The organism is Pseudomonas sp. AG1028 (assembly GCF_007993955.1).
In the GTDB taxonomy this organism is placed as follows: Bacteria; Pseudomonadota; Gammaproteobacteria; order Pseudomonadales; family Pseudomonadaceae; genus Aquipseudomonas; species Aquipseudomonas straminea.
In genome coordinates this window covers 1-111,560 of sequence record NZ_VIVP01000010.1, presented here as the reverse complement: position 1 = coordinate 111,560, position 111,560 = coordinate 1, and the positions used below count along the sequence as shown (strand labels likewise).

Genomic DNA, 111,560 nt, shown 5'->3' with positions numbered 1-111,560 from the left:
ACCGATGCCCCAGCTGCGACTGAGTGACCGCTGCTGGGACGTCGCCCCGGCCAGCAATCTGCTCGATGGGCTACTCGCCGCCGGTGTGCCGGTGCCCTACAGCTGCCGCGCCGGCAGCTGCCAGGCCTGCCTGGTACGCTGCGTCGCCGGTGAGCCGCACGATGCCAAACCCGATGCGCTGGATATGGCGCGCCGCGAGCAGGGCTGGCGTCTGGCCTGCCAGTGCAGCGTGATCGAGCCGCTGCAACTGGAGGTTTTCGATCCCACCCGTGATGCCATGCCGGCGCAGATTCAGGCGCTGGACTGGTTGAGCGAGCGCGTCGTGCGCCTGCGCCTCCTGCCGCAGCACCCCATGCGTTATCGAGCGGGTCAGCATCTGCTGCTGTGGACAGCGGACGGCATCGCCCGGCCGTACTCGCTGGCCTCTTTGCCCTGTGAGGATGCCTGGCTGGAGTTTCATATCGATTGCGGCCGGCCCGGCGCCTTCTGCGATTCCGTGCGCCAACTGCAGGTCGGCGCCAGCCTGCGTCTGGGCGCACTCAGCGGCGCATCCCTGCACTACGACCCGGACTGGCAGGAAAAACCGCTGTGGCTGCTCGGCGCCGGCACCGGCCTGGCGCCCCTGTGGGCGGTATTGCGCGAGGCGCTGCGCCAGGATCATCAGGGGCCGATTCGCGTGGTGCATGTGGCCGGCACGCCTGCTGAGCATTACCTGGCCGACGCCCTGCAGGGCATCGCCAGTCGGCACCCGCAGGTACAGGTCGAGCTGATCGAGACGGCCGCCTTGCCGGCATTTCTGGGCAATCTGCGACCCGCATCGCGGCAAACGGTAGCGCTGCTCTGTGGCGGCCCGCAAACCGTCGAGGCGCTTTCGCGGCGCCTGTACCTGGCTGGCCTGCCGCGCAGCCAGCTGTTCAGCGACCTGTTTCTGCCTCACGCCTGAACGCTGCACAAATGAAAAGGCCCGCATCGATGCGGGCCTTCCTGTTACTGCGCCAATCCTCAGACCAGAACGTCACCGACATGCAGGATCTTCATGCCATTGGTGCCACCGATGGTGTGGTAGCTGTCGCCCTTGGTCAGGATCACCCAGTCGCCTTGCTCGACCAGGCCGCGCTTGAGCAGCTCGTCCACCGCCGCCTGGCTGACTTCGCCGGCCGGCAGGGCCGCCGGGTCGAACGGGATGGTGTACACGCCACGGAACATCGCCGAGCGCGCCTGGGTATCGCGGTGCGGGGAGAAGGAGTAGATCGGCACCGAGGAGCGGATGCGCGACATGACCAGCGGGGTGTAACCACTTTCGGTCAGGGCGATGATCGCCTTCACGCCTGGGAAGTGGTTGGCGGTGTACATGGCCGCCAGGGCGATGCTCTCGTCGCAACGCTCGAAGGTCTTGCCGATGCGGTGGCTGGAGCTCTTGCCGGTCGGGTGACGCTCGGCGCCCAGGCAGATACGCGCCATGGCCTGCACGGCTTCCAGCGGGTAGGCGCCAGCGGCGCTCTCGGCCGACAGCATGACTGCGTCGGTGTAGTCGAGCACGGCGTTGGCCACGTCGGACACCTCGGCACGGGTCGGCATCGGGTTCTGGATCATCGACTCCATCATCTGGGTCGCGACGATCACCGCCTTGTTGTGGCGACGTGCATGCAGAATGATCTTCTTCTGGATGCCGACCAGCTCGGCGTCGCCGATTTCCACACCGAGGTCACCTCGGGCGACCATCACCACGTCGCTGGCCTTGATCAGGCCGTCGAGGGTTTCGTCGTTGGCTACCGCTTCGGCGCGCTCGATCTTGGCGACCAGCCAGGCTTTGCCGCCGGCTTCGTCACGCAGCTGGCGGGCGTATTCCATGTCCGCGGCATCGCGCGGGAAGGAAACGGCCAAGTAGTCCAGGTCCATTTCAGCAGCCAGCTTGATGTCGGCCTTGTCTTTCTCGGTCAGGGCCGGGGCGGTCAGGCCGCCACCGCGACGGTTGATGCCTTTATGGTCGGACAGCGGGCCGCCGATCAGCACGACGCATTCGAGGGTGTCGGGGGTGGTGCTTTCAACGCGCATGACCACGCGACCATCGTCGAGCAGCAACTCGTCGCCGACGCCGCAATCCTTGACCAGATCCGGGTAGTCGATGCCGACTACCTGCTGGTTGCCCTCGGTCAGCGGATGGCTGGTGGAGAAGGTGAAGCGATCACCGACTTCCAGCTCGATACGCTTGTTGGCGAACTTGGCGATGCGGATCTTCGGGCCCTGCAGGTCACCCAGCAGAGCCACATGGCGGCCATGCTTGGCGGCGATGTCGCGTACCAGCTGGGCGCGTGCCTTGTGCTCTTCCGGCGTGCCGTGGGAGAAGTTCAGGCGGGCAACATCCAGCCCGGCCAGGATCAACTTTTCCAGCATCTGTGGCGAGTTGCTGGCTGGGCCGAGGGTGGCGACGATTTTGGTGCGGCGAACGGTCATGCGCGGACTCCTTTATTGAAGCAGACCGCGAGGCTACTACGCCGCCGCGCTGTAGTCATTGTTCCACTGCACTACTTTTCCACCGGCAACTTGACCACTAGCAGGTCGCAGTCCACCGACTCGAGCAGACGCTCGGCGGTGTGGCCGATCAGGATGGTATCCAGCCGCCCGCGGGCGATGGCGCCCATCACCAGCAGATCGATTTCGTGCTTGCGTACGAAGCGCGGCAGCATGTTCTCCGGCGCACCTTCGAGCAGATGAGCGGCGTCCGGCTCGATCCCGTGCTGACGAATCAGGTCTTCGAAGGCCTGGTGATGCTGCTGCGCATCATCGTTGACGTACTGCTGATAGGTGGCCAGCAGCTCGGCGTTGTTGAGCAGAGTGCGCGGCAGTGGCGCGTGGCAATGCACGACATCGGCATGCATGCCGAGGTCCTTGGCAAGCGCCTGGCTGGTGTCGATCAGGTGATGATCCAGCGCGGCCGGCTTGTCGTCCTTGTGCAGTGGGTCGACGGCGGTGCACAGGTTGTTGCCGCGCCACTGCGCGTGGTGCACCAACCATAGCGGGAAAGGGCAGTGGCGCATCAGTTGCCAGCAGCTGTCAGTGAGCAGCAAGCGGCGCAGCAGGTTGTTGTGGGCAGCGGATTTGAGCACCAGATCCGGTTGCAGCTGTTCGGCCACTTCCAGCACCGTTTCATGCAGCCGCTTGCCCCAGCGAACGTCCTGCTTCACGGCCAGCCCTTCGCCCTGCAGCGGCGCCAGCATCTCCTGAAGCCAGCTGCTGCGTTGCTCGATCAGGGCGTCCCGGGCTCTGCTCTGCAAGCTCTGCTCCAGGGTGCTGCCATCCAGCGCGGGGCTATACTCGACCAGCAGCACATGCACGCGCGCCTGGGCACGACGGGCCAGCCAGGCGGCACGTTCCAGAGCCGGGTGGCTGGGTTGGCTGGGGTCGATCACGACCAGTAGCGTTTCGAGTTTCATGGAGGCGACCTCGCGAAGTGGTTGTCTGGCATTGCAGCCCATCCTCGGTGGGCATGCGTTGACCTGAATCAGCCTAGAAGACCGCTACCCATCGTTAGTCGTCCAAGCCAATGCAGCATGTTGCGACTGTTCAGTTTTTGCGGGCCGCGCCGATACGCTGCTCATTGGAGGAGAAACCCATGCGTATTCTGTTGCTGCTGTGCTGTGTCCTGGTCGTTGGCGGGTGCACCCGCATGTCGCTCGATCACCATCTGAATAAGGCCTATCAGGCCTACGACCGGGGCGATTGCGAAGACGCCCTGCTGTATCTGTCCCAGGCCGAGCGCTCGAGCCGCTCGCGCAGCTATATACAGCCAGAGATTTCCCTGCTGCGCGGCCAATGCCTTGAGCGGCAGAACCTGTACCTCGATGCGGCGCAGACCTACCAGTTCATCATCGGCCGTTACCCCACCAGCGAATATGCCTTCCGTGCCCGCGCGCGGCTGGAAACCCTGCGCCAGCTCGGCCATCAAGGCGTCTCGGAGCCCGCCAAGGTGTCGCCTGCCGGCACGCTTTGACGGCACGGGACTGATTGCCTGGAGAAGGCCGTGACGCGTGCTCTGGTTGGTTTGCTGTTATTGCCCTGCCTGGCCTTCGGGCAGGTCTATCGCTGGGTCGATGAAAACGGTCAAGTGCATTTCGGTCAGCAGCCCCAGGCTGCCAATGCTCAAACTGTCGAGGTAAAGCCCCAGGTAATCGAACGCGACGCCGCCACCCAGGAGCGCGAGCAGCGTGCCGAGCGCTACTTCCAGGCGCGCCGCGACGAACAGGCCCAGGCTGCTCAAGCCCGCCGTGAGCAGCAGGCGCAGCTCGTCAAGGAGTGCGCTCAGTTGCGTGCGCAATTGGCTTCGATGCCCGAGGGGCGACGTTACTTTCATCAAGGCGCCAGTGGCGAGCGCCACTATTACAGCGACGAGCAGCTGAACGCCGCACGCAGCCAGCTTCGCGACCAGTTGTCAGGCCGCTGTCACTGAGCACTGGTCAGTCAGTTGGGCAGGCGGCATACTCGCCTCACACTCATAGCGCTCTGCCATCATGAACGCCAACCGCCATATCGAACGGCACCAGCTGCCTTACTACCTGAAGGTCTTCAATGCCTTTACCGACAAACCGGTCGGTTACCTGGGCAATGTATCGGCAGACGGCCTGATGCTGATCAGCCAACTGCCAGTGCTGGTGGGGGGCTGCTTCGATCTGCGCCTGAAAATTCCGGGTTGCGACGGCTTTCGCCATATCGACTTCACCGCCACCTGCCTGTGGTGCCAGGAAGACGTGACGCCTGGCAGCTTCGATTCGGGTTTCACGCTGCAGTCGCCGCCTCAGGATTACTTGGAGATGGTCGACGCCCTTCGCTACTACTTCAGCTTCCATCCGCTCGCCGCACCGGTGTGAGCTTGCATCGCTTCCATTGTTCCGCACGTTTTCGCCCAGATCATGTAAGTGATTGCTTACAAGCCCTGTAAGCCTGGGTGACGGTTTCGCGTTGGGAAACTGACGCTGAGCCATCTATATTTTCAAGTTATTGTAAATAAAGGATTTATTTATTGGATGCTTGAGTGTCTTGGCTGCCTGCGTCGGTTGAGAGGGCGTTGTGATAAATCTCGAGGCCGTTAATATCTGAACCGTGCTTAGGGACAAGCGCAGGTCGTTAGGGACAACGATCAGGACATCGCGGGAAGCGATTCATCAGGATGATGAGTTGGGAGTTTCAGGGAATAGGGACAAAAGAGTGGGCGGGTAAAACCGCCCCTTTTTTTGCCTGCAGAAAAGTGCTCAAGCCGCGTTGCTTATCCGCGATTCTGAATAGCCGCCAGGCGTCACCGTGCTGTTACGAGCGCGGCGGCAGGCGACTTTTCAAGCGCCCATAAAAAATGCCGCACCCTCTGGGGTAGCGGCATTTTTGTTAGCGGCCTGTGCCGCCTCGCTCAGCGCTCGAGGTGCTGAAGCTTGTCTTTCACGCCATCCCATTCTTCGGCATCGGGCAAGGCTTCTTTGCGCTCGGTGATATTCGGCCAGACTTCCGCCAGCTCGGCGTTGAGCTCGATGTATTCCTGCATGCCATCGGGAATCTCGTCTTCGGAGAAGATGGCCTGCGCTGGGCACTCCGGCTCGCAGAGCGCGCAGTCGATGCATTCATCCGGGTGGATCACCAGGAAGTTCGGGCCCTCGTAGAAGCAGTCCACCGGACAGACTTCCACGCAGTCGGTGTACTTGCACTTGATGCAGTTGTCGGTGACGACGAAGGTCATTTCTAGTTTTCTCCTCGGGCTACGGCAGCGAGCGGTTTCTTGAACGGCCGCTCTTAGGCTCTGGAATGGGCTGCGGGCCAGGCTAACAAGCCGTCGAAAACTACCTGCGTTGGCAATACTGCGTTAGAAACGGCCAAAAAATGCTCATTTACAGCCTGTAAACTGCGCTTTTTCGGCCGTTTTTGCCTTGTCTTGCCTGCCTCGCCTACGTTTTCAACGGCCTGCTAAAGGCCGCAGCGCTCCCGGAGCGCGCGGGATTCTATCAGCTAGTTGGCTCTGGCGTTAGACCCGCGCCTTCCATGCATATAACAGTTCAAGTGCCTGGCGCGGGCTCAGATCATTCGGATCGACCAGCTGCAGCTCTTCCAGCACCGGGTGCGGCAGGCTGGCGAACATATCGCTCTGCATCGGTGCAGCTGGTTGTCCCGGAGTTTGCGGCGGCAGGTCGTGGGGCAGGCTGGTGGTTTCCAGGCGCGCCAGATGCTCGCGGGCACGCAGGATCACCGGCGCCGGCACGCCTGCCAATTGCGCCACGGCCAAACCATAGCTCTGGCTGGCCGGACCGGGCAGAACGTGGTGCAGGAAGACGATGCGCTCGTTGTGCTCTGTGGCGTTGAGGTGCACGTTGGCCACTGCCGGCTGGCTTTCCGGTAATACGGTCAGCTCGAAGTAATGGGTGGCGAACAGCGTGTAGGCGCGCAGGTTGGCCAACTGCTCGGCAGCTGCCCAGGCCAGCGACAGGCCGTCGAAGGTGCTGGTGCCGCGGCCCACTTCGTCCATCAGCACCAGGCTGCGGTCGCTGGCGTTATGCAGGATGTTGGCGGTCTCGCTCATTTCCACCATGAAGGTCGAGCGACCGCCGGCCAGGTCGTCGCTGGAGCCGATGCGGGTGAAGATGCGGTCGACCATCGACAGTTCGCAGCGCGCCGCCGGCACGAAGCTGCCAATATGGGCGAGCAGCACGATCAGTGCGGTCTGGCGCATGTAGGTCGACTTACCGCCCATGTTCGGGCCGGTGATGATCAGCATCCGCGTGGCGTCGTCGAGCTTCAGGTCGTTGGCGACGAACGGTGTGGTCAGCACCTGCTCGACCACCGGGTGGCGGCCTTGCTCGATCAGCATGCACGGCTCGTCGACGAAGCGCGGACGATTGAGGTCCAGGTTCAGGGCACGTTCGGCCAGATTGCTCAGCACGTCCAATTCGGCCAGCGCGGCGGCGCTGTCCTGCAGCGGGCCGAGGTGGCCGATCAGCCGCTCCAGCAGTTCTTCATAGAGCTGCTTCTCACGGGCCAGCGCGCGGCTCTTGGCTGAAAGTGCCTTGTCTTCGAACTCCTTGAGCTCGGGAGTGATGAAGCGCTCGGCACCCTTGAGGGTCTGGCGACGGATATAGTCGGCCGGCGCCGACTCGGCCTGCTTGCTCGGCAGCTCGATGAAGTAACCGTGCACGCGGTTGTAGCCGACCTTGAGGTTGGCCAGGCCGGTACGGGCCTTCTCGCGGGCTTCCAGATCCATCAGGTACTGGCCGGCGTTCTCGCTGAGCGACTGCAGCTCGTCGAGTTCGGCGTCATAGCCGGTTTTCAGCACGCCACCATCGCGAATCACCGCGGGCGGGTTGTCGATGATCGCCGTCGCGAGCAGCTCGGCCAGTTCCGGGTAGGTGCTGATGGTGCCTGCCAGCGCGGTCAGGTGGGCGCAGTCGAGCTGGGCCATGGCCTGTTGCAGCTCGGGCAGGGCGCCAAGGGCATCGCGCAGGCGCGCCAGATCCCGCGGGCGCGCATTACGCAGGCCGATACGGGCGAGAATACGCTCCAGGTCGCCGATTTCCTTGAGCTGCGGCTGCAGGGTTTCGAAACGGTAGCGATCCAGCAGGCAGGCAATCGACTCCTGACGGGCTTCGAGCACTGTGCGATCGCGCAGCGGGCGGTTCAGCCAGCGGCCGAGCAGGCGGCTGCCCATGGCGGTCTGGCAACGGTCCACCACCGATTGTAGGGTGTTGTCGCGGCCGCCGGCGAGGTTGACGTCCAGCTCCAGGTTGCGGCGGCTGGCGCCGTCGAGGATCACCGTATCGTCGATGCGTTCATGGCGCAGGCTGCGCAGGTGGGGCAGGGCGGTGCGCTGGGTTTCCTTGGCATAGGCCAGCAGGCAGCCGGCTGCACCGATGGCCAGGGTCAGGGTTTCGCAGCCGAAGCCTTTGAGGTCCTGGGTGCCGAACTGTTGGCACAGGCTCTTCTGGGCCGTGTCGCGCTCGAAGTCCCAGGGCGCGCGACGACGCGAGCCACGGCGCTTCTCGGCCGGCAGGCCCTGGGGCCAGTCATCGGGAATCAGCAGCTCGGCCGGGTTGAGGCGCTCGAGTTCGGCCAGCAGGTTTTCCCAGCCTTTTATCTCCAGCACGCTGAAGCGGCCGCTGGTGATGTCCAGCACGGCAAGGCCGAACAGGCGCTCGTCACCCAATACGGCAGCCAGCAGGTTGTCGCGGTGTTCGTCGAGCAGCGCTTCGTCGCTGATGGTGCCCGGAGTGATGATGCGCACCACTTGGCGTTCCACCGGGCCCTTGCTGGTGGCCGGGTCGCCGATCTGCTCGCAGATGACCACCGACTCGCCGAGCTTGACCAGCTTGGCCAGGTAGCCTTCGACCGAGTGGAAGGGAATGCCGCACATCGGAATCGACTGCCCCGCCGACTGCCCGCGGGCGGTCAGGGTGATGTCCAGCAGTTTGGCGGCCTTCTTGGCGTCTTCGTAGAAGATCTCGTAAAAGTCACCCATGCGATAGAACATCAGCTGGTCCGGGTGCTGATTCTTCAGTCTCCAGTACTGCTGCATCATCGGGGTGTGGCTGGAGAGGTCGCTTTGGCTCATCGTGTCGAGTGTCCGGCTGAATCGCAAAAGCGCGTAGTGTACGGTATCGACCCCTCCCGCTTTAACCCCGGAGCGCAGATGAATATCGACGATCAGCCCATCACCGGGCTCGCCGCCCGTCTCGGCCAAGCCCTGCTGGAAAAGAGTGCCCAGGTCACCACCGCCGAGTCCTGCACCGGTGGTGGTATTGCCGAAGCCATTACCCGTGTGGCGGGCAGCTCGGCCTGGTTCGAGGCTGGCTTCGTCACCTATTCCAATGCCCAGAAAACCCGCCAGCTGGGCGTGCCCGAAGCGCACTTCGCTACGGTAGGCGCAGTCAGCCGCGAGGTGGTCGAGGCCATGGTGCGCGGCGCCCAGGCCCAGAGTGGCGCGCGCTACGCTACGGCGGTCAGCGGTATCGCCGGGCCGGGCGGCGGTAGCCTGGAGAAGCCGGTCGGTACCGTTTGGATCGCCTGGGGCGATGGCGACACCCTGTTCAGTCGGCGCTTCCAATTCCCCGGGGACCGCGATGCCGTGCGTTTGCAAACTGTGGAAGCGGCGTTGCAGGGGTTGTTGCGACTACTGGTCGAAGAAAATCCCGCTGCGGGGTAGGCGAGTGCCGAACCCTGTGGAATAATACTGGCTACTTATACAGTTATTGGCCGTCAGGCCCTTCTGATCACGTGAGGAATACAATGGACGAGAACAAGAAGCGCGCGTTGGCGGCTGCCCTGGGCCAGATCGAGAAACAGTTCGGCAAAGGCGCGGTCATGCGCATGGGCGATCATGACCGTCAGGCCATTCCGTCCATTTCCACCGGCTCCCTGGGCCTGGACATCGCACTGGGTATTGGTGGCCTGCCGAAAGGCCGTATCGTGGAAATCTACGGTCCGGAATCCTCGGGTAAGACCACGCTGACCCTGCAGGTCATCGCCGAAGCCCAGAAGGCAGGCGCAACCTGCGCCTTCGTCGACGCCGAGCACGCACTGGACCCGGACTACGCCGGCAAGCTGGGCGTCAACGTCGACGACCTGCTGGTCTCACAGCCGGACACTGGTGAGCAGGCCCTGGAAATCACCGACATGCTGGTGCGTTCCAACGCCATCGACGTGATCATCGTCGACTCCGTGGCGGCCCTGGTACCGAAAGCAGAAATCGAAGGTGAGATGGGCGACATGCACGTCGGCCTGCAGGCTCGCCTGATGAGCCAGGCGCTGCGCAAGATCACCGGCAACATCAAGAACGCCAACTGCCTGGTGATCTTCATCAACCAGATCCGCATGAAGATCGGCGTGATGTTCGGCAGCCCGGAAACCACCACCGGTGGTAACGCCCTGAAGTTCTACGCCTCGGTTCGCCTCGACATCCGCCGTACTGGTGCGGTGAAAGAGGGCGACGAAGTGGTCGGCAGCGAAACCCGCGTCAAGGTCGTCAAGAACAAGGTCGCTCCGCCGTTCCGCCAGGCCGAGTTCCAGATTCTCTATGGCAAGGGTATTTACCGTAACGGCGAGATCATCGACCTCGGCGTGCAGCAGGGCCTGGTCGAGAAGTCCGGTGCCTGGTACAGCTACAAGGGCAACAAGATCGGTCAGGGCAAGGCCAACGCCGCCAAGTTCCTGGAAGACAACGTGGAAGTAGCCCGCGAGATCGAAGGTCAGATCCGTGACAAGCTGCTGGTGGTTTCCGGCCCTGCCAAGGCCAACGCGCCGGCCAATGACCTGGTGGATACCGAAGCCGACTTCTGATGCCCGCTGTTCTGGATAACGTTGCCGCGGTGCGGCATGCCGCCATGGATCTGCTGGCGCGCCGCGAACACGGGCGTGTCGAGCTGTCGCGCAAGTTGCGCCAGCGCGGCGCCAGCGACGAGCATATCGAAGCAGCCCTTGATCGCCTGAGCGAAGAAGGGCTGTTGTCCGAGGCGCGTTATCTGGAGAGTTTCATCAGTTACCGGGCGCGCTCGGGTTTCGGCCCGCAGCGCATCCGCGATGACCTGTCCCAGCGTGGCCTGGCCCGCGCGGATGTAGAGCAGGCGCTGCGCGACAGCGGTATCGACTGGCGTGAAGGCTTGCGGGAAACCTGGCAACGCAAGTTTGCCGGTCAATTGCCTGGCGATGCGCGCGAACGGGCCAAGCAGATGCGTTTTCTGGTCTATCGCGGCTATCCGATGGATCTGGTCGGTCAACTGCTGCGCGGCGGTTTCGACGACTGATCTTCAAGGTTGAGTCGTCCGGTTCGCCATCCTGACGCCTAGACGTCCCTTCCCATCCCGATGTATCAGCTCAGCCAGTGTTCCGGCTTGTTGATCACGTCGAGCAATTCGCGCAGCCGTCCGGCATTGCGTCCACTGAAAGTGAACAGCAGCCTTGGCAATTTGCACAGCTCGGGGCCGTCGACGAGTTCGTCACCGTTTTGCTGTTGCTGGATGTCGCCCTGCTTGCACAGATCGCTGAACTGCAGGTTCAGGTACGCCAGCGCAGCTTCGCTCAGCGGGTGGCGCATGCGCACCACGAACTGATCCTGCAGCCAGCGGCTGGAATGGTAATTGGCGTAGAAGCGATCGATCTCCTGGGCTGCTGACTCGGCGTCGTGTACCAGGCGCATCAGATTCATATCGCTGGAGAGGATGTAGCCGTTACTGTCCAGGTTTTGCCGGATGTAATCGAGCAAACCCTGCCAGAACGTGCCACTCGGCTCGTCGAGCAGGATCACCGGCACCAGCGGGCTCTTGCCGGTCTGGATCAGGGTGATGACTTCCAGCGCTTCATCCAGAGTGCCGAAACCGCCGGGGCAGAGCACCAGGGCGTCGGCCTCTTTCACGAAGAACAGCTTGCGCAGAAAGAAGAAGTGGAAGGACAGCAGGTTGTCGCTGCCTTTCATCACCGCATTGGCGGATTGCTCGAAGGGCAGGGTGATGTTGAAGCCCAGGCTGTTGTCGCGGCCCGCGCCTTCATGGGCTGCGGCCATGATGCCGCCACCGGCGCCGGTGATCACCATCAGGTCATGGCGGGCCAAGGTCTTGCCCAGTTCCCGTGCCAGGGCGTAGACCGGATGGCCGGGCTGGGTGCGTGCCGAGCCGAACACGGTGACCTTGCGGCGATGGCGAAAGCGGTCGAGCATGGCGAAGGCGCGCTCGAGTTCACGCAGGGTCTGCAGCATGATTTTGGCGTCCCAGCGGTTGCGGTCGGCCTGGGCCATGCGCGCCACGGTGGCGAGCATCTCCCGGTACAGCGCGGTGTTGACGCTGCCGGCGGGAGTTATCCGCGTCGCCAGTGCATCCAGTTCGGCTGCCAGTACATCGCCGCCTAGCGGTAGGGTGCCATTGCTGTGATCGTTCATTGCGCTACTCCTTATGCGTCAATGCCCCGGGTTTTACCACGCTCACATGACTTACAGGCGGCAGTCGGCCTTGCCGAATTGCTCGGTGGTGATGGGACGATTGCTCTGGATCTCGCTGAACTCGTAACGCAGCACCGCTCCGCTGGCCAGCAGCTTGCGAAAGCCGGGGTTGCTGCACACGCTGTTGGTCAGTTGTGCACGCACGGTATCGGGGTTGCTGCGCATCTGTGCGCCATGGGCAGGGCGTACGCTGAGGTGGTTGATCAGCTGGTTACCTTCGACTGTATAGCCGCGGTCGAGGATGTCCTCGTTGATGGCGCGCGGGGTGCCGACGCTGCTTTCCTTGGCCACTTTTTCCAGGGTTTTGGTCAGCTCGTACTCGTTGAGCGAGGCGGCGTGGGCAGCGGGCAGGAGCAGGCTGGTAAGAAGAACGGATAGGGCAATACGCTGCATGGGGCAGACTCCTGAAGGCAGTGAGCGTTAATAGACCGGGCTCTTCTGGTTATGTTCGTTCTGGCGAACCAGGCCGGCAACCGATGCCCGATGTTACCAAGCTTGTTGTCGCCGCGGCGTGGTATTGAGCGGTGTGGCACAGCTAGACTACGCGCCCTTTTTGCCAGGCGATGCGCCCCATCATGTGTTCTCCTGCTTTGCACCGCGTGATCTTCACCAAACTGAGCGTGCGTCCATGAGCCACGCCGTTCACGCATTGCGCGCCGCGCGTCTGGCGCGCAGCGTCAAACCCTTTCTGGCACGGGGCTCGCGGGCGGCGCGCTGCGAGCAGTGCCGTCTGGCCAGCAGCCATTGCCTGTGTGCGTGGAAGCCGCAGGTTTCTGCCCGCGCGGGCGTGTGCTTGGTGATGCACGATGTCGAGGCGCTGAAACCGAGCAATACCGGCTGGCTGATCGCCGATGTGGTTGCCGATACCTCGGCCTTTGGATGGTCGCGCACCGAAGTCGATCCGGCGCTACCGGCCCTGCTCGATGACGAGCAATGGCAGCCTTACCTGGTGTTTCCCGGCGAATATGCCGAGCCTGAACGGGTGGTGACCTCTGTGGAGGCTACAGAAGGCAAGCGCCCGCTGTTCGTACTGCTCGACGCCACCTGGACCCAGGCGCGCAAGATGTTTCGCAAGAGTCCGTATCTCGACAGCCTGCCGGTGCTCAGCCTGCAGCCGGAGACCTTGTCGCGCTACCGGCTAAGGCGCTCCAAGCGTGATGATCACCTGTGCACCGCCGAGGTCGCGGCGATGTGCCTGGAACTGGCCGGCGATGAGCGCGCCGCCGATGCCCTGAACGCCTATCTCGACGTATTCAGTGCGCATTACCTGGCCTCCAAGGCGCCGCGCGCGGTGGATCTCGACGACGCGTTGCACCAGCGTCTCAAGCCGTTTCTCTGACTGCAGCCGGCTTGGGCCACAGCTGGGCGAGCAGCATGCCGGCGAACATCAGCCCACAACCGACATAGCCCCGTGAAGACAGCGCCTCGCCAAGCAACAGTGCGCCGGCGATGGCAGCGAACACGGCTTCCAGGGACAGAATGATCGCCGCGTGGGAAGCGATGGCATGTTTCTGGGCAATCACCTGCAGGGTGAAGCCCACGCCCACACCGAGGATGCCGCCGTAGGCGATGGCCGGCAGTGCGCGGACGATATCAGCGCCGGGCAGCGGTTCGAACAGCAGCGCCAGGGCGAGACTGATCAGAGCGCAAGTGATGAACTGCACCAGGGCTAGCACCAGGGCGTCATGGCGGGTGGCGAAAAAGCTCACCAGCAGCACATGGATACCCCATACAAAGGCGCCGGCCAGTTGCAGCAGGTCACCGGAGGCGACGTGGAAACCGTCGCCGACGCTGAGCAGGAACATACCGATCACCGCCAGCGAGGCACCGAGCCAGATGCCCAGCCCGGTCTTGTGACCCAGCAACAGCCCCAGCAGCGGCACCACGATCACGTAGAGCCCGGTGATGAAACCCGAGTTGGTGACGCTGGTGAACAGCAGGCCGACCTGCTGCAGGTTGATGCCCAGGGCCAGCACCGCACCCATCAGGCTGCCGCCAAGCAGCACCGGGCGACTGATGGGCGAGGCCGACTGGGCGCTACGGCGGCGCAGCAGCATGATCACCGGCAACAACACGATCACCGCCAGGGCGAAACGCAGGCCGCTATATAGAAAGGGGCCGACGGCATCCATGCCCAGGCGCTGGGCGACGAAGGACGAGCCCCAGATCAGCGCGGTAAGCAGCATCAACAGATCGGCGCGCAGTGCGTGGTTGGGCATCGAAAGCTTCCTGCAAAAAAGGCGCAGACTTTGCCGCAAAGCGCTGCGCTTGACCACCCCGCCTGCGCTGGGCATGCTGGTGGGCACCGTACGTCACGCTGTCAGGCAAATGGGGTCTGCAGCACGGTATGCCTATAAGAAGAACAGGATCTGCCATGGTCGCTTACGAAATCCTGATTGCCGATGATCATCCGCTGTTTCGCAGTGCGCTGCAGCAGGCCCTGACGCTGGGCCTGGGCGCTGGCGCGCGCCTGGTGGAGGTCGCCAGCATCGCCGAGCTGGAAGCCCGGCTGGCCGAGAAGACCGATTGGGATCTGGTTCTGCTCGACCTCAACATGCCCGGCGCCTACGGGTTCTCCGGGCTGGTGCTGCTGCGTGGGCAATACCCGCAGATTCCGGTGGTGATGATCTCCGCTCAGGAAGAAGCGGCGGTAGTGGTACGTGCCCGTGAGTTCGGCGCCAGCGGTTTCATTCCCAAATCCAGCTCCCTCGAAGTGATTCAGAAGGCCGTGCGCCAGGTGCTGGAAGGCGAGGTATGGTGGCCACCGCAAAGCGAGGAGGCGGTCAGCCTGTCCAGCGAAGCCAAGGCCGCCAGCGCCGGGCTTGCCAGCCTGACGCCCCAGCAATTTCGCGTGCTGACCATGGTCTGCGAAGGGCTGCTGAACAAGCAGATCGCCTATGAACTGAGCGTTTCCGAAGCGACGGTCAAGGCTCACGTGACGGCCATCTTCCGCAAACTAGGCGTGCGCACCCGCACCCAGGCGGCATTGCTGTTGCAGCAACTGGAGAGCGTGCCGGCCGCCTGACGCGTTGCTGGCGCATTTCACGAGATTTTCACGGTACGCTCGCGTACCCTGCGCGCCTTTCCCGTCATAGTCCGATGCCCATGTCACCGTTCAAAGGTCAAACCGGTTTAAAGCGTGTCCTCAACGCTGCAGGCTATTCGCTCGATGGTCTGCGTGCGGCGTTTACTGGCGAGGCAGCCTTCCGTCAGCTGGTGCTGCTCAACGTGGTGCTGATCCCCGTTGCGCTATTGCTCGATGTCAGCCGGGTCGAGCGCGCGCTGATGGTCGCCGTTTGCCTCCTGGCGTTGATTGTCGAGCTGCTCAATTCGGCCGTCGAGGCCGCCATCGACCGCATCTCTCTGGATTTGCATCCGTTGTCCAAAACCGCCAAGGATATGGGCAGCGCCGCTCAACTGGTGGCCCTGACGCTGATCGGTAGCGTGTGGGCGCTTATCCTGCTTGGCTAGCGGACTTCGGGCAGTACGATCTCGTCGCTACGACGAATGCCGGCGGTCAGTGCCCGGCACATGTCGAGAAACTCGCGCATGGCGGCAGTCTGGTACTTCTGCCGGTGCCAGATGAAATAGAACTGCCGGCGCAGGTCTAGGTCCGGCGTTTCTACCGGTACCAGACTGCCGCGGCGAAAGGCGTCGCGCAGCGCCAGCCGTGAAATGCAGCTGATGCCCAGGCCGGACTCCACGGCGCGCTTGATTGCCTCGGTGTGTTCCAACTCGAGGCGCACGTTGAGGGATGCGGAGTGGTGGCGCATAGCCTGGTCGAAGGTCAGTCGGGTTCCAGAGCCCTGTTCACGCAGGATCCAGTCTTGGCCGCTCAATTCGCGAATGCCCACCTGACCGCGTTGCGCCAGCGGGTGCTGCGGCGCACAGAACACCACCAGCTCGTCCTCGACCCAGCTCTGCACCTCGATGTCAGGGTGGTTGCAGTCGCCTTCGATCAGACCCAGGTCAATTTCGTAGTGGGCCACCTGCTGCACGATATGCGCGGTGTTCTGTACGTGCAGTTTCACCTGGCTTTCCGGGTGGACCTTCATGAAACCGCCGATCAGCAAGGTGGCCAGGTAATTGCCGATGGTCAGGGTGGCGCCCACTGCCAGTGAACCGAAGCCGGATTTGCCGTTCAGAAGGTCTTCGATTTCCTTCGCCTGATCGAGCAGTGCGACCGCCTGGGGCAACAACTGGCGGCCCAAGGCATTGAGGCTCAGGCGCTTGCCGGCGCGGTCGAACAGCTGGCAGCTCGATTGCCGTTCCAGTTCGGTGATCGAGGTACTGGCGGCCGATTGCGACAGGGCGAGCTGGGAAGCAGCCCGGGACACGCTCTCCTGCTGAGCGACGGCAACGAAGACCTGGAGCTGACGAAGTGTAAATCGCATATCTATATAACCGATAACCCATATCTTGATAATTCATTTAACAGATATTCTGGGCGCGATTAGAATGCCGCGCAATTGCGCTTTAACATCAGCGCCCCGACTTTTCAGGAGCCCCCGTACATGAGCAACATGAACCACGAACGCGTTCTGAGTGTTCACCACTGGAATGACACGCTGTTCAGCTTCAAGTGCACCCGCGACCCGGGCCTGCGCTTCGAGAATGGCCAGTTCGTGATGATCGGCCTGCAGCAGGAAAACGGCCGTCCGCTCATGCGCGCTTATTCCATCGCCAGCCCGAATTGGGAAGAGCATCTGGAGTTCTTCAGCATCAAGGTGCCGGATGGTCCGCTGACTTCCCAGCTGCAGCACCTCAAGGAAGGTGACGAAGTCATTATCAGCAAAAAGCCCACCGGCACTCTGGTGCTCGATGACCTCAACCCCGGTAAGCATCTGTACCTGCTCAGCACCGGCACCGGCTTGGCACCCTTCATGAGCGTGATTCAGGACCCGGAAACCTATGAGCGTTTCGAGAAGGTGATCCTGGTTCACGGTGTGCGCTACGTAAACGAAGTGGCGTACCGCGAATTCATCACCGAGCACCTGCCGCAGAACGAATTCTTCGGCGAGGCGCTGAAGGAAAAGCTGATCTATTACCCCACCGTGACCCGCGAGCCGTTCGAGAACCAGGGTCGCCTGACCGACCTGATGCGCAGCGGCAAGCTGTTCGCGGACATCGGCCTGCCGCCGATCAACCCCCAGGATGACCGCGCGATGATCTGCGGTAGCCCGAGCATGCTCGACGAAACCAGCGAAGTGCTCGACAGCTTTGGCCTAAAGATTTCGCCGCGTATGCGCGAACCGGGTGACTACCTGATCGAGCGCGCCTTCGTCGAGAAGTGATCTGTTGAGCAGCTGCGCGTCGGCCCTGCTGCGTTGAAAACTGACTCAAAATGCTCATGTACAAAAGTACACTCCGCTTTTTCGCCAGTTTTCGCCTTGCATGGCTCTAGCTCGCAAGCTCCCTGAGTCAGTAAAAAAACGGAGCGTCTTTAGGCGCTCCGGTTTTTTTTGTGCCCAGATCACAGGCATAAAAAACGGGAGTCAAGACTCCCGTTTTCCAGCAACTGCTTCCAATCACTCGTCCATCTGCGACTGCAGGTAATTCTGCAGACCAACAGCCTTGATCAGGCTCAGCTGGGTTTCCAGCCAGTCGATATGTTCTTCCTCGGACTCGAGGATATCTTCGAGCAGTTCACGGCTGGCGTAGTCGCCGACGCTTTCGCAGTAGGCGATGGCTTCTTTCAGGTCGATGTGCGCCTTGTGTTCGATCTTCAGGTCGCACTCGAGCATTTCCTGAGTGTTCTCGCCGATCAGGATCTTGCCCAGATCCTGCAGGTTGGGCAGGCCCTCCAGGAACAGAATGCGCTTGATGAGCTTGTCGGCGTGCTTCATCTCGTCGATGGACTCGTGGTACTCGTGCTTGCCGAGTTTGGTGAGGCCCCAGTCTTCGTACATGCGGGCGTGCAGGAAGTACTGGTTGATCGCGACCAGCTCGTTGCCGAGGATCTTGTTCAAATGTTGGATGACCTTCTTGTCGCCTTTCATGTGCATGCCCACCGAAATTGAGTAACCGATGGCGAATTCTGGGCTTGCACAATACGGCTGTCAAACGTAAGTTATTGAAATATAAGTGAAAATAAATATAAATGAGAGTGTTTAAGTTGTGCGTCTTGGCGCTAACTCATTGAATTTCAGGCATAAAAAAACCGGATGCGAGATCCGGTTCTTCAAAACAGGGCGATTCAAGCTGCAACAAAATTTCCCGAGTAGGCCATTACGCCCTGGCTTTGCTGCACTTCGCTCAACGTGTCGCGCACCACTTGCTTGGCCAGGCACGCGCATTTGCCACACTGACTGGCAACGCCCAGCGTTTCACGGATTTCACGGTAGCTGCAGCAACCTTCATAGATTGCTTCGCGGATCTGACCGTCGGTGACACCTTCGCAGAGGCAGACGTACATAGGCTTGGGCCCGTCGCTTGGCTGTGGCTGATGGCGAAGGATACTAATGTTAATGAGAATGCGTGTCAAAGATAAACCGACTCTTGATTGGCACACTTTGGACAGGCGGTACTCTACGCTGGTAAACGGCCCTGCAAATCGGCTGGACAGCTGACATGCAGGCAATAAAAAAACCGGCATGTGGCCGGTTTTTTCGGGGACGGGCAGGGCTCAGCCGATCTGCGTGCAGAGTCCTTCTTCAAGCCCGAGCATGATGTTCAGGTTCTGCACGGCAGCGCCCGAGGCACCCTTGCCCAAGTTGTCGAGCTTGGCCACCAGCAGCGCCTGCTGGCCGTTGGCGGCGCCGAATACCTGCAGTTCGGCGCGGTTGCTGCCGTTCAGGCCGTGGGGCGTGATGAACGGTGCGGTGTCCGCGGCGATCTCGTTGTAGGGCTGCACCTGCACGAACTGCTCGCCCCGGTAGTAGCCGGCCAGCGCTTTGTGCAGCTCGGCGCCGTTGCTGCCCTGCAGCGGGACCATCACCAGCATGCCCTGGTCGTAGCTGCCGACCGCCGGCTGGAAGATCGGGCGCGCCTTGAGGCCGCTCCAGTGCTGGATCTCCGGAATGTGCTTGTGATCGAAGCCCAGGCCGTAGGCGGCGTAGACTGGCGCGCCTTCACCTTCATAGCGCTCGACCATCTTGGTGCCGCCGCCGGTGTAGCCGGATACCGCGTTGATGCACAGCTCGCGATCTGCAGTCAGCAGGCCTGCATCTATCAGCGGGCGCAGCAGCAGGATGGCGCCGGTGGCGTAGCAGCCCGGGTTGCTGACGGCGCGCGCCTTGGCGATCGCTTCGCGCTGACCCTTGGCCAGTTCGGCCATGCCGAACACCCAGTCGCTGGCGGTGCGGTGGGCGGAGCTGGCGTCCAGCACGCGGCAGCCAACTTCGCGGGCCTGGGCGGCAGTTTCCTTGGCTGCGTCGTCAGGTAGGCACAATACGGTGATGTCGACCGAACGCATCAGCGCGAGCTTGGCGTCCACGTCGCGGCGCTTGTCGTGGTCGATGGTGACCACTTCGATCTGCGGATGATTGGCCAGGCGCTGGCGAATCTGCAGGCCAGTGGTGCCGGCCTGACCATCGATGAAGATCTGATATTTTTTCATGGCATTCACTCGTCGAAGTCTTCCCAGCCGCCCATTTCCTTCCAGCGATTGACGATGCCGCAGAACAGCTCGGCGGTCTTCTCGGTGTCATAGCGGGCGGAGTGGGCTTCACGGCCATCGAACTCGATGCCGGCGGCCTGGCAGGCCTTGGCCAGGACGGTCTGGCCGTAGGCGAGGCCGGCGAGGCTCGCGGTGTCGAAGCTGGAGAAGGGGTGGAAGGGGTTGCGCTTGAGGTCGCAGCGGGCGACCGCAGCGTTCAGAAAACCCAGGTCGAAGCTGCTGTTATGGCCGACCAGAATGGCACGCTTGCAGCCGTTGGCCTTGAGGGACTTGCGCAGGCCACGGAAGATTTCCGTCAGCGCATGCTCTTCGCTGACCGCCATGCGTAGTGGATGGTCGAGCTTGATGCCGGTGAAATCCAGCGCCGCCTGTTCGATATTGGCACCCTCGAACGGCTCGACCCGGAAGAAGTAGGTGTGGTCCGGGTACAGGAAGCCACCTTCATCCATGCCGACTGTGGTGGCGGCAATTTCCAGCAGGGCGTCGGTGGCGCTATTGAAACCGCCGGTCTCGACATCCACGACCACCGGCAGGTAGCCACGAAAGCGCGCGGCCATTGGGTGGCGTGCGCCGCTGCTGGTCGGCAGGTCCTGTTCGTCGTCGTACAGTTCTTCAGTCATTGACCGGCCTCCAGCAGGCGCCAGCGCAGGGTTTCGCCGGCGCGCAGCGGAATCACCGTCTGCTCGCCGAACGGCAGGCTGGCCGGCGCGACCCAGGGTTCACGCACCAGGGTGATGGTGTCGGTGTTGCGCGGCAAGCTATAGAAGTCCGGGCCGAAGTGGCTGGCAAAACCTTCCAGTTTGTCCAGCGCACCACGCTCCTCGAACGCCTCGGCGTACAGCTCGATGGCTGCATAGGCGGTGTAGCAGCCGGCACAACCGCAGGCGTTTTCCTTGGCGTGCTTGGCGTGGGGCGCCGAGTCGGTGCCCAGGAAGAATTTCGGGCTGCCGCTGGTGGCCGCATCCAGCAGCGCCTGCTGGTGGGTGTTGCGCTTGAGGATCGGCAGGCAATAGAAATGCGGGCGAATGCCGCCGACCAGCATGTGGTTGCGGTTATACAGCAGGTGCTGGGCGGTGATGGTCGCACCGACGTTGGCCGGCGCTTCCTTGACGAACTGCGCGGCATCGGCGGTGGTGATGTGCTCGAACACCACCTTGAGCGTCGGGAAGCGCTCGACGACGCGGCACAGGTGCTCGTCGATGAAGGCTTTCTCTCGGTCGAACACGTCGATTTCCGAGCGGGTCACCTCGCCGTGCACCAGCAGCGGCAGGCCGGTTTCCGCCAGGGCTTCCAGGGCGCCGCTGATGTTGTCCAGACTGGTGACGCCGGAGTCGGAGTTGGTCGTCGCGCCCGCCGGGTACATCTTCGCCGCATACACGTAACCGCTGGCTTTGGCAGCGCGGATATCGTCGCCCGTGGTGCGGTCGGTGAGGTAAAGTACCATCAGCGGCTCGAACTGGCTGCCGGCTGGCCGTGCGGCGAGAATGCGCTGGCGATACTCGCCCGCCTCGACGGCGTTGCGCACCGGCGGAACCAGGTTGGGCATGATGATCGCGCGAGCGAAGGTGCGGGCCACATCGGCAACGGTGTGCGGCAGTACGGCGCCGTCGCGCAGGTGAATGTGCCAGTCGTCAGGACGCAGCAGGGTGATGCGATCGGTCATTGAGGCTTCCAGGCGGGGCGAAAACATGCCCGGAATGCTACCGGAAAAGGGCGACGGGGGCACGCCGCAGATAGGCAGGCTGCGCACTCAAGTTTTCCCGGTGGCCACCGATACCCAGAGGGTACGTGGTCGTTTTTCCCGGAGCTCGCTGTGCGTCAGCCTCTTTTCCTTCTCATCGGATTGATCGTCAGTGCTGGCGCGAGCCTGCCTGCCATGGCGATCAGCTTCCAGACCCGCCTGGAAAAGGTCGAGTGGCAGGTGGCTGGCGACAAGTTCGAGTGCCGCCTTAGCCAGCCAATCACCGATTTCGGTGCTGGAGAATTCGTGCGGCGCGCTGGCGAGCAGGCCACCTTCCGCCTGCAGGTTCGCGAGCGCTGGCTGGGCAGCGGCTCGGCCACCTTGCTGGCGGCCGCGGCGCCGTGGCAGCCGGGGCGCGGCGATATCAATCTGGGCGCAGTCAGCGTGGTCAGTGGCGAGGTGCCGTTCAACAGCAGCCAGGAACAGGCCGGGCGCCTGCTTACCGGCCTGCTGGAGGGGCGCAGCCCGCTGGTACGCCATCGCACTTCCATGGGCGGAGAGAGCCTGGAAGTGCGGCTGTTGCCGGTGCGTTTTCGCAAGGCCTACGAGGATTACCTCAACTGCACGACAAAGCTGCTGCCGGTCAATTTCGACCAGGTGCGCCAGTCCAACATCGGTTTTCCTGGCGGTGGCACCGAGCTCGATGCCATGGCCAAGGCCAAGCTTGAGATCATTCTCGACTTCATGAAGGCCGACCCCACGGTCAACCGCATCGAGCTGGACGGGCATTCCGACAACAGCGGCAATCGCCTTACCAACCGCGACTTGTCGCGCCGCCGTGCCCTGGCCGTGATGGATTACCTGAAGGCCCAGGGAGTGCCAGACGAACGCATCATCATGCGTTTTCATGGCGAGCGTTATCCGCTGGTGCCCAACAACAGTCCTGCCAACCGTGACAAGAACCGCCGGGTGTCCGTGCGCCTGGACAGGGTGCCGGAGGCGCCGGTGCAGCCGACCGAGCAGGCCGCACCCGCAGCGCCGCCGGTGCCGGCAACTCCGGCTTCCACCTCCTGAGCCTGTCGCTTCGACGCCATCGCCTGTCGCGCCCCTGTAAATCGGCGGCCATGGGCAGTAGAATCACGGGCTTTCGAACAACCCCGTGGAGTGGATGGCATGGCGGACGTCAAAAAGGTAGTTCTGGCCTATTCCGGTGGCCTGGACACCTCGGTGATCCTCAAGTGGCTGCAAGATACCTATAACTGTGAAGTGGTGACCTTCACCGCCGATCTCGGCCAGGGCGAAGAGGTCGAGCCGGCCCGCGCCAAGGCTCAGGCCATGGGCGTCAAGGAAATCTACATCGACGACCTGCGCGAAGAGTTCGTGCGTGATTTCGTCTACCCGATGTTCCGCGCCAACACCATCTACGAAGGCGAGTACCTGCTGGGTACCTCCATCGCCCGTCCGCTGATCGCCAAGCGCCTGATCGAGATCGCCAACGAGACTGGCGCCGACGCCATCTCCCACGGCGCGACTGGCAAGGGTAACGACCAGGTACGTTTCGAGCTGGGCGCCTACGCGCTCAAGCCAGGCGTCAAGGTCATCGCCCCGTGGCGCGAGTGGGATCTGCTGTCGCGCGAGAAGCTGATGGACTACGCCGAGAAGCACGCCATCCCGATCGAGCGTCACGGCAAGAAGAAGTCGCCGTACTCCATGGATGCCAACCTGCTGCACATCTCCTACGAAGGCGGCGTGCTGGAAGACACCTGGACCGAGCACGAAGAAGACATGTGGCGTTGGACCAAGTCGCCGGAAGCGGCGCCGGATACCCCGACCTACATCGAGCTGACCTACAAGGCCGGTGACATCGTCGCCATCGACGGCAAGGAACTGAGCCCGGCCACCGTGCTGGCCGAACTGAACCGCATCGGCGGCGAGAACGGCATCGGCCGGTTGGACATCGTCGAGAACCGTTTCGTCGGCATGAAGTCCCGTGGCTGCTATGAAACCCCGGGCGGCACCATCATGCTCAAGGCTCACCGTGCCATCGAGTCGATCACTCTGGACCGCGAAGTCGCTCACCTCAAAGACGAACTGATGCCCAAGTACGCCAGCCTGATATACAACGGTTTCTGGTGGAGCCCGGAGCGTCTGATGCTGCAACAGATGATCGACGCATCTCAGGCCAGCGTGAACGGTGTGGTTCGCCTGAAGCTGTACAAGGGCAACGTCATCGTTGTCGGCCGCAAGTCCGACGATTCGCTGTTCGATGCCAACATCGCCACCTTCGAAGAAGACGGCGGTGCCTATAACCAGGCCGACGCGGCGGGCTTCATCAAGCTCAACGCCCTGCGTCTGCGCATCGCAGCCGGTAAGGATCGCAAGCTGCTGTAAACGCTGGCATCCCGCTCACAGCGCAGCCCCGCATTCGTCGGGGCTGCGCTGGGCGATTCACGACTCTGTTTCCATCACCCGCACCTCTTTCACCGCTCTGGCTCTACGGCCGGCAGGGGCGATTGGCTGTGGGCGTGATGATTTGGGGCGGGGAATGCCCGCCAGGCGTGCTGGCGGGTGAGGGGAGATCGTCAGGCTTTGCGAGTCAATGGTTGCTGGTCGAACGCAACGCCGGCCAAGCCGCTCTTCATCAGGGCGCGGATGTTGCCATGGTCACTGCCTTCGGGCGTGGCCAAAACGCTGCGGTAGTGCTCGCCAAAGCACTGCAGGGCTTCCTGATCGCTCAGGCCTTCGAGCAGGGCCAGGCCCAAGGTCTTGCACGAACCTTCGTTCTGCCCAGCAGCGTTTTCCATTTCGCCGTTACGAAAGGCGCTCTGCTGGTAGTCGTAATGCTCAGCAATAAAAGCTAGGGTTTCGGCGAAGGCGAAATGCTCGGCGCCCAGGCGTGTGCGGAAATCGTTCAGGTGGCTCATGCGGATCCTTTCGGGTTCTTGGCGTTGAAGGCAGCCTGCTGCTCCTGGCTGGCTTCGGTCTGGTACTTGGCTTTCCACTCGGCGTAGGGCATGCCGTAGACCTCTTCGCGGGCCTGATCCGGAGTGATGGCGATTTCCAGGTCGTCGGCTGCGGCCTTGTACCATTTGGACAGGCAGTTGCGGCAGAAACCGGCTAGGTTCATCAGGTCGATGTTCTGCACGTCCGGGCGTTCACGCAGATGCTGAACCAGGCGGCGATAGGCGGCAGCTTCCAGTTCGAGGCGTTGTTGGTCGTTCATGGCGATGCTCTCTCCGGGAGGGATGGCGGCGATGATAGAAGCCGGCAGGCCGCTCGGCAACCGGGCGGCCGATGGCTCAGCGATGCCCGGCGAGGGTGATCGATACCGACTCGGCGAAGCGCAGCGCGTGGGGCTTGTCGACCTCCACTTCGGCATAGCGCACGGCCTCGTGGGTCATCACCAGGTCGAGAATCTCCTGGGTCAGTCGCTCCAACAGGGCGAAGCGGTTGCCTTCCACGTGGGCGATGATGGCCTTGGTGATGGTGCGGTAGTTGAGTGCATGCTCGATGTCGTTATCACGCACCGCGTCGACGGCAGGGTAGAGGATGGTCAGGTTGATCAACACGTCCTGCTTGTTGTTGATCTCCTCTTCCTTGATGCCGATGAAGGTGCGCAGGCGCAGGTCCTTGACGCGGATGCGCGCCATGCCGGGTTCGAGTCTGGGCATGTTTACTTGCTCCGTCCGATCAGTTGCAGGAATTCGTGACGGGTATTGTAGGACTCGCGGAAGGCGCCGAGCATCACCGAGGTGCTCATCACCGAGTTCTGCTTCTCCACGCCGCGCATCATCATGCACATGTGCTGGGCTTCGATCACCACGGCCACGCCGGCGGCCTGGGTGACCTGTTCGATGGCGGTGGCGATCTGCCGGGTGAGGTTTTCCTGGATCTGCAGGCGGCGCGCGTACATGTCGACGATACGCGCGATCTTCGACAGGCCGAGCACCTTGCCGGTGGGGATGTAAGCCACGTGCGCCTTGCCGATAAAAGGCAGCAGGTGGTGCTCGCACAGCGAATAGAGTTCGATGTCCTTGACGATCACCATCTCATCGCTTTCCGAACTGAACAGCGCGCCGTTGACGACTTCCTCCAGGCTCTTCTCGTAGCCGTTGCACAGGTACTGCATGGCCTTGGCGGCGCGCTTGGGCGTGTCGAGCAGGCCTTCGCGCTCGGGATTCTCGCCGAGGCCAACGAGGATTTCACGGTAATGGTTGGGCAGTAATGGGTTCATCGTCAGGTCCTCAAAGCGGCTTATTTGAGATGGCGGCCGCCGTTCACGGTCAGGGTGGTGCCAGTGATGTAGGGGTTGTCCAGCAAGTAGCGCAGGCTCTGGTAGATCACCTGGGGGCCGGGTTCGAAACCCAGGGCGGATTTGCTCAGGGCCTTGGCGCGGTATTGGGCGTCGTCTTCTTCGTTGAACATCAACAGCGCCGGGGCGATGCCGTTGACTTTGATGTCGGGCGCGAAGCGGGCCGCGAACGACAGGGTTAGGCTGTCCAGGCCTGCCTTGCTGGCGCAGTAGGCCGGGCGGTTGCTCGAACCCTTGCGCACCACGTCATCGCTGATGTGGATGATGTCTGCCTGCTCGCTGCGCTGCAGCAGTTCGGCGCAGTGCAGGTTGATCAGGTAGGGCGCCAGCATGTGCACGGTGAACAGCTGCGTGAAGGCCGAGGCCTCCTCGTCGGGCGCCTCGGCGAACCAGGCCGAGGCGTTGTGCACGATGGCGCGCAGGCTATCGGTATGTGTTTTGAGTTCGCTAATGAAGGCCAGGATGCTGGCTTCGTCGCGAAAGTCGGCTTGCAGGGTCAGCGCACCGCGCTCGCGTAGGCGTAGCAGAGCAGGTCTTTCGCTGCGAAAGGTGAGGATCACCTGATGGCCGTCGTCGAGCAGGCGTTCGGCGCAATGCAGACCGACGCGCTGACTGGCACCGGTGATCAGAATCGGGGCGTTGCTGGCGCTCATAGAAGTCGACCGCAGGTGAACGAAGGAGGCGCCGCAATGCATGCCGGCTAATCAGGTTGTACAACGTTATAGCAGCCGTACAACCTGTACAACCCTTCGACTTCTACGGGAAAGTGAAATGCCGTCACCGTAAGGCGCCGGCGTACTGATTCAGCTGTTTGTCGAAGGGCTCGCGCGGCGCGGCATTGCTGCACTGCGGGTACCTTGCAGCCAGGGGGCGAGCATGCGGGTGACCAGCGGAATGAACAGGTAGGTCATCAGCGGCGTCAGCGCCAGGGTGCTTAGCAATATGCGGGTGACCAGTGGCACATCGGCCAGCAGACCGCCAAACAGCAGGTTGAAACATAGCGAAACCGGAAAGAACGCCAGCCAGATGGCGATGGTCTGCTTCCAGCGCGGCGGCTGGCGCACGCCGCTACCGAACCAGGCATCCAGACCCAGGGCACGATGTTCGTGGGGTTGGGCGAACAGGCCCTTGCCGCGCTCCAGCCAGGTCCGGCGGGAAGCGGAGTGCTCCCAGGTGGCCATGGTGTGCTCGTCGGTGAAGCGGAAGATCATCTGGAATTCGTCGTCGCCAGGCGGCGGGGCGAGTACGCCCGAACCCAGATAGCCGGGAAAGTCGGTAGCCAGTTGCTCGCCTTCGCGCAGCCAGGCGATGAAGTCGTGATAGCGCTCGCCAGCGACGCGGCGCGCCACCATGAGGGTGACCGGTTCGGTAGACATCGTGTATCTCCTGCTGAGCACATGACCAGGGTAGGGCCAGGCGATAGACGCGGTTCGGGGTGTTGAGCCGCGTCGTGATTGCAGCAAGGATTATTCCTATTTCCGGCCAATTAGCTAGAGGCCTTTTCGGGCAAACTGAAAAATATGGCCAGGTGCCTGCATCTACAGGGACGAAAGGCAATTTGCCGTTCGTCGGCCAAAGCGGCATTCGCCAGTCGGCCACCCGCGATTCACTTCAACTTTGCACCGGCTTGGGCAGTCTGGATTCGTTAGGGAGCACAGCAGCCGGGAGTTCTTATCGCCTGTACAGGGCCTGTACAAGTAACGTCAATGGCGGCCCGAGCTGGAGTAGACTTGTGAAATTCTGACCTCAGCAACGGTTTTTTCTATGTCCGATCTGGTTGGTTCCGCACCTTTCAACGTCAATGCCTTTAAGGAAGAGGACCTGTTCCCGATCCGCGAGGTGTCGCGCTTGACTGGCGTGAACCCGGTGACGCTGCGCGCCTGGGAGCGGCGCTACGGCCTCATTCAGCCGGTTCGCACCGACAGTGGCCACAGGCTTTATTCCCCGGCAGACGTGGAAATGGTGCGTAGCGTACTGGCGTGGATCGAGCGCGGCGTGCCGGTTAGCAAGGTTGGGCGCATCCTGGCGCGCAATGAAACCACTCAGGCCAGCGTCACGCCGACTTACGAATCGGCCACCTCGGGTGAGTGGGCGCAGTGGCAAACGCGGCTACTGGCGGCTGTGCAGGCATTCGACGAGGCCGAGCTTGATCGGGTCTACGGCCAGGTGTTTTCCAGCTATCCGCAAGCAGTGACCTTTCAAGACATCATCATGCCGCTCTGGCAGCGTTTGTTGCTGCGTTACGGGCGGCCGGGCTACGGCAGCGAGTGGCTGTTCTTCGACACCTACCTGCGCACCCGGGTGTTGCAGCGCCTGCACAACCTGCGGGACGAGCCAGGCCGTCGCCTGTTGCTGGTGGCGTTGCCGGGGCGCTGCCGCGAGCTGGAGTTGCTGGTGACCGGGCTGTTGCTCAATCCGCCCGACGCCGCGGTGTATGTACTTGGCATTGGGCAAGCGCTGGAAGAGCTGCCGCAGGTATGCGACAAGATGCAACCGGTGGCGGTGGTGGTGTTTTCCAATCAAGCGCCGGCCGCCGACACCGCGCAACAGCTGGAGCGTCTGTCGATGAGCCTGGAATGCCCACTGGCCATCGTAGGCGAGGGTGCCGATCTCTTGGAGGATACCTTCCGCGGCTCGGCCATCGCTTGTCTGGGCAGCGACGGACGACTGATCAGACGCCGTCTGCGGCAGTTTCTGACCGGGCGGCTGGATACCTAAGTGGCCTTAGAGGCTGTGCGCTTCGGGGTAGAGCTTGCGGTGCTGCTGGTACAGGTGCGCCTGCAGGCGCTCGCTGCTGTCTTCGTCGAGCGCCAGTTCGTAGGCCAGCATACCCTCGTCGGTAATGCGCACCAGGCTGCCCTGCAGGATCACCGGCTCGATATCCTCGATATCCAAACCCAGGCTGAAGCGCTCCGGCGGCGAGGCCTTGGCGGTTTGCGCCACCAGCAGGCCGCTCAGTGAAAGTTCATGAATCTCCAGGCTGCTCGGCTGGCCGTCACGGCGCAGTAACGGCTGCGGCGGGTCCAGTGGCAGGCGCCAGGCGCGGTTGAAGGAACCTTCCTCGAAAATCTGCGGCACGCCCAGCTCCAGATGCGGTGTGTTATGGGCATCGGTGACCAGGTGCGGTTTGAAGGTCAGGCGTTGATTGTCGATGTGCGCTTCGATGGTCAACTGCTCCTTGGCAGCGCAACTGGCCAGCAGCTCAGCGGTCTGACGTGCAGCATCGACCTGCAGAACCGGTTCTGGCTCGGCGGGTGTGGGAGCGCTTTCCGTAAGCTGTTGAATGAATTCCATTTCGAGCGGGGTTAACAGCGACGAGTCTTGCATGACTGCTTCTACGCAAGGGAGTGGGGCTCCCTTGTGACAACTCGCAACCCCTTTCGTTACCGCTACCGAGCGTTTTTAAGCGTTGCCAGTTCGGCGCGCACCTGCATCAGCTCGGCTTCGAGGTCTTTGACCCGCTGCTGATTGGCGACGTGTTCGCTGACGTCCTTCTGGATGCCGATGTAGTAGGTCAGCTGATCGGCTTCGTTGAAAACCGGGGTGATCGACAGCTCGTTCCAAAAGGTGCTGCCGTCCTTGCGGTAGTTGCGAATCACCTCACGGCAGGGCTGGCGGCTGTGGATGGCCTTGCGGATCAGCTTTAAGGCGGGCTGATCGCGCTCCTCGCCCTGCAGGAATCGGCAGTCCTGATAGAGGATCTCTTCGCCGTTGTAGCCGGTCAGTGCTTCGAAGGCTGGGTTTGCGTAGATGAGAATGTGGTCATCGCCTTCCTGTTCCGCGACCACGATGCCGTCGTTTGAAGCCTCGACCACCCGTTGCAGCAAGTTGGCATTGATCATCACAAGCGCCCCCGTCGATTTTCGCCAGTCTATCAGAGGTACTCCTAATGCCGCTTCGCTGTGCGCGGCAGCGCCGCGTGATACGGCATAATGGCGCGCAGTTCTAATCGATGGAGTTTTCATGAAAGTCGCGATTCTTTCCGGTTCGGTTTACGGCACTGCTGAAGAAGTGGCCCGGCATGCCGAGTCGCTGCTCAAAAAGGCCGGTATCCAAGCCTGGCACAACCCGCGCGCTACCCTGGATGAGGTCAAGGCTTTCGCCCCTGAAGCCTTTCTGGTGGTGACGTCGACCACCGGCATGGGTGAGCTGCCGGATAACCTGCAACCGCTGTATCACCATATCCGCGATCAGCTGCCGGCCTGGAGTGGTCTGCCGGGCGGGGTGATCGCCCTGGGCGACTCCAGCTATGGCGATACCTATTGCGCAGGCGGCGAACAGGCCCGCGAACTGTATGGCGAACTGGGCGTGCGCGAAGTGCTGCCGATGCTGCGTATCGATGCCAGCGAAAGCGTCACCCCGGAGCAGGATGCGGAGCCGTGGATCGGCGAATTTGTCGAGATGTTGCAGGAAAACGACCGTTTATCCTGATTTACGAACGTTGTCGAACCTCGGCCAGTCGGGTGTAGGGAGCGTTCGCTTTCATTGAAGAAAGCGGATGAGCTTGCCCACCAACTGGATGAAAGGTGACGACAATGAACAAGATGAAGATTCCTGCCCTCGTACTTAGCGGCCTGCTAGCCGGTGCCGTTCTGCCTGCCGTTGCGGATTCCAGCGCGCCGGCCCCGGGCACCACTACGCCGCAGCCGTCGACCACACCGGGTGCCCCGCCTACCGATAACGGCATGATGACCCCGGGCACTCCTGCGCCTGGTACCGATGGCACCAGCACCACCCCGGGCACCGGAACGGGGACCGGCAATGGCACGGGCGCTGGTTCCGATCCGATGCCTGGCGGCACCGGTACCAACGGTGGCGGCACCGGAGGTTCGGGCACCGGGACAGGTACCGGCACCGGCACCGGCGGCGGCATGGGTGGCGGCACCGGTGGTAGCGGCGGTGCAGGTGGCACTGGCGGCGGCGCCAGCCAGTAAGCGCTCATCGGCGTGGGTGTTTCTACCCCAAGGGGTTGGGAACACCCGCCCATGGCCAGGCCCTAGCGAGTGGCCTTGATTCCGTATTTGCGCAGGCGCGTGGCGATCGCACTGTGTGACGTATGCAGGCGTGCCGCCAATTGGCGCGTCGAGGGATGGCTGACGTAGAGCCGTTCCAGCAACTCCTTCTCGAATGCCGATACAGCCGCCTCCAGGCTGATCACTTCTCCTCCCGATTGCTGCTGAGCCACTGCCGTGCCGGCAATGTCCAGATCATCGACCTGCACCAGATTGCTTTCGCATATGGCGGCAGCCCGGAAGATCACGTTCTGCAACTGACGCACGTTACCTGGCCAGCGATTGCCGAGCAGGGCCGGATAGGTGTCCGGCGTCAGGCGGCACTGGGTGCGCTGAATCTGCGCGCAGGCCTGCTGCATGAAATGACGAGCCAGCAGCACGATGTCCTGGCCGCGTTCGCGCAACGGCGGCACTTGCAGGTTCAACACGTTCAGGCGGTAGAACAGATCCTCGCGAAATTCGCCCTCGGCGACCATGCGTTCCAGATCGCGGTGCGTGGCGCTGATGATGCGCACGTTCACGCGCTCTTCGCGGTCGCCACCGACCCGGCGAAAGGTGCCGTCGCTGAGAAAGCGCAGCAGCTTGGCCTGCAGGTACGGCGACATCTCGCCGATCTCGTCGAGAAAGACCGTGCCGTGATTGGCCAGCTCCAGCAGCCCGGGCTTGCCGCCGCGCTGGGCGCCGGTGAAGGCGCCGGGGGCGTAGCCGAACAGTTCGCTCTCGGCGAGGCTTTCCGGCAAAGCCGCGCAGTTGAGTGCCAGGAACGGTGCGCCATGGCGTGGGCTCAGGGCATGGCAGGCACGCGCGACCAGCTCCTTGCCGGTGCCGGTTTCGCCGTGGATCAGTAGTGGTGCATCGAGCGTCGCCACTCGCTGGGCGCGAGCCTTGAGGGTGCGGATGGGCAGCGAGTCGCCCAGCAGCGAATCGAATCCCTCGGCATGATCGTGGTGCAGCGCGGCGAGGCGCGCGCCGATGCGGCTGGGCTCGTAAAGGGTGAGCAGGGCACCCGCCAACTGGCCGGCTTCGGCGGTTTCGCTGATCGGCGCGGCGTCGAGCAACAACGCCTGGCCGTTGAGCGTCACCTCGCGCAGCGGCAGGCGAAACTGCTGGTCGAGCAGCGCCTGATGCAGATCGGCGTCGGCGAACAGCTCGCCCAACGCTTCGCCCTCCGGCTCCCGGCCGCACAGGGCAATCAGCGCCGGGTTGGCCAGCAGCACACGGCCGCCGCCATCGACCGCCAGCACCGGATCGCTCATGGCGGCCAGCAAGGCGTCGAGCTGCAGGCGCCGACGTTGCCCCGGCAGGATGTCGACCACCGTCACCGCCTGCACGCCGCGCACCTTGAACAGTGCATCGCGCAGTTCGTCGAGCACTTCGGCGCTGAGCGTCGGTGCGTCGATGTAGACGTTGGGCGGCACCATCTCCACGGCGTCGAGATTGAGGTTGCGACCGCCCAGCAGGGCGAGCACTTCCTGGGTGATTCCAACGCGATCGATGAAGGTGACGTGAATGCGCATGACGAGCCGGGCGAGGGGAGAACGGTGGCGCAGTATGCCCGGTCTGCGCTGCGGCTGTTAACCGCCATGGATAGTTAATCTGAGCGTAACGATCTGCCGTCGGGCTTGATTGATGGCCTTCGCCGCGACTTCTAAGGTGCCTCCACGACAGCGGAACTCGTGGAGTCTTCAATGACAATAACAATATCCCCACCGTCGCAATGGTCGCGGCGCCGAGTCGAGAAAACGCGGCGGCTCGACCAGGTGCGTCATCTCGCCGATGGTGTGGTGCTGCCGGGTGACAAGATCGTCGCGGCGCTCGAAGCCTTGATCGCGCCCGGTGACCGCGTGGTGCTCGAAGGCAACAACCAGAAGCAGGCGGATTTCCTCTCCCGCTCGCTGGCCCAGGTCGATCCCGGTCGCCTCCACGACCTGCACATGATCATGCCCAGCGTCAGCCGCGCCGAGCATCTCGACCTGTTCGAGCGCGGCATCGCCCGCAAGCTCGACTTCTCCTTCGCCGGCCCGCAGAGCCTGCGCATCGGCCAGTTGCTCGAAGACGGCCTGTTGGAAGTCGGCGCCATCCACACCTACATCGAACTCTACTCGCGCCTGTTGGTGGACCTGATTCCCAACGTCGCGCTGGTCGCCGGCTTCCAGGCCGACCGCCACGGCAACATCTACACCGGCCCAAGCACCGAGGACACTCCGGCGCTGGTCGAACCCACCGCCTTCTCCGACGGCATCGTGATCTTCCAGGTCAACGAGATCGTCGACGAGCTGCCGCGTGTGGACATCCCCGCTTCCTGGGTCGACTTCGTGGTGGTGGCCGACAAGCCCTTCTATATCGAGCCGCTGTTTACCCGCGATCCGCGCCACATCACGTCGGTGCATGTGTTGATGGCGATGATGGCGATCCGCGGCATCTACGAAAAACACAACGTGCAGTCGCTCAATCACGGCATCGGTTTCAACACTGCCGCCATCGAGCTGATCCTGCCGACCTACGGCGAATCGCTGGGGCTGAAGGGCAAGATCTGCCGCAATTGGACGCTCAACCCGCACCCGACGCTGATCCCGGCCATCGAGACCGGCTGGGTGGAAAGCGTGCACTGCTTCGGCACCGAGCTGGGCATGGAGGGTTACATCGCCCAGCGCCCGGACGTGTTCTTCACCGGTCGCGACGGCTCGATGCGCTCCAACCGCATGATGTGCCAGCTGGCCGGGCAGTACGCGGTCGACCTGTTTATCGGCGCCACGCTGCAAGTGGACGGTGATGGTCATTCCTCCACCGTGACCCGTGGCCGCCTGGCCGGCTTCGGCGGTGCACCGAACATGGGCCATGACCCGCGCGGTCGGCGTCATTCGACGCCTGCCTGGCTGGACATGCGCCCAGGCGACAGCGACGCGCCGCTGCTCGAGCGTGGCAAGAAGCTGGTGGTGCAGATGGTCGAGACCTTCCAGGAGGGCGGCAAACCCACCTTCGTCGAGCAGCTCGATGCGGTAGCGATGGCGCAGAAGGTCGGCATGCCGCTGGCGCCGATCATGATCTACGGCGACGACGTCACCCACCTGCTTACCGAGGAAGGTATCGCCTACCTGTACAAGGCGCGCACCCTGGAGGAGCGCCAGGCGATGATCGCCGCGGTGGCCGGCGTCACTTCCATCGGCCTGCGCCACGACCCGAAAGACACTGCACGCATGCGCCGTGAAGGGCTGATCGCCCTGCCCGAAGACCTCGGCATCCGTCGCACCGATGCCAGCCGCGAACTGCTCGCAGCCAAGAGTATCGCCGAGCTGGTCGAGTGGTCGGGCGGTCTGTACAACCCGCCTGCCAAGTTCAGGAGCTGGTGATGAATGCACTCACTGCAATTCAGCCCCAGCTTTCGCTGAGCGACTGGCTGGCCGATCTGACTGTGGACGCGCTGATCGACGAGGCCGACCTGTCGCCCAAGCCAGGGCTGGTCGACCGGCGCGGCAGTGGCGCGCACACCGATCTGCACCTGGGCCTGATGCACGCTTCGGCGCTGGCCCTGTGGCCGAGCTTCAAGGCCATGGCCGATGCCGCGCAGCAACGCGGTGCCATCGACCAGGCACTGCGTGAGGACGTTGGCCGCATCGGTCGCGAAGGTGAGGTGGAGATGCTGCGCGTCACTGGCGGCGTCAACACCCATCGCGGCGCGATCTGGGCGCTGGGGCTGCTCAGTGCCGCTGCCGCACTCGAACCCTGCGAGTTGGCACCAGAACAGGTCGCGGTGCGCGCCGCACGCCTGGCCCTGCTCAATGACCGCGCCGCGCCCGTCACTGGCGACAGCCATGGCGCCCAGGTCTGCCGTCTGTACGGTGTGCATGGCGCCCGTGAGGAAGCACAGCTGGGCTTCCCGGCGGTGATCCAGCAGGCGCTGCCGCAACTGGCGCGCAGCCGCGCCGCCGGGGCAGGGGAGCAGAACGCTCGCCTGGATGCGCTGCTGGCGATCATGACCCAGCTGGCCGACACCTGCGTGCTCTATCGCGCCGGCATGGCCGGGCTGGTCAGCATGCAGAGCGGCGCCCGCGCGGTGCTCGCTGCCGGCGGTTGCGCCAGCCTCGACGGCCGTCGCCATTTGCGTGACCTCGAACGCGACATGCTGCGCCTGCGTGCCTCGCCTGGCGGCGCTGCCGATCTGCTCGCCGCCACCCTGTTCCTCGACCGCCTGCAGCATGGCCTGCCGGCGCAGCTTGGGAGTCTGTGAAATGGAAACCCTGTCTTTTCAATTCCCCGCCGGGCAACCGGCCAAGGGTCGCGCGCTGGTGGGCTGCGTTGGCTCCGGCGACCTGGAAGTGCTGCTCGAACCCGGCCAGGCCGGCACCCTGGCCATCCAGGTGGTGACCTCGGTGAACGGCAGCGCACCGCGCTGGCAGCTCTTGTTCGAACGCATGTTCCGTGAGCAGCAGCTGCCCGCGCTGAACATCGCCATTCATGATTTTGGCGCCACGCCCGGCGTGGTGCGCCTACGCCTGGAGCAAGGCCTGGAGGAACTGAACCATGGCTGAGCAAAACATTGCGCGCCTGCTGGCGCAGCGCAGCTTCACTGAACTCGGTGCCCGCGGGCGAGCTCGCGCACTGCTCGATGCCGGCAGCTTCCGCGAGCTGCTCGATCCCTTCGCCCGGCTGATGTCGCCCTGGCTGCCCAAGCAGGGCATCGTGCCGCAGGCCGATGACGGCGTGGTGGTGGCCAAGGGGTTGATCGACGGCCAGTCTGCGGTGGTGATCGCCATCGAAGGTGCCTTCCAGGGCGGCAGCCTCGGCGAAGTGGGTGGGGCGAAGATCGCCGGTGCCCTGGAGCTGGCGGCTGAAGACAATAAGGCCGGTACGCCGACCCGTGCCGTGTTGCTGCTGGAAACCGGTGGCGTGCGCCTGCAGGAAGCTAACCTGGGCCTGGCGGCCATCGCCGAGATCCAGGCTGCCATCGTCGAGCTGCGCCAGTATCAGCCGGTGATCGGCCTGGTCGCCGGCCCGGTCGGCTGCTTCGGTGGCATGTCCATCGCTGCCGGGCTGTGCAGCTATCTGCTGGTGACCCGCGAAGCGCGCCTGGGCCTCAACGGCCCGCAGGTGATCGAACAGGAAGCCGGGCTGGATGAATACGACTCGCGCGACCGCCCCTTTATCTGGAGCCTGACCGGCGGCGAGCAGCGCCACGCCAGCGGCCTGGTCGACGGCTACGTGAGTGATGACGTTGAGGCCATTCGCAGCGAGCTGCATGGGCTGTTCGCCAAGGGCAAGCCTGAGCTTGAGCGCAGCCGTCGCCATGCCTGGTTCCTCGAGTGCCTGCGTGACGTCGACACCTCGATCCAGGCCGATGCCGCTGCCGTGCGCAGCGCCTACCAGGGAGCATGACCATGACCACTGCACTGGAACAACGCGGCCTGCACTGGTTCAACGCCTTGGCCGGCAACGCGCAGCCGATTTCCGGGCTGCCCGCCTCGCTACGGGTAGCCGACGGCGAGCTGGCCGGCCAGCCGGCGCGCTATCTGGCGGTGATCGCCGATGCCGGCAACCCCTTTCCCCGGGCTCGCAACGGCGAGGTCGGCCTGCTCGAAGGCTGGGGCCTGGCCCAGGCGGTCGACGAGGCCATCGAGGCGGATCGCGACAAGGCGCACAAGCGCGCACTGATCGCCATCGTCGACGTGCCGAGCCAGGCCTATGGCCGTCGCGAAGAAGCCTACGGCATTCATCAGGCCCTGGCCGGCGCGGTGGACGCTTATGCCCGTGCCCGTCTGGCCGGCCATGGGGTGGTCGGTCTGCTGGTCGGCAAGGCCATGTCCGGCGCCTTTCTCGCCCACGGCTACCAGGCCAATCGACTGATCGCCCTGCGCGATGCCGGGGTGATGGTGCACGCCATGGGCAAGGCCGCCGCGGCGCGCATCACCCTGCGCAGCGTCGATGAGCTGGAAGCGCTGGCCGCCAGCGTGCCGCCAATGGCTTACGACCTGGATAACTACGCCTCGCTCGGCCTGCTCGCCGAGGTGCTCGACGTCGAGCAGGTGACGCAGCCCACGGCTGCCGACCTGACCCATGTGCAGGGCGCCCTGGGTCGCGCGCTGGCCGACATCGCCGCCAGCCCCCTTGACTTGCGCAACCGCCTGGGCGCCGCCAACCGTGCGGCCTCTTCGCAGGTGCGCGAATTGCTGCGCGCGCAGTGGTAGGAGCCGATCATGCATTGCCCCCGTCCACATGACCTGCTCTGGGGCCTGCGCCCCGAGCACCTGCCCCAAGAGGCGCCTGCCTGGGCTCGCGCTGCCCTGGGCGGGCATGTGCCGGTGGTGGTGCGCCGTGCGCCGGCCGAGCCTGGTTGGGTCGCGGTGGGCGTACGCGGCGCTGCGCGTGAACAACGGTATGCGGCCTGGATGCGCCTGACCGACATCAGTCGTCTGGTCAGCCCCCAGGCGGTCGCCAGGGCCGGGCGCTGGCACCGTCATGCCCAGCCCCATTGGCCGGCGCTGCGGGCTCTCAGCCAATTGGCGCCACGTCTCGACGCCCGGGGCCTGGCCTGGGGCGTCACTGGTAGCCTGGGCTTCGAGCTGGCCAGCGGCATCGCTGCCGCGCACCCGGACAGCGACCTCGACCTGTCGCTGCGCGCACCCCACCCTCTGTCTCGGGCGTGGGCCGGTGCCCTGTGCCACCTGCTGGACGGCGCGCCGGGGCGTATCGACCTGCAACTGGAAACACCCCATGGCGCCGTGGCGCTGCGTGAATGGGCCGGCGAGGCGCCGCGCGTGTTGTTGAAAACCCAGAACGGCCCGCTGCTGGTCAGCGACCCGTGGCAACTCCAGCAGGTGGCGGCATGAGCGCGCTGTGGGCTTTTCCGGGGCAAGGCGCCCAGCAGCCCGGCATGCTGCATAGTTTGCCGGCTGACCCCATCGTAGCCGCGTGCCTCGCGGAAGCCGAGGCCGTGCTCGGCCAGCCCCTTGCCGAGCTGGATTCAGCCGAGGCGTTGCAAGGCACCCGCGCCGTCCAGCTGTGCCTGCTGATTGCCGGGGTAGCGGGAGCACGACTGTTGAGGGCCCGTGGTCTTGCGGCCGATTACGTCGCGGGCCTGTCCATCGGCGCGTATGCCGCAGCGGTGGTCGCCGAGGCCCTGAGTTTCGCCGATGCGCTGCGGCTGGTGGCCCTGCGTGGCCAGCTGATGCAGCAGGCGTATCCCGAGGGCTACGGCATGACGGCGATTCTCGGTCTCGACCTGAATACCATCGAGCGCTTCCTGGCCGAGGTGAATGGGCCGCAGTCGCCAGTGTTCCTGGCCAACATCAATGCCGAAAATCAGCTGGTGATCGCCGGTAGCCACACGGCGATGCAGGCCGTGGGCGCGCGCGCCCGAGCGGCCGGGGCAGGGGCGGTGAAGCCGTTGGCGGTCAGCGTGCCCTCGCATTGCGTGCTGCTCGCCGAACCGGCGGCGAGGCTGGGGGAAGCGTTCGCCGATGTCGAACTGCGGCGACCTGCCGTTCGCTACCTGAGCGGCAGTACCGCGCGGCTGTTGAGCGAGCCCGAGGCCCTGCGTGACGACCTGGCCAACAACATGTGCCGGATCGTCGACTGGGCTGGCGTTTTGCAAACGGCGTTCGAGCGAGGCGTGCGGCTGCACCTCGAACTGCCGCCCGGCAGCGTGCTCAGTGGCCTGGCCCGGCGTGTGTTCGAGCCGGCAATGGTCGTTGCCTTTCAGGGCGCGCGCCTGGATACCCTGGAGGCGCTGTTGCGCCAGGAGGTGAGCCAGAGCCGATAACAAACGTCCGATTGCCGAAGCACAAGAACAATAACTTCGATGCGTCACGAGGATAAGAACAATGATCACCTACCGAAAAATCCCCTTCGCCATATTCCCCCAGGCCGGTTTCAGTACCCCGCAGATTTCTGTGTCACCAGTAGGCGTAGTCCGGAGGCGCGCATGAGCAGGCGCGCGCAATCGCAAGGGCAGGCAGCACCCATGAGTGGTGCGTCGTCGTCGAGTCAACCGAACCAGGTGTATTCGGAGGGCGTATGAGTCCGGAAATCGCAACCATCGTCGGTCTGGTGATCATGTTTATCGTGGCCACGGCGCTGCCCATCAACATGGGCGCAGTCGGCTTTGCATTGGCCTTTATCGTGGGCGGCATCTGGGTCGGCACCACTGGCAAGGAGATTCTCGCAGGCTTTCCCGCTGATCTGTTCCTGACGCTGGTCGGCATCACTTATCTGTTCGCCATCGCTCAGAAGAACGGCACCATCGATCTGCTGGTGCACTGGGCAGTCAAAGGCGTGCGCGGCCTTATCGTGGCCATTCCGTGGGTAATGTTCATCGTCACCGCGGTGCTCACCGCGTTCGGTGCGCTAGGGCCGGCGGCGGTGGCGATCATCGGTCCGGTCGCGCTGCGCTTTGCCAAACAGTACGAGATCAACCCGCTGATGATGGGGTTGCTGGTGATCCACGGCGCTCAGGCGGGCGGCTTCTCGCCGATCAGTGTGTATGGCGGCATCACCAATCAGGTGGTGCAGAAGGCGGGGCTGGACGTTACCGAAATGGCGGTATTTCTCACCAGCCTGGGCTTCAACCTGCTGATGGCGTTCATCTGCTTCTTCGCCTTTGGCGGCATCGCCTTGCTGCGCCGTGGCCGTGCCGTGGCAGATGAGCCGTTGATCGCCGGTGTGCAGGCGTCGTCGCGGCAGTTCGCCATCGAAGGTCATGGTGCGGTGGTCAGTGCAGGCGGCGGCACGCTTTCCAACAACCCGCAGGCGCTGGATGAAGTGCGCATCAACCGCGATCACCTGATCACCCTGGTCGGGCTGCTGGGGCTGGGTATCGCGGCGCTGGTGTACGACCTCAACGTCGGTCTGGTGGCGATCACCGTCGCGGTCGCCATCGCGCTGGTTTCTCCGTCTGCGCAAAAAGGTGCGGTGGATGGCATCAGCTGGTCCACGGTGCTGCTGATCAGCGGTGTGGTGACCTATGTGGCCGTGTTGCAGAAGGCCGGTGCGGTGGATTTCGTCGGCCATGGCGTCAGTGCCATCGGCATTCCGCTCCTGGGGGCGCTGCTGGTCTGCTATGTCGGTGGCATTGTCTCGGCCTTTGCGTCTTCGGCAGCCGTGCTGGGCGCCACCATTCCGCTGGCGGTGCCGTTCCTGATGCAGGGCCAGCTCGGCGCGGCCGGGGTGATCTGCGCGCTGGCGATATCTTCCACGGTGGTGGACGTCAGTCCGTTCTCCACCAACGGTGCGCTGGTGGTGGCTTCAGCGGCGAAGGAAGAGCGTGAAGCGCTGTTCCGTCGTTTCCTGGTCTACAGCGGGCTGGTGGTAGCTTTCGGCCCCCTGTTGGCCTGGCTGATATTCGTGGTGCCAGGCTGGATGTAAGCCGCGCAGGTGGCGGCCTTTGGTCGCCACCTGCAGGTGCAGGGAGCGGACTGCCGGTGAACACACTTCTATCTTTCAGGAGCAATTGATCTTCACCTTGTAAGCCGTGGTTCGGACCATTAGCAATCGAGTGAGCAACAACAGCCAGTTGGCGCCACGGGCGTCAGGAGGTGAGCCTCTACCACGGGGCCAGCGTGCTTGGCGAAGCACAAAAACAACAACACTTCGACACGTAAAACGAGGACAACAACAATGATCATCTATGGTGTCGCCTTCCTGGCGATCTGTACGCTGGCCGGCATCTTCGTCGGCGAACTGCTGGGCAAACTGATCGGTGTACCCGCCAATGTCGGCGGGGTAGGCATCGCCATGATATTGCTGATATTCCTCGGCAGTTACCTGAGCAAGCGCGGCCTGCTCAGTAGCAAGTCCGAGCAGGGCGTGGAGTTCTGGAGCGCCATCTACATTCCCATCGTAGTGGCCATGGCGGCCCAGCAGAACGTCTACGGCGCGCTGAGCGGTGGGCCGATGGCGATCATCGCAGGCACCCTCGCTGTCGTTCTCGGTTTCGCTCTGGTGCCCGTGCTGTGCCGGCTCGGCCAGCAACCGACGCAGGCCGTCGAGGCGAAGGTTGTTTCCCAGCCCCTGAACAAAGCGCCACGGTGACCTCCATGTATGAATCGATGATGAAAGTGGTCGACAGCTACGCCATGCTCAGCAGCTTCGCCATTATCGGCGTCACCATGTGGCTGTCCTACTGGCTTTCCAACACGCTCACGAAGGGGCGTCTGCATGGTTCGGCCATCGCCATTCTGCTCGGACTGGTGCTGTCCTATATCGGCGGCATCTACACCGGTGGGCAGAAGGGTCTGGTCGACATTCCCCTGTTCGCCGGCCTTGGCCTGCTGGGCGGGGCCATGTTGCGCGACTTCGCCATCGTCGCCACAGCCTTTGGCGTCAGTGTCGACGAGCTCAAGCGCGCTGGGTTTGCCGGGGTGCTGGCGTTGTTCGTCGGCGTCGGATCGTCCTTCGTCGCAGGTGTGGCGGTGGCCATGGCTTTCGGCTACAGCGATGTGGTCAGCCTGACCACCATCGGCGCCGGCGCGGTGACCTATATCGTCGGCCCGGTGACTGGCGCGGCGCTGGGCGCCAGCTCCGACGTGATGGCGCTGTCCATTGCCGCGGGGCTGATCAAGGCGATTCTGGTGATGGTGGCCACGCCCTTCGTGGCGCCTTACATCGGTTTGAACAATCCGCGCAGCGCGGTGATCTTCGGTGGCTTGATGGGTACCTCCAGCGGTGTGGCCGGTGGCCTGGCAGCCACCGATCCGAAGCTGGTGCCCTATGGCTGCCTGACCGCGGCCTTCTATACCGCGCTGGGCTGCCTGCTGGGGCCATCGCTGCTGTACTTCCTGATGCGTGGCTTGATGGGTTGATGCTGTTTGCCCGCCGTCATGGCGGGCTTTTTTATTCCGGTGGATGTCGCGGTTCGGCAAATCGGGGTGCCCTGCTGCACATCAGGCCTGGCGGCTGTACATCCGGCATTCGGCGAGCAGTGCCAGCAGGTTCGGATCGCGTTCCCGGGTCTTGAGAAACACCACGCCAATGTGCTGCTGCATCTGGTATTTGGCCTGCAGTGGAATCAACTTCATACGGTTCTCATAGACCGCTGCCACACGCCCCGGTAGCAGCGCATAGCCGACGCCGGAGCTGACCATGCTGAGCAGGGTGAAGATGTCTTTCACCTGCATCGCTACCTTGGGCTCGAAACCAGCCTGCTCGAAGACCCGCTCGCCATCGCGAAAAGTCGCGTAGCCCTGGGTCAGGGTAATGAAGGTGTCGTCGGCCAGGGCCGCCAGATCCACATCGGTGTGCTCGGCGAAGGGCGAATCGTTGGGCGCCGCCAGAAAGATATCGTCGGAAAACAGCGGCAGCTGTTCGCAGTCCGGGTCGCTGACGCTGTCATCGAGGGCGATGAGAATGGCGTCAAGCTCCATGTTCTTGAGCTTGTACATCAGGTCGACGTTGGAGCCGAGGATCAGATCGATATTCAGCTCACTACGGCGCAGCTTGAGGCCCATGATCAATTGCGGAACCGTCTTGACCGTCAGTGAGTAGAGCGAGCCGAGCTTGAAGCGCTCGGCGCTGAAACCAGCGGCCTCGCGGGCCAGGCGCACCATGTCCTGGGCGTCCTGGATCAGCTTCTGGGCTTTTTCTTCGAGTACGTAGGCGCTTTCCAGGGGAATCAGGTTGCGGCCCTGGTGCTTGAACAGCGGGCAGCGCAGGGCGTTTTCCAGCGAGTGGATGGCGCGGTGCACACTGACGTTGCTGGTGTTGAGCTCACTGGCGGCACGGGCCAGGTTGCCGCAGCGCATGAACGCCAGGAAGATTTCCAGCTTCTTGAGCGTCAGTTCTTCATCGATCTGCATGGGCCAGATCCAATCCCTGGTGATATGGAAGTGGCCCGATTGTGCCGCAGATGCCTGGCGCTGTGGCGAATCAGCCGCAGGTGATGCGCTCGATGATTTCGGCTTCGGTGATGTCGATGTTCAGGCGCTGGGAATCGTAGTCCAGGGTCACCATGTCGCCAGGCGACAGCACGCGGGCGGTGCGGGCTCCGGATTGTTCACGGGCCTTTTCGACCACTTCGGCGCTGGCCATCTGGCCGAGCAGGTTCTGGGCAGCTTCGGCGCTGCACTTGCCATTGTTGTTGGCGGGTTTCGACGCCTGGGTGGGTGCTGTGTCGGTCGAGCTGCAGCCGGCGAGCAGGGCGAGCAGAGCGGCGCCGCCAATCAGGTGTTTGAAAGCCATTGCATGATCCTTGTGTGTGAAGGTTGTGCGGTGAAGTGCGTGAGTGTGCCGTGTATCGGACTCGGTTGTCGTGCCCGTGTTCCGAATTCGGTGCATGGCGCCGCGATCATCTTTCGCCAGCCTGGCTGCTGAAGGCAGCAGCCGAGCTCGTGTCGGCATGGCCGTGATCGCCGGGCGGCGCAGCGCCCAGGGCAACATTTCTTTACAATGGGCCGCTGTTTTCAGGATCGAGGCGTATCGTGCAACCGGTCATTTCCATTCAGCAGTTGAACAAGACCTACGCGTCCGGCCACCCGGCGCTCAAATCCATCGACCTGGATATCCGCAAGGGCGAGATCTTCGCGCTGCTCGGCCCCAATGGGGCGGGCAAGACCACGTTGATCAGCATAATCTGCGGCATCGTCAATCCGGGCAGCGGTTCGGTCACGGTCGCCGGCCACGACATCCTGCGCGACTACCGCGCGGCGCGCTCGAAGATCGGCCTGGTACCCCAGGAACTGTTCAACGAAGGTTTCGAGAGCGTGTGGGCGGCCGTGCGCTTCAGCCGTGGGCTGTTCGGCAAGTCGCCGGATAACGCCTACCTTGAGCAACTGCTGCGCGACCTGTCGCTGTGGGAAAAGAAGGACGCGCGGATCATGGAACTGTCCGGCGGCATGAAGCGCCGGGTGATGATTGCCAAAGCGCTGTCCCACGAGCCGGAGATCCTGTTTCTCGACGAGCCGACCGCCGGCGTCGACGTCGAGCTGCGCCGCAACATGTGGGACATGGTGCGCAAGCTGCGCGAGCGCGGCGTGACCATCATCCTCACCACCCACTACATCGAGGAGGCCGAGGAGATGGCCGACCGCATCGGCGTGATCCGCAAGGGCGAGATCATCCTGGTGCAGGACAAGGACACCCTGATGCGCCAGCTCGGCCAGAAGCAGCTGACCCTGCACCTGCAACAGCCACTCGCCGAGCTACCGTCAGCGCTGCAGCGTGATGACCTGCAACTGCGCGATGACGGTTACGAACTGGTCTACAGCTTCGACGGCCAGCAGGACGACACCGGCATCGCCGAGTTGCTGCAAGCTCTGGCCCAGCACGGCATCGCCTTCAAGGACCTGCAGTCGAGCGAGAGCTCGCTGGAAGATATTTTCGTCAGTCTCGTGAAGGAGCAGGCATGAATTTCTACGCGATCCGCGCCATCTACCTGTTCGAGCTGGCGCGCACCTGGCGCACCCTGTTGCAGAGCATCGCCACCCCGGTGATCACCACTTCGCTGTACTTCGTGGTGTTCGGTTCGGCCATCGGTTCGAGCATGACCCAGGTGCACGGCGTCAGCTACGGCGCCTTCATCATTCCCGGCCTGATCATGCTGGCACTGCTGACCGAGAGCATTTCCAACGCCTCGTTCGGCATCTACATGCCCAAGTACTCGGGGACCATCTACGAAGTGCTGTCGGCGCCGATTTCCTACCTGGAGATTCTTGTCGGTTACGTCGGCGCGGCGGCCACCAAGTCCATCGTGCTCGGTTTGATCATTCTCGCCACGGCGCGGCTGTTCGTCGATTTCGAGATTCTGCACCCGGTGTGGATGCTGGCCTTCCTGGTGCTCACGGCGCTGACCTTCAGCCTGTTCGGCTTCATCATCGGCGTATGGGCCGATGGCTGGGAAAAGCTGCAGATCGTCCCGGCGCTGATCGTCACGCCGCTGACCTTTCTCGGTGGCAGCTTCTACTCGATCAGCATGCTGCCGCCGGTATGGCAGACGGTGACCCTGTTCAACCCGGTGGTGTACCTGATCAGCGCGTTTCGCTGGAGCTTCTACGGCGTGTCGGACGTCAACGTGATGGTCAGCCTGGGCATGATCCTGGGCTTTCTGCTGGCCTGCATCCTGACTGTTGGGTGGATTTTCAAAACCGGTTATCGCCTCAAGAGCTGATGCACTGGCCCTGCGCTGACTCTGGCAGCGCAGGGTTGGGCAGCGCCACGCTTTCATGCCATTATCCGGCGCAGAAGAATGCCGAGAATGCCCATGCTGGACGAGTTACTCCAACGCGTTCGTGGTTACAGCCCACGTTTCATGGAAACCCAGGAGGGCTTTCCCGAAGCGGCGGTGCTGGTGCCCATCACCCGCAGCGACGAGCCCGAAGTGGTGCTCACGCTGCGCGCCAGCGGCCTGTCCACCCATGGCGGCGAAGTCGCGTTTCCAGGTGGCCGGCGTGATCCGGAAGATAATGACCTGATAGAAACCGCCCTGCGCGAGGCCGAAGAAGAAATCGGCTTGCCACCGGGGCTGGTAGAGATCGTCGGGCCGCTGGGCACCCTGGTGTCGCGCCATGGCATTCAGGTCACGCCCTATGTCGGCGTGGTGCCGGATTTCGTCGACTACCAGGCCAACGATGGCGAGATCGCCGCGGTGTTTTCCGTGCCGCTGGAGTTCTTTCGCAATGACCCCCGCGAGGTTACTCACCGCATCGATTACCTCGGCCAAAGCTGGTACGTGCCGAGCTATCGCTACGGCGAGTACAAGATCTGGGGGCTGACGGCGATCATGCTGGTCGAGCTGGTCAACCTGGTTTACGACGCTGACATCGACATGCGCCGCCCGCCCGAGCACTACATTCACCTCAAGTGAACCTGCCTGCGAGACTCCCGTCATGAAATACCGCCTGGGCAAAGCCCGCGTCGAACAGCATCCACAAAGCTGGATCGCCCCCAACGCCACGGTGATCGGCAACGTGCGCCTGGACGAGGGCGCCAGCGTGTGGTTCGGCGCCGTGCTGCGTGGCGACAACGAACTCATTCATATCGGCCAGAACAGCAACGTGCAGGACGGCGCGGTGATGCACACCGACCCCGGCTCGCCACTCACCCTGGGTACCGGCGTGACCGTTGGCCACAACGCCATGTTGCATGGCTGCACGGTAGGCGATTACAGCCTGATCGGCATCAACGCCGTGGTGCTCAACGGTGCGCGTATCGGCAAGCACTGCATCATCGGCGCCAACGCGCTGATCGCCGAGGGCAAGGAAATTCCCGATGGCTCGCTGGTGGTGGGCTCGCCGGGCAAGGTGGTGCGTGAGCTCACCGAACCGCAGAAGAAGATGCTCGAAGCCGGCGCCGCCCACTACGTGCACAACGCCAAGCGCTACGCCACTGAACTGGCCGAGCAGGACGACTGATGCAAAGCCTCGAACGCCCGGTCGCCTCGCCCTGCGTGCATGTCTGTGCGCTGGATGAAGAGGACATCTGCATCGGTTGCCAGCGCAACGTCGACGAGATCACCCGCTGGAGCCGCATGGAAAACGACGAGCGTCGTCAGGTGCTGCAGCTTTGCCACGAGCGGGCTCGGGACAAGGGCATTTTGCTTTAAGGATCTGTTTGCGGTCTTTTTAAGCGACATCAACAGGCTGCTACAAGGCAGAAGCAGCCGTTCGCGTAACCCGTAGGAGGGGCCGGGCGGCGATCTGCTTCAGCCCCGAGCTTTTTATCAAGGCAAACAAAGAGCTCGGGGCTGAAGCCCCTCCTACAAGTACTCCGTTCACCGGCCGCTCGCGCCCCTTTGCAGTCCAAAGAGATGAATTCAAGCCAGAAAACACGGGTAGGCATCTAACAGGATGCGCTGCCTTTGGCGCATCCCTGCTCATTGTTTAGTCGTTGCGTGCGCCGCCAAACGCGGCGCAGCCGCGCATCAGCTTGCCATTGAGGCGCAGTTGGGCGCTCATGTGTTGCACCGCGCCGCTCATGCTGTCCACGCAGCGCTGCGGCGCCAGCCACAACTCCACACGCTCTCCGTTGGCTTCGCTGGTCAGGTTGATGCGCCCCTCGGGCAGCTGTTCTTCCATATAAGGCAACGCAACAGGCTCGCGGTCCGGAGCGCTGAGTACCATGCCCTGGTTACTCACCGTCACGCTCCAGAACGGCTCCTGGCCGGCGGCGCGCACCAGCGTGCGTTTGAAGTTCGGATCGTCGCAGCCATGGCCTTCGGGTTGCAGGCGGTACACGCGCCCGACCTGCATCGCACCATCGGCACCACTGATCGGCGTCGCGCCCATGCTGCCGCGCAGGTCGGCGAACAGCGCCGAGTGGCCATTGCCGAGCAGCTCGTTGGCATCCTGAATCAGCGTCGTGCTGCCCTCGCTGATTGCGAAGCGGCGCGGGTCCTGGCATGGCTTGAGCCACAGCTGGCCGTTCTCGCGGGTCAGTTCGCCCTGCAGGCGCGTCTGGGCTTTTTCCGCCTCGACGGGTTTGCTCTTGTACACCTGGCAACCGGCAAACAGGGGCAACAGGGTGAATACTAGGACTTTGCGGCTGATGTGCATGGGGCTCTCCGTCTGGCGAGCGGCCACGTTACCGAGGCCGCCGGGCAATCTCAAGGAGGGCCTGTAATGATTCGCTGCAAGCGCGTGTAAGAGCCCTTTGAAGAGGCTGACGGCTACCGGGTACTGGTCGACCGGCTGTGGCCATGGGGCATGCCCAAGGATCAGCTGCATCATGACCAATGGCTGCGTGAAGTGGCGCCATGCGCGGCGAGAGCGGGCGATTGCGAACCGGTGGGAGCGGCTCTAGCCGCGAGCCCTTTATGCCCAGCCAGGAACAATCGAGACTAAAGCTTCTGCCACGAAACAGGCGGCTGCTTCTGCTTTATCGCAGTCGATTCATTTGCCACAAACTCTCAGAAACCCAAAGAATCGTTAACGAGTCTCGACGCCAATGGGGCGCATAAAGCTGCGCTCGTAGCTGAGGATGCAGCGGTTTTGCTGGGCGTAGGCGAAGGCGGCCAGGCACTCTTCATCCTGCATGGAACGCTCGCGATACTCCTCGTACGTCGCCAGGCTGGGAAAGCTGAACAGCGCCAGGGCGACGTTGTTGGCACCTTCGGACGGCAGGAAGTAGCCGTGGTGTTGGCCGCCGAATTTCTCCACCAGAGGAATCCACAACTTGGCGTAGTGCTCGAACTCGGCCAACTGGTATGGGTCGATGATGTAGCGCAGGTAACAGGTGATCATGGTCTTCTCCTTGACGGAATGCCCACTCTAGCAAAGCCGCGCTGCAAGCGCTTGTGCAACGAGATTGGGACCGCCGTGCGCCATTACCCCTAATCACGGCAGGTCGGACCCTGCCTCGGTGGCCGCTTTGCAAGCAGCTGCCTCATGCATCAGGACCCCTACGCATGAAGAAAAAACTTCTTTTGCTCGCGACCACCAGCATGTTGCTGGCTGGCGCTTGGACGTTCGCGGCGTGGACTGCTGGCGAGCGCCTGCAGGCTACCTTGCAGCAAGCGGTGGAGCGTGCCAACCAGCGTGGTGATGCCAAGGTCGTGCTCACGCGCTATGACCGTGCCTTGTTCAGCAGCCGTTTCAGGCTGCAGGTTTCCGGGCTTCTAGGTGCCGCGGATCAGCCGGTCGTGCAAGTCGAGGGCCGTCTCCAGCATGGGCCGTTTCCGTGGCAACGCCTGGCCGCCGGCCAGCTGAAACCGGTATTGGCTGCCGGCGATTTCGATCTGCGCCATTACGTTGGGCTGCTCGCCCGATTGCCACTTGAAGAGCCTGCCGCCCCCATGCAGTCGGTGGCGGTGCTGAATTTCGATGGCTCGCTTGATTATCGCGTCGAGCTGCCGGGGCTGGATGCTCGGCTGCCGTCTGGCCAGCGCCTGGAAACCTCGGCCATCGCCATCAGTGGTACCCAGCAGCCGGACGTGAGCGATTTTCCCTTCCAGGCACGACTCGAATCGCTGAGTATCGTCGATCCGCAGGGTGCGACTTTAATGGCCATCAAGAATGTCACCCTCGATGCCACATTGCGCCAAGGTGAACTGGGTTGGCCACTGGGCCAGGTACGCGGCCAGATTGGCGAGCTGCGGCAGCAACTGGATTCCCCGTTCGGCCCCGTTCCCCTCACGGCTCGGCAGGTGCAATTCACCCTGCGCTCCAGCGAGCGTGCGCCCACTCTGGACGTGTCGCTTGAAGTCGACTCTGGCGAGTCGCTGAAAATCGGCCAGAATTCGATCGGCCTGATCTCTGCCCAGCTTGCTGCCGAGCGCCTGCGCGTCAACGAAATACAGCAAGTGCTGGAGATCTATCTGCAGCCGCGTGAGCCCGCCGGACAAGGTCGTGATCCTGCGACGCGTCAGCAGTTTGCCAATTCGTTGGTGCAAGTGGTCGACGAGCAGCCATCGCTGTCGCTGCAGCACTTTTCCTGGCGCACTCTGGCGGGCAACAGTGGCGGGGTAATTTCATTGAAGCTTATGCCCGACCGCCAAAACGCCTCGCCGGCTATCGTCAGAGACAGCGCCGTGGATTTCAGCCTGGTGCCGGAATTTTCCGCGCAGCTGTCATTCGCCAAGGCTGCCTTGTTCGAAACGGCTGAAACAATCGTACAGGCGAGTCCCAGAGGCGCTCTGGCTACTCCCGCGGACAGAGACCTCATGGCAAAAGAGCTGATTCGCTCCTGGCTCAAACCTCCCATGGCTATTGGGCTCGCCTGGTTTGGGCGAGAAACGTTGGAAAGCAAGCTGAGGTTTGGCGCCGATAAGAAACTGTACGTCAACGGACACCTGCTGCCAGAGGACGATGACGTGCGTGCAGTCATGTGGCTGATCGGGCTGTTGCCATCGGTAGATGTCGTGCAGAAGTGATCCAGGCTGGCCACAGCTCAGGCACTGAGCAGGCGTTCCAGTAGCCAGGCCGCGGCCGGGCCCAGTGTCCGGCCGCGGGACCAGACCACATCGACCGGTAGCTGCTTGGGCCAGCCGTTGACCTTCAGCTCATGCAGGCTGTCACCGCCGTGGCTCACCACCAGTTGGCGGGGCAAGGCAGCCCAGCCGAACCCCAGCACCGCCATTTCCAGCAGTAACAGATAATCTGGCGCCGACCAGCAGCGGCCGCCGCTGCCCGGCAGGTCGTCCAGTTCGCCGTGGTGATCGGCCAGGCTGCTCAGGCGCAACACGCGCCAGTGTGCCAGGTCTTCCAGGCGTACGCGGGCCAGCTGGCTCAGTGGGTGCCCCTTGACCACGAACAGCCCGAAATCCGCCGCATCCGCCAGGCTGGCGTGGGCCAACTCGGGTGGGTAGACCGCCCGCGCGGCGAGCAGGCCCAGGTGCGCACGGCCCTGGCCGACCAGCTCCAGCACGTCGGCGTGCTCGGCGAAGAAACACTCGAATTCCAGGTCCGGATAGCGTTCATCGAGCTCCGCCAGGCGCGCCTGATAGCGGCTAGCCTGGTACGCATCGGACAGCACCAGGGTCAGCTTGGGCTCCAGACCCGAGGCGAGTTGGCTGGCCTGACGTTGCAGGCGGTCGGAGGCGGCCAGCACGTCCTCGACATGGCTCAGCAGGCTGCCACCGGCTTCGGTCAGGGTCAGTTGGCGGGCACCGCGCTCGAACAGGGTGACATCCAGCTCCATTTCCAGCCGGGAGACCGCCTCGCTGATGGTCGACTGGCTTTTGCCCAGGCGCCGGGCGGCGGCGCTGAACGAGCCGGTCGCGGCGGCCTGTGCGAAGGCGTGGAGTGATTCGGGAGATAAGTTCATATCGGTTAAGCCGATGGCAGTTAACTTTGGTCTGGCAGTTTTGCCGATGATAATAGCGCCATCACCATCCCCTTGGGAGCCTGACATGAGTCAATCCAACGCCGTCGCGGTGCGCTCCATGAAAGAGCGCGTGCTGCACGCCACTCTATTCGAACTGATCGCGCTGTTTATCTGTGCACCCGTACTGGCCTGGGCGCTGGACAAACCGTTGGCGCATACCAGTGTGCTGACCCTGATGTTCTCGGCGGTGGCCATGCTGTGGAACATGATCTTCAACGTGCTGTTCGATGCAGCGCAGCGACGCATGGGCTTCAAGCGTGGGCTGTGGGCGCGAATTAGCCATTCCGTGCTGTTCGAGGGCGGTCTGGTGCTGGTGCTGGTGCCGCTGGCGGCCTGGTGGCTGTCGGTCAGCCTGGTCACTGCTTTCCTGATGGATATCGGCCTGATCCTGTTCTTTCTGCCGTATGCCTTTCTCTACAACCTGGCCTACGACAAGCTGCGCGAACGCTATGTCGACCGCCGCCAGGCTCGCACCCTGGCATGCTCCTGAGACGCGAGCGCATGGAACCGTCAGGCCCGACCGACTTGTGGGCGCCTGGCGGCTCCCTCTAAGCTGCGCGGTTTTCAGGCACTCGAAGAGTCGGCATGCCCACGCAAAGCATCATCGTTCCGCGCATCTCCAGCTTTCCCGGTCACGAGCGCAAGGCCCAGCAGATTCTGCGCTGGTTGGCCAAGCGCGATATCGTCGAGGCGCTGCCGACCACTTGTGGGCGCAGCGGCATGGCCTACGCCATTGCGCCGGGGGCGAGCAGGGTGGTGGAGTCTGCCGAGCGGCTGCCGTTCGGTCTGCCGATCAACGGGCTGGAAGTCATCTACCGGCGCTGCATCTATACGCCCACCGACGATTTTCTCGAGGAAGCCGGTTGCCCCGAGTGCCGGCAGGAAATTGGCGAGGCGCTGTTCGAAAGCCTGGATGAATGGATGCCCGGCGAAACCGACAACTTCACCTGCCCACTGTGTGGACATGAAGACGACATCAACGGCTTTCTGTTCCTGCAGCCCTGCGCGTTTTCCAACCTTGGCTTCATCTTCAATGGCTGGACGCAAGCGCGCTTCACGGCAGGCTTTCTCGAAGAGTTTGCCGAGCGACTGGGCTATCCGGTTGCGGTGGTTGAAGCGTGAAAGCGACGCGGACGCGACATCGATTGGGACGCCGCCGGGTAAAGGGGAGCTCTTCCTTGAGCCTGAGAGTATTCAGGCTGCACGAATGGGCTTCGGTTCCCCGTTCGCCGAGAATCATTTCCGTTAATCGCCGAACGGTCGATCATCATTCTTTACATTGAGTGACAAGGGCTGACTCGGTATAATGGCGCGCTTCCAATTTTCCCGCCTGGGAGCCCCCGCCATGCTGCGTATCAGTCAAGAAGCCCTTACCTTCGACGACGTTCTTCTCATTCCCGGTTTCTCCGACGTTCTGCCGAAGGACGTAAGCCTCAAGACTCGCCTTACCCGCGGCATCGAGCTGAATATCCCGCTGCTTTCCGCGGCCATGGATACCGTCACCGAAGCCCGCCTGGCCATCGCCATGGCGCAGGAAGGTGGCATCGGCATCATCCACAAGAACATGACCATCGACCAGCAGGCTGCCGAGGTTCGCAAGGTCAAGAAGTTCGAATCCGGCGTGGTCAAGGACCCGATCACCATCGAGGCCGACGCCACCGTGCGTGATCTGTTCGAGCTGACCCGCCAGAACAACATCTCCGGCGTGCCGGTGCTGAGCAACGGCGACCTGGTGGGTATTGTCACCTCCCGCGACGTACGTTTCGAGACCCGTCTGGATGCCACCGTCCGTGAAGTGATGACGCCCAAAGAGCGCCTCGTCACCGTCAAGGAAGGCGCCGCCAAGGACGCCGTTCGCGAAGTGCTGCACAAGCACCGTATCGAGAAAGTGCTGATCGTCGACGATGCCTTCAACCTCAAGGGCATGATGACCGTCAAGGACATCGAAAAGGCCAAGGCCTACCCGCTGGCCAGCAAGGATGACCAGGGTCGTCTGCGCGTTGGTGCAGCGGTCGGTACCGGCGCCGACACCGGTGACCGTGTTGCCGCCCTGGCCAATGCCGGCGTTGACGTGATCATCGTTGATACCGCCCACGGCCACTCCAAGGGCGTGATCGAGCGCGTGCGCTGGGTCAAACAGAACTTCCCGGAGATCCAGGTGATCGGCGGCAACATCGCCACCGGCGCTGCCGCTCTGGCCCTGGCCGAAGCTGGCGCTGACGCGGTCAAGGTCGGCATTGGCCCAGGCTCGATCTGCACCACCCGTATTGTTGCCGGTGTTGGCGTGCCACAAATCTCCGCCGTAGCCAATGTCGCCGCCGCACTGGAGGGTACCGGTATCCCGCTGATTGCTGACGGCGGCATCCGTTTCTCTGGTGACCTGTCCAAGGCCATCGTTGCTGGCGCCTCCGCCGTGATGATCGGCTCCATGCTGGCCGGCACCGAAGAAGCGCCGGGCGAGATCGAACTGTTCCAGGGGCGTTCCTACAAGGCCTACCGTGGCATGGGTTCGCTGGGCGCAATGTCCCAGGCCCAGGGTTCTTCGGATCGCTACTTCCAGGATTCCTCGGCCGGTGCCGAGAAGCTGGTGCCGGAAGGCATCGAAGGCCGTGTGGCCTATAAAGGCGCCATGGGCTCCATCGTTCATCAGCTGATGGGCGGCCTGCGTGCCTCCATGGGTTACACCGGTTGCGCGACCATCGACGAGATGCGCACCAAGCCCGAGTTCGTGCGTATCACTGGTGCCGGCATGGCCGAATCCCACGTCCACGACGTGCAGATCACTAAAGAGGCCCCGAACTACCGCGTAGGCTGAAAAATCGATTTGACGCTGCTGCGCTTGAGCATGCTGCGTTGGAGAGAAGCTCGAAATGCTCATTTGCTCCAGCAAACTCCGCTTTCTCGCTTCTCTCCGCCTTGCCTGCTCATCGCTCGCGACGCGGCAAATCGATTTTTGAACTGTATTAAGAACGGGGCTGTATCGACAGCCCCGCGTTGTTTCTGCTTCCACTGACGAGAACAGAGTCATGGCCCTCGACATTCACGCTCACCGTATCCTGATCCTCGACTTCGGTTCCCAGTACACCCAGCTGATCGCCCGCCGCGTGCGCGAGATCGGCGTGTTCTGCGAACTGCATCCCTGGGACATGTCCGACGAGGACATCCGTGCCTTCGCCCCGCGCGGCATCATTCTCGCCGGCGGCCCGGAATCGGTTCACGAAGCCAACAGCCCGCGCGCGCGCCAGGCCGTGTTCGACCTCGGCGTACCGCTGCTGGGCATCTGCTACGGCATGCAGACCATGGCCGAGCAACTGGGCGGCAAGGTCGAAGGTTCCGATCTGCGCGAATTCGGTTATGCCCGCGTCGATGTGGTCGGCAAGAGCAAACTGCTCGACGGCATCGAAGACCATGTCGATGCCGACGGCGTGCTGGGCCTGGACGTGTGGATGAGCCACGGCGACAAGGTCACCCAACTGCCGGGCCAGTTCAACGTGCTGGCCAGCACCCCGAGCTGCCCGATCGCCGGCATGTTCGACGACGCCCGCGGTTACTACGGCGTGCAGTTCCACCCGGAAGTGACCCATACCAAGCAGGGCGGTCGCATCCTGTCGCGTTTCGTGGAAGAGATCTGCGGCTGCGAAGCCCTGTGGACGCCGTCCAACATTGTCGAAGACGCCATCGCCCAGGTGCGTGAGCAGGTCGGCGATGCCAACGTGCTGCTGGGCCTGTCCGGCGGTGTCGACAGCTCCGTGGTCGCCGCGCTGCTGCACAAGGCCATCGGCGATCAGCTGACCTGCGTATTCGTCGACAACGGCCTGCTGCGCCTACACGAAGGCGATCAGGTGATGGCCATGTTCAAGGAGAACATGGGCGTCAAGGTGATCCGCGCCGACGCCGAGAAGCAGTTCCTCGACAACCTGGCCGGCGAAGCCGACCCGGAGAAGAAGCGCAAGATCATCGGCCGCACCTTCATCGACGTGTTCGATGCCGAGGCCAGCAAGCTGCCGAACATCAAGTTCCTCGCCCAGGGCACCATCTACCCGGACGTGATCGAATCGGCTGGCGCCAAGAGTGGCAAGGCCCACGTGATCAAGTCACACCACAACGTCGGCGGCCTGCCGGAGGAAATGAACCTCAAGCTGGTCGAGCCACTGCGTGAACTGTTCAAGGACGAAGTGCGCAAGATCGGCCTGGAACTGGGTCTGCCCTACGACATGGTCTACCGCCACCCATTCCCGGGCCCGGGGCTGGGCGTGCGCATCCTCGGCGAAGTGAAGAAGGAGTACGCCGACATCCTGCGCCGCGCCGACCACATCTTCATCGAAGAGCTGCGCAAAGCCGACTGGTACCACAAGACCAGCCAAGCCTTCGTGGTATTCCAGCCGGTCAAATCGGTGGGCGTGGTCGGTGACGGCCGTCGCTACGCCTGGGTCGTCGCCCTGCGCGCGGTGGAAACCGTGGACTTCATGACTGCCCGCTGGGCGCACCTGCCCTACGAGCTGCTGGAAACCGTCAGCGGCCGGATCATCAACGAAATCGACGGCATCTCCCGCGTCACCTACGACGTGTCGAGCAAGCCGCCAGCGACTATCGAGTGGGAGTGATCCCGCGTCCGGCGTAAGTCGGTAGTCAGTGGTCAGGAAAACCAAAAGCCCGCGTAATTGCGGGCTTTTGGTTTTTGGGGGGGCTGGCAAGTCCAGATAGCGTGCTGCATCGCCAAGCGTGGTAGGGGGCGTGAGCTACGGCAAGCCATCGCGATGATTGGCCAGTGCCTTGAAGGCATTGCAGAGAGAGCCTGTGGATACAGAGGATCAGGGCTCAGCTGTGTAGCGACATATAGGACAGCAAACGGTCGTTTTCCTTTTTCACCACGGCATAGCATTCGCAGCTCATTTGTTCGAGCTGCTTGCGGTTGAGCACCGTGATGTGGCCGCGGCTGTATTCGATCACGCCTTGGCGCTGCAGTTTGCCGGCGGCTTCGGTAACGCCTTCGCGGCGTACGCCGAGCATGTTGGCAATCAATTCCTGGGTCATGGTCAGTTGGTTACCGGGCAGGCGATCGAGTGACAACAACAGCCAGCGGCATAGCTGCTGGTCAATCGAATGATGGCGGTTACACACCGCGGTCTGCGACATCTGGGTGATCAGGGCCTGGGTGTAGCGCAGCATCAGCACCAGAAGCTCGCCATGGCGATTGAATTCTTCCTTCAGGCGCGGTGCCGGCAGGCGATAGGCATAGCCACCACTTTGCACCACCGCACGGCTTGGGGTGCTCTCACCGCCCATGAATAGCGAGATGCCCACCAGCCCTTCGTTACCGACCACGGCAATTTCCCCGCAGGCACCATTTTCCATGACATTGAGCAGGGAGACGATGGAATCGGTGGGGAAATACACATGACGCACGGATTCCCCGGACTCATAGAGCACTTGCCCGAGCGGCAGGGAGACGTGCTCCAGGTGTGAAAAGAGCCTCTGCTGGACTTCGCCAGGCAAAGCAGCCAACAAGTGGTTCTGCTGCGGCATGTAGTCGTCGGGCATGGAATCCCTTGGCAATTTATTCTAATGAACCCTTCACTATACACTTCGCAAACGCCTGGCTCGGTTCGTTGCCGCACATAGTCGTCCAGGTGCCTTGCCGCAGGCTGTCGATGCTGATCAGATCCTGGCCCCTGTCGAACAAGCGCTGATAACACTTGAGCTGGTTTGGTGAGGCGTGAACGTGGGTGATGGTCGCCGAGTCGTCCGGGCGGACGTCGCGACGAGTGACCCGGATGATGTTGCCCGAACTCTGTGCGACGACGAAGTAGGCAGCGAGCATGGCGATCTCCTGGGCAGGTTGCCGGTCAGGTAGTGCGGTGCCGCTCGAAGAAACTCACGACCTGCTTGCGTGCTTCATCGTGCGTCATGTCGCAGCGGCTGTGGACCAGCGTGGTGAGCTTGTCCAGATCGCCGCCAGACTTGAGCAGTTCGTTGCGCGTGAGTTCGTGCCAGATGATATGCGCCGGCCCTACCAACCGCTTCCATTTCCCTTCGATGATCGTGCTCAATGGTCTGTCCATGGTCGTTCCTCGTGCCTTATCGCGTTAGGGGCCTGCTGTGAGTGTCCATCCAGCGCCCGTCGTGTGCCAGGATCTGGTCTGGCCATTGAATCTCCACCCGATGCTCCACGCCGTCATCGATCAAGGTAATGCTGTCGCCCTGCAGCAGTGTGCCATCCAGGTGCACGGTCGCATCGCCTGACGCCTTACAAAACAGGACGATTCGGTAGGTCGCGGAGCCAAAGCGGTAGCGCAGGCTGAATCCGCGCCAGCCCGCCGGCAGTACCGGCTGCATGCGCAACTGCGTACCGCTGCGCTGCAGACCGAGCAGTGACTCGACGATCAGCCGGTACATCCAACCGGCCGAGCCGGTGTACCAGCTCCACCCGCCACGGCCTTCATGCGGCGGCATGCCGTAGACATCGGCGGCCACCACATAGGGCTCGACCTTGTAAGTGGCGATGGTTACGGCGCTGTTGCCGTGGCTGACCGGGTTGATCAGGTGCAGCAGCTCCCACGCCCGGGCGCTGTCGCCCAGTTCGGCGAAGGCCATGCTTGCCCACACCGCCGCGTGGGTGTACTGGCCGCCATTCTCGCGCACGCCGGGCACATAGCCCTTGATGTAGCCGGGGTCGAGCACGCCTTGGTCGAACGGTGGCGCAAGCAGCTGTACCAGGCCGATGTCGCGGCGCAGCAGATGCCGTTCCAGTGAGTCCATGGCAGTGCGTCGGCGCCCGTCGGGAGCCGCGCCGGAAAGCACCGACCAGCTCTGGGCGATGGAGTCGATGCGGCACTCGTCGTTGCCCGTCGAGCCCAAAGGCGTGCCATCGTCGAAATAGGCGCGGCGATACCAGTCGCCATCCCAGGCGTGGGCGTCGAGGCTCAGCCTCAAGGCATCGGCCTGTTCGTCGCAGCGCCTGGCGAACTCGGCGTCACCGTTGAGCAATGCGGTGGTGGCGAAGCGACGCAGCACGTCGTAGCCGAAGAAACCCAGCCACACGCTTTCGCCTTTGCCCCCTTCGCCGACGCGGTTCATTCCGTCATTCCAATCGGCATGGCCCATCAGCGGCAGGCCGTGAGCGCCCCGTGCCAGGCTGTGTTCGATGGCCCTGACGCAATGCTGGTAAAGGGTTTCGCGCAGGGGAGAATGGTTCGGCAGGTCGTAATAGGATTCCTCGCCGCTGTTTAGCAAGCGGCCTTCCAGGTAACCCACGGTTTCCGCGAGCACACTGTGATCGCCGCTGACCTGCACATAGCGGCTGGTCGCCTGGGCCAGCCACAGGTAGTCGTCGGAGCAGCCGGTACGCACACCACGATCCAGCGGCGGGTGCCACCAATGCTGCACATCACCCTCGACGAACTGGTGGGCGGCGCACAGCAGCAGGTGCTGACGAACCGCAGCCGGATCGGCATGCAGCATGGCCATGCTGTCCTGCAATTGATCACGAAAGCCGAAGGCGCCGCCGGACTGGTAATAACCGCTGCGAGCCCAGAAGCGGCAGGCGATTACCTGATACATCAGCCAGCCATTGACCAGCACATCCACGGCCGGCTCCGGGGTTTCGATCTGAACCTTGCCCAAGGTGTCCTGCCAATGGTCGCGTACGCGCTCCAGCTCGGCCTTGGCGACTTTGCTGCCGCGCATGCGCTGCACCAGACGCGAGGCGGTCCTGGCATCCTGCGCAGCCCCCAGTCGGAAGGTCACGCTGCGTTGCTCGTCGGCAGCCAGCTGCAGATCGACGCGCAACGCAGCGCACGGGTCGAGCCCCGGCCCGCTGCGCCCTGACAGGTGCGGCTGCGCCATGGCTGCAGGAGCGCTCAGGTTGCCGTTACGGCCGATGAAATCGCAGCGGCCGGCGGTGCTGCTGGCCAGCGGTGCATCGACATCGAAGAAAGCCACACGGCCAGGGAATTCGATGGAGTAGGCATTGCGCGCGAACAGTGCACCACTGTTCGGATCAGCCTCGCTGACCACATGCATGGCCGATTTTTCCCGCAGATCACCCAGTACCCAGGCCACGTAGCCGGTGACCGACAGGCGCCGTGCTCGGCCGGAGACATTGTGGATTTTCAGGTGCGAGAACTTGACCGGCTCGTGCAGCGATATGTAGACCCACAGCTCGCTGCGAATCCCGTCTTCCTCGTGTTCGAAGACGCTGTAGCCGAAACCGTGGCGCGTGACGTAAGCGCCTTTACCGGGGCGTGGCAGTAGCGTTGGCGACCAGTAATGGCCGCTGTCTTCGTCGCGCAGGTAGATGGCCTCGTCACCCGGGTCGCTGACCGGATCGTTACGCCACGGTGTAAGGCGGAATTCGTGGGCGTTTTCATGCCAGGTATAGGCGCTGCCACTCTCTGAAATCACGCTGCCGAAGTTCGGGTTGGCCAGCACGTTGACCCAGGGTGCAGGCGTAGGCTGACCGGATTGGCAGTGGATGACGTACTCCTTGCCGTCGGCGCTGAAACCACCATGAGGGTTGCTGAGAATCAGCGACGAATCAGCCACTGCAACCGCTACGGCCGGTACCGGCCTGGGCAGCAGGCTGGCATCGAAGGCGGGCAGTGCGGGTTCTGCCCGGCGTCGATGAACCTGCTCGGCAAGGCTGCCGCGCTCGTCGCTGAGCACCAGGTGGGCTACGGCCAGCATTAGCACGCGGTCTTCGTTGGAAAGTTGCTGGGCGGGGCGCACAAAAATGCCGCCAGGCCTGTCCAGCAAATGCGCCTCGCTGCCCGAGGCGACCAGGCCCATGATCACGTCCTGCAGATCCTGGCGGTAACCGGCCTGGTCTTCGTTCCAGATCACCAGGTCGACGATCATGCCCTTGTGCCGCCAATAGGCGTGGGCCTGTACCAGTTGGCGCACCAGGTCGATATGCGCGGTCGCGGAAATCTGCAGCAGCACGATGGGCCGGTCGCCGGAAATCGCCTGGCCCCACAGGCCGCTCTGGTTGCGCTGGTTGGCCGCCAGAACGCTTGGAGCAGCGCGCAGCGAAGGGTTGGTATAGATGATCGACGCAGCCATCTGCTCGAACAGGCGGGCATCGGCATGGGAGGTGTTGAGTTGGCGCAGCAGCACCTGGCTGTGGGTCCAGGCCAGGTCGAAGACACGGTCGGCCAGGTGCCGATCACGGTACTTGTTGATCAGCTGCAGGCAACCGTCACGGCTGTCACTGACGCCTGTTACCAGGTCGATGGTGGCGGTCTGGCCTGGATCCAGGGTGATCCGACAGCGGATCGCCACGATGGGGTCGAGTACCGCCCCGGCCGTGCCGGACAGCGTCTCGGTGTCCATCGCCGCAGGGTGTGTCAGGTTGCGCCCGCGACCGATAAAGCGGGCCCGGTCGGTTTCATAGGAGATCGCCGTGATGTCCACCTCATGCGCCGCCAGCAGATGGCAGAGCCACGGCACCTTCTCTTCGCTGGAACGGGGCCGCCGGCTGCACAGGATCGCCTGCAATGGAGTGAGCAATTCACTCTGTACGAACAGTTTGCTGAAGGCAGGATGCAGGGCGTCGTTGAGGGCCGGAGCCAGGACCACCTCTGCGTAGCTGGTGAGTTCCAGGGTGCGACGCTGCGCACCTCGGTTGCTGATATGCAGGCGCCGCAGTTCGATGTCGTCCTCAGGGGAAACGACGATCTCGGTGTGGGCATCGAAGTCCCGTTCTCGCACGCGAAATTCGGCTCGGGCGTCGGTGAAGATCGCTTCGAAGCTTTGTGTCGCACGCAAGGTCGGCTGGTGCGCCGAGGACCAGAAATCACCGCTGTCGACGTCACGCAGGTAGCAGAAGGTACCGGTGTTGTCGCAGGTAATGTCCTCGTGCCAACGGGTGACCGCCATATCGTCGCACCGGCTGTAGCCACCGCCGGCATTGCTGATCATCACGTGGTAACGGCCGTTGGAAAGCAGTTGCACGGCCGGATGCCGGCGCCCCGGATCGGTGTAGACCCGCAGCTTGTTCTCGTTGACCCGGGCGACCTTGCCTTCCAGCGACGCATTGGCGGTGTGCAGGTACTGCGCGGCGCTTTTCGGCACCCGCTCCTGCAGCAGCAGGGCGGTGGCCTGGAATTGCGGATCGGCCTCGAAGCGGCGTTGCATAGGGCGACCCTGCAGCACATGGGTCAGCGACAGCAGGCTCATGCCCTGATGGTGGGCCATGAAGGACTGAATAACGGTCGCGCTCTGCCCCGGTGGCAGTCGGGCGCTGGTGAAGTCGATGGCTTCGTACAGACCGTATCGGCCTGCCATGCCCATGTCGGCCAGGCGCTGGAGATTCTTGCAGGCCGCCTCGGGGGCGACCATCAGGGCCAATACCGAAGCATAAGGCGCCATCACCACGTCTTCGCCAAGCCCGCGTTTGAGACCCAGGCCGGGCACGCCGAAGGCTCGGTACTGATAGTTCAGTTGTGCGTCCAGGGTGCTGTAGCCGGACTCGGATACGCCCCACGGCAGGCCCAGTTGCTGGCCGTATTCGATCTGCCGCGCGACCGCGGCGCGACAGGTCTGGTCGAGCAGGGTGTCGGCATAGCTGGGCATGACCAACATCGGCATCAGGTACTCGAACATCGAGCCGGTCCAGGACAACAGCACGGGAACCCCGCCATTGCTGGTCAACAAACGGCCCAGGGTGAACCAGCTGTCCTGAGGCAGCTGCCCTTGGGCGATGACCGCGTAATTGGTCAGCCGCGCTTCCGAGGCCAGTAGGTCGTAGTAGGCGCTGTCGAGACGCTGGTCATCGACGTTGTAACCAATGGCCAGCAGTTCGCGTTGCGCGTCGTACAGGAAGGTGAAGTCCATGTCCGCCAGCTCGGCCGCCAGATCCGCCAGGCGCAGCGCCGTGGCGATGCGTTCGCTGGCGTGGGCGATCACAGCGCGTACCTGGGCCTGCTCGGCAGTCGGCCATTGCGCTGCATCGAGCTGCGCCAGCTCATGCCAGCTGCCCGAGGCTGGAGGGTCGCCGGGCAGGGTCAGGCAAGCCAGTTCGTCATGCAGATCCTGGCAATGGGCGAGCAGTGCCTGGCGCCAGTAATCGGCCTCGACAGCCGCTGACAGAGTGGATCGCAGCCCCTGGGCCAGAGCGATCAGGCGCTGCAGGACGGCGCTGATATCAGACAGGCTCTCGGCTTCGAGAGCCGGTGCCGGGGCAAGTTCGCTGAAGGCTTCATCGAGCAAGTGCTCGTCCAGGCCGCCGGCCAGCAGTGCTTCATGCAGCACGCCAAGGCTGTCGGCCACGCCTCGGCGCCAGTTCGCGCTGAGCAATGCTGCGTTCGGCAACTCGTACAGGCCTGGCCGCAACGTCAGTAGCAGGCCGGCCAGGTTGCCGCTGTCTACGGTGGAAACGTAGCGTGGCGGCAGCGGTTGCAGCGTCTGGGTGTCGTACCAGTTGTAGAAGTGGCGGCGATGGCGCTCCAGCCGCGACATGCTGGTCAGGGCGTTATCCAGCCGCGCGAGCAGGCGGCCGCCACTGAGATAGGCGAAGTCGTGAGCGGCCAGGTGCGACAGCAACGCCATGCCCATGTTGGTCGGCGATGTTCGGTGGGCGGTCACCGCCGTTGGCCGCTCCTGAATGTTGTCCGGTGGCAGCCAGTTGTCCGCAGGGCCCACATGATCGTCGAAGAAGGCCCAGGTCCTGCGCGCCAGGCGACGTAGAAACTGCTGATCCTCGAGCGATGGTGCATAGGCGACATAGACCGCCGTCCTGCTCAGCCAGAAGGCGATGGCAGGCGCCAGCAGCCAGGCCAGCAGGAAGGGCATGGCGATGGCCAGCACCACGGGCTGACCAGACAGCAGTACGGCGGCGGCGACCGCCAGCAGCGGCGCGACCCACATCAGCCGGTACAAGCCCGGCAGGTCGTTGCGACTGCTGCGCTCCACTTCTCGCGAAGGGTTCCATTGCAGCAGGCGGCGCTGGCTGATCGTCATGCGCCACAGGGTACGAGCGATCGCATCCAGGCTGCTGAAGGCTTCGAAGGGCAGCCACGCCAAAGTCAGCAACGCACGAGTGAAGTCCTGGGCCGCATCGCGAAGGGTGACCTTCAGGTGCTGACCGAGGTTGATGTCGTGGGCTTTGTGCAGCAACGCCAACAGGGTACTGATCAGTGGCTGAGCGATGATCAGCAGGAACACACCCAGGCTCCACAGCAGTGGCTGGGTGGTGGCGAACCAGCCCCACAGCAGCATGTACAGAAAGGCCGCCGGCTCCAGGCTGCGGCGCAGGTTATCGACGATCTTCCAGCAGGCCAGATCGGTCAGACGGTTGCGCTCCAGGCCGCCGCCGGATTTCGGTGTCCAGGGCATCAGCCAGGGCAACAGCTGCCAGTCTCCGCGAATCCAGCGATGCCGGCGCTTGGCATTGGCGCTGTAGCGCGCCGGGTGTTCCTCGTACAGCTGTACGTCGCTGATCAGCCCAGAGCGGGCGTAACAGCCCTCGATCAGGTCGTGACTGAGAATGCAGTTGTCGGGAAAGCAGCCCTGCAGCGCCTGCTCGAAAGCGTCCACGGCGTAGATACCCTTGCCGATGAATGAGCCGTTGCCGAACAGATCCTGGTACACGTCGGATACAGAACGGGTGTAAGGGTCCACCCCCGCATCGCTGCCAAACAGTTGCGCGTAAGTGGAGCGGGCGATGCTCGGCAGGCTGATGCCCACCCGCGGTTGCAGGATGGCATACCCACTGACAATGCGATTGTGCTGCGGGTCGAAGCGTGCCTGGTTGAGCGGGTGGCAGATGGCGCCGAGGAGCTGCCGAGCCACATCGCGTGGCAGCTGGGTGTCAGTGTCCAGCGCGATGACGTATTCGATCCTCGGCAGCGCGTCGATATCGCCGACGATCAGGGAAAACCGCTCGTGGCCATGACCTCGCAACAGGGCATTGAGCTCGGCGATCTTGCCACGTTTGCGCTCATGGCCCATCCAGCGTTGCTCGGTGGCGTTCCAGCGTCGTGGCCGATGCAGCAGGAAGAAGCGCGACGCAGCCGTTTCGGGGTATTTCAGGTTGAGCGCTGCGACCGCCAGGCTGGCTTGTTGCAGCAGGGGCGCATCGCCGTCTAGCACCTCGCTCTGGGCATCCATGAAATCGGTGAGCAGGGCGAAATGCAGGTTGGCATCACGGTTGGCGAGAAACCGTATCTCCAGGCCGTCCACCAGCTCTTCAACATCCTGAGCGCTGCCGATCAGCGTCGGCACTACCACCAGCGTACGCGCTTGGGGGGGAATGCCGGCGCTGTAATCGAGGCGCGGCAGGATGTCTGCTGGCAGGCTGAGGGTGACCAGACGGTTGACCAACGCGATGGCCAGGTGGCTGGTCATCACCAGCGTCGGCACGCTGAGTAGCAGCAATGCCCATGGGCCCCAGCCGTCGGCGCGCAGCATGCTGTAGAAGGGCCAGGCCAGCAGAACGCTGAGCGCCACCACTGGCGTCATGAAAAACGCCAGCGGCGACTTGCGCAGCACGCGCCGGCAGCGCTCGGCTGGGGATCGCCGCGCGCCCAGTTGTTGCTCCAGATCGACCAGCCCGGGGCCCAACAGGTAGAAGCCAACGTGGCGCTTCAGCGGGTCTTCATCCGCTGCCTTATGGCACAGGGCGACGGCCGCCCGGGCGATCTCGACCTGCGAGTATCGGCAACAGCGCGCCAGACGCTCGACGACGTGGCGGTAATGGTCGCGGGTGGCGAAATCCATGCTGGGATAGACCGCAGACGGGTCTTCGCCAAGGGCGTGCTCGACGCCGCTCATGAGTTCGACGAACTCGCGCCAGTCCAGCGAAGAGAGCAGGCGCAGGCTGTTGATGCTGTTGCTGATCGACACTTGCTCTGTCGCTTGCAGCTGAGCGTCGAGGTGAATCAACCGCTCGACGCTCTGCCCGGATTCGGCCAGAGCCTGCTCGACCCAGGTCATCGGCAGTATCAGTGCTGTGCTTTGGCCTTGCAGGCGCCGCGCCAACTCGGCCACGAAAGCACTGGTCATCGGTGGCGCAGAGCGCGCCAGGTCGGCAACCAGCAGCACCACATCCTTGGCGTCGAGCTCAGCGGTTGAAACCAGCCGGTCTGCCCAGTCGTTGGCCAGGCTGCGGTCGCTCCAGCTGGCCATCACCCGGGACGCGACCCGCCGCAGGTTCTCGATCAGTGCCAAACGCAGCATGATGGGAATGCCCCATAGCTCGCCCAGCGTCAGCGGTGTGATCACTTGGTAGGCCGCTACGAAACGGCTCAGACTGTCGCTATCGACCCGGCCATCGCCATGGGCGATGGTTTCCAGGGCAATGTCGTAAACCCGTGGCAAGGTCCGTGAAGGCCCATCATCCAGGCCAGGTAGCTCGCGGCAGTAGCCTTTGGGCAGATGTTTCTGCGCCGTACGAATCTGCTCTTCGACTAGATAGAAGTTGTCCAGCAACCATTCCGCAGCAGGTGTCGCCCGCTGGTTGGAGAGCGCTGCCACGCTCATCGCCTGGCAACTGCTGGCCAGTACCGCAGCGTTTTCGGATAGACGGTGAAGAAGGGCGTCGGAGGTGGGGGCGGGGCTAAGGTGATGCTGTTGGGCCAGATGGGCACCGTGGGTAGCCATCTGTTCTGCACTGAACAGTTCCGCGCGCAGGGCCGGCTCGTACTCGAAGGTGCGTGGTGTGGGCTGCCATAACCGTTGGATTGCTCTAAGCCATTGCCTATCCATGTTTTCCTTGGGGTGCAACCTGGGGTGCGGGCAACGCTGCAGCGATAACAATCAAGCAAGTGCAGCGGGCGCCCGAAATAGGAGTGTGGCCACAACGAGTGTGAAATCCTTGCAGGAGAGCGTCTGTCTGCTGGCGCACATAGCATCAGATCTGCCACTGTGGTTGCCTCAGCCACCCTCTACTTACTCGTGCTTGTATCGGTGTCTCCAGCTGCAGGGCACCGGGTTTAACCTGCGCCTGCCCAGGCAGCGGCGTAGCGGGTTGTGCGGATCCACAAGCGACCTGGGTGCCGGGCTGTTAAGCGTGTAGCCGAGCCATAAGGCAACGCCCGCTATCGGAGCCGGGCGTGCGATGGTGCTGGAGGTGCCGTTGTCGGCTCGAATCTACGTCTGCCTGGTATCCATTCCGGCCTTGTTGCCATCGAAATCCTCGGGTTCCACGGGCGGTGCTTCGTCTGGTAGCGAGGCGGGCTCGCTTTCGGTGCCGGTGCCCGGATCCAGGTCATCGTCGTGCTCATTGCCGTGCTCTCTGCCTGGCTGCTGGGCCAGGGGCCGTCTAATCACGCTCACCGAGCCCTGTGTGGGATTTACGGCTGCAGATGCTTGGGGCGCGACATAGCCTGGGTTGCCCTGGTAGTGGGGCGTCCCATCTTTCAGATTCATGACTTTCATGACGGTGTACCTCTAGGTAGGCCAAAGAGTTGGCCTACTTCATCCGAACGGGGGCCAGGGTACGAGGTTCATGTTCAAAGATGACCGCTGGGCGGATCGTGCCGCGGCAGGCTTAGCGGCCTACTGAGTACTGCTATGGCACGATAGTTATGGGGGCGGCCGGGATTGCATGAACCAAGGTGCACAGCTGAATCAGGCAGTGTTGCCGGGGTAGGCGCGCAAGTAGCGCCGTGCCTTGGCCTCGGGTCAAACCGCCTGTGCCTTGGCCAGTTTTTCGCCTTCAAGCCAGGCACCGATTTCGCAGGCCGGCATGGGTTTGGCGAACAGGTAGCCCTGAGCCCAGGCGCAGCCGAGGGTTTTCAGGGCGTCGAGTTCGTCGGTGGTTTCCACGCCTTCGACGATGCATTCCAGCTGCATGTCCTGGCTCAGGGCAACCAGCGATTTGACGATTTTGAAACTGGCCGGGTCGAGATGGATGTCGGTGACGAAGGTTCGATCCACCTTGAGCTTGGTCAGCGACAGCGCGTGGATGTGGCTCAGGCTGGAATAGCCGGTGCCGAAGTCGTCCAGAGAGATGCCGCAATCCAGTTCGCGCAACCGGCTGATGGTCCGCTGGGTTTGCGGCAGGTCCTGGATGGCCGCGGTTTCGGTGATTTCCAGATCGAGACAGGCAGCGGGGAAGCGGCTGCCCCTGATCAGCTCGACGATCTGCTGAGCGGCGTCCTCCGAGCCACAGTCGTGGGCGGACAGGTTGAAGGACAGGCGCATGCCCGCGGGCCAGTTCGCCGCGGCCGCCAGCGCTTTGCGCAGCAAGGGCAGCGTGAGGCGATTGACCAGGCCAGCACGCTCGGCAATCGGGATGAACTCACAGGGCGGCACGCTTCCTAGCTCCGGGCTTTGCCAGCGTGCCAGTGCCTCGAAGGCGACGGTTTGCCCGGTCTGGATATCCACGATGGGCTGGAACACCACATAAAACTCGCGATCCAGATCGGCCCTGCGCAGGGCCTGCTCGGTCAGCCCTTCGCGATTTAGCTGCTGGCGATGGTCGGCGCTGAACAGGCAGACCGTGCCCGGGCGATGGCGCTTGCTCTGATACAGGGCATAGTCGGCATATTCATACACTTGCATGGCGCTGGACGCCTGGTCCGGGAAGGTCGCGATGCCCAGTGACCCACTGATCTGAATCGGGATATCTACCAGCAGGAACGGCTCGCGCAGGCTGGCGCAGATTTTCTCGCCAAAGGCCTGCAGCTGGTCGTCGCTCATGACTCGCGTGATGATCAGGGCAAACTCGTCGCCGCCCAGGCGGGCCAGGTGCACACCGTCGTCGAGTAGCCCGGCCAGGCGCTGGCCAACTTGATAGAGCAGCCTGTCGCCCACGCTATGGCCATACAGGTCGTTGACCGGCTTGAAGCCGTCCAGGTCGATCAGCCCCACGGCGAGGCGAGTCTGCTGTTCACTGGCATGTGACAGCTGCGTGTCTAAGCGAGAAAAGAACTGCCGGCGGTTGGCCAGCCCGGTCAGGCTGTCCTGATTGGCCAGGTGCAGATTTTCCTCGCTGAGTTTGGCCGTATGTGCCTGCATGTTCACCAGCCGGGTGAAGTCGGCGTACTGGGCCTTGAGGATGATCAGCATGGCGATGGACACCAGCAGCACGTCGATCGCCGTAGCCACGAAGGTGATGATGTTGGTGGAGGCAAAGAACACCACGAATGCGGTGTTCACCACGGCGGTGATGGCCAGGGCGGCTGGCAGCAGGTGCATCATGCAGAAGATGCAGCCGATGACGGTGATCGCCATATAGAAGGCGACATGGGCCTGGGTATAGCCGTCACCGTAGGGAAACAGTGCCAGCGACCAGGCGGTGAATGCCACGGCCACGAAGGGAGCGAGTATGTTGGTGCGTTTGAGCGCCGTCAGCATGTGCTCCGGGCTACGCTCCAGCTTGCGCGTGCGTATCCACTCCACCGCACGAACCACGCCGAACAGCGTCATGAGCAGTGGGCAGTAGACCACCAGCCAGCGTGGCGCGACTGCATAGTGAGTGCCGGCCAGCATCAGGGTGTTGACCAGCAGGATGAAATACATCATCGGCAATTGGCGGGCCAGCGCAATGTATTGCGCCTTGACCAGGCCGGGGTTGTCCTTGGGCACGGACATCAATGCTCTTATTGCGAGCAGTGTTTTCTTCATCGGGCGATGCTCTGAAAATACAACCAGTTAAATAACCGAACGGATTGTCCTTTCCAGTCGTTACAACGCAGGGCCAAACACTGCTTTCGTGGGGTTGTATCGGCCGGTACTCGGATTACTGCAATCTTATGAGTAGTGGCACTTTGATTTCGTTCCGTCCGCTGGTCGCAATAGCGATCAGCGAGGCAGGTGCCGACCACGTAGCCTTGAGCTGGAAGGGAGGCCGAGTTGACCGATAACGTTGGTGGCTACGCCTACCTGGGCACCGAGTTACTGCGCGGCGTGTTGCGGGTATGCGGTGGCGCGGCTCATGACGCCATATGATCGAGGGGGCAGGCAGGTCACCCCAAAAAAAACACCCGTCTTCGCACCGCAGCTATTAAGTGGATGCACTTCTCGTCTGGGCGTTTTTGCGCTACCTGCGCGCTTTTCTGGTCCGATATCACGTCGTCAGGCAAGACCGCATTCACAATGCATCCCGCCTTTTCATTTGTCAGTTGTTATCCGGAGCGTCAGCCGAAAACATGTGCGGAAATTAGTTTTGAAATTTCCACTATCGCCGTTTTGCCGGTGAATTCGAATTTCACTTTGCCGAGTGCCGAAAAATAGATTTCCAGCTCCGAGTCCAGGTCGAAGGTGCCGGAAGTCTCGATCGAATAGGCGACGATGTTCTTGTAGGGCAGGGAGGTGAAGTCCTTCTTGCTGCCGGTAAGACCTTGCACGTTCACGGCGATGATGCGCTTGTTGGTGAACACCACGCCGTCGCGCATGGATTTGTAGGAATCGATGACCTGTTCATTTTCAAGTAACAGGGCGCTGACGCGTTGGGCGTATTCGTCGTTCTGCTTGAGTTTGAAAAAGCCTTTGTTATTGAAATCGATCATCCGTGGAACTCTCCATGACGGCGGTGGCTAGCCTGGCTAGAAGACCGCTACGGCGAAGATTTGGCAAGCGGCATAGCGGCCGAACGCGCTGGGCTTAATGGCTTCGCTCGACCATCCCCAGAATGATCGCCTGCAGCTCACCCTCTGCCTGTTCTGCGCTGATGTCGCCGGCCACGGCAGCGTCGCTGAGCGAGTCGGCGGCGCCGAGCATGGCCCACAGGCTGGCGACTGAAAGACCGCCTGCGTCGCAGAAGGGCGCCAGGATAGCTGCGCACTTTTCGATCAGCGCATGCTGGTACTGCTTCTTCACCGCGGCTAATTCCGGCGAGCCGGTGAGGGCGGCCACCACATCGGAGATCTCGCGGCCCTGGGTGAGTACGCAGTGCACATAGCTCGAGGCGATGACGCGGCTCTTGTCCGCCAGGGTCGGGGCTGCGGCTTCGATGGCAGCATCGAAGATCCGCGTTTGACGCTCGTCATAATCCTGATAGAGCGCGGCCAGCAGCCCATTACGCGTGCCGAAATGGTCGTAGACCACTGGCTTGGTGACACCTGCGGCCTCGGCCAGTCGGCCCAACGTCAGGGCGTCGGTGCCCTCGTTACCGATCAGCTGCCACGCCACCTCGAGCAACTGACGCGTGCGCTCCTCCCGTGGCAGGCGTCGACGTGGCGATTGGTTGGGCTGCGGGCTCATCGATACTCCGGGGTGGTTCAGAACGGCTCGGCGAACAGCTTACGGCCTATCGCCTGCGCCGTCTGCAGATGTGCCTCGGGGAAGCCGGGGGCCGAGGCCATCAGGAAGTGCGACGACGCGACCGGGGCGCCGCAGTAATCGAAGATGCCGTGTTCGATCTGCGTCTTCATCGCTTCTGCGTAAGCATGGCGCGTGAAGGTGCCGGCGTCCGCACCGCCGATGGCCACCAGGTGGACGGGCAGGCGCTGCAGCTTCTTCACCACCTTGCCGTTCTCGGCTTCCTCGTAGGCCCAGCCATTGGTGAATACCCGGTCGATCCAACCCTTGAGCTGAGCCGGGAAGGACCACCAGTAGATCGGATAGACCAGCACCAGGGCGTCGGCCCGTTCGAGGCGGGCCTGCTCGGCGGCGACATCTGCCGGCACCGGGCCGCGTTTCTGGAACAGGGCGACATCCGCTTGGCTGTAAGTCGGGTCGAAGCCTTCGGCGGCCAGGTCGGCCAGCTCCACCGAGTGGGTGGGCGCGGAATGGCGTACACCATTGGCGAGCTGGGTGGCGATGGCGTGAGTGAGCGAGTGCGGATCCGGGTGGGTGAAAACGATCAGGGCGTGCATCGGCGTTACCTCCAGTAGGTTTACCTACTATTGGTAACTTACTTTTGGTAGGTTGTCGAGCGGGCACAGGATCAGCGGTTCAGCTGCGAGCAAACATTACTTGAGAATCAGCCGCAGTTGGCACGTATAATCACCCGTAACTTTTTGTGTCCGCCATCGCCTGGCGGGCCCCGTTGGGCCACCCGCGCGGCTTTGCGAGCTGCGCGTGGATTTTGTGAGGAAAGGGTCAATGTCTGCTCATCGAGTAACGGGTCTGGCACGCGCGATCGCCGCGGGTGTGTTGTCTTCCCTGCTGTTCGCCACCGGTGTGCAGGCTGACGAGGCGGTAACCCTGACGCTGTACAACGGCCAGCACGAGGCCACCGGCAAAGCCGTGGCGGCGGCGTTCGAGAAGAAGACCGGCATCAAGGTGCTGATCCGCAAGGGCGGCGGTGGCCAGCTGGCCAATCAGATCGCCGAAGAAGGCGACCGCTCACCGGCCGACATCGTTTACACCGAAGAAGCGCCGCCGTTGATCAAACTCGGCAGCCAGGGCCTGCTGGCCAAGGTCGATGACAGCACCCTCAAGCAGATCGACGCCAAGTTTTCCGATGACAACGGCAACTGGATCGGTATCACTTCGCGCGTGCGTGTGCTGGCCTACAACCCGGATCTGGTCACCGAAGCCGAGCTGCCCAAGAGCGTGCTGGAAGTGGCCAGCCCGGAGTGGGCCGGCAAGATCGCCTTCGTGCCGAGCAGTGGCGAGTTCCTCGGCCAGACCGCCGCGGTCATCCGCCTCAACGGCCGCGAAGCCGCCGAAGAATGGCTGACCGGTCTCAAGGCCTTCGGCTCCACCTACACCAACAACGTGATCGCCATGAAGGCCGTGGAGAACGGTGAGGTCGGCGCGGCGCTGGTCAACAGCTATTACTGGACGGCGCTGAAGAAAGAGAAGGGCGAGCTGAAATCCAAGCTGCATTACTTCGCCGACGGCGATGCCGGTGGCCTGTCGAGCGTTTCCGGGGCTGCCGTGGTCAAGGCCAGCAAGCACCCGAAGGAGGCGCAACAGTTCCTCGCCTTCATGATCAGCGAGGAGGGCCAGAAGGCCGTGCTCACCCAGTCCGCCGAATACCCGGTCAACCCCAAGGTGCCGGCCGACCCGCTGCTCAAGCCCTATGACCAGCTCAAGCCGCCGGCCATCACCGCCGCGCAGATCGGCCTGGCTGAGGATGCCCTGGAGCTGCAACGCGAAGTGGGTATGAACTGATCATGCAGCCCCAGGCGGTCAACCCGGAGCTGCCGCTGCCGGCACCGACCATCAGCAGCCGGCGTCGCAAGGCGCCGCCGATCTGGCTGCAGTTGCCGGTGCTGGCGCTATTGCTGGTCGCGGCGCTGCCGCTGTTCTTCGTGGTGGTGCGCGCCGCGCAGGTTGGCCCGCACGAAGCCTTCGCGCTGTTGTGGCGGCCGTTCGTGTTCGGCTTGTTGGCCAACACCCTGAAGTTGATGGTGCTGGTGACCCTCGGCTGCGCGGTGATTGGCCTGGCGCTGGCCTGGCTGGTGGAGCGCAGCGACCTGCGCTGGCGCCGCCAATGGAACGTGCTGCTGTGCTTGCCGTTCGCCATACCCTCGTTCGTCAGCGGTTTTACCTGGGTGTCGATCAGCCCGCTGTTCGAGGGCCTGGGTGGCACCGTGCTGGTGATGATCCTGTCCAAATATCCGCTGATCTATCTGCCGGTGGTGGCGGTGCTGCGCAACCTGGACCCGGCCATGGAGGAGTCGGCGCGCATGCTCGGCTGTAGCCGCCGCGAGGTGTTCTGGCGTGTCACCCTGCCGCTGTTGCGTCCGGTGCTGATGGCTACCAGCCTGCTGGTGGCGGTGCACATGCTGGTGGAGTTCGGCGCGCCGTCGATCATGCGTTACCAGACCTTCACCACCGCCATCTATCAACAGTTCGAGCTGGAGTTCAGCGGCAGCAACGCGGCCATGTTATCGGCCTTGCTGCTGGGGCTGTGCATGCTGCTGCTGTGGGGTGAATTCCGCCTGCGCGGGCGCGGCTACGCGCGGACCGGCCAGGGTGTGGCGCGCAGCGCCGCCCGGCTGCGCCTGGGGCGCTGGGGCATCCTGGCGCAAGCGCTGCTGCTGGTGCTGGTGGTGGTTGGCTGCGGTGTGCCGCTGGTGATGCTGGGTTTCTGGATCGTCGAAGGCAGCTCGGCCAGCTTCCCGGTCGCGGAGGTCGTCGCAACGCTGTGGTCGTCGCTGCGCTATTCCTTCGGCGGCGCCTTGTTCAGTTGCCTGCTGGCGCTGCCGGTGTGCCTGGTGGTGGTGCGCTATTACGGGCGCATGGCGACCCTGGCCGATCGCCTGCCGTATCTGTTGCACGCCTTGCCGGGTTTGGTGATCGCCCTGTCGCTGGTGTTCTTCGCCCTCGGCTACGTGCCGGCGTTGTACCAGACCAGCATCCTGTTGCTGGTGGCCTATGCATTGCTGTTCATGCCCATGGCCCAGGGGCCGATCCGGGTCGCCCTGGAAAAGGCCTCGCCGCAGCTCGAAGAGGCGGCGCGCACCCTGGGGCACACGCCGCTCGCGACCTTTCTGCGAGTGACCCTGCCGATCATCTCACCGGCCATTGGCGCCGGCTTCGTGCTGGTGTTTCTCGACTGCATGAAAGAGCTGACCGCCACGCTGATTCTCGGCCCCACCGGCCTGGAAACCCTGGCCACCAAGGTCTGGTCGCACACCGGTAATCTGGAGTACGCCGGTGCCGCGCCTTATGCCGCGTTGATCGTGCTGGTGTCGGGGTTGCCGGTGTATTTGTTGACGACGCGGGCTTATCGCCGCTCTTGAATGCGGGTAGGAAGTGATGTCGCGGTATCGCGGCTTAACGCCCCCGCGTTCAAGGTGTATCGTGCGCAGCTCTCCAGTGCCCGCAGAGGCGCAATCGTTCAGACCTGATTAGTGTCACCGCAGTCCCGCTTCAGGAGCAGGTTTCATGAGTTTCACCCGTAGACAGGTGTTGGGCGGTCTGGTCGGCCTCGGCGTGGTCGGTCTCGGCGCTGGCGGCGCGCGTTATTGGCTGGGTCGCCCGTTTGATCGCAAGACCCACGACTACGAGCTGATCGCGGCGCCCCACGACATCGAACTGGTGCCTGGCCATGTCACCCCAGCCTGGACCTTCGGTGGTCAGGCGCCCGGCGTGGAGCTGCGCTGCCGCCAGGGCGACGAGCTGCGCGTGCGCTTTATCAATCACCTGCCCGAGCCCACCACTATCCACTGGCACGGCATCCGCCTGCCACTGGAAATGGACGGCGTGCCCTATGTGTCCCAGGCGCCGGTATTGCCGGGGGAATTCTTCGACTACCGCTTCGTCACCCCGGACGCCGGCAGCTACTGGTACCACCCCCACGAGTCCAGCGCCAAACAGCTGGGCCGTGGGCTAGTCGGCCCGCTGGTCATTGAGGAGCGCGAGCCTACTGGCTTCAAGCACGAGCGCACCCTGTGCCTGAAGAGCTGGCACGTGGACGAACAGGGCGGCTTCACCGAATTCAGCGTGCCCCGCGAAGCGGCGCGGGAGGGCACCCGCGGTCGCCTGTCGACCATCAACGGCGTGTCGTTGCCGACCCTGGAGTTGCCCGCCGGCCAGGTGGTGCGCCTGCGCCTGATCAACGTCGACAGCACCATCACCTATCGCCTCAATCTCTCGGGCGGCGAGGCGCGCATCTATGCTCTGGACGGCAATCCGATAAAACCACGCCCGCTGGGCAAGGACTACTGGCTGGGCCCGGGCATGCGCATCGACCTGGCGCTCAAGGTGCCGGCGGCTGGCAGCGAAGAATTGTCGCTGCGTAACGGGCCATTGCGCCTGGCGACCATCAAGTCGGTGGCCAGCGACGAGCCTGCCGCCGAATGGCCGCCGGCGTTGCCGCCGAACCCGGTGGCCGAGCCGGACTTGACGAAAGCCGAAACTCTGCGCTTCAACTTCGAGTGGGCCGCGGCATTGGCATCGCCTGCTGATGAGGCTGCCGGCCGCTACAAGTACTGGCAGATCAACGGGCAGGCCTGGGACATCAATGACAAGACCTGCGCCGACCGGCCCATCGCCAAGCTGAAAAAGGACGGTCACTACATCTTCGTGTTGCGCAACATGGCCCAGTACCAGCACCCGATCCACCTGCATGGCTTGATCTTCAAAGTGCTGGATTCCAACCGCCGCAAGATCGAGCCGTACTACACTGATACCTTCCTGCTCGGCAAGAACGAGACCGCGCGCATCGCCTTCGTGGCCGATAATCCTGGCGTGTGGATGTTCCACTGCCACGTCATCGACCATATGGAAACCGGTCTGATGGCCGCCGTCGAGATCGCCTGACGTGAGTGCCCTGATTTGAAAGCCCCGCTGATCATCGACCGCAGCCAGGACCAGCGCTTTATGCGCGAAGCGCTGGAGTTGGCTGCCGAAGGCGCTCTGCGCGGCGAAGTGCCGGTCGGCGCCGTGCTGGTGCAGGACGGCGAAGTGATCGGCCGCGGCTTCAACTGCCCGATCTCCACTTCGGATCCCAGCGCCCACGCCGAGATGGTCGCCATCCGCGCCGCCGCTCAGGCCATCGCCAACTACCGCCTGCCCGGCAGCACTCTTTACGTGACCCTGGAACCCTGCGCCATGTGCGCGGGGCTGATCGTCCACTCACGTGTGCAACGCGTGGTATTCGGCGCCAGCGAACCCCGCGCGGGCATGGCGGTAAGCCGAGGCCAGTTCTTCGATCAGGCCTTTCTCAACCACCGCGTGCGGGTCGAGGGCGGGGTGCTGGGCGAGGAGTGTGGTGAGGTGCTGAGGGCGTTTTTCAAGGCGCGGCGGGGATAGTCGGTGGCTATAGGGCCAGATATTTCTACGCCCGTGACAATACATGGGGAGTATCGGGATTGATCAAAGCAGGGATGTTTGCAGCGGTGGCACTGCTGGGCGCATCTGCCCAGGCGGCGGAGCGGCAGGTGTATCTGGTGGCCACGGTGCAGCTGGACGGCTCCAATCTGGCCCAGAGCATCTTTCTCCACGAGCCGCAGATCACAGAGTTGCAGGGTTGCCTGGATGCCGTACGCAAGGGGCAGCGTGAGCGCGACTGGATGCAGTATCACCACATCTTCCAGCGCGACAAATTCAAGGGCTTCACCGGGCATATGCATTACCGCTGTGTTTACAGCGACCTACAGATCAGCGGCTGGTACGACAAGATGCACTACAACCAGCCCTATCTGATCAGCATCGATGATGGTGCGGTGCTGAGCGTCAGCCGCCCGCCGAGCCTGGCGCAGTGCTCGACCCAGTGGAGTGCCTTGCCAGCGAAGAAGCAGGCGCAGAGTTTCTGCGCCATGGGCAATCAGACCGTCACGCGCTGAGGCGTTTTCGCTTAGCGAGCGCGCTCGAACACCAGGCTGACCTTGGCACCGCCAGGGCGCTGGAAACTTTCGATCATGCGATTGCCCTGTACCTCCATGCGCAGTTCCCGGGTGGTTCGCACGTCGCCGGTCCAGTTCGGGAAGGATGAGCCTTCCACGGTATTGCCGCTGAAGTTGCCTTGGTCATCGACGCTGTAGCGCCCGTACAGCGCCAGGCTGCCGGCCATCACGGCGCGGTTCTCCGCGTCGGTGCCGCCTCCGCGCTGGTCGGAGGCAAAGCGCGGAATGCGCGGGTCGTGCAGAAACTCCACGAAGTACAGATCCGGTGTGAATACCAGTCGGCCTTTCGGCTCGGGCCCGTAGGGATGGCTGATTACGCCGTCGTTTTCGACTTTGGCGGCGATCAGGTTCCAGGTTCCGGCGACCTTGTTCGATTTCGACTCGGCGTTGCTGCTCATGGCAGCCAGCAGCAACGTGGCCGCGGCTGCCAGGCGGGTCAATGAATGCAGATGCATTTCAGACCTCCTGGCTGTCGGCCGAGAGAGCCACATCACGCTGCGCTTCGAGCGCTTCGCGGCGCTCGGTCAGGACGCGGTGGATATTCTCATAGGCGGTGCTGCCCAGGGCCAGGCGCAGGGGCGGGTTGCTCGCATCGGCCGCCTGGATGATTGCCGCGACTGTATTGACGGCATCACCGCGGATTTCGAATTCGCCACTTTTGATCATTGCGTGCACTTGGCCGGCCGGCGTGTCCTGATAGGTGCCGGAGGGCGTAGCCAGGTCGAGGGCTGCGGCGAAGTTGGTGCCCGTCGGGCCGGGCTCGGCAAGGATGAAGTCGATGCCGAAGGGCGCGACTTCCTGGGCCACGGATTCGACAAAGCCTTCGATCCCCCATTTGCTGGCGTGGTAGAGGCTGAAGCCGGGATAGGCGATCTGCCCGCCTTCGGAAGACACCTGAACGATGCGGCCGCCACCCTGGGCACGCAGGTGAGCCAGGCTGCGGCGGATCAGTTGGATCGAGCCGGTCAGGTTGGTCGCCAGCACCCGTTCGATCTGCTCGTCGCTCACCTGCTCGGCGGGGCCGAACAGGCCGTAGCCCGCGTTGCTGACGATGACGTCGATACGCCCGGCGCGGGCGAAGGCGTGATCGATCACGCGGCTGATCTGCGCGGTGTCGGTGAGGTCCAGGGTGAGCACCTGCAGCTGTTCGCCGTATTGGTCGGCCAGCTCCTGCAGAGCTTGCTCACGGCGTGCGGTGGCGACTACCCGGTCGCCGCGCTCCAGTAGGTGGGTGGTCATGATCTTGCCGAGCCCGGAAGAAGCACCGGTGATAAGCCAGGTCTTGTTCATGCTGTGCACCTCTTTCGTTGCTTGATGGGTGCATTCACTGTAAACAGATTATTTGTTGTGATAATCGGCGTTAATTCGCATGAGCTGGTGAATGAGGATCAACAATGAGCAGGCCGTCGCTGAGTGATCTCACTGCCCTGATGGCGGTTGCGCAGCACCGCAGCTTTCGCAAGGCCGCTGATGAGCTGGGCATTTCCCGCTCCGCGCTCAGCCATGCCATCGCCGCGCTGGAGCGCCGGCTGGGCGTGCGCCTGCTGCACCGCACCACACGAAGTGTGGCGCCGACCGAAGCGGGCGAGCATTTCCTGCAGCGTTTGTCGCCAGTGCTGCAGGAACTGGATCAGGCCATCGACGCGTTGACCGAGGAGGGCGGTCACCCCACCGGGACCTTGCGCATCAACGGTGGCGAGGAGGCCATGCGCGTACTGCTCAAGCGCGTGGTGCCTGCGTTTCTAGCGCGCTATCCGCAGGTTTCCCTGGATCTGGTCAGCGACGGTCATCTGGTGGATGTGGTGCGCGAAGGCTTCGATGCAGGTATCCGCCTGGCCGAGGCCGTGCCTCAGGACATGATCGCCGTCGCACTCAGTGAGGACTTTCGTTTTCTTGCCGTGGCCTCGCCCGAGTACCTGGCCAGCGCCGGGCGGCCCGAAACGCCTGAGGATCTGCGTAACCACTGCTGCATCCGCCAGCGTCTGCCCAGCGGCAAGCTGTATCGCTGGGAGTTCGAACAGCGCGGCCAGGAAGTCGCCGTGGATGTGCCGGGCAGCCTGACCCTCAACCATACGCAACTGATGATCGAGGCGGCCGCCGCCGGGCTGGGCATTGCCTATGTGCCGGACATGGCGGCGCAGTGCTGGCTGGAGGAGGGCAAGCTGGTCGCGGTGCTGGAGGACTGGTCGCCGCCGGTCGGAGGCTTGCGTCTTTATTACCCGGGCCACCGCCACGTGTCGGCGGCGCTGCGGGCATTTATCGAGGTCATGAAGAGCGTTCGCTAGCGGCGCCTGGGGAAAGGATTAAAGCGGCGCCTTTTCCTGCTGCTCCGGGTGATCCTTGCCGACACCCGGCACGTGCAGGCCGCTCTCGGCGACCTGGCTGCCTTCCAGTTGCGGCTGGGTTACCCAGGTGAGGATGTCGTAGTAGCGTCGGATGTTGCGCACGAAATGCACCGGCTCGCCGCCGCGGGCATAGCCGTAGCGGGTCTTGCTGTACCACTGCTTCTGCGACAGGCGAGGCAGGATTTTCTGCACGTCCAGCCACTTGTTGGGGTCCAGGCCCTCGGCCTCGGTGAGCTTGCGCGCATCTTCCAGGTGGCCGCCGCCAATGTTGTAGGAGGCGAGGGCGAACCAGGTACGATCCGGCTCCTGAATGCTGTCAGGCAGTTGTTCTTTCACATGCACCAGATACTTGGCGCCGCCCTGGATGCTTTGCTGCGGGTTGAGGCGGTCGGATACGCCCATTGCCTGGGCGGTGTTCAGGGTCAGCATCATCAGCCCACGCACACCGGTCTTTGAGGTGGCGCCAGGCTGCCAGAGTGATTCCTGATATCCGACGGCGGCAAGCAGGCGCCAGTCCAGGTCGTTTTCCTTGGCAGACTTGCGGAAGTGTTTCTCGTAGCGCGGCAGGCGTTGCTGCAGATGCTGCGCGAAGGTGTAGGCGCCCACGTAACCCAGAACGTCGACATGGCCGTAGTAGCGTTCTTTAAGGCGCTGCAGGCTGCCGTTGTCCTGGGAGCGGCGCAGGAAGCCGTCGACCTGCTCGAGCAGGCTGTCATCCTCGCCCGGTGCCACCGCCCAGACCAGGTTGCGCGAGTCACCCAGATCGAAGCCGACACGCACGTTGGGGAAATACACCTGGTTCATGGCCAGCTCGTTGGAGTCGACCAGGGTCAGGTCGATTTCGCCTTCGTCGACCATGCGCAGCAGATCGACGACCTCCACATCGGACGACTCTTCATATTGAAGGTCGGGCACCTGGGTTTTCAGTTCAGCCAACTGCTCGGCGTGGCTGCTGCCCTTGAGCACCAGAATGCGCTTGCCGACCAGGTCTTCCGGGCGGCTCGGGCGGCGCTGACCGTTGCGGTAAACGATTTGCGGGGTCACTTCCAGGTAGGGCACGGAAAAGCGCGCGCTTTGCTGGCGGCCTGCGCTTTCCACCAGGCCGGCGGCGGCCAGCACCGGGCCGCCCGGTTTGCCGAGGCGGGAGAAAAGATCGTCGAGGTTGTCGGCCGTCTGGATTTCCAGCTTGACGTCCAGGTCGTCGGCAAAACGCTTGACCAGCTCGTACTCGAAGCCGGTTTCACCGTTACGATCCTGGAAATAGGTGGCGGGGCTGTTGCGGGTTATCACGCGCAGCACGCCTTCCTCCTTGATCCGCTCCAGGCTGCTCGGAGGTTCCGCGCAGCCGCTGAGCATCAGGAGTAATCCGATCGCCGACAGCCAGCCGGCGTAGCGCTTGCCAATCAGGTTTGGAGAGGGCATCGGCGCAGTATACGCCAACGCCGTGCCGTTCCATATCTGGACAGTGCACGTGCGCTCTGCTAGGCGAACGCGCTTTCCAGAGGCGCGCCGGCTGGCCGGTCAGGGCATGAGCGGGCGTGCCGCGCTCGTCGCTTTAGGCTAGAATATGCGCCCTCAAAGCACACCCCCTTCCCAGAGGCTGTCCCCTGATGCTGATCCTGCGCGGCGCTCCCGCCCTTTCCGCCTTTCGCCACGGTAAATTGCTCGAGCAACTGACCAGTAAAGTGCCTGCTGTGACCGGCCTGTATGCCGAGTTCGCCCACTTTGCCGACGTCGACGGTGCGCTGAGTGCCGACGAAGAGCAGGTACTGGCCCGTCTGCTCAAGTACGGCCCGAGCGTGCCGGTGCAGGAGCCCAGCGGTCGCCTGCTGCTGACCATCCCGCGTTTCGGCACCATTTCGCCGTGGTCGAGCAAGGCCAGCGACATCGCCCGCAACTGCGGCCTGGACAAGATCCGTCGCCTGGAGCGGGGCATTGCCTACTATGTAGCCGGCGAGCTGAGCGACGCCGATGTGCAGCAGGTCGCCGCCGTATTGCATGACCGCATGACCCAGGTCGTGCTGAACAAGCTGGAAGACGCCGCCGGGCTGTTCAGCCATGCCGAACCCAAGCCGCTGACCGCCGTGGACATCCTCGGTGGTGGTCGCCCGGCGCTGGAGAAGGCCAACGTCGAGCTGGGCCTGGCCCTGGCCGAAGACGAGATCGATTACCTGGTCAACGCCTTCCAGGGCTTGAAGCGCAACCCGCACGACATCGAACTGATGATGTTCGCCCAGGCCAACTCCGAGCACTGCCGCCACAAGATCTTCAATGCCAGCTGGGACATCGACGGCGAAAGCCAGGAAAAGTCCCTGTTCGGCATGATCAAGAACACCTACCAGATGCACAGTGAGAACGTGCTGTCCGCTTATAAGGACAACGCCTCGGTGATCGTTGGCCACACCGCCGGGCGCTTCTTTCCCAATCCTGAAACCCGCCAGTACGGCGCGGTGCAGGAGCCGGTGCACATCCTGATGAAGGTGGAAACCCACAACCACCCGACCGCCATCTCGCCGTTCTCCGGCGCGTCCACCGGCTCCGGCGGTGAGATCCGCGACGAAGGCGCTACCGGCCGCGGCGCCAAGCCGAAGGCTGGCCTGACCGGTTTCACCGTCTCCAACCTGAACATCCCCGGCTTCGAGCAGCCCTGGGAGCAGGCCTACGGCAAGCCCGAGCGCATCGTCACGCCGCTGGACATCATGATCGAAGGCCCGCTGGGCGGCGCCGCGTTCAACAACGAATTCGGCCGTCCGGCGCTGACCGGCTACTTCCGGACCTTCGAGCAATCGATCGCCACCCCGCACGGCGACGAAGTGCGCGGCTACCACAAGCCAATCATGCTCGCCGGCGGCATGGGCAACATCCGTGAAGACCATGTGCAGAAGGGCGAGATCACCGTCGGCGCCAAGCTGATCGTGCTCGGCGGCCCGGCCATGCTGATCGGCCTGGGCGGCGGCGCCGCCTCCTCGGTGGCTACCGGTGCCAGCTCGGCCGATCTGGATTTCGCCTCGGTGCAGCGCGAGAACCCGGAAATGGAACGCCGCTGCCAGGAGGTCATCGACCGCTGCTGGCAGCTGGGCGACGCCAACCCCATCGCCTTCATCCATGACGTCGGCGCCGGTGGTATCTCCAACGCCTTCCCGGAACTGGTCAACGATGGTGGCCGCGGTGGCCGCTTCGAGCTGCGCAACGTGCCCAACGACGAGCCGGGCATGGCCCCGCACGAGATCTGGAGCAACGAATCCCAGGAGCGTTACGTGCTGGCGGTCAGCGCCAAGGACTTCGCGCGCTTCCAGGCCATCTGCGAGCGCGAGCGTTGCCCGTTCGCGGTGGTCGGTGAGGCCACCGAAGAGCCGCACCTGACCGTGACCGACAGCTACTTCGCCAACACCCCGGTGGACATGCCGCTCGAAGTGCTGCTCGGCAAGCCGCCGCGCATGCACCGTTCGGTGACCCGCGAGGCCGAGCTGGGCGACGATTTCGACCCGAGCAAGCTGGACATCAACGAAGCCGCCGAGCGCGTACTGCGTCACCCGGCCGTGGCCAGCAAGAGCTTTTTGATCACCATTGGCGACCGTACCATCACCGGCCTGGTCGCCCGTGATCAGATGGTCGGCCCGTGGCAGGTGCCGGTGGCCGACGTTGCCGTGACCGCCACCAGCTTTGACGTCTACACCGGTGAAGCCATGGCCATGGGCGAGCGCACTCCGCTGGCACTGCTCGACGCCCCAGCTTCCGGGCGTATGGCCATTGGCGAAACCATCACCAACATCGCCGCTTCGCACATCGAAAAACTCTCCGACATCAAACTGTCGGCCAACTGGATGGCTGCTGCCGGTCACCCAGGTGAAGACGCCCGCCTGTACGACACCGTCAAGGCTGTCGGTATGGAGCTTTGCCCGGAGCTGGGCCTGACCATTCCGGTCGGCAAGGACTCGATGTCGATGAAAACCAAGTGGAGCGAAGAGGGCGCGGAGAAGAGCGTCACCTCGCCGCTGTCGCTGATCGTCACCGGTTTCGCTCCGGTCGCCGACGTGCGCAAGACCCTGACCCCAGAGCTGCGCATGGACAAGGGCGAGACCGATCTGATCCTCATCGACCTGGGCCGTGGCCAGAACCGCATGGGCGCCTCGATCCTCGCTCAGGTGTACAGCAAGCTCGGCCAGCAGGCGCCGGACGTCGACGACGCCGAAGATCTCAAGGCCTTCTTCGCGGTGATCCAGGGCCTCAACGCCGATGGTCATCTGCTGGCCTACCACGACCGTTCCGACGGCGGCCTGCTGGTCAGCGTGCTGGAGATGGCCTTCGCCGGCCACTGCGGCCTCAACCTGCAGCTCGACGGTCTGGTCGAAAGCCGCGAAGAACTCGCCGCCTTCCTGTTCAACGAAGAGCTGGGCGCGGTGATCCAGGTTCGCCAGGACGCCACCCCGGACGTGCTCGCCCAGTTCAGCGCCGCTGGCCTGGAAGACTGCGTGGCGGTGATCGGCAAACCGGTCAACAACGGCGATGTGTTCATCAGTTACAACGACCAGCCGGTGTTCAGCGGCCAGCGCCGCCTGTTGCAGCGCCAGTGGGCCGAGACCAGCCATCGCATCCAGCGTCTGCGTGACAACGCCGACTGCGCGGATCAGGAATTCGACGCGCTGCTGGAAGAAGACAATCCGGGCCTGTCGATCAAGCTGGGCTTCGACGTCAACGACGACATCGCCGCACCATACATAAAGAAGGGCGTGCGCCCGCAGGTTGCCGTGCTGCGCGAGCAGGGCGTCAACGGTCAGGTGGAAATGGCCGCGGCCTTCGACCGCGCCGGCTTCACTTCGGTTGACGTGCACATGAGCGATATTCTCGCCGGTCGCGTTGATCTGAACGACTTCAAAGGCCTGGTTGCCTGTGGCGGCTTCTCCTACGGTGACGTGCTCGGAGCCGGTGAAGGCTGGGCCAAGTCGGCGCTGTTCAACGCCCGTGCCCGCGACGCCTTCCAAGGCTTCTTCGAGCGCAAGGACAGCTTCACCCTGGGCGTGTGCAACGGTTGCCAGATGCTCTCCAACCTGCACGAGCTGATTCCGGGTACCGAGTTCTGGCCGCACTTCGTGCGCAACCGCTCCGAGCAGTTCGAAGCGCGCGTGGCCATGGTTCAGGTCCAGGAGTCGGCATCGATCTTCCTGCGTGGCATGGCCGGCTCGCGCATGCCGATCGCCATCGCTCACGGTGAAGGCCATGCCGAGTTCGAAAGCGAGGAAGCGCTGCTCGAAGCCGACCTTTCCGGCACCGTGGCGCTGCGTTTCATCGACAACCACGGCAAGGTCACCGAAGCCTACCCGGCCAACCCGAACGGCTCGCCGCGCGGGATCACCGGCCTGACCAGCCGCGATGGTCGCGTGACCATCATGATGCCGCATCCGGAGCGCGTGTTCCGCGCCGTGCAGAACTCCTGGCGGCCGGACGAGTGGCAGGAAGATGGCGGCTGGATGCGCATGTTCCGTAACGCGCGGGTCTGGGTCGACTGATCAAGTCGCTCGCTGCACGAAACAGAAAAACGCCAGGCATTGCCTGGCGTTTTTCGTTTGCGGAATTGAGCAGTAACCGCTGGTTCAGATCGTCGGTTTTGAGACATGGCGCCTGGGTTTTTAAACGGCACCAGCTAGTCTGCAGGAAGTGATTGGCACCTTGCGGCAACCCCGAATGGTGCCTTCTCGGATAAGTCCGAATGTTTCAGCAGTGTTGGCTGTGTCACGAATCTTGCTAGGCAATGTGCCATCATGCTGTGGCATTATTGGCTCATTGTTTTCAGCGACTTGCAGTGGAGTAGTTGATGTACAAGTTGTGTTTCTACGTTCCGGAAAGCCATCTGGAAAGCGTGAAAGCGGCAGTATTCGCCGAGGGCGCCGGGCGCGCCTCTGGCTACGACCACTGCTGTTGGCAAACCCAGGGCCGCGGCCAGTTCCGCCCGCTGGAAGGCAGTAAGCCTTACATTGGTCAGAGCGGTGAACTGGCGACCGTGCCTGAGTGGAAAGTCGAGCTGGTGGTGGGCGATGAGCTGATCCACAACGCCGTCAAAGCCTTGAAGAAAGCCCACCCCTATGAAGTGCCCGCCTTCGAAGTGTGGCGCTTGTCCGATCTGCAGTTCTAACCACCGCTTCTCGTCCTGGCTTCGCTCCTGCGGATCACCTCAGGGGCGAATCTCGATCAGCGTACCGTCCTTCACCAGCGTCCAGACCTCGCGCATGTCGGCGTTCTTCATGGCGATGCAGCCTTCGGTCCAGTCCAGGGTGTGGAAGAACCACTCCGGGTATTCATCGTCCAGCGGCGTGCCGTGGATCATGATCATGCTACCCGGCTTCACCCCGGCGGCCTTTGCCTGTGCCTGGTCACGGGCGTTGGGGTAGGAGATGTGCATCGACAGGTTGTACTTCTCGCTCTGGCGCCGCCAGTCGATCCAGTAAAAGCCCTCGGGCGTGCGCAAATCGCCCTCGCGCAGCTTGGCGCCGACCGGCTGTTTACCTAAAGAAATGCGGTACGACTTCAGCGTCTTGCCCTGGCTGATCAGTTGCAGCCGGCGCAGGGATTTCTCCACCAAAACCTTGTCGACGGTCGCCACGGGAGTGGCAGGCGCAGTGGCTGCGTGCCCGGCCAGGGCCAAAGAGAAGAGGGTGAAGGCGAGCAACCAGCGCATGGGGATTTTCGACTGAGCAGAGGGCCGGCGGGCGGCGGAGGCTCATTCTAAAGGTTGCAGCATCGGGGCGCCTAGAGTCTGCTGCCCCGCGCATCGCTTTGCCTGGATAGCCTGATGTAGAGCGAAGCGAAACCCAGGAAGCGGTATTCGTTATGCCCTAGCCAGCAAAACTGAACAGCGCTCCCCGCGCCTCGCTTCGCTCAGCTGCAGGCGACGAAAATCGCGCAACGACAGCAGGGAGCATCTCCCGGGTATCGCTGCGCTCAACGCCGGGCTACGGCGTCAACCTCAGTACAACGACGGCAGCTCGTTGGGCCGCAGATCGAACACCAGCACTTCGGCCTGCTGACCGTTGCTCAGGTGCAGGTCGCGGGCATCGCGCACTCGCACACCGTCACCGGCCTGCAACTGCTCGCCGTTGAGCTGGACGCTGCCGCGGGCCACATGAACGTAGGCGTAGCGGTCATCGCCGAGTTGCAGGTGCGCCTGCTCGTCAGCGTCGAACAAACCGGCGTAGACGCGTGCGTTCTGCCGCACGGTCAGCGAGCCATCGGCGCCATCGGGCGAGATGATCAGCTGCAGGCGGCCGCGTTTCTGCGCTTCGCTGAAGTGCTCTTGCTGGTAGCGCGGTTCGGCCTGGCGTTCGCTCGGCACGATCCAGATCTGCAGGAAGTGCACCTGCTCGCTGTGCGAGTGGTTGAACTCGCTGTGCGATACGCCGGTACCAGCACTCATCAACTGTACGTCGCCAGGGCGGATCACCGAGCCGGTGCCCAGGCTGTCTTTGTGTTCCAGGGCGCCTTGCAGCACATAGGAGAAGATCTCCATGTTGCGGTGCGGGTGTTCGCCGAAACCCTGGCCGGCGGCCACGGTATCGTCGTTGATCACCAGCAGGTCGGAGAAGCCACGCTCCTTCGGGTTGTTGTAGCTGGCGAACGAAAAGGTGTGGAAGGAGTTGAGCCAGCCATGGTTGGCATGGCCACGATCGGTCGCTTTACGGATAGCCAGCATGATGAATCCTCCGGTTGATGAGTGCGGCCTTGATTGGCGGCATGGAGGTGATATTACTGACTATCTGAGGATTGATTAATTGGCTGTAAATGGACTCATTGTCCGTTTCAGGTTGACGATTTCAGGCGTTCAGGTGCTCGATCTGTTGCTTGATGAAATCCGAAAACACCTGAACCGCACGGGCCGATTGGCGGTGCTGCGGATAGACCGCATACACCGCCGCCGACGCCGGCCAGTGCTGTTTGAGTATCGGCACCAGCGCGCCGCTCGCCAGGGCCTGGCCGACGATAAAGGTGGGCAGGTAGGCGATGCCCATGCCGGCGATGGCCGCATCGCGAATCAGCTCGCCATTGTTGGCACGCAGTTGGCCGCGCATGCTCAGGCTTCTCGGCTTGCCGGTCTCGCGCAGGCGCCATTCCACGTGGCGGCTGTGCCCGTAAAGCAGGCAGGCATGCTGCTGCAGTGCGTCGAGGTTGGCCGGCGTGCCGTGTTCCTCCAGGTAAGCGGGGCTGGCGCAGAGGATGGTCTGCATGTCGGTCAGGCGCTTGGCGATCAGGCTGGAGTCTTCCAGGGTGCCGATGCGGATCGACATGTCGTAGCCGTCAGCGAGCAGATCCACGGCGCGGTCGTTGAGGTCGATCTCCAGGTTGATGTGCGGGTGCTGCCGCATGAACAGCGGCAGCACATGGCTCAGGTGCAGGGTGGCGAAGGTCATCGGCGCGCTGACCCGCAGGGTGCCGCGCAGGGACGCGCCCTGAGCCGATACCAGCTCCTGGGCGTCGCGCAGGTCGGCGAGAATGGTGATGGCCTTGTCGTACAGCAGCAGGCCCAGTTCCGTGGCTTGCAGGCGGCGCGTGGTGCGGTTGAGCAGGCGGACGCCGAGCAGTGCTTCGAGGGCGGCGACGCGACGGCTTACGTACTGCTTGGTCACCCCGAGGGCATCGGCGGCGGCGGTGAAGCTGCCGGCGTCCAGGGTGGTGACGAACAGGCGCAGGTCTTCGACGTTCATGGGCATTCTCGTTGGCAAGGCGGCGATTATTACCGGGTGCGTGGGCTTCGCGCCATCGGCTATCCTCGGCGTCTGCCTCAACTGCCCAGGACGCGTCGATGTTCACCAGCAAGTTGCCCGCTGTCGGCACCACCATCTTCACCACCATGTCCCAGCTCGCGGCCCAGACGGGCGCCATCAACCTGTCCCAGGGCTTCCCAGATTTCGACGGCCCCGAAGCGCTGCGCGAGGCCCTGGCCCGGCATGTGGCGGCGGGGCACAACCAGTACGCACCGATGGCCGGGTTGCCGGCGTTGCGCGAGCAGATCGCCCTGAAGATCGAGCGGCTCTACGGGCGCAACGTCAGTGCGGACAGCGAAGTAACCGTCGCGCCCGGCGCTACCCAGGCGATCTTCTGCGCGATCCAGGCGCTGATCCATCCCGGCGACGAGGCCATCGTCTTCGACCCCTGTTACGACAGCTACGACCCGAGCGTGACCCTGGCTGGCGGGCGCTGCATCCATGTGCCGCTGGCCGAGGGGAGCTTCGCCATCGACTGGCAACGCCTGGAGGCAGCGCTGAGCCCGCGCACCCGGCTGATCATCCTCAACACGCCGCACAACCCCAGTGGCGCGCTTATCAGCCGCGACGAGCTGGACCGCCTGGCCGCGCTGATCCGCGATCGCGACATCCATATCGTCAGCGACGAAGTCTACGAGCACTTGGTGTTCGACGGTCGCCAGCATGCCAGCGTGTTGGCTCACGACGAGCTGTACGCGCGGGCCTTCGTGGTCAGTTCATTCGGCAAGACCTACCACGTCACCGGCTGGAAGACCGGCTACGTGGTGGCGCCGCCGGCGCTGAGCGCCGAGCTGCGCAAGGTACACCAGTACGTCAGCTTCTGCGGGGTGACGCCGCTGCAGTACGCATTGGCCGACTTCATGGCCGCCTGCCCGGAGCATGTGGCCGAGCTGCCGGCGTTCTACCAAGCCAAGCGCGACCTGTTCTGCGACCTGCTGGCCGGCTCGCGTTTCACCTTCACGCGTACGCCGGGTACCTATTTCCAACTGGCCGATTATTCGGCGATCCGCCCGGACCTGGACGATGTGGCCATGGCCCAGTGGCTGACCCGCGAGCATGGCGTGGCGGCGATTCCGGTGTCGGTGTTCAGCGAGCGGCCGGACCCCTCACAGCTTCTGGTGCGCTTCTGCTTCGCCAAGCGCGAGGACACCCTGCGCCAGGCCGCGGAAAAACTCAGCGCCATCTAGCACCTCGTAGGGTGGACAACCGCGAACGTTGTCCACCGCTTGGCAAGCGATATCACGGGAGCGACATCGATGAGCAAACAAGACCATCTCGAACTGGCGCTGATCCAGAGTGACCTGGCCTGGCACGACCCTGCGGGCAACCGCGCTCACTTCGAGACGCAGGTGCTGCAGGCCGCGGGCGCCGATCTGGTCATCCTGCCGGAGATGTTCAGCACCGGTTTTTCCATGCAGTCCGCCGAGCTGGCCGAACCGGAAGACGGGCCGACCAGCCGCTGGCTCAGTGAGCAGGCGCAGCGCTTCAATGCGGTGATCACCGGCAGCCTGATCATCCAGGCCGCCGATGGTAGCTACCGCAACCGCCTGCTGTGGGCGCGGCCGGATGGTTCGCTGGCCCATTACGACAAGCGCCACCTGTTTCGCATGGCCGGCGAACACCAGCACTACGCTGCCGGTGAGCGTCAGGCGCTGTTCGAGGTCAAGGGTTGGCGCGTACGCCCGCTAATCTGTTACGACCTGCGCTTTCCGGTGTGGAGCCGCGATGCCGAAGGCACCGACCTGCTGCTCTACACCGCCAACTGGCCGGCAGCGCGGCGCCTGCACTGGAACCGCCTGCTGCCGGCGCGGGCCATCGAAAACCTTTGCTACGTGGCGGCGGTCAATCGCATCGGCGTGGACGGCAAAGGCCATCCCTACAGCGGCGACTCCCAAGTGCTGGATTTCCAGGGCGACAGCCTGCTCGATGCACATGACAAGGCCGGCGTATTCCGCCAGCGCCTCGACGCTGCGGCCCTGGCCGCCTACCGCGAGCGCTTCCCGGCGCATCAGGATGCTGATCCGTTCGAGTTTCGCTGAGCCAGAAATGCCAAAGGCCCGGTTCGCGAAGGCGAGACCGGGCCTTTGGGCAATCAGGCGCTGACGTTACGCCGCGTCCTGATCCTTGGCCAGGGAGGCCATGTCGATCACGAAGCGGTATTTCACGTCACTCTTGAGCATGCGCTCGTAAGCTTCGTTGATGTTCTGGATATCGATCAGTTCGATGTCCGAGACGATGTTGTGTTCGGCGCAGAAGTCGAGCATTTCCTGGGTTTCGGCGATGCCACCGATCAGCGAGCCAGCCAGGCGGCGGCGTTTGAAGATCAGCCCGAAGACTTCCGGCGACGGGTGCGCCGAATCCGGTACGCCGACCAGGGTCATGGTGGCGTCGCGCTTGAGCAGGCCGAGGAAGGCATCCAGGTTGTGCGGTGCAGCCACGGTGTTGAGGATGAAGTCGAAGCTGTTGACGTGGGCCGCCATCTCGTCGGCGTTCTTCGATACCACCACTTCGGCTGCGCCCAGACGCAGGGCGTCTTCACGCTTGTTCGGCGAGGTGGTGAACAGCACCACGTGAGCGCCCATCGCAGCGGCGATCTTCACGCCCATGTGGCCGAGGCCGCCGAGGCCGACGATACCCACCTTGTCGCCCGGCTTGACGTTCCACTGGCGCAGCGGGGAGTAGGTGGTGATCCCGGCGCACAGCAGCGGCGCAACGGCGGCCAGGTTGTCGGTGTGACGGATGCGCAGGACGAACTTCTGGTCGACGACGATGGCGTCGGAGTAGCCGCCAAAGGTGTTTTCGCCGCCGAAGAGCGGGCCATTGTAGGTGCCGGTGAAGCCGTTCTCGCAGTATTGCTCCAGGCCTTCGGAACAGGACGGGCAGCTCTGGCAGCTGTCGACCATGCAGCCGACGCCGGCCAGGTCGCCTACCTTGAAGCCGGTCACGTCGCTACCGACGGCAGTGACCTTGCCGACGATCTCGTGGCCGGGCACCGAGGGGTACAGGGTGTTCTTCCACTCATTGCGTGCGGTGTGCAGGTCGGAGTGGCAGACGCCGCAGTAGAGGATGTCGATCTGCACATCGTTTGCGCCGACGGCGCGGCGCTGAAAGCGGTAGGGCGCGAGAGGTTTGCTGGAGTCCTGGGCGGCATAGCCGAGAATGGTGGTCATGGGCAATTCCTATCGTTTGAAAATCAACGGCTTGTGGCCGTGTGGGGTTGATAAGCGTAGTGCAGCCCCGCGTCGAGGCGATTGCACAATCCTGTCGCTGTCTGTCCCGATCCTCTTGGGTCTTTTAAGAAAGTGCGCTGCGGCAGATGGTTCCATGAGCGGTCTCGGCACTATCCGAGTGGCAGCAACTAGCGGCTGTTCAGACGCGCGCGCAGCAGCGGGGTGAGCTCGTCAAATAGTGTTTGCACCGAGCGCAGCGCCAGGCAGTCGGGGCGGGTCAGCAGCCACAGGTCGGTGTCGCAACCGGCCAACGCATCGCTCAGGCGCTCCACACCAGCCAGGCTGCGAGCCATGAAATCGGGCAGGGCGGCGATGCCCAGGCCGCCCTGTACCAGGGTGGCGACCGCCGACATGCTGCTGCAGCGATAGCGTGGCACCAAGCTGGGGTGCGCCTGGTGACGCCAGGCCACGGTGAGGTGATCGGGCATGGAATCGTCGGGGGCGATCCACGGCACCGAGGTGGGCGATTGCAGGAAGGCATCGCGGTGCTCCGGGCGGCCGCAGATGTAATAGGCGGTGTGGCCGAGCTGGCGGCCGACCAGGTGCTCGGGCGGTGCGTTGGACAGGCGCAGGGCGATGTCGGCGTCGCGGCGACTGAGGTTGGCGAAGGTGTTGGTGGTGGCCAGCTCCAGCGACAGCGCCGGGTAGCGCGGCATCAGCTCGGCCAGGCTGGGCAGCAGCAGGTTCTGCAGTACGGCATCGGTACAGGTCAGGCGCACCGTGCCGCTGATCACTTTCTCGCCATGCTGCAGGGCAATGCGCGCCGCATCCAGGGCCTGCTCGGCGCGCTCGGCCTGCTCGGCCAGGGCCTGGGCACTCTGGGTCGGCATGTAGCCACGACGGCTTTTCTCGAACAGGGCGATGCCCAGATTGGCCTCCAGCTTGCGGATGGCGCGAAACACCGTCGACACGTCCACCTGCAACTGCTCGGCAGCCCGCGCCAGAGAGCGTCCGCGCACCAGGGCGAGCACCAGGGCGAGGTCGACATGGCTGATCTGGTATTGCGTGGATGCAATCGTCAATTGCTCTGCTGCCAGTATCGGTTGCGTGTGCGCCCACTTATACTCAAGGCGTTGCCCAGAATCAAATCCGCTAGCGGATACCCAGAATAATGAGGCGCAAAGGCTCGTGAGATGTCTTCCGCGGGCGCGCCGATGCGAAAGGATGTATTTCCCATGACTTCGGTTTCCCCACGTGTCGTTCAGCTCAATGAAGCGAACACTTTCCTCAAGGATCACCCGGAGATTCAGTACGTCGACCTGCTGATCACCGACATGAACGGCATCGTGCGCGGCAAGCGCGTCGAGCGCGCCAGTCTGCACAAGGTCTATGAAAAAGGTATCAACCTGCCGGCGTCACTGTTCGCCCTGGACATCAACGGCTCCACCGTGGAAAGCACCGGCCTGGGCCTGGATATCGGCGACTCCGACCGCATCTGCTATCCGATCCCCGGCACCCTGTGCAAAGAGCCGTGGCAGAAGCGCCCGACCGCCCAGCTGCTGATGACCATGCACGAGCTGGACGGCGCGCCGTTCTTCGCCGATCCCCGTGAAGTGCTGCGCCAGGTGGTGGAGAAGTTCGACGAGCTGGGCCTGACCATTTGCGCGGCCTTTGAGCTGGAGTTCTACCTGATCGATCAGGAGAACGTGAACGGCCGTCCGCAGCCGCCGCGCTCGCCGATTTCCGGCAAGCGCCCGATCTCCACCCAGGTCTACCTGATCGACGACCTCGACGAGTACGTCGACTGCCTGCAGGACATGCTCGAGGCGGCCAAGGAGCAGGATCTGCCAGCCGACGCCATCGTCAAGGAAAGTGCACCGGCGCAGTTCGAGGTCAACCTGCACCACGTCGAGGACGCCATCAAGGCCTGCGACTACGCCGTGCTGCTCAAGCGTCTGATCAAGAACATCGCCTATGACCACGAGATGGATTCGACCTTCATGGCCAAGCCTTATCCGGGGCAGGCGGGTAATGGTCTGCACGTGCACATCTCGCTGCTCGACAAGAAAACCGGGCAGAACATCTTCGCCACCGACGACCCGGAGCAGCATGCGCCGCTGCGCCATGCCATCGCCGGTATCCTCGATACCATGCCGGCGTCGATGGCCTTCCTGTGCCCGAACGTCAACTCCTACCGCCGTTTCGGCGCACAGTTCTACGTGCCGAACGCGCCAAGCTGGGGCCTGGACAACCGCACCGTGGCCGTGCGCGTGCCGACCGGTAGCAGCGATGCGATCCGCATCGAGCACCGCGTCGCCGGCGCCGACGCCAACCCGTACCTGATGATGGCCTCGATTCTGGCCGGTATTCACCACGGCCTGACCAACCAGCTGGAACCGTGCGCGCCTATCGAGGGCAACTCGTACGAGCAGCTCGAGCAGAGCCTGCCGAACAACCTGCGTGACGCCTTGCGCGAGCTGGACGACAGCGAAGTGATGAACAAGTACATCCGCCCCGAATACATCGACATCTTCGTCGCCTGTAAGGAAGCGGAAATGCACGAGTTCGAAACCACCATTTCCGACCTTGAATACAACTGGTATCTGCATACCGTCTGATGGAGTGATGAACATGACAACCATGACTCGCCAGGATTGGGAGCAGCGTTACCAGAGCCTGCGTATCGAAGGCCGTGCCTTCATCAACGGCGCTTATCGCGATGCGGTAGGTGGTGCGACCTTCGACAGCATCAGCCCGGTGGACGGTCGCCAGCTGGCTAGCGTGGCCAGCTGCATGGCCGAGGATGCCGAGCTGGCCGTCAAGGCTGCTCGCGAGGTTTTCGAGCGCGGCGACTGGGCAAAACTCGCCCCCGCGCAGCGCAAGCGTGTGCTGATCGCCTTTGCCGACAAGCTGATGGCCAATGCCGAGGAGCTGGCGCTGCTGGAAACCCTCGACATGGGCAAACCGATCAGCGACTCGTTGAGCATCGACGTACCCGGTGCGGCCAATGCCATTCGCTGGAGCGCCGAGGCCATCGACAAGCTGTATGACGAAGTCGCGCCGACGCCCCACGATCAGCTCGGTCTGGTCACCCGCGAGCCGGTCGGCGTGGTGGCGGCCATCGTGCCGTGGAATTTCCCGCTGCTGATGTCCAGCTGGAAGCTCGGCCCGGCGCTTGCCACCGGTAACTCGGTGATCCTCAAACCGTCCGAGAAGTCGCCGCTGACTGCCATTCGCGTCGCCCAACTGGCCATCGAAGCCGGTATCCCGGCCGGTGTGTTCAACGTGCTGCCGGGCTACGGCCACACCGTGGGCAAGGCCCTGGCCCTGAACATGGACGTCGACACCATCGTGTTCACCGGCTCCACCAAAATCGCCAAGCAGCTGATGATCTACGCCGGCGAATCGAACATGAAACGCGTGTGGCTGGAAGCGGGCGGCAAGAGCCCCAACATCGTCTTCGCCGATGCACCGGATCTGCAGGCCGCCGCTGATGCCGCCGCCAGCGCCATCGCCTTCAACCAGGGCGAAGTGTGCGTGGCGGGTTCGCGCCTGTTGGTGGAAAGCTCCATCAAGGAGCGCTTCCTGCCCATGGTGGTCGCGGCACTGCAACAGTGGAAACCCGGCCATGCGCTGGATCCGCAGACCCGTGTCGGGGCCTTGGTCGATGACGGCCACCTGGCCACCGTGCTCGGCTTTATCGAGTCCGGTCGCGAGGAGGGCGCGGAGATCCTCACCGGCGGCGAACGTGCGCTGCAGGAAACCGGCGGCAGCTACGTGCAGCCGACCATTTTCGCCGGTGTAAACAACGCCATGCGCATCGCCCGTGAAGAGATATTCGGGCCGGTGCTGTCGGTGATCACCTTCGACAGCGACGAAGAAGCCATTCGCATCGCCAACGACACGCCCTATGGCCTGGCCGCTGCCGTGTGGACCCGCGACATTTCCCGCGCCCACCGCACCGCCCGGGCGTTGCGTGCCGGCAGCGTGTGGGTCAACCAGTACGACGGCGGCGACATGACCGCGCCGTTTGGCGGCTTCAAGCAGTCGGGCAATGGCCGCGACAAGTCGCTGCATGCCTTTGACAAATACACCGAACTAAAGGCGACCTGGATCAAACTTTGAGGTTAAAAACCGACCTGCTGCGCGTCGGCCCTGCGGCGTTAAAAACAATCTCGGAATGCTCATGTACGACAGTACATTCCGCTTCCTCGTCTGTTTTTGCCTTGCATGGCTCTAGCTCGCGAGGTCTCGAATGGATTTGCCCCCAAGGTGGAATATTGAATTTAGGGAGTTTCACATGACTCAACACGTCGACAGTTACTACGCCGCCTCGCGCAACCCGCGGGTCGATTACCCTGCGCTCACCGAAGTGGTCGAGACCGATGTGTGCATCATCGGCGCCGGCTACACCGGCCTTTCCACCGCGCTGTTCCTGCTGGAAAACGGTTTGCGGGTGACCGTGCTGGAGGCCGCCAAGGTCGGTTTCGGCGCCTCGGGCCGTAACGGCGGGCAGATCGTCAACAGCTACAGCCGCGACATCGATGTCATCGAAAAGCAGGTCGGCGCACGCCAGGCTCAACTGCTCGGCGAGATGGCCTTCGAAGGCGGGCGCATCATTCGTGAGCGCATCGCCAAGTACAACATCCAGTGTGACCTGAAGGACGGTGGCGTGTTCGCCGCCATCACCACGAAGCAGATGGGCCACCTGGAGTCTCAGAAAAAACTGTGGGAGCGCTACGGCCACACCCAGCTGGAGCTGATGGACGAGCGCCGCATCCGCGAAGTGGTCGGCACCGAGCGCTATGTCGGTGGCATGCTGGACATGAGCGGTGGCCACATCCACCCGCTCAACCTGGCCCTCGGTGAAGCCGCAGCCGTCACTTCGCTGGGTGGCACGATCTACGAGCAGAGCCCGGCCACCCGCATCGACCGCGGCGCGCAGCCCGTGGTGCATACGCCGAAAGGCCAGGTGAAGGCCAAGTTCGTGGTGGTGGCGGGTAACGCCTATCTGGGCGGGCTGATGCCCGAGCTGGCCGCCAAGTCGATGCCCTGTGGCTCCCAGGTGTTGGCCACCGAGCCGCTGTCCGACGAGATGGCGCGCAGCCTGCTTCCGCAGGATTACTGCGTGGAAGACTGCAACTACCTGCTCGACTACTACCGCCTCAGCGCCGACAAGCGCCTGATCTTCGGCGGTGGCGTGGTTTACGGCGCCCGCGACCCAGCTGACATCGAAGCGATCATCCGCCCCAAGCTGCTCAAGACCTTCCCGCAGCTTGCCGATGTGAAGATCGATTACAGCTGGACCGGCAACTTCCTGCTGACCCTGTCGCGCCTGCCCCAGGTCGGCCGTATCGGCGACAACATCTATTACTCCCAGGGTTGCAGCGGCCACGGCGTGACCTACACGCACCTGGCCGGCAAGGTGCTGGCCGAGGCCCTGCGCGGCCAGGCCGAGCGCTTCGACGCCTTCGCCAGCCTGCCGCATTACCCGTTCCCGGGCGGCCAGCTGCTGCGCGTACCGTTCACCGCCCTGGGCGCCATGTACTACCAGCTGCGTGATCGGCTGGGTATCTGATGCAGCACCTGCCGGCGCGCCAAGCCGGCAGGCTTTTCCGGAGAGAAGACCATGACCCGCATGCCCCTGATCGGTGTGACTGCCTGCCGGCAGATGCTTGGTAAATACGATTCGCACACGGTCGGCGACAAATACGTCGAAGCGGCGGCTTACGCCGGTCTGCCGGTAGTGCTGCCGGCGCGCAGCACGCCGACCGACCCGCAGCAGCTGCTCGAACAACTCGACGGCATCCTCTTCACCGGCTCGCCGTCCAACGTCGAGCCACGTCACTACCAGGGCACGCCGAGCCTGGAAGGCACCCAGCACGATCCGAGCCGCGACGCCAACACGCTGCCGCTGCTGCGCCTGGCGATCGACAAGGGCGTGCCGGTATTCTGCATTTGCCGTGGCTTTCAGGAGCTCAACGTGAGCCTGGGCGGCACCCTGCATCAGCGCGTGCAGGAACTGCCGGGTTACATGGACCACCGCGAGCCGCAACGCGACTCGGTGGCCGAGCAATACGCGCCGCAGCATGCGGTCAGCGTGCAGCCGGGCGGCATTTTCGAGCGGATCGGCCTGCCGATGGAGTTCCAGGTCAACTCGCTGCACAGCCAGGGCGTCGACCGCCTGGCCGAGCGCCTGCGCGCCGAAGCACTGGCGCCGGATGGCCTGATCGAAGCGGTGTCGATTCCCGACGCGCCGGGCTTTCTGATCGGCGTGCAGTGGCACCCGGAGTGGCGCTTCACCGAGAACCCCGAGTCGCTGAAGCTGTTCCAGGCCTTTCGCGAGGCCTGCCAGGCCTACGCCCAGGCCCGCGACGCCCGCTAAAACCGGCCGGAAACCGTCTGGGTTCCGGCTGCTCTGACCTGAACGTATCGGGATCCCGTATTGGCCTTGCTGCCACGCCCCCTCGGCGCACGCCAGGCGCTCGGCTGATCCCGGCCACGTTCGCAAACAAGTCCAAGACGATGGCAGAGAGTTATGAGTGATTACACGAACGCGCCGGCTTCCCCGGTGCAGGCTACGCCTGCTGCTGGCGCTGCGGCGCTGGTGTCCGGTAAAGGCCTGGCCCAGGGCAAAGTCGGTTTGCTGGCTTGCGTGGTGCTAGGCATTTCTACGATTGCACCGGTTTATACCCTGACCGGCGCGTTGGGTCCGACCGTGCGCGAGGTCGGGGTTTACCTGCCTGCAGTATTCATCGTCGGCTTTTTGCCGATGCTGCTGGTGGCCCTGGGTTATCGCGAGTTGAATGCCGCAGAGCCGGACAGCGGCACCTCATTCACCTGGTCGGCGCGGGCCTTTGGGCCAATGATCGGCTGGATCGGCGGATGGGGGCTGGTCACTGCCACCACCATCGTGCTCTCCAACCTGGCGGGCATTGCGGTGGATTTCTTCTATCTCTTTCTTGCCCAGCTCACCGGGCTGGACTGGCTGGCAGACCTGACGCGCAACCTACTGGTGAACATCGTCACCTGCTGCGTGTTCATCGCCCTGGCGGTGTGGGTCTGTTGCCGCGGTATTGGCATGACCATGGGCGTGCAATACACCCTGGTGGCATTGCAGTTGTTGGTGCTGATCGGTTTCTCCATTGCCGCCTTCGTCGCGGCGCCCGAGAGTTCGCCGGTGGTCTTCCATCCCGAGTGGTTCAACCCGTTCAACATCGATTCGTTCTCCGCATTTGCGGCGGGCCTGTCGCTGTCGATCTTCATCTTCTGGGGCTGGGACGTGTGCCTGACGGTGAGCGAGGAGTCGGTGGGCAGCGAGAAGGTGCCGGGGCGCGCGGCGACCCTGACCGTGCTGCTGATTCTTGCCCTGTATCTGTTCACCGCAGCGGCCACCCTGCAGTTCGCCGGCACCGGTGAAACCGGCCTGGGGCTGGGCAATGCGCAGATCCAGGAAAACGTCTTCGCCCATCTGGCAGGCCCCGTGATGGGCCCGCTGGCGATCCTGATGTCCATCGCCGTGCTGGCCAGCACCGCCGCCTCGCTGCAATCGACCTTCATCTCGCCGGCGCGCACCTTGCTCGCCATGGGCTACTACCGCGCGGTGCCCAAGCGCTTCGCCCGCGTGCACCCGCACTCGCAGACGCCGCGTTACGCGACCATCGCCGCCGGCCTGGCTACTGCAGTGTTCTACGTGACCATGCGCACCCTGAGCGAGAATGTGCTGGCCGACACCATCACCGCCCTGGGCATGATGATCTGCTTCTACTATGCGCTGACGGCGTTCGCCTGCGTCTGGTATTTCCGCCACAGCCTGTTCGACACCGCGCGGCATTTCTTCATGCGCGGCCTGTGCCCGCTGGTGGGCGCGGTGATGTTGTCGATCATCTTCTGGCAGACCACCCTGGACAGCATGTCGCCGGACTTCGGCAGTGGCTCGCACATCGGCGGCCTCGGCCTGGTGTTCGTGATCGCCGTGGTGGTGCTACTGCTTGGCCTGGTGCTGATGTTCATCGCTCGCTGGCAGGCGCCGGCGTTCTTCGACGGCATCACCCTGCAGAAGCAGATGAAACCGGTAAAAGCTGAGGCGTAGCCTGGTGTTGAGCGCAGCGATAGCCAGGTCAATTCCCGGGTGTCGCTGCGCTCGACCCGGGCTACGGAAGCATGGTTCTGGAAAACAAAAAGGGACGCCGAAGCGTCCCTTTGTCGTTTACCGCAGGCTGCTGATCAGGCTGCCTGGGTCTTTTCCTCGGCTTGTTTCACGGCACGGTTCAGGGCGCTGAACAGGGCACGGAAACTCGCCGTGGTAATGTTCTCGTCGATGCCGATGCCGTGCAGCGGGCGTTGGCCGTCGAGGCGGATCTCGATGTAGCAGGCCGCCTTGGCGTTGGCGCCGCCACCGATGGCGTGCTCGTGGTAGTCCATCACTTCCACGGCGATCGGCAGGCTGGAGGCCAGGGCTTCCAGCGCACCTTTACCCGAACCGTTCCAGCGCTGTTCCTGGCCGTCAACCTGGACCTTAACCTCGACGCTGCTCTCGCCATTCTCTTCCTGCAGGCGATGGCCTTTCAGTTCGTACGGGGAGGTGGCCTTGAGGTATTCGCTGTCGAGCAGCTTGTGGATCTGCGACGCGGTCATCTCCAGGCCCAGGCGATCGGTTTCTTTCTGCACCACCTGGCTGAACTCGATCTGCATGCGGCGCGGCAGGTTGATACCGTATTCCTGCTCGAGCAGGAAGGTGATGCCGCCTTTGCCGGACTGGCTGTTCACGCGGATCACCGCTTCGTAGTCGCGGCCGATGTCGGCAGGGTCGATCGGCAGGTACGGCACTTCCCACAGCGCATCTTCCTTCTGCTGGGCGAAGCCCTTGCGGATGGCATCCTGGTGCGAGCCGGAGAAGGCGGTGTGGACCAGGTCGCCCACGTACGGATGGCGCGGGTGCACCGGAATCTGGTTGCAGTCCTCGACCACCTTGCGCACCGCGTCGATGTCGGAGAAGTCCAGCTGCGGGTTGACGCCCTGGGTATAGAGGTTCAGCGCCAGGGTCACCAGGCAGACGTTGCCGGTACGCTCGCCGTTGCCGAACAGGCAGCCTTCGACGCGATCGGCGCCGGCCATCACGGCCAGCTCGGAAGCGGCGACGCCGGTGCCGCGGTCGTTATGGGTGTGCACGCTGATCTGCACGCTGTCGCGCTTGTTCACGTGGCGGCCGAACCACTCGATCTGGTCGGCGTAATTGTTCGGCGTAGCGCACTCGATGGTAGCCGGCAGATTGAGGATCAGCGGGTTGGCCGGGGTCGGCTGGAACACGTCGATCACCGCGTTGCACACCTCGACCGCGAAGTCGATCTCGGTGCTGCTGAACACTTCCGGCGAGTACTCGAAGCCCCACTGGGTTTCCGGTGCGGCAGCGGCCAGGCGCTTGATGGTGGTGCCGGCGGCCACGGCGATGGCTTTGACGCCAGCTTTGTCCTGGTTGAAGACGATCTTGCGGAAGCTCGGCGCGCAGGCGTTGTAATAGTGGACGATGGCCTTCTTGGCACCTTTCAGCGACTCGAAGGTGCGCTCGATAAGGTCGTCACGGGCCTGGGTCAGCACCTGGATGGTCACGTCGTCCGGGATGTGGCCGCCCTCGATCAATTCGCGCACGAAGTCGAAGTCGGTCTGCGAGGCGGACGGGAAGCCCACTTCGATTTCCTTCAGGCCGACCTGCACCAGGCACTTGAAGAAACGCATCTTCTTCTCGGCATCCATCGGCTCGATCAGCGACTGGTTGCCGTCACGCAGGTCGGTTGACAGCCAGATCGGCGCCTTGTCGATGATCTTGTCCGGCCAGGTGCGGTCCGGGATCTGGATCTGGGTGAACGGACGGTACTTTTGCGACGGGTCTTTGAGCATGCTCATGAATCAATCCTGAAGGCGAGGGCCCGCGTGGGCCGTGCTGAAAAAGAGAGAAATCGAAACGCGAGAAAAGGGGGCCGGCAGACCCGAGGGTCTGTTGACGTTTCAGCGCGAGCCGCGTTGCTGCGTGAAATCTCGCCAGGCTAGGCGGAGGACGCAGGGAATGGCTGTTCCCTTGCCAAGTCCTCCAACGACGCATGGCGAAATTTCCCGCGCAACCCGTAGGGCCGGGGCAGTTTTTGCGCGATGCTGCGTTACTCGATGGCTCATTTGGCCCACCAAACTTCGCATCTCGTGCCTTACCTCGCGTAAAAACTGACTCCGGCGCGGCCGTGCGTGAAACGCCAACAGACCCTACCGCAGTCGCTGAGCGACCAGACAGAGATTGGCGTGTTGCCGAAGCAGAATGAGGGTCTGGGAGATAGTCATGTGGCCAACCCTAACCACTGAGGGGAAAGCTGGCAAGCCTGTCTTTGAAATTGGTGAAAACCACCAAGGCTTGCGCTTTGGTGGTTTTTTATTGCGGTTTGGTAACGTTTTTAGCTTTGCAGTTGCGCGGCGCTTGCCGGTTGCGCCGGCGCGTGCGAGTTGGGGCGCAACTCGCGCATGTCCGCGCCACTGGGGTGCTGGAACACCCGCAGGCCGAACTCAGGAAGGATCGCCAGCAGGTGGTCGAAGATGTCCGACTGGTAACCCTCGTAAGCCGCCCACGCCACGGTATTGGTGAAGCAGTACAGCTCCAGCGGCAGGCCATCGGCGGTGGGCTGCAGTTGGCGCACCAGCAGGGTCATGTTCTGGTTGATGCCCCGATGCTGACGCAGGTACAGCTCGACGTAGGCGCGGAAGGTGCCGATGTTCGTCACCCGCCGGGTGTTGGCCGGTTCCTGCGCCGCTTCGGCCAACTCGGTGTTCCAGCTCAACAGCTCGCTCTGCTTGCTGCTCAGGTACTGGCCGAGCAGCAGGAAGCGCTGCAGGCGGGCGATCTCGTCCGGGCTGAGGAAACGCACGCTGGTCTGGTCCAGGTAGATCGAGCGCTTGATACGCCGGCCACCGGATTCCTGCATGCCGCGATAGTTCTTGAACGGGTCGCTGATGAAGCGCTTGGTCGGGATGGTGGTGATGGTCTTGTCGAAGTTCTGCACCTTGACCGTGTGCAGGGCGATATCGATCACGTCGCCGTCAGCGTTGAGTTGGGGCATTTCGATCCAGTCGCCGACGCGGATGATATCGCTGGAGGAAATCTGCACGCTGGCCACCAGCGAGAGCAGGGTGTCCTGGAAAATCAGCATGAGGACTGCGGCCATGGCGCCGAGGCCGGAGAGCAGGATCAGCGGCGAGCGGTCGATCAGCGCGGCCACCATCAGGATCGCGGCGATGGCGTAGATGACGATGGTCACCACCTGGATGTAGCCCTTGATGGGTTTGAGGTGGGCGTCGGGGCGGCGCTGGTAGAGCATGTTGATGAGGTTCAGCACACCGCCTATGGCCAGGGCGATGGTGAGGATGATGAATGCGCTGCAGACGTTCTGCACTACCGTGACCACGGCCTCGGGCAGGTGCGGGATCACCTTGATGCCGCTGGTGAGGATCAGCGCCGGCACGATATTGGCCAGGCGGCGCACCACGTGGGAGTCGCCCAACACCTTGTCCTGGCCAATGCTGGTCGAACGCAGCGCGCGGTACAGGCCGCGCACCAGAATGCGCTTGACCACCCAGTTGGCTATCCAGGCACCGAGCAGCAACAGGCACAGGCTGATCAGGGTATGCAGTTCGGGGTATTGCTGCAGCCACGCGAGGGTGGCCTGGTACTGTTCTTTCATCGCGTCTCTCGCTCGTTTCATGACCGCCATCGCCGGCGCGCCGGGCGATGGCGCGCGTACCTTAGCAAAGGCAGCAGGCGCGCGGGCAGTCGCGTGATTACGAATGCAGTTTTCGAGCGGGGGGCGATAGCCTAAAGGTTGCCCGGCACGCCTCGCAGCGCGCCGAGCAGAACCTCACTTGGCGTAGGCGTATTCGCCGCCTTTTTCCAGAGCGCGCCGGTAGGCGGGGCGGGCGTGGATGCGTTCGAGGAAGGCCATCAGGCGCGGGCGGCTGGCGTCCAGGCCGGCACGCGCAGCAGCGGCTTCCAGGGGAAAGCTCATCTGAATGTCGGCAGCGCTGAACGCTTCGCCGGCAAACCAGGTGCTCTTGCCCAGCTCGCCTTCGAGATAGTCCAGGTGCAGCTTGAGCTGCGGAGTAACGAAGGCGCTCTTGACCTTCTGGGCTATGCCGCGGGCGATCGGTTTGACGAAGAACGGCATCGGGCTGCCTTCCACTTTGTCGAACACCAGCTTGAGCAGCAGCGGTGACATGGCCGAGCCTTCGGCGTAATGCAGCCAGTAATTACAGCGCAGTCGCTCGGGGCTCTCGGCAGCCGGCAGCAGCTGCGGGCCATAGCGATTGGCGAGGTAGTCGATGATGGCCCCGGACTCGGCCAGCGTCAGCTCACCGTCGGTGACCACCGGCGACTTGCCCAGCGGGTGCACGGCGCGCAGCTCGGGCGGAGCGAGCATGGTTTGCGGGTCGCGCTCGTAGCGCTTGATCTGATACTCGACGCCCAGCTCTTCGAGCAGCCAGAGAATGCGCTGCGAGCGCGAGTTGTTGAGGTGGTGGACGGTGATCATCAGGGCTCCTCGGGAAGGTAGGGCGACTGCCGCTCAGCGTAGACGCGAACGGGGGCGCCGCCTAGCTGTCCAGCCTCAAGGCTTGAACGCACCAATAAAGATCGCCGGGTCGACTCGCGCATCGTTGAGGCTGACGTTCCAGTGCAGGTGCGGGCCGGTCGCACGGCCGGTGGCGCCGACCTTGCCGAGCACGCCGCCACGGGGCAGCTCGTCGCCGACCTTCACGCCTATTTCCGAGAGGTGGCAGAACATGCTGATCAGGCCCTGGCCGTGGTCGACGAACACCGTCTTGCCGTTGAAGAAGTAGTCGCCGACCAGGATCACCGTGCCGGCCGCTGGCGCCTTGATCGGCGTGCCGCGGTTGACGGCGAAATCCAACCCGGAGTGCGGGTTGCGTTCTTCGCCATTGAAGAAGCGACGCAGGCCGAAAGGGCTCGACAGCGGGCCGTTGACCGGTTTATCGAACAGCAGGTTGCTCGGCTGGCGCGAGCTGAACTGCCGGTAGGCGCGGGTCTGCTCGGCCAGCTCCTTCTCGATACGCGCGAGGTTCTTGGCGTTGGGATTGACCTGCTGCTGGTTCTTGATGGTGATGCGCTGCTCGACGTACTTCTTGCTGCCCACCTGGAAGCTCAGGCGCTGGCCGGCGGATTCGATCTGCTGGGTACCAGGTTTGACGCTCAGCGGAATGCCGACGATGGCGATCCACCGTTGCCCGTCCTCCTTCACCACCAGCACCGGCTTGCCCTGGTAGGTGGCGCTGGGCGCGCTGGCGCCGTTGCCCAGGTCGACTACCGCCACACCGCCGGGCACTGGCTTGTTGAGCAGCCGGCTGATGAAGCCTTCGGCGTGGGCGGGTAGGGCGAGGCACAGGGTGAGCAGTAACAGCAGTGAACGCATGGAGTTTCCTTATCAGTCCAGCAACGACAACGTGACGGGCGCGAGGTGATTGTCTTCGACGCGCACCTCCAGTTCGCCTTCGCCCAGGCGCGCCGTGAGGCGCTGCCCGGGCTGGGTGGCGGCGGCGCTGCGAATCGCCCGGCCGCGCTCATCGAGCAGAATGCTGTAGCCACGGCCCAGGGTCGCCAGTGGGCTGACCACATGCAGCGTCTGCATCTGGCTGTGCAGCGCCAGGCGGCGGGCCTTGAGGCCTTCCTTCATCGCCCGCGGCAGGCGTTCGGCCAGGCTGTCGAGGCGCTGGCGCAGCAACTTGAGGTGGCGCCCGGGGTGTTGACCGGCCAGGCGGGCTTCGAGTTGCGCCAGTTTGTGGCTGCGCCCGTTGAGATGCTGGGCGAAGGCGCGGCGCAGCCGCATGTCCAGATCATCGAGGCGCTGGGCCTGCTGGCGCAGCCGTTCGCCGGGGTGGCGCATGCGCCGGGTCAGGCCGTCGAGGCGCATGCGTTCACGGGCCAGACGGCTGTTCATCGCCAGGGTCAGGCGTCGTTGCAGCACGCTGACACGCTGGCTCAGGTCGTTGCTGGAAGGCGCCAACAGCTCGGCGGCAGCCGATGGCGTGGGGGCGCGCACGTCGGCGACGAAATCGCTGATCGACACATCGGTTTCATGGCCGACCGCGCTGACGATGGGCGTCACGCAGGCCGCCACGGCGCGGGCCACGGCCTCTTCGTTGAAGCACCAGAGATCTTCCAGGGAGCCGCCGCCGCGGGCCAGGATCAACGCATCGAAACCCTGGGCATCGGCCAGCTTCAGGGCGCGGACGATCTGCGCCGTGGCCTCGCGGCCCTGCACGGCGGTGGGAATCAGGCTCAGCTCGACCTGCGGAGCGCGGCGGCGGAACACGCTGATGATGTCGCGGATCACCGCACCGGTCGGCGAGCTGACGATGCCGATGCGCCGTGGGTGGGCAGGCAGGGCGCGTTTGCTTTCGGCGGCGAACAGACCTTCGGCGCCGAGTTTCTCCTTCAGCGCCTCGAAGGCCAGGCGCAGGGCGCCGTCACCAGCCGGTTCGACGGCGTCGAGAATCAGCTGGTAATCGCCACGGCCCTCGAACAGCGAGACCTTGCCACGCACCTTGATCGCCAGGCCGTCGCGCAGCGCCTGGCGCACCCGCGCGGCGTTCTGCCGAAACAGCGCGCAGCGCACTTGGGCCTGGCTGTCCTTCAGCGTGAAGTAGATGTGGCCGGAGGCCGGACGCGCCAGGTTGGAAATCTCGCCCTCGACCCAGATGCCACCAAAGACATCTTCGAGCAACAGGCGCGCGCGGTTGTTGAGCTGGCTGACGCTGAGCACCTCGCGGTCGAGGTTCAGGCGTTGGAACGGGTCTTTGATCATGGCCGGCATGATAAGCCGAGCTGCTGGTGTGGCGATACCGCGCGCTGGCGCCGCGGCTCAGCCCCCGTTCTCGGTCTTGAGAAAATCCACGAAGGCGCGCAGCGGCGAGGGCACGTGGCGGCGGTCGTTGTAGTACAGGTACGGGCCGTCGAAGCCTTGCCACCAGTCCGGCAGCACCGGCACCAGCGCACCCTGTTCGAACAGCGGGCCGAGGTATTCCTCGAAGGTGTAGATGATGCCGACCCCGGCCACCGCGGAGCCCACTTCCAGATCCTGGGAAGACGACAGCAGCGGCCCCTGGGGCGGCACGCGGACGATCTCGCCATCTTTCTCCAACTCCCACACGCCCAGCTTGCCGCTCTCGAAACGGTGGCCGATCAGGCGGTGTTCGAGCAGGTCGCGTGGGTGCCGCGGCGTGCCGTGACGCTGCAGATAGCCTGGCGCTGCGCCGGCAACGAAGCGTTGCCGGCGTGGCCCTATGGGTACGGCGATCATGTCCTTGGCCAGGTTTTCCTCGTAGCGCACGCCGGCATCGAAGCCGGTGGCGACCACGTCTATAAAGGTGTTGTCCATGGCCACTTCCACGCTCACGCCAGGGTAGCGCTCGAGAAAGGCGGGAATCAGGCGCGGCAGCACGAAGCGGGCGATGGGCACCGGCACGTTGAGGCGCAGGGTGCCGACTGGCTGTTTCGCCTCGTCGTCGAGGTCGCTGAAGGCCGCGTCGATTTCATCGAGGGCCGGGCGGAGTCGCTCCAGCAGCCGCGCACCCACTTCGGTGGGGTACACGCTGCGGGTGGTGCGGTTGAGCAGGCGCACGCCGAGATCGCTTTCCAGGCGGCGCACGCAATCGCTGATCGACGAAGCCGGCATGCCGCGCTTCTGCGCCGCCACCCGGAAACCGCCGGCTTCGACCACCGCAGCGAACAGGGCGACGTCCGTCAGGTTGGGCTGGCGCATGGCGATGACTCTCGAACGGGGGGCTTTGATCGTACGGTTGAGCGTACACAGCGTCCAGTTTTATACGGCTTATCGTGGCGTACGACCCGTTGAACAATGGTTCACGTCGACGGGCCGCGCTGTTGCGAGCCGTCGGACTACTCACCGACGAGAGGACCGAACAATGACAACCACCATCGCATCAACCGACATCCTGGCCAGCCCCGGCGCCACCTGGCGCAAGTGGCTGGCGACCCTGAGCCTGACCCTGGGCTTCGCCCTCGAGGCGAACAGTGCCTCCGCCCAGCAGACCGCACCCAAGCCGGACTGGACCCTGGCCGACATGCCGTCGCAGAGCGGGCGCATCTTCCTGGTCACCGGCGGCACCAGCGGCATGGGCTTCGAGGATGCCAAGGCGCTGGCCGCCGCCGGCGCCGAAGTGGTGATCGCCGCCCGCAATCCGCAGCGCGGCAGGGAAGCGATGGCGCGCATCAAGGAGCAAATCCGCGGCGCCCAGGTGCAGTTCGAGGAAGTCGACCTGGCCGATCTGGCTTCGGTGAAAGCCCTTGGCGAGCGCCTCAATGCCACGCTGCCGCGCCTCGATGGGCTGATCAACAACGCCGCGGTCATGGCGCCGCCTGAGCGCCGAACCTCGGCCGATGGCCATGAGCTGCAGCTGGCCACCAATTACCTGGGCCACTTCGCCTTGACCGGCCATGTGCTGCCGCTGCTGCGCAAGAGCACTGCGCCGCGGGTGGTCACCCTGTCGAGCATCGCGGTGTTGCGCGGCAATCTCGATTTCGATGACCTGCAGTCCGAGCGGGCCTACAACCCTTACGCCTCCTATGCGCAGTCCAAGCTGGCGACCCTGATGTTCGCCTTCGAGCTGCAGCGCCGCAGTGAGCAGCGAGGCTGGGGCATCCAGAGCATCGCCGCGCATCCGGGTGTGGCCGTGACCGAACTGATCGCCCGTGGCCCGGGGCTGGACAGCGACTTTGGCCGCAACTGGGCCAAGGATCGTGACGAGTACCATTCCGCCGCCCAGGGCGCGCTGCCGACGCTGTATGCCGCCACCGCGCACCAGGCCCAGGGCGGCGCCTATTACGGCCCGACCGGCGAGGAAGAAAAGCGCGGGCCGCTCGGCCTCGCTACGGTGCCGGCAGTCGCTCAGGACGCCGAGGCCGCTGCACGCCTGTGGACGATCGCCGAGCAACTGACCGGCGTGACCTACCGCTGACCAACCGCCAGGAGCGCCCATCATGTTTCCCACAATTCTGGTGCGGCGCCTTGGCGCCGCCATCAACGCCGAGCGCCACGAGCTGGGGCCGGCACTGGCCGGCTTCGCGCTGTTCTTCTGCCTGTTCTCCGGCTATTTCATGCTACGGCCCATCCGCGAGTCGATGGGCATCATGGCCGGGGTCGAGAATCTGCAATGGCTGTTCACCGCTACCTTCGTGGTGATGCTGGTGGCCGTGCCGCTGTTCGCCTGGCTCAGCTCGCGGGTGCCGCGCATCCACTTCGTCAGCTGGGTGTACGGCTTCTTCTGCCTGAACCTGCTGGCGTTCGCCGCGCTGTTTCAGGTGAGCGACGACAATGTCTGGCTGGCGCGCACCTTCTACGTGTGGATCTCGGTCTACAACCTGTTCGTGGTGTCGGTGGCCTGGAGCCTGATGGCCGACGTGTTCGACAGCCAGCAGGCCAAGCGCCTGTTCGCCTTCATCGCCGCTGGTGCCAGTGTCGGCGGCCTGGTCGGGCCGGCCATGAGCGCACTGCTGGTCGGTGTCGTCGGCGAAAGCGGCCTGGTGCTGCTGGCTGGCGTGCTGCTGGGTATCGCCCTGGCCCTCAAGGCGCCGCTGATGCGCTGGCGGGAAGTCGGCGGCGCGGGTCGCCCGGGCGCCGTGAAGGCCGAGAGCTCGCGCAAACCGGTGGCCGGCAACCCGTTCAGCGGCCTGACGCGGGTGCTGCAGTCGCCGTATCTGTTGGCCATCGCCGCCTTCGTGGTGCTGCTCGCCACGGTGACTACCTTTCTGTACTTCGAACAGGCACGCCTGGTGGCTGAACGCTTCCCGGACCGCGATGCGCAGATCCGCGTGTTCGGCATCATCGATGTGGTCGTGCAGGCCGGCGCCTTGCTGTCCCAAGTGTTCATCACCGGGCGCATCGCCCAGAAGCTGGGCGTGCGGGTGCTGCTGGCCATGGTGCCGCTGCTGGTCTGCGTGGGCTTTATCGGCCTCGCCCTGGCGCCCACCTTCGCCGTGCTGGCGGCGCTGATGATCGTGCGACGCATCGGCGAATACGCCTTCGTGCGCCCCGGCCGGGAAATGCTCTTTGCCCCGCTGGATGCGGAGAGCAAATACAAGGCGAAGAACTTTATCGACACCGTGGTCTACCGCGCCGGCGATGCGCTTAGCGGCTGGGTGAAGAGCTTTCTCGACCTGCTCGGCCAGGGCGCCGTACTGGTGGCGCTGGTGGGCGCAGGTTGCGCCTTGCTATGGGGAGCGCTGGGTTGGTATCTGGGCAGGCGGGCTGATGAGATGAGTGCAGGAGACCTCTCTGAAAAAAGGGAGGAGGCAGGGACGCGCTTGCAGGACGCTAGATAGAGTGAGCGATCCCACCTGAACGGTGGGGCGTTTTGCTTTCCACTGCTTCAAGAATGAATTGCCGCGCTCAGGTTGATACGTGCCTGCGCCTCGAGTCGCTCGCGGAAATAGGGCGTGCTGTAAATGCTCGGGCGAGCCAGAAATGAGCTGAGCACCGCTTTGCGCTTCATGCTGTAAACGGCCTCCGGCACCCAGCTGTATTCAGCCCGTATCTGCCTGTCGTATTCGGTAAAGCGCTCGGGGGCGGCACCAAGAATCGACAGATCGATATCGACCAACAGCCGCTCATCTCCATCGACGGGTGCCGCATCGTGCCGGGTAGCCATGACCAACTGCTCGACGCGGTTCTGCGTAGGTTGTGATGCTTCGCAGGAGAGCAGGGCACGCACAGCCCAATCGGCACTCTGCCGCTCGTTCGTAGTACCGCGAACGTCATAGACGGCGTCGTGGAACCACAAGGCAATTTCGACTTCTTCGGGGTGTTCGGCTAAATCACGAACCTGCTCGAAGAGCGCCAGGCACTCCTCAAGATGCTGCAGGCAGTGATAGTGGCGCTGAGGCTGCGCATAGGCAGCCATCAGCGCCTCGAAGAGACTGGCATCAGGCTGCAGGCCGAGGCCTGACCAGGCGCGTGTCCAGGATTTCTCGAAAATGCTCATCGGATGGATTACCGCCATGTCGCTGCCTGTGAGGGTAGGATGAATGGAGCTGTTTCCATCCACCGCGGCGATATTGGACCGTCACCAGTCCCTTGAGCATTGCGGTGGACAAGCTTCGCGTTGTCCACCCCACCTGGCTAGACGCCAACAACGCTAAGGCAGTCGCTATCACGGAATATGTGGTCAAGGGCTTCGCGTAGCGCCAGGAATTCATTCTGATTCAGGTGGAAGGAAATAGTCAGGTGATCCATGTCGTCTAGCGCTGCAGCAGCCTGCGGCTCAAAGGTAACTTCAGCTCCGTTCGGGCTGAGTTCAAAGCGAGAAATTCCGCCGTACCTCGATTTGTCCTGGCTGCACCACTCTATGTGATACGTATCCATGCCAAGAGCATGATCCTGCTCATCGTGCTCAAAAGCCCGTTGGAGCATCAGGTAAAAACGGGTATCAAACTGCTGGTCGGCGAAACCAACAAGGTGAAAATAACCATCGGGTTGCTCCATCGCTACGCATTTTGCCTCGTAAGCGAAACTACTCATTCTGCTGCCTTACGTTTGGTTAGGGGCGGACTTGTGCCGGTCCGAGTAAGCGAAGGGATGATTTGAGCCCGTATCAGTCTGGCGGACCGTTGACTTTAATTCTCTTTATATGCGCCGACACTGAGCTATCCCAGAAGCACTTTAGGCATCGACCGTTCTGGAAGGTATGAGTGCAGTTTGGATAGCCATAAAGCGTATGCGCGCATTCAGGGCACAGCGCAGCCATGCTGGACGCTTTCGTATAGAACAAGCTCCCACATTCATCGCAGCTTTGGGTCGGTGCATCTACCATCGTGCTGTATGCCTAGCAAGTAGGGTGGATGGCGCTTTTTCTATCCACCGTTGAGATATTGAATCGCCAAGGTTCAGTGCGGTGGACAAGCTGAGTATTGCCGCCCTACCTGGCTGCCCGCTAGTTGGCAGGCTGTTCAAATGGCTCAAGCAGGCCGGTGTTTTTCAAGTAGGCCTCCAGTTTCTGGCTCAAACCGTCAGGGTCCTTCCAGTAGGCCCTGTCTATTTCTTCAAGCTCGATGCTCCAGGCGGGTAGCGTGGCCATTTCATCTTCCGGGTAGAGCGGCATGGCCTGCCAGCGTTCATGACGGTCAACGGGCGGTTGCTGGCTGCCAAACAGCACCTGCGCGGCACGTTGCAGCAAGCCCAGTGCTTGTGTCGCCCCAAATTCCTTCAGCCCTTCGACCGCCTCGTTATACAGCGCACCGGAGCTGTTACTGAAGAACTGGTGCATGCCACCGTTGTATACCTCGCCCTCCAATACGCTCACTGCGTAATAGCGCTTTTCCTGCGCACTGAATGAAGCGAAGGTCTGCTCGCTTGCGTGGGCTCTATCAACCAGGTGATGCCAGTGGGCGCGCTGTGGATCATAAAATTTCTGCTGGCGATATCGCTCCTTCGACTTCTCCATGTTTTCCCGATTGCCTTGCTTGCACGGCATGCACAGGCCGTTGGTCCTCAATGCCGTGGTGGGAAGAATCAATGCGCCGCAGGTCTTGCAGGGTAATTTCTCCGACATGGGTCTGGTCTCATGTAAACCGGCTGTGCCGTGGTCTGTTCGTGCCATTCGGCGTCGATAGAGCGCTGCAGCCAGGCGTCAATACTTAACCCGGATGCCTTCGCCGCAGCGGGCTGTGAGGCGCGCCAGGCGCTCACGATGCACCTGCTCATCGCACTGATGCTGATTCGACAGCCTATTGGCGTACCTTATGGCTGCGTTGAATACAGCCTCTTCGCCGGGCAACGCGGCTTCAAAGGCGCCCCAGACTCTATGGTCTTCATTGAGCTGGGCATCCCAGCTTCTGAAAACCAGATTGTATTGATGGTTCTCTTCATCTTCATCGTATTGCGCCGTATCGACTTCCAGAGCGACACGGCCTCCGAAGTTGGGCACTGGGGAGCGCAGTGCGGCCCAGGCCATGCTGCTATCGGGCGAGAACCTCACCACCACAAGACCCGGCTCCCACTCCACGCACCAGTAAATGTCTTCGCCGCTGAGTAGGTAGCTGTAACGCGCACCGGTGTGCAGTATCGCGGCGGGCCCATCGAGGTACTCCTCTTCGCTCAGCGGTTGCAGATGAGGGATTACACCGCGGGTGAAATAGTCGGCATCCTGTGGCGCGACTGGGCCGGTGTACATGCCGTAGGGGCTGGATTGGTCACTGATGAATACGACGTACTTCATGGCACCCCGGCATATCAAGTCTGAATGGCGCTTGCTGCGCTGTGGGCGTAGCGGCTGAAGCTACATCAGGGCAAAAGTCAATGGCCAGCGTACCTATTACAGGTTCGCGGTCCATGCACTCGCAGGGAACATAGGTTTGCCACTTTCGTTTATCAGGAAGACGTTTGACGGCGAATCGCTAAACCCTGCCAGGCTACAACCAATTTTTGACAGGAGAAACCGATTGTCGGGATGCAGTCGAGCATGCTCGATAAAGCTTCGAACGTACGGGCCTACTTTCTCGATTGGCAGGGTACGGAGCATTGTGCTTTTGGTAGGGATCGCGTAGGCGCGACCTTGCAAGCCTGCACCAATACCCCTGATCGCATCCAAAAAGCTATTGCTCACTACTTGTGGGGAAAGTCCATATAGGCTGTAATGGACTCTCCCCACACCACAGTTCTATACCAAGGTGTCGAGGATTTTTGAGCGGGAGAGTCGTGATGAAACGAATCGCTGTTGATC

Annotated in this window: 108 protein-coding genes and 1 pseudogene (1 of these 109 running past the window's edge); 55 read left to right on the top strand and 54 right to left on the bottom strand. The window is 63.2% G+C overall.

The window, feature by feature from the left end; translation table 11 throughout:
* Together FB481_RS17690 and FB481_RS17685 are read left to right on the top strand one after the other, a co-directional pair.
* Positions 1–27, top strand: the end of a protein-coding gene (locus FB481_RS17690; protein ID WP_093507438.1) for a diguanylate cyclase. It extends 1,116 nt beyond the left edge of the window; 27 of the gene's 1,143 nt are visible here — the last part of the coding sequence; its start codon lies beyond the left edge, outside the window; its stop codon occupies positions 25–27.
* Positions 5–943 (top strand): iron-sulfur-binding ferredoxin reductase, encoded by a 939-nt coding sequence (locus tag FB481_RS17685; protein WP_147177197.1) that lies wholly within the window; start codon positions 5–7, stop codon positions 941–943. The genes FB481_RS17690 and FB481_RS17685 overlap by 23 nt, the downstream gene beginning before the upstream one ends.
* Positions 944–1,002: 59 nt before the next feature.
* On the opposite strand, the gene pyk is transcribed toward FB481_RS17685, so the two are convergent.
* Together pyk and FB481_RS17675 are read right to left on the bottom strand one after the other, a co-directional pair.
* Complete coding sequence (gene pyk / locus FB481_RS17680) at positions 1,003–2,454, bottom strand: pyruvate kinase (protein WP_027909819.1); 1,452 nt, start codon at positions 2,452–2,454, stop codon at positions 1,003–1,005.
* Between the two features lie 71 nt (positions 2,455–2,525).
* Entirely contained in the window at positions 2,526–3,434 is a 909-nt protein-coding gene (locus tag FB481_RS17675) for a universal stress protein (RefSeq protein ID WP_147177196.1), read from the bottom strand.
* Between the two features lie 179 nt (positions 3,435–3,613).
* On the opposite strand from FB481_RS17675, the gene FB481_RS17670 reads away from it, so the two are divergent.
* From FB481_RS17670 to FB481_RS17660, 3 genes are all read left to right on the top strand, one after another.
* A complete protein-coding gene (locus FB481_RS17670) occupies positions 3,614–3,991 on the top strand; it encodes a tol-pal system YbgF family protein (RefSeq protein ID WP_013790427.1) in 378 nt (125 codons plus the stop codon).
* A gap of 30 nt (positions 3,992–4,021) precedes the next feature.
* Positions 4,022–4,447: a DUF4124 domain-containing protein gene (locus FB481_RS17665; RefSeq protein ID WP_093507432.1), complete on the top strand. Its 426-nt coding sequence runs from the start codon at positions 4,022–4,024 to the stop codon at positions 4,445–4,447.
* A gap of 61 nt (positions 4,448–4,508) precedes the next feature.
* The gene (locus tag FB481_RS17660) at positions 4,509–4,865 is read left to right on the top strand and encodes a PilZ domain-containing protein (protein WP_013790429.1); all 357 of its coding nucleotides are present in this window, start codon (positions 4,509–4,511) and stop codon (positions 4,863–4,865) included.
* A 533-nt stretch (positions 4,866–5,398) separates the two neighbouring features.
* Here FB481_RS17660 and fdxA read toward each other — a convergent pair.
* Positions 5,399–5,722, bottom strand: a complete 324-nt coding sequence (gene fdxA, locus FB481_RS17655; RefSeq protein ID WP_013790430.1) for a ferredoxin FdxA — start codon at positions 5,720–5,722, stop codon at positions 5,399–5,401.
* Between the two features lie 282 nt (positions 5,723–6,004).
* A complete protein-coding gene (mutS, locus tag FB481_RS17645; protein ID WP_093507430.1) occupies positions 6,005–8,578 on the bottom strand; it encodes a DNA mismatch repair protein MutS in 2,574 nt (857 codons plus the stop codon).
* A 78-nt stretch (positions 8,579–8,656) separates the two neighbouring features.
* Between mutS and FB481_RS17640 the strand changes: the two genes are divergently transcribed.
* The 3 genes from FB481_RS17640 (at position 8,657) to recX (ending at position 10,766) form a co-directional block, all read left to right on the top strand.
* Positions 8,657–9,169 carry a CinA family protein gene (locus FB481_RS17640; protein ID WP_093507428.1) on the top strand — a complete coding sequence of 171 codons (513 nt, stop codon included), beginning with the start codon at positions 8,657–8,659 and terminating at the stop codon, positions 9,167–9,169.
* 83 nt (positions 9,170–9,252) lie between these two features.
* The gene (gene recA, locus FB481_RS17635) at positions 9,253–10,302 is read left to right on the top strand and encodes a recombinase RecA (RefSeq protein WP_147177195.1); all 1,050 of its coding nucleotides are present in this window, start codon (positions 9,253–9,255) and stop codon (positions 10,300–10,302) included.
* A complete protein-coding gene (gene recX / locus FB481_RS17630) occupies positions 10,302–10,766 on the top strand; it encodes a recombination regulator RecX (protein ID WP_147177194.1) in 465 nt (154 codons plus the stop codon). The genes recA and recX overlap by 1 nt, the downstream gene beginning before the upstream one ends.
* A 65-nt stretch (positions 10,767–10,831) precedes the next feature.
* Here the strand turns inward: recX and FB481_RS17625 are convergent, their stop codons facing one another.
* Both FB481_RS17625 and FB481_RS17620 read right to left on the bottom strand, forming a co-directional pair.
* Positions 10,832–11,893, bottom strand: coding sequence for an LOG family protein (locus FB481_RS17625; RefSeq protein WP_147177193.1), 1,062 nt, complete (start codon positions 11,891–11,893; stop codon positions 10,832–10,834).
* A gap of 51 nt (positions 11,894–11,944) precedes the next feature.
* The gene (locus FB481_RS17620) at positions 11,945–12,346 is read right to left on the bottom strand and encodes a quorum-sensing-regulated virulence factor family protein (RefSeq protein WP_147177192.1); all 402 of its coding nucleotides are present in this window, start codon (positions 12,344–12,346) and stop codon (positions 11,945–11,947) included.
* 235 nt (positions 12,347–12,581) lie between these two features.
* On the opposite strand from FB481_RS17620, the gene FB481_RS17615 reads away from it, so the two are divergent.
* Positions 12,582–13,292, top strand: coding sequence for a tRNA-uridine aminocarboxypropyltransferase (locus FB481_RS17615; RefSeq protein ID WP_093507418.1), 711 nt, complete (start codon positions 12,582–12,584; stop codon positions 13,290–13,292).
* Here FB481_RS17615 and FB481_RS17610 read toward each other — a convergent pair.
* A complete protein-coding gene (locus tag FB481_RS17610) occupies positions 13,276–14,172 on the bottom strand; it encodes a DMT family transporter (protein WP_147177191.1) in 897 nt (298 codons plus the stop codon). The genes FB481_RS17615 and FB481_RS17610 overlap by 17 nt on opposite strands.
* Before the next feature lie 155 nt (positions 14,173–14,327).
* Between FB481_RS17610 and erdR the strand changes: the two genes are divergently transcribed.
* Both erdR and FB481_RS17600 read left to right on the top strand, forming a co-directional pair.
* A complete protein-coding gene (erdR, locus tag FB481_RS17605; protein WP_147177190.1) occupies positions 14,328–14,978 on the top strand; it encodes a response regulator transcription factor ErdR in 651 nt (216 codons plus the stop codon).
* A gap of 74 nt (positions 14,979–15,052) precedes the next feature.
* The gene (locus tag FB481_RS17600; RefSeq protein WP_178109896.1) at positions 15,053–15,424 is read left to right on the top strand and encodes a diacylglycerol kinase; all 372 of its coding nucleotides are present in this window, start codon (positions 15,053–15,055) and stop codon (positions 15,422–15,424) included.
* Here the strand turns inward: FB481_RS17600 and FB481_RS17595 are convergent.
* On the bottom strand, positions 15,421–16,347 hold the full coding sequence (locus FB481_RS17595) for a LysR family transcriptional regulator (RefSeq protein ID WP_147177189.1): 927 nt from the start codon (positions 16,345–16,347) through the stop codon (positions 15,421–15,423). The two genes, FB481_RS17600 and FB481_RS17595, sit on opposite strands and share 4 nt — an antisense overlap.
* Before the next feature lie 120 nt (positions 16,348–16,467).
* Here FB481_RS17595 and fpr point away from each other — a divergent pair, with 120 nt between their 5' ends.
* Positions 16,468–17,247, top strand: coding sequence for a ferredoxin-NADP reductase (gene fpr, locus FB481_RS17590; RefSeq protein ID WP_013790442.1), 780 nt, complete (start codon positions 16,468–16,470; stop codon positions 17,245–17,247).
* Between the two features lie 234 nt (positions 17,248–17,481).
* Here the strand turns inward: fpr and bfr are convergent, their stop codons facing one another.
* The 5 genes from bfr to pyrC form a co-directional block, all read right to left on the bottom strand.
* Positions 17,482–17,952, bottom strand: coding sequence for a bacterioferritin (bfr, locus tag FB481_RS17585; protein ID WP_027909810.1), 471 nt, complete (start codon positions 17,950–17,952; stop codon positions 17,482–17,484).
* Positions 17,953–18,149: 197 nt separating this feature from the next.
* Entirely contained in the window at positions 18,150–18,368 is a 219-nt protein-coding gene (locus tag FB481_RS17580; RefSeq protein WP_147177188.1) for a bacterioferritin-associated ferredoxin, read from the bottom strand.
* Positions 18,369–18,578: 210 nt separating this feature from the next.
* Positions 18,579–19,511 carry an N-acetyl-gamma-glutamyl-phosphate reductase gene (argC, locus tag FB481_RS17575; protein WP_147177187.1) on the bottom strand — a complete coding sequence of 311 codons (933 nt, stop codon included), beginning with the start codon at positions 19,509–19,511 and terminating at the stop codon, positions 18,579–18,581.
* A 5-nt stretch (positions 19,512–19,516) separates the two neighbouring features.
* Entirely contained in the window at positions 19,517–20,191 is a 675-nt protein-coding gene (rnt, locus tag FB481_RS17570; protein ID WP_147177186.1) for a ribonuclease T, read from the bottom strand.
* Positions 20,188–21,234, bottom strand: a complete 1,047-nt coding sequence (pyrC, locus tag FB481_RS17565; RefSeq protein WP_147177185.1) for a dihydroorotase — start codon at positions 21,232–21,234, stop codon at positions 20,188–20,190. The genes rnt and pyrC overlap by 4 nt, the downstream gene beginning before the upstream one ends.
* A gap of 150 nt (positions 21,235–21,384) precedes the next feature.
* Between pyrC and FB481_RS17560 the strand changes: the two genes are divergently transcribed.
* Positions 21,385–22,326, top strand: coding sequence for an OmpA family protein (locus tag FB481_RS17560; RefSeq protein ID WP_147177184.1), 942 nt, complete (start codon positions 21,385–21,387; stop codon positions 22,324–22,326).
* Between the two features lie 99 nt (positions 22,327–22,425).
* A complete protein-coding gene (locus FB481_RS17555; RefSeq protein WP_013790449.1) occupies positions 22,426–23,643 on the top strand; it encodes an argininosuccinate synthase in 1,218 nt (405 codons plus the stop codon).
* A 191-nt stretch (positions 23,644–23,834) separates the two neighbouring features.
* Here FB481_RS17555 and FB481_RS17550 read toward each other — a convergent pair whose 3' ends face one another.
* The 6 genes from FB481_RS17550 to FB481_RS17525 form a co-directional block, all read right to left on the bottom strand.
* A complete protein-coding gene (locus tag FB481_RS17550) occupies positions 23,835–24,176 on the bottom strand; it encodes a HopJ type III effector protein (protein WP_093507404.1) in 342 nt (113 codons plus the stop codon).
* Entirely contained in the window at positions 24,173–24,475 is a 303-nt protein-coding gene (locus FB481_RS17545; RefSeq protein WP_093507402.1) for a DUF1244 domain-containing protein, read from the bottom strand. Before FB481_RS17545 ends, FB481_RS17550 begins: the two co-directional genes overlap by 4 nt.
* Positions 24,476–24,551: 76 nt before the next feature.
* Positions 24,552–24,923 (bottom strand): dihydroneopterin triphosphate 2'-epimerase, encoded by a 372-nt coding sequence (gene folX / locus FB481_RS17540; RefSeq protein WP_070885581.1) that lies wholly within the window; start codon positions 24,921–24,923, stop codon positions 24,552–24,554.
* 2 nt (positions 24,924–24,925) lie between these two features.
* Complete coding sequence (gene folE / locus FB481_RS17535) at positions 24,926–25,486, bottom strand: GTP cyclohydrolase I FolE (protein ID WP_093507400.1); 561 nt, start codon at positions 25,484–25,486, stop codon at positions 24,926–24,928.
* Positions 25,487–25,506: 20 nt separating this feature from the next.
* The gene (folM, locus tag FB481_RS17530) at positions 25,507–26,217 is read right to left on the bottom strand and encodes a dihydromonapterin reductase (RefSeq protein ID WP_147177183.1); all 711 of its coding nucleotides are present in this window, start codon (positions 26,215–26,217) and stop codon (positions 25,507–25,509) included.
* A 150-nt stretch (positions 26,218–26,367) separates the two neighbouring features.
* Positions 26,368–26,940 carry an antibiotic biosynthesis monooxygenase gene (locus tag FB481_RS17525; protein WP_147177182.1) on the bottom strand — a complete coding sequence of 191 codons (573 nt, stop codon included), beginning with the start codon at positions 26,938–26,940 and terminating at the stop codon, positions 26,368–26,370.
* Between the two features lie 388 nt (positions 26,941–27,328).
* Here FB481_RS17525 and FB481_RS17520 point away from each other — a divergent pair, with 388 nt between their 5' ends.
* Positions 27,329–28,282, top strand: coding sequence for a MerR family transcriptional regulator (locus FB481_RS17520; RefSeq protein ID WP_147177181.1), 954 nt, complete (start codon positions 27,329–27,331; stop codon positions 28,280–28,282).
* Positions 28,283–28,288: 6 nt separating this feature from the next.
* Here the strand turns inward: FB481_RS17520 and FB481_RS17515 are convergent, their stop codons facing one another.
* Both FB481_RS17515 and FB481_RS17510 read right to left on the bottom strand, forming a co-directional pair.
* Complete coding sequence (locus FB481_RS17515; protein WP_093507392.1) at positions 28,289–28,891, bottom strand: hypothetical protein; 603 nt, start codon at positions 28,889–28,891, stop codon at positions 28,289–28,291.
* A 62-nt stretch (positions 28,892–28,953) separates the two neighbouring features.
* Positions 28,954–29,406: a PAS domain-containing protein gene (locus FB481_RS17510; RefSeq protein ID WP_093507390.1), complete on the bottom strand. Its 453-nt coding sequence runs from the start codon at positions 29,404–29,406 to the stop codon at positions 28,954–28,956.
* Between the two features lie 121 nt (positions 29,407–29,527).
* On the opposite strand from FB481_RS17510, the gene FB481_RS17505 reads away from it, so the two are divergent.
* Positions 29,528–29,995: a flavodoxin gene (locus FB481_RS17505; RefSeq protein WP_093507388.1), complete on the top strand. Its 468-nt coding sequence runs from the start codon at positions 29,528–29,530 to the stop codon at positions 29,993–29,995.
* A 104-nt stretch (positions 29,996–30,099) separates the two neighbouring features.
* A complete protein-coding gene (locus FB481_RS23230; protein ID WP_178109895.1) occupies positions 30,100–30,498 on the top strand; it encodes a hypothetical protein in 399 nt (132 codons plus the stop codon).
* A gap of 62 nt (positions 30,499–30,560) precedes the next feature.
* Here FB481_RS23230 and FB481_RS17495 read toward each other — a convergent pair whose 3' ends face one another.
* Positions 30,561–32,093: a sigma-54-dependent transcriptional regulator gene (locus FB481_RS17495; RefSeq protein ID WP_147177180.1), complete on the bottom strand. Its 1,533-nt coding sequence runs from the start codon at positions 32,091–32,093 to the stop codon at positions 30,561–30,563.
* A 171-nt stretch (positions 32,094–32,264) separates the two neighbouring features.
* Here FB481_RS17495 and mdcA point away from each other — a divergent pair, with 171 nt between their 5' ends.
* The 10 genes from mdcA (at position 32,265) to madM (ending at position 41,369) form a co-directional block, all read left to right on the top strand.
* The gene (gene mdcA / locus FB481_RS17490) at positions 32,265–33,926 is read left to right on the top strand and encodes a malonate decarboxylase subunit alpha (protein ID WP_147177179.1); all 1,662 of its coding nucleotides are present in this window, start codon (positions 32,265–32,267) and stop codon (positions 33,924–33,926) included.
* Positions 33,926–34,804, top strand: coding sequence for a triphosphoribosyl-dephospho-CoA synthase (locus FB481_RS17485; protein WP_147177178.1), 879 nt, complete (start codon positions 33,926–33,928; stop codon positions 34,802–34,804). The genes mdcA and FB481_RS17485 overlap by 1 nt, the downstream gene beginning before the upstream one ends.
* A gap of 1 nt (position 34,805) precedes the next feature.
* Positions 34,806–35,105 (top strand): malonate decarboxylase subunit delta, encoded by a 300-nt coding sequence (locus FB481_RS17480; protein WP_037005700.1) that lies wholly within the window; start codon positions 34,806–34,808, stop codon positions 35,103–35,105.
* Positions 35,098–35,949: a biotin-independent malonate decarboxylase subunit beta gene (locus tag FB481_RS17475; protein ID WP_147177177.1), complete on the top strand. Its 852-nt coding sequence runs from the start codon at positions 35,098–35,100 to the stop codon at positions 35,947–35,949. The genes FB481_RS17480 and FB481_RS17475 overlap by 8 nt, the downstream gene beginning before the upstream one ends.
* A 2-nt stretch (positions 35,950–35,951) precedes the next feature.
* The gene (mdcE, locus tag FB481_RS17470; protein ID WP_147177176.1) at positions 35,952–36,758 is read left to right on the top strand and encodes a biotin-independent malonate decarboxylase subunit gamma; all 807 of its coding nucleotides are present in this window, start codon (positions 35,952–35,954) and stop codon (positions 36,756–36,758) included.
* A 9-nt stretch (positions 36,759–36,767) separates the two neighbouring features.
* Positions 36,768–37,400 (top strand): malonate decarboxylase holo-ACP synthase, encoded by a 633-nt coding sequence (locus FB481_RS17465; RefSeq protein WP_147177175.1) that lies wholly within the window; start codon positions 36,768–36,770, stop codon positions 37,398–37,400.
* A complete protein-coding gene (gene mdcH / locus FB481_RS17460; RefSeq protein WP_147177174.1) occupies positions 37,397–38,332 on the top strand; it encodes a malonate decarboxylase subunit epsilon in 936 nt (311 codons plus the stop codon). Before FB481_RS17465 ends, mdcH begins: the two co-directional genes overlap by 4 nt.
* A gap of 254 nt (positions 38,333–38,586) precedes the next feature.
* Complete coding sequence (locus FB481_RS17455; RefSeq protein ID WP_147177173.1) at positions 38,587–39,933, top strand: SLC13 family permease; 1,347 nt, start codon at positions 38,587–38,589, stop codon at positions 39,931–39,933.
* Between the two features lie 252 nt (positions 39,934–40,185).
* Entirely contained in the window at positions 40,186–40,599 is a 414-nt protein-coding gene (madL, locus tag FB481_RS17450; RefSeq protein WP_093507366.1) for a malonate transporter subunit MadL, read from the top strand.
* Positions 40,600–40,604: 5 nt separating this feature from the next.
* Entirely contained in the window at positions 40,605–41,369 is a 765-nt protein-coding gene (gene madM / locus FB481_RS17445; RefSeq protein WP_093507364.1) for a malonate transporter subunit MadM, read from the top strand.
* Positions 41,370–41,450: 81 nt separating this feature from the next.
* Here madM and FB481_RS17440 read toward each other — a convergent pair whose 3' ends face one another.
* Together FB481_RS17440 and FB481_RS17435 are read right to left on the bottom strand one after the other, a co-directional pair.
* Positions 41,451–42,362 (bottom strand): LysR substrate-binding domain-containing protein, encoded by a 912-nt coding sequence (locus tag FB481_RS17440; RefSeq protein WP_147177172.1) that lies wholly within the window; start codon positions 42,360–42,362, stop codon positions 41,451–41,453.
* Positions 42,363–42,432: 70 nt separating this feature from the next.
* Positions 42,433–42,744, bottom strand: a complete 312-nt coding sequence (locus FB481_RS17435) for an I78 family peptidase inhibitor (RefSeq protein WP_013790473.1) — start codon at positions 42,742–42,744, stop codon at positions 42,433–42,435.
* Between the two features lie 239 nt (positions 42,745–42,983).
* On the opposite strand from FB481_RS17435, the gene FB481_RS17430 reads away from it, so the two are divergent.
* From FB481_RS17430 to FB481_RS17410, 5 genes are all read left to right on the top strand, one after another.
* Positions 42,984–43,910, top strand: coding sequence for an ABC transporter ATP-binding protein (locus FB481_RS17430; RefSeq protein ID WP_147177171.1), 927 nt, complete (start codon positions 42,984–42,986; stop codon positions 43,908–43,910).
* Entirely contained in the window at positions 43,907–44,668 is a 762-nt protein-coding gene (locus FB481_RS17425) for an ABC transporter permease (RefSeq protein ID WP_013790475.1), read from the top strand. The genes FB481_RS17430 and FB481_RS17425 overlap by 4 nt, the downstream gene beginning before the upstream one ends.
* A 93-nt stretch (positions 44,669–44,761) precedes the next feature.
* Positions 44,762–45,364, top strand: a complete 603-nt coding sequence (locus tag FB481_RS17420) for a CoA pyrophosphatase (protein WP_027909787.1) — start codon at positions 44,762–44,764, stop codon at positions 45,362–45,364.
* A 22-nt stretch (positions 45,365–45,386) separates the two neighbouring features.
* The gene (locus tag FB481_RS17415) at positions 45,387–45,911 is read left to right on the top strand and encodes a gamma carbonic anhydrase family protein (protein WP_093507358.1); all 525 of its coding nucleotides are present in this window, start codon (positions 45,387–45,389) and stop codon (positions 45,909–45,911) included.
* Positions 45,911–46,102: a DUF1289 domain-containing protein gene (locus FB481_RS17410; RefSeq protein WP_093507356.1), complete on the top strand. Its 192-nt coding sequence runs from the start codon at positions 45,911–45,913 to the stop codon at positions 46,100–46,102. The genes FB481_RS17415 and FB481_RS17410 overlap by 1 nt, the downstream gene beginning before the upstream one ends.
* A gap of 277 nt (positions 46,103–46,379) precedes the next feature.
* On the opposite strand, the gene FB481_RS17405 is transcribed toward FB481_RS17410, so the two are convergent.
* Positions 46,380–47,051, bottom strand: a complete 672-nt coding sequence (locus FB481_RS17405; protein ID WP_093502549.1) for a COG3650 family protein — start codon at positions 47,049–47,051, stop codon at positions 46,380–46,382.
* Positions 47,052–47,117: 66 nt separating this feature from the next.
* Here FB481_RS17405 and FB481_RS23390 point away from each other — a divergent pair.
* Positions 47,118–47,252, top strand: a pseudogene (locus FB481_RS23390) (DUF488 domain-containing protein); the annotation flags it as partial.
* 171 nt (positions 47,253–47,423) lie between these two features.
* Here FB481_RS23390 and FB481_RS17395 read toward each other — a convergent pair.
* The gene (locus tag FB481_RS17395) at positions 47,424–47,738 is read right to left on the bottom strand and encodes an NIPSNAP family protein (protein WP_093502551.1); all 315 of its coding nucleotides are present in this window, start codon (positions 47,736–47,738) and stop codon (positions 47,424–47,426) included.
* A 164-nt stretch (positions 47,739–47,902) separates the two neighbouring features.
* Here FB481_RS17395 and FB481_RS17390 point away from each other — a divergent pair, with 164 nt between their 5' ends.
* The gene (locus FB481_RS17390) at positions 47,903–49,366 is read left to right on the top strand and encodes a DUF945 family protein (protein ID WP_147177170.1); all 1,464 of its coding nucleotides are present in this window, start codon (positions 47,903–47,905) and stop codon (positions 49,364–49,366) included.
* Between the two features lie 17 nt (positions 49,367–49,383).
* Here the strand turns inward: FB481_RS17390 and FB481_RS17385 are convergent, their stop codons facing one another.
* Positions 49,384–50,259 carry a LysR family transcriptional regulator gene (locus FB481_RS17385; RefSeq protein WP_093503496.1) on the bottom strand — a complete coding sequence of 292 codons (876 nt, stop codon included), beginning with the start codon at positions 50,257–50,259 and terminating at the stop codon, positions 49,384–49,386.
* 85 nt (positions 50,260–50,344) lie between these two features.
* Here FB481_RS17385 and FB481_RS17380 point away from each other — a divergent pair, with 85 nt between their 5' ends.
* The 4 genes from FB481_RS17380 (at position 50,345) to guaA (ending at position 54,923) form a co-directional block, all read left to right on the top strand.
* A complete protein-coding gene (locus FB481_RS17380; protein ID WP_147177169.1) occupies positions 50,345–50,809 on the top strand; it encodes a multidrug/biocide efflux PACE transporter in 465 nt (154 codons plus the stop codon).
* A 95-nt stretch (positions 50,810–50,904) separates the two neighbouring features.
* Positions 50,905–51,441, top strand: a complete 537-nt coding sequence (locus FB481_RS17375) for a sugar ABC transporter ATPase (RefSeq protein WP_147177168.1) — start codon at positions 50,905–50,907, stop codon at positions 51,439–51,441.
* A gap of 223 nt (positions 51,442–51,664) precedes the next feature.
* Positions 51,665–53,134: an IMP dehydrogenase gene (gene guaB / locus FB481_RS17370; RefSeq protein WP_093502559.1), complete on the top strand. Its 1,470-nt coding sequence runs from the start codon at positions 51,665–51,667 to the stop codon at positions 53,132–53,134.
* Positions 53,135–53,345: 211 nt separating this feature from the next.
* Positions 53,346–54,923, top strand: coding sequence for a glutamine-hydrolyzing GMP synthase (guaA, locus tag FB481_RS17365; protein WP_147177167.1), 1,578 nt, complete (start codon positions 53,346–53,348; stop codon positions 54,921–54,923).
* A gap of 214 nt (positions 54,924–55,137) precedes the next feature.
* Here guaA and FB481_RS17360 read toward each other — a convergent pair whose 3' ends face one another.
* From FB481_RS17360 to FB481_RS17320, 9 genes are all read right to left on the bottom strand, one after another.
* Complete coding sequence (locus FB481_RS17360; protein WP_027910096.1) at positions 55,138–55,860, bottom strand: Crp/Fnr family transcriptional regulator; 723 nt, start codon at positions 55,858–55,860, stop codon at positions 55,138–55,140.
* 16 nt (positions 55,861–55,876) lie between these two features.
* On the bottom strand, positions 55,877–56,140 hold the full coding sequence (locus FB481_RS17355; RefSeq protein WP_147177166.1) for a hypothetical protein: 264 nt from the start codon (positions 56,138–56,140) through the stop codon (positions 55,877–55,879).
* 25 nt (positions 56,141–56,165) lie between these two features.
* Complete coding sequence (locus FB481_RS17350) at positions 56,166–56,381, bottom strand: CsbD family protein (RefSeq protein ID WP_027910094.1); 216 nt, start codon at positions 56,379–56,381, stop codon at positions 56,166–56,168.
* 16 nt (positions 56,382–56,397) lie between these two features.
* Positions 56,398–65,022, bottom strand: a complete 8,625-nt coding sequence (locus tag FB481_RS17345) for a GH36-type glycosyl hydrolase domain-containing protein (RefSeq protein WP_372239576.1) — start codon at positions 65,020–65,022, stop codon at positions 56,398–56,400.
* 384 nt (positions 65,023–65,406) lie between these two features.
* Entirely contained in the window at positions 65,407–65,694 is a 288-nt protein-coding gene (locus FB481_RS17340) for a hypothetical protein (protein WP_027910093.1), read from the bottom strand.
* Between the two features lie 246 nt (positions 65,695–65,940).
* Complete coding sequence (locus FB481_RS17335; RefSeq protein ID WP_093502571.1) at positions 65,941–67,887, bottom strand: bifunctional diguanylate cyclase/phosphodiesterase; 1,947 nt, start codon at positions 67,885–67,887, stop codon at positions 65,941–65,943.
* Positions 67,888–68,399: 512 nt separating this feature from the next.
* On the bottom strand, positions 68,400–68,771 hold the full coding sequence (locus FB481_RS17330) for a PH domain-containing protein (RefSeq protein WP_147177164.1): 372 nt from the start codon (positions 68,769–68,771) through the stop codon (positions 68,400–68,402).
* A 94-nt stretch (positions 68,772–68,865) separates the two neighbouring features.
* Complete coding sequence (locus FB481_RS17325) at positions 68,866–69,465, bottom strand: TetR/AcrR family transcriptional regulator (RefSeq protein WP_093502575.1); 600 nt, start codon at positions 69,463–69,465, stop codon at positions 68,866–68,868.
* A gap of 17 nt (positions 69,466–69,482) precedes the next feature.
* Entirely contained in the window at positions 69,483–70,079 is a 597-nt protein-coding gene (locus tag FB481_RS17320) for an NAD(P)H-dependent oxidoreductase (RefSeq protein WP_147177163.1), read from the bottom strand.
* A 229-nt stretch (positions 70,080–70,308) separates the two neighbouring features.
* On the opposite strand from FB481_RS17320, the gene FB481_RS17315 reads away from it, so the two are divergent.
* The 5 genes from FB481_RS17315 (at position 70,309) to FB481_RS17295 (ending at position 75,449) form a co-directional block, all read left to right on the top strand.
* On the top strand, positions 70,309–71,325 hold the full coding sequence (locus tag FB481_RS17315; RefSeq protein WP_093502579.1) for an extracellular solute-binding protein: 1,017 nt from the start codon (positions 70,309–70,311) through the stop codon (positions 71,323–71,325).
* A gap of 2 nt (positions 71,326–71,327) precedes the next feature.
* On the top strand, positions 71,328–72,902 hold the full coding sequence (locus FB481_RS17310; RefSeq protein ID WP_147177162.1) for an iron ABC transporter permease: 1,575 nt from the start codon (positions 71,328–71,330) through the stop codon (positions 72,900–72,902).
* A 145-nt stretch (positions 72,903–73,047) separates the two neighbouring features.
* Positions 73,048–74,424: a multicopper oxidase family protein gene (locus FB481_RS17305; RefSeq protein ID WP_093502583.1), complete on the top strand. Its 1,377-nt coding sequence runs from the start codon at positions 73,048–73,050 to the stop codon at positions 74,422–74,424.
* 15 nt (positions 74,425–74,439) lie between these two features.
* Positions 74,440–74,916, top strand: coding sequence for a tRNA adenosine(34) deaminase TadA (gene tadA / locus FB481_RS17300; protein ID WP_093502585.1), 477 nt, complete (start codon positions 74,440–74,442; stop codon positions 74,914–74,916).
* A 74-nt stretch (positions 74,917–74,990) separates the two neighbouring features.
* A complete protein-coding gene (locus FB481_RS17295) occupies positions 74,991–75,449 on the top strand; it encodes a hypothetical protein (protein ID WP_093502587.1) in 459 nt (152 codons plus the stop codon).
* An 11-nt stretch (positions 75,450–75,460) separates the two neighbouring features.
* Here the strand turns inward: FB481_RS17295 and FB481_RS17290 are convergent, their stop codons facing one another.
* On the bottom strand, positions 75,461–75,964 hold the full coding sequence (locus FB481_RS17290; RefSeq protein ID WP_147177161.1) for a lipocalin-like domain-containing protein: 504 nt from the start codon (positions 75,962–75,964) through the stop codon (positions 75,461–75,463).
* A gap of 1 nt (position 75,965) precedes the next feature.
* Positions 75,966–76,799, bottom strand: a complete 834-nt coding sequence (locus tag FB481_RS17285) for an SDR family oxidoreductase (RefSeq protein WP_147177160.1) — start codon at positions 76,797–76,799, stop codon at positions 75,966–75,968.
* 104 nt (positions 76,800–76,903) lie between these two features.
* Between FB481_RS17285 and FB481_RS17280 the strand changes: the two genes are divergently transcribed.
* Positions 76,904–77,794, top strand: coding sequence for a LysR family transcriptional regulator (locus FB481_RS17280; RefSeq protein ID WP_147177159.1), 891 nt, complete (start codon positions 76,904–76,906; stop codon positions 77,792–77,794).
* An 18-nt stretch (positions 77,795–77,812) separates the two neighbouring features.
* Here FB481_RS17280 and mltF read toward each other — a convergent pair whose 3' ends face one another.
* Positions 77,813–79,276 (bottom strand): membrane-bound lytic murein transglycosylase MltF, encoded by a 1,464-nt coding sequence (mltF, locus tag FB481_RS17275; RefSeq protein WP_147177158.1) that lies wholly within the window; start codon positions 79,274–79,276, stop codon positions 77,813–77,815.
* A 188-nt stretch (positions 79,277–79,464) separates the two neighbouring features.
* Between mltF and purL the strand changes: the two genes are divergently transcribed.
* Together purL and FB481_RS17265 are read left to right on the top strand one after the other, a co-directional pair.
* Complete coding sequence (gene purL, locus FB481_RS17270; RefSeq protein ID WP_147177157.1) at positions 79,465–83,361, top strand: phosphoribosylformylglycinamidine synthase; 3,897 nt, start codon at positions 79,465–79,467, stop codon at positions 83,359–83,361.
* 305 nt (positions 83,362–83,666) lie between these two features.
* The gene (locus FB481_RS17265; RefSeq protein ID WP_147177156.1) at positions 83,667–83,984 is read left to right on the top strand and encodes a YqfO family protein; all 318 of its coding nucleotides are present in this window, start codon (positions 83,667–83,669) and stop codon (positions 83,982–83,984) included.
* A gap of 39 nt (positions 83,985–84,023) precedes the next feature.
* On the opposite strand, the gene FB481_RS17260 is transcribed toward FB481_RS17265, so the two are convergent.
* The 3 genes from FB481_RS17260 to FB481_RS17250 form a co-directional block, all read right to left on the bottom strand.
* Positions 84,024–84,527 carry a murein L,D-transpeptidase family protein gene (locus FB481_RS17260; RefSeq protein ID WP_147177155.1) on the bottom strand — a complete coding sequence of 168 codons (504 nt, stop codon included), beginning with the start codon at positions 84,525–84,527 and terminating at the stop codon, positions 84,024–84,026.
* Positions 84,528–84,815: 288 nt separating this feature from the next.
* Positions 84,816–85,538 (bottom strand): pirin family protein, encoded by a 723-nt coding sequence (locus FB481_RS17255; RefSeq protein ID WP_147177154.1) that lies wholly within the window; start codon positions 85,536–85,538, stop codon positions 84,816–84,818.
* 121 nt (positions 85,539–85,659) lie between these two features.
* Positions 85,660–86,547, bottom strand: coding sequence for a LysR family transcriptional regulator (locus FB481_RS17250; protein WP_093502605.1), 888 nt, complete (start codon positions 86,545–86,547; stop codon positions 85,660–85,662).
* 98 nt (positions 86,548–86,645) lie between these two features.
* Between FB481_RS17250 and FB481_RS17245 the strand changes: the two genes are divergently transcribed.
* Positions 86,646–87,794 (top strand): pyridoxal phosphate-dependent aminotransferase, encoded by a 1,149-nt coding sequence (locus FB481_RS17245; RefSeq protein WP_093502607.1) that lies wholly within the window; start codon positions 86,646–86,648, stop codon positions 87,792–87,794.
* 69 nt (positions 87,795–87,863) lie between these two features.
* Positions 87,864–88,646 (top strand): amidohydrolase, encoded by a 783-nt coding sequence (locus FB481_RS17240; protein WP_147177153.1) that lies wholly within the window; start codon positions 87,864–87,866, stop codon positions 88,644–88,646.
* 66 nt (positions 88,647–88,712) lie between these two features.
* Here the strand turns inward: FB481_RS17240 and FB481_RS17235 are convergent, their stop codons facing one another.
* Together FB481_RS17235 and FB481_RS17230 are read right to left on the bottom strand one after the other, a co-directional pair.
* Complete coding sequence (locus FB481_RS17235) at positions 88,713–89,777, bottom strand: NAD(P)-dependent alcohol dehydrogenase (RefSeq protein WP_093502611.1); 1,065 nt, start codon at positions 89,775–89,777, stop codon at positions 88,713–88,715.
* Between the two features lie 188 nt (positions 89,778–89,965).
* Positions 89,966–90,877: a LysR family transcriptional regulator gene (locus FB481_RS17230; RefSeq protein WP_256662771.1), complete on the bottom strand. Its 912-nt coding sequence runs from the start codon at positions 90,875–90,877 to the stop codon at positions 89,966–89,968.
* Positions 90,878–91,012: 135 nt separating this feature from the next.
* On the opposite strand from FB481_RS17230, the gene FB481_RS17225 reads away from it, so the two are divergent.
* The 5 genes from FB481_RS17225 (at position 91,013) to FB481_RS17205 (ending at position 97,869) form a co-directional block, all read left to right on the top strand.
* Positions 91,013–92,395 carry a glutamine synthetase family protein gene (locus tag FB481_RS17225; RefSeq protein ID WP_147177151.1) on the top strand — a complete coding sequence of 461 codons (1,383 nt, stop codon included), beginning with the start codon at positions 91,013–91,015 and terminating at the stop codon, positions 92,393–92,395.
* A gap of 13 nt (positions 92,396–92,408) precedes the next feature.
* On the top strand, positions 92,409–93,902 hold the full coding sequence (locus FB481_RS17220) for an aldehyde dehydrogenase (protein ID WP_147177150.1): 1,494 nt from the start codon (positions 92,409–92,411) through the stop codon (positions 93,900–93,902).
* 175 nt (positions 93,903–94,077) lie between these two features.
* Positions 94,078–95,355, top strand: coding sequence for an FAD-binding oxidoreductase (locus FB481_RS17215; protein WP_147177149.1), 1,278 nt, complete (start codon positions 94,078–94,080; stop codon positions 95,353–95,355).
* Positions 95,356–95,406: 51 nt separating this feature from the next.
* Positions 95,407–96,162, top strand: a complete 756-nt coding sequence (locus tag FB481_RS17210; protein WP_093502621.1) for a gamma-glutamyl-gamma-aminobutyrate hydrolase family protein — start codon at positions 95,407–95,409, stop codon at positions 96,160–96,162.
* 153 nt (positions 96,163–96,315) lie between these two features.
* Positions 96,316–97,869, top strand: a complete 1,554-nt coding sequence (locus FB481_RS17205; RefSeq protein ID WP_093502623.1) for an APC family permease — start codon at positions 96,316–96,318, stop codon at positions 97,867–97,869.
* A 134-nt stretch (positions 97,870–98,003) separates the two neighbouring features.
* Here FB481_RS17205 and leuA read toward each other — a convergent pair whose 3' ends face one another.
* The 6 genes from leuA to FB481_RS17170 all read right to left on the bottom strand — a co-directional run bounded on the left by leuA (position 98,004) and on the right by FB481_RS17170 (position 105,586).
* Complete coding sequence (gene leuA, locus FB481_RS17200) at positions 98,004–99,680, bottom strand: 2-isopropylmalate synthase (protein ID WP_093502625.1); 1,677 nt, start codon at positions 99,678–99,680, stop codon at positions 98,004–98,006.
* A 536-nt stretch (positions 99,681–100,216) separates the two neighbouring features.
* The gene (locus FB481_RS17190) at positions 100,217–101,497 is read right to left on the bottom strand and encodes a mechanosensitive ion channel family protein (protein WP_147177147.1); all 1,281 of its coding nucleotides are present in this window, start codon (positions 101,495–101,497) and stop codon (positions 100,217–100,219) included.
* Between the two features lie 174 nt (positions 101,498–101,671).
* Positions 101,672–102,340: a glutathione S-transferase gene (locus FB481_RS17185; RefSeq protein WP_147177146.1), complete on the bottom strand. Its 669-nt coding sequence runs from the start codon at positions 102,338–102,340 to the stop codon at positions 101,672–101,674.
* Positions 102,341–102,415: 75 nt separating this feature from the next.
* Positions 102,416–103,237 carry a M23 family metallopeptidase gene (locus FB481_RS17180; RefSeq protein WP_093502631.1) on the bottom strand — a complete coding sequence of 274 codons (822 nt, stop codon included), beginning with the start codon at positions 103,235–103,237 and terminating at the stop codon, positions 102,416–102,418.
* A gap of 12 nt (positions 103,238–103,249) precedes the next feature.
* Positions 103,250–104,629 carry an exodeoxyribonuclease VII large subunit gene (gene xseA / locus FB481_RS17175; protein WP_147177279.1) on the bottom strand — a complete coding sequence of 460 codons (1,380 nt, stop codon included), beginning with the start codon at positions 104,627–104,629 and terminating at the stop codon, positions 103,250–103,252.
* Positions 104,630–104,686: 57 nt separating this feature from the next.
* Positions 104,687–105,586, bottom strand: coding sequence for a LysR family transcriptional regulator (locus tag FB481_RS17170; RefSeq protein WP_147177145.1), 900 nt, complete (start codon positions 105,584–105,586; stop codon positions 104,687–104,689).
* Between the two features lie 163 nt (positions 105,587–105,749).
* Between FB481_RS17170 and FB481_RS17165 the strand changes: the two genes are divergently transcribed.
* Both FB481_RS17165 and FB481_RS17160 read left to right on the top strand, forming a co-directional pair.
* On the top strand, positions 105,750–106,802 hold the full coding sequence (locus FB481_RS17165; protein WP_147177144.1) for an SDR family oxidoreductase: 1,053 nt from the start codon (positions 105,750–105,752) through the stop codon (positions 106,800–106,802).
* Positions 106,803–106,824: 22 nt separating this feature from the next.
* Positions 106,825–108,165 (top strand): NTP/NDP exchange transporter, encoded by a 1,341-nt coding sequence (locus tag FB481_RS17160; protein ID WP_147177143.1) that lies wholly within the window; start codon positions 106,825–106,827, stop codon positions 108,163–108,165.
* A 47-nt stretch (positions 108,166–108,212) separates the two neighbouring features.
* On the opposite strand, the gene FB481_RS17155 is transcribed toward FB481_RS17160, so the two are convergent.
* The 4 genes from FB481_RS17155 to FB481_RS17135 form a co-directional block, all read right to left on the bottom strand.
* On the bottom strand, positions 108,213–108,887 hold the full coding sequence (locus FB481_RS17155; RefSeq protein WP_256662767.1) for an N-methyl-D-aspartate receptor NMDAR2C subunit: 675 nt from the start codon (positions 108,885–108,887) through the stop codon (positions 108,213–108,215).
* Between the two features lie 74 nt (positions 108,888–108,961).
* Positions 108,962–109,360 (bottom strand): Imm10 family immunity protein, encoded by a 399-nt coding sequence (locus FB481_RS17150; RefSeq protein WP_147177142.1) that lies wholly within the window; start codon positions 109,358–109,360, stop codon positions 108,962–108,964.
* Between the two features lie 412 nt (positions 109,361–109,772).
* On the bottom strand, positions 109,773–110,390 hold the full coding sequence (locus tag FB481_RS17140; RefSeq protein ID WP_147177140.1) for a DMP19 family protein: 618 nt from the start codon (positions 110,388–110,390) through the stop codon (positions 109,773–109,775).
* Positions 110,391–110,468: 78 nt separating this feature from the next.
* The gene (locus FB481_RS17135) at positions 110,469–111,056 is read right to left on the bottom strand and encodes a hypothetical protein (protein WP_147177139.1); all 588 of its coding nucleotides are present in this window, start codon (positions 111,054–111,056) and stop codon (positions 110,469–110,471) included.
* Positions 111,057–111,560: the final 504 nt, after the last annotated feature.

What these genes read in the sequence shown, in the direction of transcription:
- FB481_RS17170 (WP_147177145.1), bottom strand. Translation starts at nt 105,586, where the DNA reads ATGCGCCAGCCCAACCTGACGGACGTCGCCCTGTTCGCTGCGGTGGTC.
- FB481_RS17150 (WP_147177142.1), bottom strand. Translation starts at nt 109,360, where the DNA reads ATGAGTAGTTTCGCTTACGAGGCAAAATGCGTAGCGATGGAGCAACCC.
- FB481_RS17505 (WP_093507388.1), top strand. Translation starts at nt 29,528, where the DNA reads ATGAAAGTCGCGATTCTTTCCGGTTCGGTTTACGGCACTGCTGAAGAA.
- recX (WP_147177194.1), top strand. Translation starts at nt 10,302, where the DNA reads ATGCCCGCTGTTCTGGATAACGTTGCCGCGGTGCGGCATGCCGCCATG.
- FB481_RS17280 (WP_147177159.1), top strand. Translation starts at nt 76,904, where the DNA reads ATGAGCAGGCCGTCGCTGAGTGATCTCACTGCCCTGATGGCGGTTGCG.
- FB481_RS17495 (WP_147177180.1), bottom strand. Translation starts at nt 32,093, where the DNA reads ATGCGCATTCACGTCACCTTCATCGATCGCGTTGGAATCACCCAGGAA.
- FB481_RS17380 (WP_147177169.1), top strand. Translation starts at nt 50,345, where the DNA reads ATGAGTCAATCCAACGCCGTCGCGGTGCGCTCCATGAAAGAGCGCGTG.
- FB481_RS17165 (WP_147177144.1), top strand. Translation starts at nt 105,750, where the DNA reads ATGACAACCACCATCGCATCAACCGACATCCTGGCCAGCCCCGGCGCC.
- FB481_RS17580 (WP_147177188.1), bottom strand. Translation starts at nt 18,368, where the DNA reads ATGTACGTCTGCCTCTGCGAAGGTGTCACCGACGGTCAGATCCGCGAA.
- guaB (WP_093502559.1), top strand. Translation starts at nt 51,665, where the DNA reads ATGCTGCGTATCAGTCAAGAAGCCCTTACCTTCGACGACGTTCTTCTC.
- FB481_RS17515 (WP_093507392.1), bottom strand. Translation starts at nt 28,891, where the DNA reads ATGCAAGACTCGTCGCTGTTAACCCCGCTCGAAATGGAATTCATTCAA.
- FB481_RS17640 (WP_093507428.1), top strand. Translation starts at nt 8,657, where the DNA reads ATGAATATCGACGATCAGCCCATCACCGGGCTCGCCGCCCGTCTCGGC.
- FB481_RS17245 (WP_093502607.1), top strand. Translation starts at nt 86,646, where the DNA reads ATGTTCACCAGCAAGTTGCCCGCTGTCGGCACCACCATCTTCACCACC.
- xseA (WP_147177279.1), bottom strand. Translation starts at nt 104,629, where the DNA reads ATGATCAAAGACCCGTTCCAACGCCTGAACCTCGACCGCGAGGTGCTC.
- FB481_RS17455 (WP_147177173.1), top strand. Translation starts at nt 38,587, where the DNA reads ATGAGTCCGGAAATCGCAACCATCGTCGGTCTGGTGATCATGTTTATC.
- mdcE (WP_147177176.1), top strand. Translation starts at nt 35,952, where the DNA reads ATGACCACTGCACTGGAACAACGCGGCCTGCACTGGTTCAACGCCTTG.
- recA (WP_147177195.1), top strand. Translation starts at nt 9,253, where the DNA reads ATGGACGAGAACAAGAAGCGCGCGTTGGCGGCTGCCCTGGGCCAGATC.
- FB481_RS17545 (WP_093507402.1), bottom strand. Translation starts at nt 24,475, where the DNA reads ATGAACGACCAACAACGCCTCGAACTGGAAGCTGCCGCCTATCGCCGC.
- fpr (WP_013790442.1), top strand. Translation starts at nt 16,468, where the DNA reads ATGAGCAACATGAACCACGAACGCGTTCTGAGTGTTCACCACTGGAAT.
- FB481_RS17525 (WP_147177182.1), bottom strand. Translation starts at nt 26,940, where the DNA reads ATGTCTACCGAACCGGTCACCCTCATGGTGGCGCGCCGCGTCGCTGGC.
- FB481_RS17265 (WP_147177156.1), top strand. Translation starts at nt 83,667, where the DNA reads ATGTACAAGTTGTGTTTCTACGTTCCGGAAAGCCATCTGGAAAGCGTG.
- FB481_RS17305 (WP_093502583.1), top strand. Translation starts at nt 73,048, where the DNA reads ATGAGTTTCACCCGTAGACAGGTGTTGGGCGGTCTGGTCGGCCTCGGC.
- mdcH (WP_147177174.1), top strand. Translation starts at nt 37,397, where the DNA reads ATGAGCGCGCTGTGGGCTTTTCCGGGGCAAGGCGCCCAGCAGCCCGGC.
- folE (WP_093507400.1), bottom strand. Translation starts at nt 25,486, where the DNA reads ATGAACCCATTACTGCCCAACCATTACCGTGAAATCCTCGTTGGCCTC.
- FB481_RS17610 (WP_147177191.1), bottom strand. Translation starts at nt 14,172, where the DNA reads ATGCCCAACCACGCACTGCGCGCCGATCTGTTGATGCTGCTTACCGCG.
- FB481_RS17465 (WP_147177175.1), top strand. Translation starts at nt 36,768, where the DNA reads ATGCATTGCCCCCGTCCACATGACCTGCTCTGGGGCCTGCGCCCCGAG.
- FB481_RS17600 (WP_178109896.1), top strand. Translation starts at nt 15,053, where the DNA reads ATGCCCATGTCACCGTTCAAAGGTCAAACCGGTTTAAAGCGTGTCCTC.
- folM (WP_147177183.1), bottom strand. Translation starts at nt 26,217, where the DNA reads ATGAGCGCCAGCAACGCCCCGATTCTGATCACCGGTGCCAGTCAGCGC.
- FB481_RS17285 (WP_147177160.1), bottom strand. Translation starts at nt 76,799, where the DNA reads ATGAACAAGACCTGGCTTATCACCGGTGCTTCTTCCGGGCTCGGCAAG.
- FB481_RS17550 (WP_093507404.1), bottom strand. Translation starts at nt 24,176, where the DNA reads ATGAGCCACCTGAACGATTTCCGCACACGCCTGGGCGCCGAGCATTTC.
- FB481_RS17250 (WP_093502605.1), bottom strand. Translation starts at nt 86,547, where the DNA reads ATGAACGTCGAAGACCTGCGCCTGTTCGTCACCACCCTGGACGCCGGC.
- argC (WP_147177187.1), bottom strand. Translation starts at nt 19,511, where the DNA reads ATGAAAAAATATCAGATCTTCATCGATGGTCAGGCCGGCACCACTGGC.
- erdR (WP_147177190.1), top strand. Translation starts at nt 14,328, where the DNA reads ATGGTCGCTTACGAAATCCTGATTGCCGATGATCATCCGCTGTTTCGC.
- FB481_RS17190 (WP_147177147.1), bottom strand. Translation starts at nt 101,497, where the DNA reads ATGAAAGAACAGTACCAGGCCACCCTCGCGTGGCTGCAGCAATACCCC.
- FB481_RS17385 (WP_093503496.1), bottom strand. Translation starts at nt 50,259, where the DNA reads ATGAACTTATCTCCCGAATCACTCCACGCCTTCGCACAGGCCGCCGCG.
- FB481_RS17390 (WP_147177170.1), top strand. Translation starts at nt 47,903, where the DNA reads ATGAAGAAAAAACTTCTTTTGCTCGCGACCACCAGCATGTTGCTGGCT.
- FB481_RS17235 (WP_093502611.1), bottom strand. Translation starts at nt 89,777, where the DNA reads ATGACCACCATTCTCGGCTATGCCGCCCAGGACTCCAGCAAACCTCTC.
- FB481_RS17345 (WP_372239576.1), bottom strand. Translation starts at nt 65,022, where the DNA reads ATGGATAGGCAATGGCTTAGAGCAATCCAACGGTTATGGCAGCCCACA.
- rnt (WP_147177186.1), bottom strand. Translation starts at nt 20,191, where the DNA reads ATGACTGAAGAACTGTACGACGACGAACAGGACCTGCCGACCAGCAGC.
- FB481_RS17335 (WP_093502571.1), bottom strand. Translation starts at nt 67,887, where the DNA reads ATGAAGAAAACACTGCTCGCAATAAGAGCATTGATGTCCGTGCCCAAG.
- leuA (WP_093502625.1), bottom strand. Translation starts at nt 99,680, where the DNA reads ATGAGCATGCTCAAAGACCCGTCGCAAAAGTACCGTCCGTTCACCCAG.
- FB481_RS17405 (WP_093502549.1), bottom strand. Translation starts at nt 47,051, where the DNA reads ATGCACATCAGCCGCAAAGTCCTAGTATTCACCCTGTTGCCCCTGTTT.
- FB481_RS17620 (WP_147177192.1), bottom strand. Translation starts at nt 12,346, where the DNA reads ATGCAGCGTATTGCCCTATCCGTTCTTCTTACCAGCCTGCTCCTGCCC.
- bfr (WP_027909810.1), bottom strand. Translation starts at nt 17,952, where the DNA reads ATGAAAGGCGACAAGAAGGTCATCCAACATTTGAACAAGATCCTCGGC.
- FB481_RS17295 (WP_093502587.1), top strand. Translation starts at nt 74,991, where the DNA reads ATGTTTGCAGCGGTGGCACTGCTGGGCGCATCTGCCCAGGCGGCGGAG.
- FB481_RS17315 (WP_093502579.1), top strand. Translation starts at nt 70,309, where the DNA reads ATGTCTGCTCATCGAGTAACGGGTCTGGCACGCGCGATCGCCGCGGGT.
- FB481_RS17415 (WP_093507358.1), top strand. Translation starts at nt 45,387, where the DNA reads ATGAAATACCGCCTGGGCAAAGCCCGCGTCGAACAGCATCCACAAAGC.
- FB481_RS17355 (WP_147177166.1), bottom strand. Translation starts at nt 56,140, where the DNA reads ATGCTCGCTGCCTACTTCGTCGTCGCACAGAGTTCGGGCAACATCATC.
- FB481_RS17320 (WP_147177163.1), bottom strand. Translation starts at nt 70,079, where the DNA reads ATGCACGCCCTGATCGTTTTCACCCACCCGGATCCGCACTCGCTCACT.
- FB481_RS17260 (WP_147177155.1), bottom strand. Translation starts at nt 84,527, where the DNA reads ATGCGCTGGTTGCTCGCCTTCACCCTCTTCTCTTTGGCCCTGGCCGGG.
- FB481_RS17180 (WP_093502631.1), bottom strand. Translation starts at nt 103,237, where the DNA reads ATGCGTTCACTGCTGTTACTGCTCACCCTGTGCCTCGCCCTACCCGCC.
- FB481_RS17340 (WP_027910093.1), bottom strand. Translation starts at nt 65,694, where the DNA reads ATGAAAGTCATGAATCTGAAAGATGGGACGCCCCACTACCAGGGCAAC.
- madL (WP_093507366.1), top strand. Translation starts at nt 40,186, where the DNA reads ATGATCATCTATGGTGTCGCCTTCCTGGCGATCTGTACGCTGGCCGGC.
- FB481_RS17670 (WP_013790427.1), top strand. Translation starts at nt 3,614, where the DNA reads ATGCGTATTCTGTTGCTGCTGTGCTGTGTCCTGGTCGTTGGCGGGTGC.
- FB481_RS17480 (WP_037005700.1), top strand. Translation starts at nt 34,806, where the DNA reads ATGGAAACCCTGTCTTTTCAATTCCCCGCCGGGCAACCGGCCAAGGGT.
- fdxA (WP_013790430.1), bottom strand. Translation starts at nt 5,722, where the DNA reads ATGACCTTCGTCGTCACCGACAACTGCATCAAGTGCAAGTACACCGAC.
- FB481_RS17510 (WP_093507390.1), bottom strand. Translation starts at nt 29,406, where the DNA reads ATGATCAATGCCAACTTGCTGCAACGGGTGGTCGAGGCTTCAAACGAC.
- pyk (WP_027909819.1), bottom strand. Translation starts at nt 2,454, where the DNA reads ATGACCGTTCGCCGCACCAAAATCGTCGCCACCCTCGGCCCAGCCAGC.
- FB481_RS17215 (WP_147177149.1), top strand. Translation starts at nt 94,078, where the DNA reads ATGACTCAACACGTCGACAGTTACTACGCCGCCTCGCGCAACCCGCGG.
- FB481_RS17160 (WP_147177143.1), top strand. Translation starts at nt 106,825, where the DNA reads ATGTTTCCCACAATTCTGGTGCGGCGCCTTGGCGCCGCCATCAACGCC.
- FB481_RS17595 (WP_147177189.1), bottom strand. Translation starts at nt 16,347, where the DNA reads ATGCGATTTACACTTCGTCAGCTCCAGGTCTTCGTTGCCGTCGCTCAG.
- FB481_RS17310 (WP_147177162.1), top strand. Translation starts at nt 71,328, where the DNA reads ATGCAGCCCCAGGCGGTCAACCCGGAGCTGCCGCTGCCGGCACCGACC.
- FB481_RS17395 (WP_093502551.1), bottom strand. Translation starts at nt 47,738, where the DNA reads ATGATCACCTGTTACCTGCGCTACATCATCGACCCATACCAGTTGGCC.
- FB481_RS17185 (WP_147177146.1), bottom strand. Translation starts at nt 102,340, where the DNA reads ATGATCACCGTCCACCACCTCAACAACTCGCGCTCGCAGCGCATTCTC.
- FB481_RS17625 (WP_147177193.1), bottom strand. Translation starts at nt 11,893, where the DNA reads ATGAACGATCACAGCAATGGCACCCTACCGCTAGGCGGCGATGTACTG.
- FB481_RS17205 (WP_093502623.1), top strand. Translation starts at nt 96,316, where the DNA reads ATGAGTGATTACACGAACGCGCCGGCTTCCCCGGTGCAGGCTACGCCT.
- FB481_RS17290 (WP_147177161.1), bottom strand. Translation starts at nt 75,964, where the DNA reads ATGCATCTGCATTCATTGACCCGCCTGGCAGCCGCGGCCACGTTGCTG.
- FB481_RS17210 (WP_093502621.1), top strand. Translation starts at nt 95,407, where the DNA reads ATGACCCGCATGCCCCTGATCGGTGTGACTGCCTGCCGGCAGATGCTT.
- pyrC (WP_147177185.1), bottom strand. Translation starts at nt 21,234, where the DNA reads ATGACCGATCGCATCACCCTGCTGCGTCCTGACGACTGGCACATTCAC.
- FB481_RS17220 (WP_147177150.1), top strand. Translation starts at nt 92,409, where the DNA reads ATGACAACCATGACTCGCCAGGATTGGGAGCAGCGTTACCAGAGCCTG.
- FB481_RS17325 (WP_093502575.1), bottom strand. Translation starts at nt 69,465, where the DNA reads ATGAGCCCGCAGCCCAACCAATCGCCACGTCGACGCCTGCCACGGGAG.
- folX (WP_070885581.1), bottom strand. Translation starts at nt 24,923, where the DNA reads ATGCCCAGACTCGAACCCGGCATGGCGCGCATCCGCGTCAAGGACCTG.
- FB481_RS17660 (WP_013790429.1), top strand. Translation starts at nt 4,509, where the DNA reads ATGAACGCCAACCGCCATATCGAACGGCACCAGCTGCCTTACTACCTG.
- purL (WP_147177157.1), top strand. Translation starts at nt 79,465, where the DNA reads ATGCTGATCCTGCGCGGCGCTCCCGCCCTTTCCGCCTTTCGCCACGGT.
- FB481_RS17440 (WP_147177172.1), bottom strand. Translation starts at nt 42,362, where the DNA reads ATGCAGATCGATGAAGAACTGACGCTCAAGAAGCTGGAAATCTTCCTG.
- FB481_RS17375 (WP_147177168.1), top strand. Translation starts at nt 50,905, where the DNA reads ATGCCCACGCAAAGCATCATCGTTCCGCGCATCTCCAGCTTTCCCGGT.
- guaA (WP_147177167.1), top strand. Translation starts at nt 53,346, where the DNA reads ATGGCCCTCGACATTCACGCTCACCGTATCCTGATCCTCGACTTCGGT.
- FB481_RS17685 (WP_147177197.1), top strand. Translation starts at nt 5, where the DNA reads ATGCCCCAGCTGCGACTGAGTGACCGCTGCTGGGACGTCGCCCCGGCC.
- FB481_RS17255 (WP_147177154.1), bottom strand. Translation starts at nt 85,538, where the DNA reads ATGCTGGCTATCCGTAAAGCGACCGATCGTGGCCATGCCAACCATGGC.
- FB481_RS17330 (WP_147177164.1), bottom strand. Translation starts at nt 68,771, where the DNA reads ATGATCGATTTCAATAACAAAGGCTTTTTCAAACTCAAGCAGAACGAC.
- mdcA (WP_147177179.1), top strand. Translation starts at nt 32,265, where the DNA reads ATGACAATAACAATATCCCCACCGTCGCAATGGTCGCGGCGCCGAGTC.
- FB481_RS17360 (WP_027910096.1), bottom strand. Translation starts at nt 55,860, where the DNA reads ATGCCCGACGACTACATGCCGCAGCAGAACCACTTGTTGGCTGCTTTG.
- FB481_RS17615 (WP_093507418.1), top strand. Translation starts at nt 12,582, where the DNA reads ATGAGCCACGCCGTTCACGCATTGCGCGCCGCGCGTCTGGCGCGCAGC.
- FB481_RS17135 (WP_147177139.1), bottom strand. Translation starts at nt 111,056, where the DNA reads ATGAAGTACGTCGTATTCATCAGTGACCAATCCAGCCCCTACGGCATG.
- FB481_RS17425 (WP_013790475.1), top strand. Translation starts at nt 43,907, where the DNA reads ATGAATTTCTACGCGATCCGCGCCATCTACCTGTTCGAGCTGGCGCGC.
- madM (WP_093507364.1), top strand. Translation starts at nt 40,605, where the DNA reads ATGTATGAATCGATGATGAAAGTGGTCGACAGCTACGCCATGCTCAGC.
- FB481_RS17435 (WP_013790473.1), bottom strand. Translation starts at nt 42,744, where the DNA reads ATGGCTTTCAAACACCTGATTGGCGGCGCCGCTCTGCTCGCCCTGCTC.
- FB481_RS23230 (WP_178109895.1), top strand. Translation starts at nt 30,100, where the DNA reads ATGAACAAGATGAAGATTCCTGCCCTCGTACTTAGCGGCCTGCTAGCC.
- FB481_RS17350 (WP_027910094.1), bottom strand. Translation starts at nt 56,381, where the DNA reads ATGGACAGACCATTGAGCACGATCATCGAAGGGAAATGGAAGCGGTTG.
- FB481_RS17140 (WP_147177140.1), bottom strand. Translation starts at nt 110,390, where the DNA reads ATGTCGGAGAAATTACCCTGCAAGACCTGCGGCGCATTGATTCTTCCC.
- mltF (WP_147177158.1), bottom strand. Translation starts at nt 79,276, where the DNA reads ATGCCCTCTCCAAACCTGATTGGCAAGCGCTACGCCGGCTGGCTGTCG.
- FB481_RS17520 (WP_147177181.1), top strand. Translation starts at nt 27,329, where the DNA reads ATGTCCGATCTGGTTGGTTCCGCACCTTTCAACGTCAATGCCTTTAAG.
- FB481_RS17675 (WP_147177196.1), bottom strand. Translation starts at nt 3,434, where the DNA reads ATGAAACTCGAAACGCTACTGGTCGTGATCGACCCCAGCCAACCCAGC.
- FB481_RS17225 (WP_147177151.1), top strand. Translation starts at nt 91,013, where the DNA reads ATGACTTCGGTTTCCCCACGTGTCGTTCAGCTCAATGAAGCGAACACT.
- FB481_RS17420 (WP_027909787.1), top strand. Translation starts at nt 44,762, where the DNA reads ATGCTGGACGAGTTACTCCAACGCGTTCGTGGTTACAGCCCACGTTTC.
- mutS (WP_093507430.1), bottom strand. Translation starts at nt 8,578, where the DNA reads ATGAGCCAAAGCGACCTCTCCAGCCACACCCCGATGATGCAGCAGTAC.
- FB481_RS17475 (WP_147177177.1), top strand. Translation starts at nt 35,098, where the DNA reads ATGGCTGAGCAAAACATTGCGCGCCTGCTGGCGCAGCGCAGCTTCACT.
- FB481_RS17410 (WP_093507356.1), top strand. Translation starts at nt 45,911, where the DNA reads ATGCAAAGCCTCGAACGCCCGGTCGCCTCGCCCTGCGTGCATGTCTGT.
- FB481_RS17555 (WP_013790449.1), top strand. Translation starts at nt 22,426, where the DNA reads ATGGCGGACGTCAAAAAGGTAGTTCTGGCCTATTCCGGTGGCCTGGAC.
- FB481_RS17485 (WP_147177178.1), top strand. Translation starts at nt 33,926, where the DNA reads ATGAATGCACTCACTGCAATTCAGCCCCAGCTTTCGCTGAGCGACTGG.
- FB481_RS17240 (WP_147177153.1), top strand. Translation starts at nt 87,864, where the DNA reads ATGAGCAAACAAGACCATCTCGAACTGGCGCTGATCCAGAGTGACCTG.